The following is an 87,473-nucleotide window of genomic DNA, read 5'->3' on the forward strand; positions in this document are numbered from 1 at the left end:
GACCAGCCGCCCATCAGCCAGCATCTCATGGATCGACTGGATATGCGCCAGTTCCTGGATCAGCGAGGAATTGAAGCTGATCTCGTTGACCCGGTTGGAGATTTCCTTGGCTGTATGCGGTATCGCCTCGCGGTGAAGCGGGTTGATATGCACGATCACCACGTCCCCGGGCAGCTCAGGATCCTGGGTCAGCGGCTCCAGCGCGGGGTTCGCGGAATAGCCGCCATCCCAATAGCTTTCGAGCCGGTCCGTCGCCGGATCGAAAATCTCAACCGCCCGGAACAGGGTCGGAAGGCAGGCCGAGGCCAGGATCGGCGCCTCGCCGATCTCGGCCCCCGTAAAGACCCGCAGCTTGCCGGTGCGCACATTGGTGGCACAGACGTGGAATTTCGGCCCGCTATCACAACAGATCTTGTCGTACTTGAATTCTTGCACGATCCGCGAGAGCGGGTTATGCGCGCCAAAGGGCGTGTCATAGGGGCTGACGAACTGCTCCATGGTTTCGGCCAGCACCGCATAGGGCGAGAATTCGAGCGCTGCGGCGATCACGCTGGGCGGGAAGACTTCGAGCCAGGGCGCAAAGCGCGTGTCGTGGATCCCGCCGATCTGACCCCAGAGCCAGTCGAGATTCTCGCGCGCGTCCTCGTTGGTGCCGCCCTTGGCCAGGGCCGCCTTGACCGCCGCGCCGTTCAGGGTCCCAGCGGATGTGCCCGAGATCCCGGCGATTTCCAGCTCCGGCTCCTGCAGCAGCCGGTCCAGCACGCCCCAGGTGAAGGCCCCATGGGCGCCGCCCCCTTGCAGGGCCAGATTGATCCTCTTGCGCGCCATGGGCGGCCTCCCTCGCTGAGTTGTCTGTCTGACCGGTTTGGCCCGGTCAGCGTCAGAGCGCCGTCCAGCCGCCGTCAACGGACAGGGTCGTACCGGTGATCTGGGCTGCCGCATCCGAGCACAGGAACACGCAGGTGCCGCCCAACTGCTCGACCGTGGCAAACTCCTTGGACGGCTGGCGTTCGAGCATGACCTTCTTGATCACCTCGTCGCGGCCCATTTTGTATTTCTCCATCGTGTCGGGGATCTGCGCCTCGACCAGCGGGGTCAGGACGTAGCCCGGGCAGACGGCGTTGCAGGTGATCGGCTCCTGCGCGGTCTCGAGCGCCACGGTCTTGGTCATGCCGACCACCCCGTGCTTTGCCGCCACATAGGCCGCCTTGAAGGGCGAGGCGGTCAGGCCATGGGCCGACGCGATGTTGATGACCCGCCCCCAGCCCGCTGCCCGCATGAGGGGCAGGGCCGCCGCCGTGGTGTGAAACGCCGAGTTCATGTTGATCGCGATGATCGCATCCCACTTGTCCGCCGGAAACTCGTCGATCGGGGCCACATGCTGGATGCCCGCATTGTTCACGAGGATGTCGCATTTGCCCGCGGTCTCGATCAGCGCACGGCACTCGTCGCCTTTGGACATGTCGGCCTTGATGTAGCGGGCACAGGTTCCGGTCTCTGCCGCGATCTCATCGGCCAGGGCGTGGTCCGCGTCGCGGTCAGTGAAGCTGTTGAGCACCACATCCGCGCCCGCGCGCGCAAGCTCCCATGCGACACCAAGGCCAATGCCCGAATTCGACCCGGTGATGATGGCGGTTTTTCCTTTGAGCGACATGGTGCGGCTCCCCTTGATTCTCGGCAAACATTCTGCAGCTGCAAAGGTAACGACGCAGATGCAGAATGACAAAGGTCTTGGCACCGCGCCCGGCGTCCTGCGGCCATGGCCGTGATCGGCGGGCAGGTGGTCGCCGGCGGGGCTCAAAAGCCTTTGGAACTTGATCCGGATCGCGTTGGCACAGGCCCGGGGGGAGGCCCGTCATTCGCTGCGCATTTTTGAGGCACCGCCTCTCAACCCCAACAATGTGAACCAAAAAAAACGCCCGCACGAAGCGGGCGTTAAGTCATTGAGGCAGGTTTCATACAGGCAAGAAACCTATCGAGCAGTGACCCTGTTATAGGCAATCGCCTGCGCGCATCCAAGGGAAAAGTTTGCAGCCCCCATGCGGCATCGCTACGGTTCGAAACAAACCACACGTTGAGATGGGGATCAGGGCAGGTCATGAAACGGTTTGGCGCGACAAAACGACTGGGGGCGCTGCTCTGCGGCTGTGTGATCACATGGGCCGGAGGGGCCTGGGCAGAGCCCGCTCATGGCATCGCTATGTATGGCGACCCGGCGCTTCCACCGGATTTTGTGTCTCTGCCCTACGCCAACCCGGACGCGCCCAAGGGGGGCCGGATCGTCACGGGCGAGGTTGGCGGCTTTGACAGCCTCAACCCGCATATCCGCAAGGGGCGGGTTCCGTGGCAACTGCGTTTTCTGGCCTACGAGAGCCTGATGGGCCGGTCCTATGACGAGCCCTTCACCCTTTACGGACTTCTGGCCGAATCGGTGGAGGCGGATCCGGACGGGCTCTGGGTCGAATACACCCTGCGGCCCGAGGCGCGATTCTCTGACGGCAGCCCGGTGACGGTCGAGGACGTGTTGTGGTCCTACGAGACACTCGGGACAGTCGGCCATCCCCGTTACCTGGGCGCATGGACCCAGGTGGCCTCGGCCGAAGCCGTGGGCGAGCGCAGCCTGCGCTTCACCTTTGTCGAGCCAAACCGGGAGCTTGCGCTGATCATGGGCATGCGCCCGGTGCTGAAGAAAGCGCAATGGGAGGGCAAGGATTTCGCCGAATCCGGTCTCGACGAGATCCCGATCACCAGCGCGCCCTATGTGATCGACAGTTTTGAGCCCGGACGCTTCCTGACCCTGCGGCGCGACCCGGACTATTGGGGCGCGGATGTGCCTTACCGCAGGGGGACCCAGAACCTCGACGAGATCCGGATGGAGTTCTTTGGCGATGCGGGCGTGATGTTCGAGGCCTTCAAGGGCGGTCTGATCACCACGATCCGCGAGACCAATGCTGCGAAATGGGACCAGCAATACGATTTCCCGGCCATCCAGTCGGGCGAGATGGTGAAATCGATCATCCCCCATGAGCGTCCCTCGGGCATCATCGGGTTCGCCATGAACACCCGCGACGGGGATTTCGCCGATTGGCGCGTGCGCTCGGCGATGATCCACGCCTTCAATTTCGAGCTGATGAACAACACGCTCAACGGGGGGGAGGAGCCGCGCGCGACCTCCTATTTCTCGAACTCCGTGCTTGGCATGCGCGACGGCCCGGCGGAGGGGCGCGTGGCCGAGCTGTTGGCGCCCTTTGCCGAGACGCTGATCCCCGGCACGCTGGAGGGCTACAACCTGCCGGTCTCAGACGGCTCCGAGGCGAACCGGCGCAACATCCGCAAGGCTCTGCGCCTGATGGAGGAGGCAGGGTACACGATCGAGGAAGGGGTCATGACGCGCCCGGATGGTACGCCCATGACCTTCGAGATCCTCGTTTCGCAGGGCAGTTCCGAAGTGCAGTCGATGATCAACATCTACGCCAAGGCGCTGGAACGTCTGGGGATCGAGATCACCACCGCCACCGTGGACAGCGCCCAGTATCGCGAGCGCACGGATTCCTATGATTTCGACATGACCTATTACCGGCGTGGCCTGTCCCTGAGCCCGGGGAATGAACAGCGGCTCTATTGGGGCGCGGACGGGGTCGAAACGCCGGGCACGCGCAACTGGATGGGGATCGCGGACCCTGCGGTCGAGGCGATGATCGACGCCATGCTGAGCTCGGCCAGCCACGAGGAGTATGTGGCTGCCGTGCGCGCGCTGGACCGGGTGCTGACCGCCGGGCGCTATGTGATCCCGATCTGGTACAGCCCGGTCTCGCGCATCGCCCATGACGCGGATCTCACCTATCCCGAGACCCTGCCGGCTTATGGGGATTTCATCGGGTTCCAGCCGGATGTGTGGTGGTCGAAATCGGCGGGCAATTGACCCGCCGCGCCAAAGGTCAGATCGACTTGATCCAGGCCTGTTCGCGCACCTTTTTCGGATCGGTATCCGGATAGACCAGACCGGCCGAGATCACGAGCTTGGCCGCATCCTCGACCGACATGTCGAGCACCTTCACGTCCCGTTTGGGCACGAAAAGCAGAAAGCCCGAGGTCGGGTTCGGCGTTGTCGGCAGAAAGACCGAGATCATCTCATCCTCGCCCTTGGCCGCGATCTCCCCCTTGGCGGAGGTCGAGATGAAGGCAATCGCCCAGATATTCCGGCGCGGATACTCCACGAGGCAGGCCTTGTCGAACGAGGTGCTGCCCGAGGCGAGCACGGTCTCGGCGATCTGTTTCATCCCGCCATAGACCGAGCGGACCACGGGCATCTGCGTGACCACGCCTTCGGTCCAGCGGATCACCGACCGGCCCAGCAGGCCCTTGGCCAGCCAGCCGACGGTCAGCGTGAAGAGCAGGAAGAACACCACGCCCACGCCGCGGATATCGACGGTGACGTCGAAATACTCCTTGATCAGCAGGACCGGGTTGTAGCGCGCGGGCACAAAGGGCAGCACCCAACTGTCGATCAGGCCGACCACGGACCAGACCAGCCAGACCGTCACCGCGATCGGCGCGATCACGATCAGTCCCGTCAGGAAGTTCGCGCGCAGCCGGGCAAAGATGCCGCGTTTCGGCACTTGGCGTGGATCGGGATCGAGTTTCACGGGCACCAGCTCTCACGGGGTCGGTCGGGTTGTATCTAGGCGGCAGAGGGGGCGCGCACAAGCGCACACTGCCCAGTCTTTGCCCACGTCGCGACGTTGAGCCGCTTTTCAGTCCATCGCGACCAAAGCGGAGGCAATCTCTGCCCCGAGCCGAGCGTTGTTGCGCACCAATGCGATATTCGCCGTCAGGGACCGGCCCTCGGTCGCCTCAAAGATCCGACCGAGCAGGAAGGGCGTGACATCCTTGGCGGCGATGCTCTGGGCTTCGGCCTCGGACAGCGCGGTCTCGATCACCGGCAGGATCTGATCCTCGGGCAGGGCGTCCGCCGCGGGGACCGGGTTCGCGATCAGGTGACCGCCCTTGAGCCCCAGCGCCCGGCGCGCCGCGATGCAGGCGGCGATCTCGGCGGCACCGTCCACGCGCAGAGGGGCGGGCAGGGTGCTCTCGCGCATCCAGAAGGCCGGGAAGCTGTCCGTTCCGTTGCAGAGCACCGGCACCCCGAGGCTTTCCAAGAGCTCAAGCGTCTTGGGCAGATCGAGGATGGCCTTGGCCCCGGCGGCCACCACGGCCACGGGCGTGCGCGCCAACTCGTAAAGATCCGCCGAGACGTCAAAGCTCGTCTCCGCCCCGCGATGCACGCCGCCAATCCCGCCCGTGGCAAAGACCGCGATCCCGGCCATCTCGGCGGCGATCATGGTCGACGCGACCGTGGTCGCACCGGTCCGCCCAGTGGCCACCGCATAGGCCAGATCCGCGCGGCTGAGCTTGAGGACATCCTCGGCCTGCGCCAGGGTCGACAGCTCGGCCTCGGTCAGCCCCACATGGAGCTGGCCCTCCAGAACGGCAATGGTCGCGGGCACGGCCCCGGCGGCGCGGATATCCGCCTCGACCTGCTGCGCGGTCTCGAGGTTCTGGGGATAGGGCATGCCATGGGTGATGATGGTGGACTCGAGCGCCACCATGGGGCGCCCTTCGGCCCGGGCCTCGGCAACCTCGGGAGCGTAGCGGGGGGTCATTCGGTGTCTGTCTCCGATTGCGAGATATAGCGCGCCGCGGCGTCCACGGCGGCGGCAAGGGCGGTTTCGGGGTCGGCCCCGGCGATTTCGGCGGCCATGTGACCGGCCATGAAAGTGTCGCCCGCGCCCGTCACCCGGCGCACGGGCACGGGGGGCGGAGCGACGGTGAAGGAGTGGCGCGCAGAGGCATCCGTTGCGGGGTTCGCGCCGTCGGTGATCACCACCCGGTGCGCCCCCATCCCCAGCAGGATCGACGCCGCCTGCTGTGTCGTCTGGCTGGGATGATCCGAGATCAGGTTGGCCTCGATCAGGTTCACATGGAGCGTTGCGTCCGAGGCCGACAGGAACGGCAGCAGCCGTTTGGCCTTGCCCGGCGACGCTGGCGCGACCCGTAGATCCGCCCGGGCAAAGAGCGGGCTATGGGCAATCTCGTTCAGCATCTCATCGGTGAGGTTCCCGTCCAGCGCCACCATCCCGCGCCAAGGCTGTTCAGCCGAGCCAAGACGGCCATCGGCCAGTGGGGTGAGGATCGCATCCCCGGCATCCTCCAGCGAATGGGCATCGGCAATCGCCGCGATCAGCCCGTTGCTGCCCTCAATCGCCATGTAGCGATCCGTGGGCCGGTCGCTGCGATAGACATGTTCGGTGACCATGCCCATGGCGGCGGCCCGTCCCAGAAGCTCATCGCCTTCGGCATCCGTGCCCACCGCCGACAGGAGCGCAGGCAGCAGCTCAAAGCGGCAAAGCGTCATGGCAATGTTCATCGCCACGCCCCCCGGCACCCGCCGGATCAGACCCGGGACGTCATAGCCGGATTTCATCTTGATGGGGGCATGGCCGACCGTGTCCCACAGGACCGCGCCAATGCAGAGAACGTCAGGAGAATGTGCCATGGCCAAGCTGTTTCACACCGCGCGGGCCGGGTCCAGAGAGCAGATGCGCTCAGCCCCGGAGCGGGTAGCGATCCGGCTCTTCGAACATGTCCAAAGCTACGGTGCCCGCGGTGACCTTGACCGCATGTTCCGTACCCGAGGGAATGTCATAGCTCTCGCCGGGACCATAGCTGCGGGTTTCGCCGTTCATTGTCAGCGTGACCGAGCCTTCGAGGACACTGCCCCATTGGCCCTTGTGGCTGTGCGGGGGCAGTTCGACATCCTGATGAAACCGGAAAAACACCACCAAAGCCGTGTCCGAACGCACCACATTGGTGGTGACAACGCTGTCGGGAAAAGGCAAATCGAGGCTCGGCAGATCGTCCAGAAAAGAGGGCAGGGGCATTGGGTGTCCTTTGCATTCGGGCCGGGATGGCCATGGTGCAGGATCACCCGAAGCAGGCAGGGGTTGCAATCCCGCGCGGACCGCCGTACACGACGCGCACTTCACAGGAGGGGCTGGGGCCCTTGAGGGAGACATCCTCAAGACGTCCGCCGGTTGAGCAACAGCTCTATGGCCCCTCTCAGGCGCAAACCGGAAAGGAACTTTGGAATGGCGCTTCCCGATTTCACAATTCGCCAGCTGCTCGAGGCAGGTGTGCACTTTGGTCACCAGACCCAGCGTTGGAACCCCCGCATGGGCCCGTATATCTACGGCGACCGCAACGGGATCCACATCCTCGACCTGACGCAGACCGTCCCCATGCTGGACCAGGCGCTGCAAGCCGTGCGCGACACCGTCGCCAAGGGCGGTCGTGTTCTCTTCGTTGGCACCAAGCGTCAGGCCCAGAAGCCGATCGCCGAAGCCGCAGAGCGCTGCGCGCAGTATTACATGAACCACCGCTGGCTGGGTGGCACGCTGACCAACTGGAAAACCGTGTCCAACTCCATCGGGCGTCTCAAGTCGATCGACGAGGCCATGGAATCGGGCTTCGAAGGTCTGACCAAGAAAGAGCGCCTCGGCATGGAGCGTGACCAGGGCAAGCTGCAGGCCTCCCTGGGCGGGATCCGCGAAATGGGCGGCGTGCCGGATCTGATCTTCGTCATCGACGTCAAGAAAGAAGACCTGGCGATTGCCGAAGCCAACAAGCTGGGCATTCCGGTTGTGGCGGTCGTGGACACGAACTGCTCCCCCGATGGTGTGGATTACGTGATCCCGGGCAACGATGACGCGGCCCGTGCCATCGCGCTCTATTGTGACCTCGTGGCCCGCGCGGCGCTGGACGGCATGTCCGCACAGCTTGGGGCCGCCGGCGTCGATCTCGGCGAGCTCGAAGAGGGCAGCGTCGAAGAGGCGATTGCCGAAGAGCCCGCAGCCGCCGAAGGCTGAACGGACGGGGCCTCGCCCCTGTCACATCACTGACATGCGGACCGGGCACATCCCGGTCCGACCCGTTGATCAATTTCAGGAGAAACCAAAATGGCGATCACCGCTGCATTGGTAAAAGAGCTGCGCGACAAGACCGGCGCCGGCATGATGGACGCGAAGAAAGCGCTGACCGAAAACGACGGCGACATGGAAGCGGCCGTCGACTGGCTACGCACCAAGGGTCTGGCAAAGGCCGCCAAGAAGTCCGGCCGCACCGCGGCAGAGGGCCTCGTGGCCGTCGCTGTTGACGGCGGCACCGCCGTCGCGCTCGAAGTGAACGCGGAAACCGACTTTGTCGCCAAGAACGCCGAGTTCCAGGGCATGGTGTCGAGCTTTGCTCAGGCCGCTCTGACCGTGGACAGCGTCGAGGCGCTGAAAGCGGCCTCCGTCGAAGGCGGCACCGTCGAAGAGGTCCTGACCTCGAAGATCGCCACCATCGGCGAGAACATGTCTGTGCGCCGCATGGCCAAGGTCACCGGCGAGAGCGTCGTGAGCTATGTCCACAACCCGGCCACCGAAGGCATGGGCAAGATCGGCGTGCTGGTCGCGCTGAACGGCGCCGATAACGGCATCGGCAAGCAGATCGCCATGCACGTGGCTGCGGCCAACCCGGCCTCCCTCGGCGAGGCGGATCTCGACCCGGCCCTGCTGGAGCGTGAAAAGAACGTTCTGACCGAGCAGGCCCGCGAATCCGGCAAGCCCGAGCAGGTCATCGAGAAGATGATCATCGGCCGCATGAAGAAGTTCCTCTCCGAGGTGACCCTTCTGGGTCAGGCCTTCGTGGTGAACCCGGACCTGACCGTCGAAGCGGCGGCAAAGGAAGCCGGCGTGGAAGTGACCGGTTTCGTGCGCCTCGAAGTGGGCGAGGGGATCGAGAAAGAAGAAGAAGACTTCGCCGCCGAAGTGGCCAAGATGAACGCCTGATCCAGGCCATCATCAGAAGATCGAGGAGGGGACCCGTTGCGGTCCCCTTTTTCATGGCGCAGGTACGCTGCCGAGGGTGCGCTGACGTTTCAGATCCGGGGTAAAGATGTCGGCTGAGCGGAGTTGATCAATATTCTCCCCCCAGCCGACGTGTCTTCAGGTGACGAATAAATAACTGCCGCCACTCCTAGGACGTGCTCCATGGCCTAAAGCCACCACTCACGGAACATCACGACACTGCCACCAACGGTTCTGTGACGAAAGTGTGGAAAACCTTACCTATTGGTCAAATTCATAGAATTGATCTATCTGAGCGTGAAGATCTGGTTTTGAACAGAAGCCTTTAGCACGGCCTGCGCCGTGGTTTGCGCGTTCATCGCTTCGCGCGCGAGGCGCAAGTGTTTTTCGACTGTTGCCTGTTTTCGGTCTATTAACAGACAGATTTCCGGGATTGTCTTGCCCTGCGCAACCCACTCCAGCACTTCTCGTTGACGCTTGGTCAGGCGATTCGAGTCCCGCGCCGGAAGCTTTGTGACAGTCAGGTGCATGACGCGATTCATCAAAATGATCTCTGGGCCATGCGCGTCCCAGATCGCGTCGAGATCATCCTGGGACTGGCCAGACGCACCGGTCAGGCTGATCGCGCCGATCCCACGATGGGACAGATTGCGGAAGCTGATCGTGTACCCGGCGGTGATGCCGAATTCGCGGTTGAGGCTCTGGATCGGCGAGGCCGGGCTGCCGTTCATCTCGGCGATGTCATGTCCGGCGATTTCGCGCCAGCTGAGGGCGCCATCACTGGCTTCGGCCCACTGGATCACCGGGTCCGCGCGCAAGAGATCCTCGGCGAGATACCGGTCCAGATAGTCCGGGTCGTGGTTGCTCAGGATCAGGGCATCCTGTCGTTCTCCGAAGGCGGCCGAATTGGCCAGCCGCGAATATCCGTACAGCAATCGGTCAAATCCAAACGCCCCCATCTGCGCGCAGTGCTGTGTCCACACAGCGTCGACAGAGGTCGCAGACACCAATTTTTGCAGGTGATCGAGCGTCAAGTGACCTCCTTTCGCAGATGCGAAACCAACCCGTCCAGGGCCAACTCATAGCCCTTGGCGCCAAAACCGCAGATCAGGCCAAGCGCCACCGGTGACAGGTAGGAGGTATGCCGAAAGCTCTCGCGCGCATGGATGTTCGACAGATGCACCTCGATACAGGGCAGCGATACGGAGGCCACTGCATCCATCAGCGCGATGGATGTATGGGTGTAGGCCCCGGCATTGATGATCAACCCCGCACTCCGCGTGCGGGCCTCGTGGACCTGATCCACAAGCGTGCCTTCGTGATTGCTCTGGTGAAAGGCGATGGACACATCCAGCGCCGCGGCCTTGGCGACGCACATCGCCTCGACATCCGCGAGCGTGGTCGACCCATAGACCTCGGGCTGGCGGGTTCCCAAAAGGTTGAGGTTTGGGCCATTGAGAATCGTGATGTGCATAGCTCGTCCGGGGTCCAGGCGCGAATTCAGTCTTAACCTGTTAACAGACTTCCTCGCCAAGTCGAAGTTTTTTGCTGCGCGGCCAGAGGGATACTGCCGAACACGGTGGTCCGCGCCCCCTTGTGGAGCGCTCGGACGAATGTCACTCTGCGCGCGGGAGACGCGGGAGCGTCCAAGGGGAGGATGAAGATGGGCGCGGTTCTGGGCTGTATCGCTGACGATTTCACGGGCGCAACGGATCTGGCGGGGCTGCTCGCGCGCAGCGGGGCAGCCGTCAGTCTGCGGATCGGGGTGCCCGATGCCAGCGAGGCGGAAACGGCCGCTGAGTTCGAGGTGATCGCCCTGAAATGCCGGACGGCCCCCGTGGATGACGCCATTGCCAGTTGCCGCGCGGCGTTGGGCTGGCTGCAGCACGCTGGCGCGTCGCGGTTCTTCTGGAAATATTGCTCCACCTTCGATTCAACGCCCGAGGGCAATATCGGCCCCGTGGCCGAGGCGCTGATGGGGGATCTCGGCGCGACCCAGACCATCTATTGCCCCGCATTTCCCGAGAATGGGCGCTCGATCTTCATGGGGAACCTGTTTGTGGGGCAGCAACCGCTCCATGAAAGCCCGATGAAGGACCATCCCCTGACGCCCATGCGGGATTCGAACCTCATGCGCCTGCTTGCGCCGCAAGTGCGGGGCGAAGTCGGCCTGATCGATCGTCTGACCGTGGCCAAGGGCCCCGAGGCCCTGCGCGCGGCTCTGGCACAGCGTGCCGCCGAAGGCGTCGCGCATGTGGTCGTGGATGCCGTGGCCGATGCAGATCTCGCGATCATTGCCGAGGCATGTCAGGACATGCCGCTTTTGACCGGCGGCAGTGCCGTCGCGCAACCGCTTCCCGCGCTCTATGCCAAGGGGCAGGGGGCGCCGCAGCGCGGGTCCGCGCCGTCCGTCCCGGACGGCGCCCTTGTCCTCTCGGGCAGCTGCTCGCAAATGACGCGCGCGCAGGTGGCCGCCTATCTCGGTCAAGCGCCGGGCTTCAAACTCGATCCACTGCAGCTTGCGAGGTCCGGCCATGGCGCGGCCCTCGACTGGCTCAAGGCACAATCCGCATCCGCGAACCCGCTGATCTATGCCACCGCCGAACCACAGGAGGTTCGCCGCGCCCAGTCCGAGCTCGGTGTGGCCGCTGCTGGCGCGGTGGTCGAGGACGCGCTTGCCGCTCTTTCCGTCGCCGCGCGCGATCTTGGAATCCGCCGCTTCGTTGTTGCCGGTGGCGAAACCTCCGGCGCGGTTGCCAGTGCGCTTGGCGTCACCCGTCTCGATATCCGCGATGAAATCGCGCCAGGCGTGCCCTGGTGCTTTGCCAAAAGCAACGGATCCGACATCGCCATCACCCTGAAATCCGGCAATTTCGGCGCCGAGAGTTTCTTTGCCGATGCCCTCGCGCAGCTGGACGCCGCATGAGCACCGAGGCCACTCTGCGGGAGCAACTTTGCCTGCTGGCGAAATCCATGTTCGACCGCGGCCTGACCGGCGGCAGCACCGGAAACATCTCGGCCCGCACCGAGGATGGCGGACTTCTGGTCTCGCCCACGGGTACAAGCTTCGGGCGGCTCGACCCCGGTCGTCTCAGCCGGTTCGACGGGCAGGGGCGGCTGATCTCGGGCGATAAGCCCACCAAGGAAATGCCATTGCATACAGCGTTTTACGATACGCGCAGCACCGCAGGCGCCGTGGTACATCTGCATTCCTGTCATTCGGTCGCGCTCTCCATGATGCCCGACGTGGACCCGGACAACTTCCTGCCGCCGCTGACACCCTATGGCATCATGAAACTCGGCAAAGTGAAACTCCTGCCGCTGTTCCTGCCAGGGGATCCGGCCATGGGGGATGCGGTGCGCGGGCTTGCTGGCAAGCGCAGCGCGGTCATGCTCGCCAATCACGGGCCCGTTGTGGCCGGCAAGGATATCGAGGCGGCCTGCAATGCCATAGAAGAGCTTGAGGCCACAGCCCAGCTCGCCATGATGACCCGCGGCCTCAACCCGCGCGCCTTGACGCCGGAACAGATCACCGATGTCGTCACGCGCTTTGATGTGGAATGGGATGCATGAAATTTTCGGCCAATCTAGGGTTTCTCTGGACCAACAATACATTACCGGAGGCAATTCACGCTGCGCATAAGGCTGGATTTCAGGCTGTGGAGTGCCATTGGCCCTATGATACGGACCCGTCCTTGGTCAGGACCGCACTGCAAGAGACCGGCCTGAGGATGTTCGGTCTGAACACCCGGCGCGGCGATGTCGCTGGCGGCGAGAACGGCCTGTCGGCGCTCGTGGGACGCGAGACGGAGGCGCGCGCGGCCATTGATGAGGCCGTGACATACGCAACGCAGATCGAGGCGGGCGCGATCCATGTCATGGCCGGGTTTGCCGAAGGTCCCGAGGCGCATCGGTGTTTCGTCGAAAACCTGAGATATGCGTGCCGCGCCGCGTCCGAGGCTGGGATCACCATTCTGATCGAACCTCTGAACCGCTATGATGCGCCGGGTTATTTCCTGCAAACCACGGCCCAAGCGTCTGACATCATTTCTGAGATTGATCTGCCAAACCTCAAGCTGATGTTCGACTGCTACCATGTGCAACTCATGGAGGGCGACATCACGCACAAACTCGGCGCGCTGCAGGACATCATCGGGCATATCCAATTCGCCAGCGTCCCGGATCGCGGCACGCCGGACCATGGCGAGCTTAACTACGCCCATGTCTTCGCTGAAATCGATCGGCTCGGATGGGACATGCCGCTGGGCGCGGAGTACAAGCCTCAGGGCGCAACCGAGGACAGCCTTGGGTGGATGAACAAGCTTGGGCGGCCATAGGCGCAGCACAAATTGCGACGAGCGGGTGCTGTAAGGCGTTGTAATTCAACAGCTATAAGCGCTGACGCCGCCCAACCTGATCACCCGTATATTTACATAATACGGATTACAGGACTCTTGTATGCCCAGATAAGGCCTCATGACCCATAGCTCCCGCCGTAAAACGCGACCTCAGGCCATGGACGTGACCCAGAGGATGCTCGCATCCTCCTCGCTGGTCGAGATCACGTTATGCCCCATGGAGGCGTCGTAATACGCACTGTCGCCCCGGCGCATATCCACGGGCTCGTAGAATTCGGTGATCAGCCGGATCGCGCCGGTCAGCACATAGAGAAACTCTTCGCCGTCATGGCGCACCCAGCCGTCGAACTCGTCGAAGCTGCGCGCCCGTACTCGTGCCCGGTATGGCAGCATGTTCTTCTTTGTCAGGCTCACCGCCAGAAGCTCATGTTCATAGGTCGCCGTGGGATGCGGCTCACCATCTTCGCGGCGCGTGACGGACATGCGGCCATTCACCTGCGCCTTGCGCGGCGGTGTGAAAAGCTGCGGAACGGAAATCTCGAGCCCATCGGCCAGCTTCTTGAGCGCCTCATAGGTCGGCGACATCTGCCCGTTCTCGATTTTCGAGAGCGTCGAGCGCGCCAATCCGGCCTGTCCAGCGGCCTGTTCCAGCGTCCAGTTCCGCGCCTTGCGCAATTCGCGCACGCGCACGCCGAGATTGAGCGGTTCCACCGGCGTGCTATCGCCGCTTTCGCGGGCCAAACGGATCAGACTGGGTTCGGTATCGGGCTTGGTCATGGGCGCATTGTCCGGAATTGCGCGGCGACTTGCAACCGCCCGGCGCGCAGCCTAGCACCGATGACATGAGTTCCACGCCCCAGATCGACCCGCTCGCACCCTGCCCTGCGCCGTTCAACCTCGCGGCCTATGTGCTCGATCCGACGGTAGCCCCCGGCGCGAAACACGCGTTGGAGCTCTGGTCTGCGACGGGTGTGGAGCGGTGGAGCTATGACCGGTTGCGGGCTGCTGTGGCCGACACCGCGCAGGCACTGCGCGCGGCCGGGTGCGTGCCGCAGGACAAGATCCTCATGCGCATCGGTAACACGGTGGCCTTTCCCATCGTCTTTCTGGCCTGTCTCGCAGCGGATCTGGTGCCCGTGCCGACCTCGGCGGCGCTGACACAAGAAGAGATCGACTGGATCGCAGAGGATCTGAACCCGGCGCTCTGCATCTGGGATGGTGAGACAACCAAACCTCGGGGCATGCCCGCGCTCCTCTCCGAGGACCTGAGAAACGGCGCGCAAGGGTCAGATTTTCAACCTGTTTTCGGGGATCCGAACCGGCTGGGCTATGTCGTTTACACCTCGGGCAGTTCCGGTCGCCCGCGGGCCGTGGCCCATGCCCACAGGGCGATCTGGGCGCGGCGGATGATGTGGCAGGGTTGGTACGGGATGGGCCCCGAGGACCGCATCCTCCATGCCGGGGCGTTCAACTGGACCTATACGCTGGGCGTCGGCCTGATGGATCCCTGGGCCATGGGGGCAACCGCCCTCATCCCGGCAGCAGGGACAGACACCAGCGCCCTGCCCGCTCTCTTGCGCCAGAGCGACGCGACGATTTTCGCTGCCGCACCGGGGGTTTATCGCCAGATGCTGCGGGCGGACAGCTTTCCGGCCCTGCCCAGACTGCGCCATGGCCTCTCTGCGGGCGAAGCCCTGCCGCAGGCCAGCCGCGAGTTGTGGCACGCCAAGACCGGAACGGAGATTTACGAAGCCCTGGGCATGTCCGAATGCTCCACCTTCGTGTCCGGCGCGCCGGGACGACAGGCGCCCGCGGGTGCTGCGGGCTTTGCTCAGCCCGGACGCCGGATCACCACCCTTGGCGCAGACGGCACGCCCACCCTGGGTCAGCCCGGGCGGCTCGGCATCCATCGCAGCGATCCGGGGCTGATGCTGGGATATCTGGAGGCCGGAACGCCCAAGCTGCCCCTGTCCGGGGAGTGGTTCGACACCGGCGACATGGTCGAAATCGATGCGGACGGCGCCCTGCGCTATCTCGGGCGCGGCGATGACATGATGAACGCGGGCGGCTACCGGGTCTCTCCCCTGGAGGTCGAACGAGCCTTTCAGGGGATGGCAGGCATGTCCGAGACCGCCGCGGTCGAGGTTGAGATCAAACCGGATGTGACGGTGATCGCGCTCTTTTACGCAGGCCCTGCCCCGCTGCCCGAGGCCGATCTGCGCGCGGAGGCCGCGCAACACCTGGCGGTTTACAAGCAACCGCGGCTTTACATTCACCGGGAAACGCTGCCCAAGGGGGGCAATGGTAAACTGAACCGCCGCGCCCTGCGGGCGGGTTTCGAGGCCCCACATGATCAAGCTTGATATCCTGTCCGACCCGATCTGCCCTTGGTGCTACATCGGCAAAAGCTATCTCGACCGCGCGATGGCCGAAGCGCCGGACCACCCCTTCACCATCGAATGGCATCCGTTTCAGCTGAACCCAGACATGCCGCGCAGGGGGATGGAGCGGCGCACCTATCTTGAGGCGAAGTTTGGCGGACCGGACGGTGCCGCCGAGGTGTATGGCCGGATCGAGGAGACCGCCAAGCAAGCCGGGCTCGACATCGATTTCGCCGCGATTAAGCGGACGCCGAACACCCTGGACGCGCACCGCCTGATCCACTGGGCCGGGCTCGAAGGGCGGCAGATCGCCATGGTCTCGCGCCTGTTCACGGCCTATTTCCGCGAAGGGCTCGACATTGGCGATCTGGACGTGCTCTGCGCCCTCGCCGAAGAGATCGGACTCGATGCGGCCGTGACGCGGACCCTGCTGGAGGGGGATGCGGATGCCGAGGATATCCGCGCCCGCGACGCCCATGCCCGGCAGCGCGGCGTCTCAGGCGTGCCGACCTTCGTTCTGGCCAACCAGCATGTGCTGAACGGCGCGCAACCCCCTGAACTCTGGACCAAAGTCATAGACGAGCTGAAGGCGCAGATCCAGGCGGCCCAGGACTAGATCCGCGCAATCCGACGCAGCATATGGCGCGGCGCGATCAGGCGTGTTAGCGATCCGGGAATCCACCGGAGCCTGAAATGCCCCCGCCCCGCCTGTCCCAGCCGGAGTTCATCGCCCTTATGGCGATGCTCTTTGCGACGATCGCGTTTTCCATCGACGCCATGCTGCCCGCCCTGCCCGAGATCGCGGCAGAGCTGACGCCCGAGGATGTGAACCGCGCGCAATTGATCGTCACCTCCTTTGTCTTCGGCATGGGGTTCGGCACATTGCTGGCCGGACCGCTCTCGGACAGTTTCGGGCGCAAGCCGGTGATCGTAGCCGGCGCGATCCTCTATTGTGCGGCGGCGGCATTGGCCTGGGCGGCGCAATCGCTGGAGCTCGCGCTGATTGCCCGGGTGGTTCAGGGCATCGGGGCGGCGGGGCCGAGGGTCGTGGCCATCGCCATGGTGCGCGATCTCTATGTCGGGCGGCATATGGCGCGGATCATGTCGCTGGTCTTTCTGATCTTCGCCCTGGTGCCTGCCATCGCGCCGAGCCTGGGCGCGCTGATCATCCATTTTGCCGGGTGGCGAGCGATTTTTGCGGCCTTTATCGGCTTTGCGGTCTTCTCGGTGGGCTGGATGATGATCCGCCAGGCCGAGACCCTGCCCGTGGCCGCGCGCAGGCCCCTCTCCATGCGGAGCGTTGCGGGCAATGTCGCCGAGGTGCTGCGCGACCGCGTCGTGCGCCTGTCGATCCTCGCGCAGACCATGTCCTTTGCCACGCTCTTTGCGACCCTGTCCTCGACACAGCCGGTCTTTGACGTGACCTTCAATCAGGCCGAGACCTTCCATCTGTGGTTTGCCGCCATCGCCGTTCTGGCCTCCAGCGCCAGTGCCATCAACGCGCGCCTCGTGGTGCGGCTGGGCATGCGCCGGATGGTGCGCGCGGTGCTGACGGGACAGATCCTGATCTCGGCGGTATTCCTGCTGGTGAGCTGGGTCGGCTGGCCCGAAGCGCTGCATCTCTGGGCCTATTTCCTCTGGGTGACGAGCGTGTTCTTCATGGCGGGCATGACGCTGGGCAATCTCAACGCCATCGCGATGGAGCCCATGGGCCATATCGCGGGCACGGCGGCCTCGGTGGTCGGATCGCTCTCGACCATGGGGTCGGTCTTGCTGGCGGTGCCCATCGGGTTGTTGTTCAACGGCACGCCTATCCCCGGGGTCGCCGGGGTGCTTGTGCTCTGCATCGGCGCGCTCTGGGTGATGAAAATCCTCGGCTCGCGCGGTGAGGCGCCCGCCTGAGCACAGGGGACCCCACACATGCGGAGCGCACTTTCGCTGCAATGCCGCATCCGCCCGATCCAGCCGCGCCTGCGCTTGAAATCGCGCTGGAAACTCGACACTCTCAAGGCCACAGATATGTCTATCGGTCAGGATGATCCCATGATGAAATCGACGGCTTTGGCCCTTGTCGCAGCCCTTGGCCTCAGCGTTCCGGCGCAGGCGGACCCGACCATCGGGTTTGGCTTCACCATGGCCTTTTCGGGCGGCGAGCCGAATGCGGGCGTGGGCGTGCGCCTGTTCTCGGATGACGAGCAGGACAGCACGGTCGGCAGCCTCGGGGTCGATTACATGTTCCGCACCCGTGTCTTCCGCCCGACGGTCGGGATCGCCTATCTCGATGAGGATTACTATCTCGGGCTGGATCTTGGCTATGATTCCGCGCTCAACCTGCTCGATTTCGGGGTGAGCGGCGGGCTGGTGGACACCGAAAGCCCCCGCCGGCGCAGTGCCCCTGCGGGCGGTGACGATGGCGATGACGGCGGCGATGCCCTGCCCATTGATGGCGGCGGCGACCTGATCGACTAAGCCGACCCGGCCTGCCCGGTCTTCGCATCGGGGGGCACGCGGGCCATGGCCCGCGCAGCGACGCAGGTCAGCCCTTGGCGCTGGCGGCGGGTTTTGCCGCGCCCTTGGCCTGCGCCGCGAGATCCCGCGCGATGGCGAAGGCGCCCTTGATCCGGTCACTTTCCTTGGCCCAGTCCCGACGCACCACGATCTTGTTGTCACGCACCTTGGCCAGCCCGCGCTGGTCCTGAATGAAGGTTACGAGTCCGGCCGGATTGGCGAACTTGTCATTGTGGAACTGCACTGTCGCACCCTTGGGCCCGCCATCCAGCTTGGCGATCCCGGCCTTCTTGCACATCGCCTTGATCCGCACGATCAGCAGCAGCGTGTTGACCTCGCGCGGCAGCTTGCCGAACCGGTCGATCAGCTCGGCGGCAAAGCCTTCGAGCTCGACCTTGGTGGTGAGTTGTGACAGCCGCCGGTAGAGCCCCAGCCGCACGTCGAGATCGGGCACAAAGGCCTCGGGGATCAGGACCGGTACGCCCAGATTGATCTGCGGCGCCCATTGACCATCCATATCCGACACGCCCTCCAGCTCACCGGATTTGATCTTGCCGATCGCCTCCTCAAGCATGGTCTGGTACAGCTCGTAGCCGACTTCGCGGAACTGGCCCGACTGCGCCTCACCCAGAAGGTTCCCTGCCCCGCGAATGTCGAGATCCTGGGACGCAAGCGTGAACCCCGCCCCCAGACTGTCGAGCGAGCCGAGCACCCGCAGCCGCTTTTCCGCGGCGGGCGTCAGTTTCTGGCGCGGTTTCGTGGTCAGATAGGCATAGGCGCGGGTTTTGGCCCGCCCCACCCGGCCCCGGATCTGGTAGAGCTGGCTCAGCCCGAACATATCGGCCCGGTGGATGATCATCGTATTGGCTGTCGGGATATCGAGGCCGGATTCCACGATGGTCGTGGCCAGCAGCACATCGTATTTCCCGTCATAGAACGCGTTCATCCGCTCATCGAGCTCGCCCGCTGCCATCTGGCCATGGGCGATGACAAAGCTCACCTCCGGGACGTGATCGCGCAGGAAGTCCTCGATTTCGGGGATGTCCTTGATGCGCGGCACCACGAAGAAGCTTTGGCCGCCCCGGTAATGCTCGCGCAAGAGCGCCTCGCGCAGGGTGACCGGATCGAATTCCGAGACATAGGTGCGGATCGAGAGCCGGTCCACGGGCGGCGTCCCGATGATCGACAGGTCCCGCACGCCCGACAGGCTGAGCTGCAGGGTGCGCGGGATCGGCGTCGCCGTCAGGGTCAGCACATGCACATCCGAGCGTAGCTCTTTCAGCCGCTCCTTATGGCCAACGCCAAAGCGTTGTTCCTCGTCGATGATCAAGAGGCCGAGATTGTGGAACCGGACATTCTTCGCCAAAAGCGCATGGGTCCCGACCACGATGTCGATGGACCCGGACCCGAGCCCCTTCTTCGTTTCCGAGGCGGACTTTGCGGGCACGAAGCGCGAGAGCGGACGCACCTCCAGCGGGAAGCCACGGAAGCGTTCGGCAAAGCTTTTGTAATGCTGCCGCGCCAGCAGTGTGGTGGGCGCGATCACCGCCACCTGCACCCCCGAGAGGGCCGCGATGAAGGCGGCGCGCATGGCCACCTCGGTCTTGCCGAAGCCCACGTCGCCGCAGATCAGCCGGTCCATGGGCGTGCCCGCCGCAAGATCGCTGACCACATCCTCGATGGCGCTGAGCTGGTCGTCAGTCTCGGTATAGGGGAAGCGGGCCGAAAACGCCTCCCACATATCCGGGGGCGGCTCGAGCATGGGCGCACGGCGCAGGGCGCGTTCGGCGGCGATGCGGATGAGCTTGTCCGCCATCTCGCGGATCCGCTCCTTGAGCTTGGCCTTCTTGGCCTGCCACGCGCCGCCGCCCAGCTTGTCCAGCAGGCCGATCTCCTGCCCGAAACGGCTGAGCAGTTCGATGTTTTCCACCGGCAGATAGAGCCGGTCGCCCCCGGCATATTCCAGCAGCAGGCATTCATGGGGCGCGCCCATGGCGGTGACGGTCTCAAGCCCTTTGAAACAGCCCACCCCGTGATCCACATGGACCACCAGATCCCCGGCGCTGAGGCTTGTCGCCTCCTGCAGGAAGTTCTCGGCCTTGCGTTTGCGCTTGGTGGTGCGGATCAGCCGGTCGCCCAGCACGTCCTGTTCCGAGATCACCGTCAGGCGTGTGCCCGCGGCGTCCTTGCCTTCGAACCCCTCATCCAGCGCCCAGACCAGCAGATGCACGCCCCCGGTCCCGGCGGGCACATCCGACAGCCGCCCGATCTCGGCCAGCCCGGCAACGCCCTGATCCTCCAACAGCCCGCGCAGACGTTCGCGCGCGCCCTCGGACCAGCTTGCGATGACCACCTGGCTCTCGCGGCGCTTGTCGGCGATATGGGCGGCGAGCGCCTCAAAGAGGCCGGTCGCCTCGCTCTGACGCTCCGGCGCGAAATTGCGCCCGATCCGTCCGCCCGCATCCGTGACCCCGGGCCCCGTGGCCGAGGGCAGCACGCTCAGCTGCAGCGTACGGCTCGTGGCGATCTGCGCGGCCTCATCCGCGGGCGGGATATAGAGCAACTCCGGTGGACAGGGTTTATAGACCGTGCCCATCTGCCCCTTCTGCGCCAGCGCGTGGCGCCGGGTTTCATACTGGTCCTGAATGCCTTCCCAACGGCTGAGATGCATCGCCTCGAATTGGTCATCGAGCAACAGGCTCGCCTCGGGCAGGTAGTCGAGCAGGGTCTCAAGCCGGGCGTGGAAGAAGGGCAGCCAATGCTCCATCCCCGCATGTTTGCGCCCCGCCGAGACCGCCTCGTAGAGCGGGTCATCCGTGCCCGCCGCGCCGAACTCGATCCGGTAGGATTGCCGGAACCGGGTGATCGCAGCCTCGTCGAGGATGATCTCCGAGACCGGCGCAAGCTCGATTGCGTCCAGTTTTTCCGTGGTGCGCTGGGTCGCGGGGTCAAACCGGCGCGCGCCGTCCAGTACATCGCCGAACAGATCGAGCCGCACAGGGCCCGGCTGGCCCGGCGGGAAGATGTCGATGATCCCGCCCCGGATCGCGTAATCGCCGGGCTCGGTCACCGTGGGCGCCTGGACAAACCCCATGCGGGTCAGGAACTCGCGCAACCCGCGCTCGTCGATCTGGCCCCCGACCTGCGCCGAGAAGCTTGCCTCCGCCAGCACTGCTCGGGCGGGCACGCGCTGGGTCACCGCGCTCAGCGTCGTCAGCAGGATGAACGGCCCCGGCATGCCATGGGCCAGCGCGGCCAGCGTCGCCATACGCGTGGCGCTGATCTCGGCATTGGGCGAGGAGCGGTCGAAGGGCAAACAATCCCATCCCGGAAACCGCAGCACCGGGATATGCGGGGCACTGACCGCGAGGGCGGCCGCCATGGCCGACATGCGCTTGTCGTCGCGGGCCACGAAGACCGCCTGCCCGCCCGCGCCCTGCGCCTCGCGCGCAACGATCTGCGCGTCGAAGCCTTCGGGCACGCCGGTAACGCGCAATCGTGTCGGAGAGGTTTGGGAGGTCATGGCGTGGAGGTACGTGCTTTGGGGCTGCTGTCAACCGCGGGTTCGGCCGCGTCCGGTGTGATGGCATATTGCCGGGGAGGTCCGGGGTCCTGTCCCGTGCCGGTTTCGGGGCGGTCAGTTGCCGAGGACGCCGACGCTCATGGTCTGCCAGATGCCCCAGAAGGCGGTGATGAAGATCGACACGATCCCCACCAGCTGGGTACAGAGCCGGTGCCGCTTGAGGCCGGCGACCAGATCGGGGCCCTCGGGCTGCTTGTCGAGGATCTCCTGCGCGGTGCGCTGGCTCAGCAGGGTGAGCAGGCAAAAGGGAAAGACCAGAAAGAACAGCGCCTGACACAGTTCGATCCAGTAGAAGAATCCCAGCAGAAAGAGCGCGGTGATCAGGAAGCCGCCAAGGGCCGTGGCCACAAGCCCGGTCCGACCGCTGAAGGCGAGATAGCGACGGGCCTGAATGCGGCTGATCGCGGTCAGATCGCGCCAGGTCTCCGGATCGTTGCGCCGCTGGGCGCGCTGCACCAGATCAAAGGGCACGCCCACGATGTAATGGCTCAGCATGGACCAGAACGCCGCAAGCACGATCCAGTACCACATGCTGGAAAACGAGCGGGCGTCGATGAGCTCGGAGATGGTGAGATGCAGGTCCAAGGGCACAATCCTGAAGGCGCGTGCGCGGACCATAGGCAGGTGCGCAGGGGAGTTCCAGCCTTGAGATACGGGCAATTTCGTGGCACCCAGATCAGAGTTACGAAAAGGCCCAACATGCGACCGACACAAGCCCCGTTTCCCCATTTCCGTCCCCGTCGGCTGCGCCGCACCCCTGCCCTGCGCAATCTGACGCGGCAGGCGGAGCTGACCGTGCATGACCTGATCTGGCCGATCTTTGTCAGCGAACCCGACGGGGCGGTGCCCGTGGCCTCGATGCCCGGGGTGAGCCGCGTGACGGTCGAGGGGGCCGTGCGCGCTGCCGAGCGGGCGGCGCGGCTCGGGATCCCGGCGATCTGCATCTTTCCCTATACGGATCCGGCCCTGAAGACCCTGCTCTGCGAAGAGGCCTGGAACCCCGAAAACCTCAGCAATCGCGCAATCCGGGCGATCAAGGCCGAGGTGCCCGAGATTGCCGTGATGACCGATGTGGCGCTTGACCCGTACAATATCAACGGCCATGACGGCATCGTCCGGGACGGCGTGATCGTGAATGACGAAAGCGTCGGCGCGCTGGTGAAGATGGCCGTGGCGCAGGCCGAGGCCGGGGCCGATATCCTCGGCCCCTCGGACATGATGGATGGCCGGATCGGCGCAATGCGTGCAGCGCTCGAGGCGTCGGGTCATACGGATGTGACGATCCTGAGCTATGCCGCGAAATACAGCTCTGGCTTTTACGGGCCTTTCCGCGATGCGGTGGGCGCGTCCGGGGCGCTGGTGGGCGACAAGAACACCTACCAGATGGATCCGGGCAATTCCGACGAGGCGCTGCGGATGATCGAACGCGACCTGGCCGAGGGCGCGGATATGGTCATGGTCAAACCGGGCATGCCCTATCTCGACATCTGCCGCCGGGTGAAGGACGCGTTCGGCGTGCCGACCTATGCCTATCAGGTCTCTGGCGAATACGCGATGATCCAGGCCGCGGTGGCCAATGGCTGGCTCGACCATGACAAGGTGATGTTTGAGTCGCTTCTGGCTTTCAAGCGCGCCGGGTGCGACGGGATCCTGACCTATTTCGCACCGACCGTGGCCGAGCGCCTCAACGGGATCGCATAAACCCGCCCGTTTTCCGCACGCAGCGGCCAATATGCAGGGATGTGAGGTGACAGACCGCACTCCCTCGTTTAAAACACGACATCAAGGGGCCATAGAGCCCCCAGCCACCAAACCGGCTGGATCCCGGCCATACAGGCAGCGCCGGCCCAGTCGACGTCATGAGAAAGAGCGAGCAGATGACACAGAAAATCACACGGCGCGGTGCCGTTTTGGGCGCAAGCCTTGGGGCACTTGTGGCCCTTGCGGGCTGCGCTTCGGTCGAGGGCAGCGCCCAGCGGGCCGCAACCATTGATCAGCGCGTGGATGCCGCGATGCTGTTTCTGGAATCGAGCGTGCCCGGAGCCGCCGATCTGGGGCGCAAGGCCTCCGGCGTGCTGGTGATGCCGCTGATCACCGAGGCCGGGTTCGGCGTGGGCGGGGCCTATGGCAAGGGCGCGCTGCGGATCAACGGCGCGACGATCGACTACTACCAGGGCACCCAGGCCAGCTTCGGCTTCCAGATCGGCGCACAGCAATACGCCCATGCGATCTTCTTCATGACCGAAGAAGCACTGCAGAAATTCCGCAATGGCAATGGGCTCACCGTGGGCGGCGATCTCGAGATCACCCTCGCAGATACGGGCGAGGCCATCAGCGCCGAAACCCTGACCGCGCGTGACCCGGTGGTTGGAATCATCTTCGGTCAGGCGGGCCTGATTGCGGGCGCATCCCTGAACGGGACGGTCTATAACCGCATCATCCCCTGATCCTCGGGGAGGTGACCGCCCCTCCGGGCGCGCCAAGGGAATGACCGGGCCCGTCCCGGGGTGGAAAGGGTGATATGGCGCGGCTCCTGAAATGGATGATGCGGATCCTGTTGGCCAGTCTCGCATGTGTCGGGATCGGCCTCGGGTTCACCTATTATTTCGCCTCCCGGTCGATCCCGGATTACGATGGCAGCTACGCGCTGCAAGGGGTGTCCGCGCCGGTCGAGATCGTGCGCGACACCCACAATGTTCCTCATATCTTTGGCCAGACCGATGCCGACAGCTATTTCGGTCTCGGCTTCGTCCATGCCCAGGATCGCCTGTGGCAGATGGTGATGATGCGCCGCACGGCGCAGGGACGGCTGTCCGAGCTCTTTGGCAGCCGCACCCTGCAGATCGACGACCTGCTGCGTCGGTTCGATTTCTACCGGCTCGCGCAATCCTCGGTCGATGCGCTCTCACCGGCGACGATCGAAGCGCTGGAGGCCTATGCAGCGGGGGTGAACGCCTGGATCGCCGAGGTGAACAAGGGCGCGCTGGGGCGCGGTGCGCCGGAGTTTTTCCTGTTCGAGCCCGAAATCGCCCCCTGGCAGCCCGCGGATTCCGTGGTGATGATCAAGCTCATGGCGCTGCAGCTGAGCTGGCACATGCAGACCGAGGTGCTGCGCGCCCGGATCTCGCTCGCCCTGCCGCCGGAGCGGGTGCTGGATATCCTGCCCGAGAGCCCGGGCGCGGGCCTGACCGTGCTGCCGGAATTCGCCAGCCTTGTACCCGGCGTCGACCGGCGTCAGGCCTTCGCGGGCGCGCCTCTGCCGCTTGATCCGCTCTCGCCGCTCCATCCCCGTCCCTTTGCGGGCGCGTCGAATGCCTGGGCCGCGGCCCCCTCGCGCTCGGCCGCCGGGGGCACGCTTCTGGCCAATGATCCGCATCTGGAATTCACGGCCCCGGCGATCTGGTACCTTGCGCGGATGGATCTCGGCGCGGGTGGCGTGATCGGCGGCACGGTGCCGGGCATCCCGGCAGTTCTGACCGGACGCAACGGGTTTCTCGGCTGGGGCCTGACCTCGAGCTATGCCGATGATCAGGACCTCTTCATCGAGCAGCTCAACCCCGACAATCCCGAGGAATACCTGACCCCGGAGGGCTACAAGCCCTTCCGCACGCGCCGTTCGGTCATCGAGGTGAAGGATGCCACGCCGGTGACCATCACCCTGCGCTGGACCCAGAACGGGCCGGTCCTGCCCGGGCAGCACTATAACCTTGCGAGCATCACGCCCCAGGGCCACGTGGCCGCGCTGGCCTGGACGGCGCTGAGCCCGAATGACACGTCGATGGATGCCGCGCTGAACCTGATGGCGGCGCGCGACGTGGAGGGTGCGATCGAGGTGGGGCGCGATTTCATCGCCCCGGCCCAGAACCTGACCCTCGCCGATGCCGAGAGGGTGGCGTTCCAGACCGTCGGCGCCCTGCCCCGCCGCGCCGCGGCTCATCAAAGCCTTGGTCGCCTGCCCACCCCCGGCTGGCGGCCCGAGAACCGCTGGCAAGGGGCGCTGGGCTATGCGGCCAACCCGCGCTTCGTGGATCCGCAGAGCGGCCTTTTGGGCAATACCAACAACAAGGTGATCGACCGCCCCTTCCCGTTCCACATGTCCTATGACTGGGGCGACACCCAACGGGTCCAGCGCTGGGAACGGCTCATGGGAGCGCGGCAGGTCCACACCCGCGACAGCTTCATCGAGGCGCAGCTCGACACGGTCAGCCAGGGCGCGCGGACCTTGCTGCCGCTGGTGGCGCGGGACCTTTGGTTCTCGGAAGAGGCCTCGGCCCTCGGCTCCCAATCCCGGGACCGTCGCATCGCGCTCGACCTTCTGGCCGAGTGGAATGGCGAGATGTCCGAGCATCTGCCCGAGCCGCTGATCTATACCGCCTGGATGCGCGCCCTGCAGGACCGCCTGATCCGCGACGAGCTTGGGCCCCTCGCGGACGAGTTCCGCCACCCGGAGGTGCTGTTCCTCGAACGGGTCTTCCGCGATGTGGACGGCGCGAGCATCTGGTGCGATGTGGTCCAGAGCAGCGAGGTCGAGACCTGCACCCTGCAAGCCCGCCGGGCGCTCGACGACGCGCTGCTGTCCCTATCGGAGGCCTTCGGTCGCGCGGTAGAGGGCTGGCGCTGGGGCGATGCCCATGAAGCCACCCATGATCACCCGGTGTTGGGCGCGGCCCCGTTCATCGGCCCGCTTCTGAACATTCGGCAATCCACCAGCGGCGGGGACACGACCCTGATGCGCGGTGTGACCAAGGGGACCGGGCCGAACCCCTATCTCAACACCCATGGCGGGGCCTATCGCGGGGTTTACGACTTCGCAGATCCCGACAGTTCGGTCTTCATCATCTCCACCGGGCAATCCGGTCACCCGCTGTCGCGGCATTACGACGATCTGGGGGAGCTTTGGCGGCGCGGGGAATACATCCCCATGACGCTGGATCCCGACCTTGCCCGTGCAGGCGCGAATGGGGTGACCCTGCTCTATCCGGCCGAGGCTGCACAGCCCTAGGCGGGATAGAACGTTTCGAGCTGTGTGAGGGCGCGGGCCGCCCGGGCCTTGCGCGCCGTGGCCTCGGGCGGGGATTGGTGTCCGGCCACAACGCGAATCTGCAGGTCTCCGATCAGAAGGCTGAGATAAACCTCTGTGATCTCTTGGAAATCTGTTCCGCGCGAGAGCATCCCGTCGCCCTGCGCCTGTTGCACCACCCGGGCGATCAAGGGGGCGACGGTGCCGCGACCAGCATCCGACAGGGCCGCGCCAAGCGCGCCGCTCGGATCCGCCGCCGCCGCCCGATTGAGCGCGATGGCCCGCGGGCTCAGCAGCAGCCCCAGAAGCTGTGGCCCGATCTGATCAAGCGTCTCGCGCGGAGACGCTCCGCCCTCCGGCGCCGTTTCGAGCGCCGCGCGCAACTCGGCTGCGTTGCGTGCGACCAGCGCTTTGAACAGGCCCACCTTGTTGCCATACCAACTGTAGAGCGTGCCGTTGGACGCCTTGGCCCGCTGTGCGACCGACAAAACGGACATACCCGCGAAGCCCTTTTCTTCGAGGACATCGAAGGCAGCCTCTTCGATGGCTGCTTGTCGGTCTCGCTTGTTTTCAGCGCGCATCACGTCACCTCCTCTCGGTCTTGACGACAACCGTACAGGTGATTACGGATATGAGCAACCGTACACCTTGTTACACTTTTGACGAAAGGAAGAGAAAGATGACCTGTCGCTATAGCCAGGCGGGGCTCGCGGCCCTGATCGTATTGCAAGTGGTGATGCTGAGCGCGCTATATGCCGGGGTGGCCCCACACCCGCCAGCCACCACACCGCTTTTCGCCATTGGTCCGTTCATTGGCGCCTCTGTTGCGGCGGCTCTGGCGGCGGTGTGGATCGGCCCGGCGGAGCGTGCAGGGCGCGGCCTGATGGTGTTGGCCGCCCTGGGCGCGCTGGTCTCTTTCGGGCCGCAGAAATACGTCGATCCGCAGATCGCGCTGATCTGGCCCGCTGTTCTGAGCGGTCAGGTGGCGGCGGCTGTGGTGCTGTGGCGCGCGCTGCTCGCCAGACGCGTAGAGGCCGCGTGACCGGTCGGGGCTGGGATCAGCGGGCTGGGATCAGGTCCCGGCCCCTTCCCTGACGGCAAAGCGGGCCTTTTGCGCCGGGGTCCAGCGCACCTGTAGCTCATAGCCATCCTCGGTCTGCGCCTCGCCCTCGACCACGCCCTGCTCGAACAGCCAGGCCCGCGCCCGCCCCTCGGCATAGGGGATCAGCAGGGTCTCATCGGTCACCGCCGGGGTCAGAAGTGCTGCCACCGTTTCGTGCAGCGCATCGAACCCGTCTCCGCGCACCGCCGAGATCGCGAGCACATCCTCCTGCCGCGCCGCCGAGATGCGCAGGGCATCGGCCTCGGCCTCGGGCAGCAGGTCGATCTTGTTCCAGATCTCCACCATCCGGGTCGTGTCCTTGACCCCCAGCGCATCGAGGATCTTGTGCACATCCTCCGCCTGCGCCGCGCTGTCGGGATGGGCGATGTCGCGCACGTGCAGGATCAGATCGGCGTCGAGCACCTCTTCCAGCGTCGCGCGAAAGGCCGCGACCAGCTCGGTCGGCAGGTTCGAGATGAAGCCCACCGTGTCCGAAAGAATCACGTCAAGCCCCGTGGGCAGTTTCAACGCGCGCATGGTTGGATCGAGCGTGGCAAAGAGCATGTCCTTTGCCATCACCTCTGCCCCGGTCAGGTGGTTGAACAGGGTCGATTTTCCGGCGTTGGTATAGCCCACAAGCGCCACGATCGGATAGGGCACCTTCTTGCGCGCGGCGCGGTGCAGCTCGCGGGTTTTCACCACCTTGGCAAGCTGTCGCTTGATCCGGGTCACCGCCTCGTCAATCGCGCGGCGGTCCGCCTCGATCTGGGTCTCACCGGGGCCGCCGACAAAGCCGAGCCCACCGCGCTGCCGCTCCAGGTGGGTCCAGGACCGCACAAGGCGCGTCCGCTGATAGGCCAGCGCGGCCAGTTCCACCTGCAGAACACCTTCGCGCGTTCTGGCCCGGTCCGCGAAAATCTCGAGAATCAGGCCCGTCCGGTCGAGGATCTTGGTCTTCCAGGCGCGTTCCAGATTGCGCTGCTGCACCGGGCTGACAGGGCCGTCGATCAACACCAGCCCGATCTCTTCGGCCTTGATGCGCGCGCCCAGCTCCTCGATCTTGCCCGATCCGAACAGCAATCCCGGTTGCACCTTGGGCAGGCGCACGTTTTCGGCCCCCACCACCTCGAGACGTGGCAGGGCCGCCGCGAGCGACACGGCCTCTTCCAGAGCCGGGCCCGCCAGACGGCGCTCCCGGTCCGAGGTCAGTTCGGGGTGCAGCACCAGAGCACGGGTCTGCTCGGGTGCGTGATCATAATAGTCGGTCAGTCTTCGCCCTCGTACAGGCTGATCGGCTGGGTCGGCATGACGGTCGAGATCGCATGCTTGTAAACAAGCTGGCTCTGGCCGTCGCGACGCAGCAGAACGCAGAAATTATCAAACCATGTGATAACCCCCTGCAATTTCACGCCATTAATAAGGAATACCGTTACCGGAACCTTTGTTTTACGAACATGATTGAGAAACGCGTCCTGCAAATTCTGTTTGTCGCCGGCCATTCTGAGTGCCTTTTTCTTGTGCTGTGCCGCAAATGAAATCGCGGATAACTCTGACTAAGCCCGAGTATGTGATGTGCACGCGGGGGATTCCAGCCCTAAAGGCAGGCACATAGCGGAAATGCGCTCTAGTTGCGCCAGAAATCCGGATTGAGCAGGGCCAGAATGGCCAGCGTTTCAAGCCTGCCGAGGACCATGGCTGCGCAAAGAATGAATTTCGCGCTTTCCGGAAGTGCCGCATAGGAAATGGGCACTTCGGTCGCAATCGTCGCAATTGGCCCGGTGGTGGTGAGAGCCGCGAAGGTCAGTAATGTGGCTTCCTCGAACCCGAGTCCGGTAAGTGCCAATGCGGACATCACGAGCGCGATAGATAGGGCAAAAAGCATGAAAAAGATCCATGCAATTGTGGACCCCTCGCGGCGCAACCGACGCCCCGTATAGCCCGCGCTGTTCACCGAGGAGGGATGGATCAACCGCTCCATCTCGCGGACACCATGCTTGTAAAGAACATAGACCCGCAGCAGCTTCACCCCGCCTGCCGTGGTCGCCACCCCGCCCCCAAACAGCGCGATCCCCGCCAGCAAAAGCCCCGGCGTCCCAAGACCGGACCAGTTCTGCGCCGCCGCCCAGGAGGTGCTCTCGAATCCGGTCGTGGTGAGGAAGGACAGCACCATGAACATGCTGCCCCAAAGCGCGGACAGCGCGCTCTCGTCGAGCTGCGAATGGACCTCGAACGCACCGAGCCAATGGCGCAGGAAGAGAAAGAGCGGGATGACAAGAACGAAGATCAGGGCGATGCGCAGCTCCCGGTCGCGGCGCAGCTCGCGCCAGTTCGGGCTGAGTCCACCGATGAAACTGCGCCGTGTGATGGCAAAGATCAGGAACACGAAAATCGCGATCTCGGCGAGCGCGCCCTTGGGGGCCTCCCCCGGCAGATCCCCCGCGGTGATCCCGCTCGTGGACAGGGTCGACATGGCATAGATCAGCCCCTCGGCCGGTCCCGAGCCGCACAGGATCATCGCCAGCCAGAGCATCCCCGTAAGCGTGATGTAGATCGGAGCAAGCCGCAGGGCGAAGCGGATCAGCCGGGTCGAGGCCGCGGATTTGCCGCTGGTCTCGCGGGTGCTGCGGCCCTGCCCGGCCTCCTGCACCGAGGTGACCTCGAACCCGCCGAGGGTCAGCGGTGCCATCACCGCGAAGGCCGTCACCCAGATCAGGAACCCGCCGAGCCAGCCCACGGTCGCGCGCCACAGATGCACCGGCATGGGCAGGCGGTCGGGCTCGAACAGGGTCGCGCCGGTGGTGGTGATCGAAGAGACCATCTCCACATAGGCGTTGCTGAACCGGGTGTCCGGCACGGCCTCGGCCAGCGGCACGGCGAGCATGACCGGCAAGGCCGAGAAAGTCAGCAGGAGCGCAACCAGTTGACGTCGCTCACTATGCGGCGCGGGGATGTTCATCGTCGCAAGGCCCAGCAAGAGGACCAAGGTCAGAAACAGGATCCCGCCATAGAGGAAGGGCCGCGCAATCTCATGCTGGCCAATCGCCCCGGCATAGAGCGCCGGGATGAACATCGCGAGGGCGCCGATCCCCATCAGCACCACGATCAGAGGAAAGCGCCGCAGGGCCTGCATCAGAAGAAGTCGATCGAGACCTGCAGCAGGCGCTCGACCTCTGGCACGTCCTTGGACAGGGCGAACATCACGATCACCGAGGTCTCGTCGATGCGGGTGCTGCCCTTGGGGCGGATGACCTTGCCATCCTTCAGGATCCCGGCCAGCAGCACGCCCTCGGGAAAGTCCACATCGCGCACCAGCTGTCCGGCTAGCGGCGAGGTCGACAGGACCTGCGCCTCGATCACCTCGGCCTCGGCATCGCCGATGGAATAGACCGTGCGCACCCGGCCATGGCGCACGTGGCGCAGGATGGAGCTGACGGTGGTGGCACGCGGGTTGATATAGGCGTCGATGTCAAGCGGGCCGAGCAGGGGCACCAGCGTCGGATCATTGACCAGCGAGATCGCCACTGGACAGCCCTCGGATTTGGCGCGCACCCCCGAGAGCAGGTTGGTCTTGTCATCATCGGTGATGCAGAGCACCGCATCGGCCTTTTCGATATTGGCCTCGCGCAGAAGCTCCACGTTCAGACCGTCGCCATTGAGAACAATCGTGCGTTCCAGCGCATCCGCGGCCCGTTCAGCCCGCTTGCGGTCGCGCTCGATCATCTTCACCCGGACACGGTTCTCACGCTTTTCCAACTGGCGCGCCACGGCGAGGCCCACATTGCCCCCGCCCACAATGACCACCCGTTCAAGCTTGCCCACGGTCTTGCCGAAAACCTCGAGCGTGCGGGCCACATCGGCGTCCTTGCAGAAGAGATAGACCTGATCCCCCTCAAAGAGCTGGTCCCCCGGCTCCGGCACAAAGAGCGTGCCCTGCCGTCGGATACCGACCACCATCACATGCAGGGTCGAGAACAGGTCCGTAAGCTGGCGCAGCGGCGTCGAGAGCACCGGGCAGTCCGGGTCCAGCACGATGCCCAAAAGCTGCGCCTTGCCGTCGAGAAACTCTTCCGTATCAAACGCCGCCGGTGCCGAGAGCCGTTGCAACGCAGCCTCGGCCACCTCGCGTTCAGGGCTGATCACCACGTCGATCGGCAGGTGGTCGCGGCGATAGAGATCCGAATAGATCGCGGTCAGATAGCTCTGGGCCCGCAGGCGCGCGATCTTGCGCGGGATCTCGAAGATCGAGTGGGCGATCTGACAGATCACCATGTTCACTTCGTCCGAAAAGGTCGCGGCGATAATCATATCCGCGTCCCGGGCCCCGGCCGAGGTCAGAACATCCGGGTAGGAGGCAAAGCCGGTGATCCCCTGCACATCCAGCGTATCGGTGGCGCGGCGCACCAATTCGGGGTTGTTGTCCACGACGGTCACGTCGTTGCGCTCGCCCGACAGGAAGCGGGCAATCTGCCAGCCCACCTGCCCTGCTCCACAAATGATGACTTTCATAGACCCGCCTCATCTCGGTATGCTTCCCGGCATACTTGGTTGCGCGCGCGGTGAAAAGGCTTGCGCCGCGTGAGGCCGTCCCGCGGGCGGCAGAGGAGAGCACGGATGCGCAAAGCAGTGGCACTGATCGGAGTGGCGGCCCTTGGCCTGACGGGCTGCGCGCCGGTGATCGTCTATGACCAGCCCGGCGTCACCGTGGCGCAACTGGCCAGCGATCTGGAACGCTGCGCCCTGCGCGCCCGATCCATCGCGCCGCGCGACGTGCAGCGCGAACGCCGCACGGTCGAGGTGATCGAGTATCGCTACGGCGTGCCGCGCATCGCCTATGACCGACAATGGGTGGATGTGGACATCAATGCGGGCCTGCGCGAGGAAAGCCGTCTGAACTGTCTGGAGGCGGCTGGCTACAGCCTGGCGCAGATCCCGAGCTGCAGCGCCGGACGTGCGGGCGAGATCACGCCCGCCACACGACAGGTCGCGGCGAGCGAGACCTCCTGTGCGGCAAAGATCTCGGGCGTGGGGCCTGTCATCCTGCCCGGAAGCTGAGCGCGCTCAGACCTCGTTCTCGCTGTCTTGCGGCTCCACATGGGCGACCCGCGCGCCGGATTTGGTCGAGGTCACGACGTTCAGCGACTTGAGCTTGCGGTGAAGCGCCGAGCGCTCCATCCCGACAAAGGCCGCCGTACGCGAGATATTCCCGCCAAAGCGGTTGATCTGCGTCATCAGGTATTCGCGTTCGAATAGCTCGCGCGCCTCGCGCAGGGGCAAAGTCGCCAAGGTGCCGGACACGACGCCCGTCCCGCCCGGTTCTTCCGAACCGCCGGAGCTCGGCAGTTCATCGGGCTCGATCGGGCCATCCGCATTGCCGAGGATCAGCACCCGCTCGATCACGTTCTTGAGCTGCCGCACATTTCCCGGCCAGATCATCGTCTGCAACATCGCCTCGGCCTCGGTGCCCAGATCGCGGTTCGGCAGGCCCTGGCTCTCGTTGAAATGTTCGATGAAATGGCGCGCGAGCACCGGGATATCCTCGCGCCGTTCCCCGAGCGACGGCACGGCAATCGGCACAACGTTCAGCCGGTGATAGAGCTCCTGGCGGAACCGGCCCGAGCTGACAGCCTCTTCGAGATTGGCGGTCGAGGATGAAATCACCCGCAAATCGACCTTGATCTTCTGGTTCCCGCCGACCCGTTCGAACTGCTGATCGACCAGCACCCGCAGGATCTTGGACTGGGTGCCGGCGGGCATGTCCGCCACTTCGTCGAGAAAGATCACTCCGCCATCGGCCAGCTCCAAGAGGCCCTTCTCGATCGACTTGTCCGCGCCCTCGCGCCCAAACAGCACATCCTCCATCCGGTCCGCCTCGATCGCGGCGGAGTTCACGGTGATGAAGGGGCCCGATGCGCGGTTCGAATTGGCGTGGATATAGCGGGCCGCGACCTCCTTGCCGCTGCCCGACGGGCCGGTCAGCATCACGCGACCATTGGACCGGGTCACCTTGTCGAGCTGGCTGCGCAGGGTTTTCATCGCCGCCGACGTGCCGAGCAGATCGGTGGAGACCGGCCCCTGACGTTTCAGCTCGGCGTTTTCGCGGCGCAGCTTCGAGGTCTCCATCGCCCGCTTCACTACCAGCAGCAACTGATCGATATTGAAGGGCTTTTCAATGAAGTCATAGGCCCCCTGCTTGATCGCGGCGACGGCGATTTCGATATTGCCGTGACCGGAAATGATCACGATGGGGATCTCCGGACGCTCGCGTTTGACCTTCACGAGGATGTCGATGCCATCCATGCTCGAATCCTTGAGCCAGATATCGAGGATCATCAGCCCGGGGGGCTGGGCCTCGATCTGGGCCATGCAATCCTCGGCATTTCCAACCGTGCGAGTGGCGTAGCCTTCGTCCTGCAGGATGTCCGAGACAAGCTCCCGGATGTCTTTTTCGTCGTCGATGATCAGTATGTCGGTCATGCTGTTTCGATCTTTTTATTGGGCGTGTCTGTCGTGGAAGGGTCTGCATCCGTGGCGGCTGGCGGTGGATGGCAGGGCAAGCGGATCAGGGCCTCGGCCCCGGGCGGATCACCGGGGGCGAAGGGCGGCGCGGTCACAAGCTCGAGCGTGCCCTGATGCTCTTCGATGATCTTGCGCACGATGGGCAGGCCGAGGCCCGTGCCCTTGTCGCGCGTGGTCACATAAGGCTCGAACAGCTTGGCCGGATTGTCGGGCAGACCGATGCCGTTATCGGCGATCCGCAACTCCGCCTCGCGACCATGGGTTCGCAATTGCACGCGAATTTCGCCCGGGCGCGTATCGCCGGAATTGCCTGACAAGCGGCTCTCGATGGCCTCGCCCGCATTCTTCAGAAGGTTGGTCAGCGCCTGGCTCAGCAGCGTGGGATCCAGCTCGGCGCGCACGGGGTCCTGGGCGATCTCGGTGACAAAGCGGGTATCGGGCTGGGCCACCTGTTGCAGCAGCACCGCGTCCCGCACCAGATTGGCCAGATCGGTCTCGGCGGTCTCCGGTTCGGGCATGCGCGCGAATTTCGAGAACTCGTCCACGATCCGACGCAGGTCATTGGTCTGCCGGATCACCACATCGCTGAGCTCCACCAGCGCGGGACCATCCTCGCCCAGCTTGGGGCCAAACTTGCGCTTCATCCGCTCGGCAGAGAGCTGGATCGGCGTCAGCGGGTTCTTGATCTCATGGGCGATGCGCCGGGCCACGTCCCCCCAGGCCGCCATACGCTGGGCCGATGCCAGATCGGTCACGTCGTCAAAGGCGATCACGTAGCCCTCGAGCATGTCATCGGTGTTGGCCCGCCGCGCCATCCGCACCAGCAGGCTTTCCGAGCGGCCCTGTCGGCTGAGCACGATCTCCTGCTGGGTGACGTCGCGATTGCCGAATTGCAGCCGGTCAAAGAGCTCGGCGAACTCGGGCACGACCTGTCGCAGCTTGCGGCCACTGGCGCCGTCCTCCTCGAGCCCGAGCATGGTCGTGGCCGAGCGGTTCATGAATTCCACCTTGCCGTCCGGATCGAGACCGATCACCCCCGCCGTGACCGAACCCAGCACGGAATCGAACAGTCGCCGGCGGCTTTCGATCTGGCTGGTGTTGTCCAGAAGCGCGTCGCGCTGCCCCTTGAGCTGCCGTGTCATCTGGTTGAAGAGCCGTCCCAGCATGGCGATCTCGTCATCGCCCGTCTGCTCGGGGACCTTCACGTCGAGATCCCCTGCTCCGACCCGTTGCGCCGCGCCCGCCAGACGCCCGACCGGTCGCGCGAGCCGCTCGGCGAACCAGAGCCCCAGCCAGATCGATGCGATGATCAGCACCACCGCGAACCCGATATAGAGCAGCCCGAAATCAAAGAGGAGCCGCCCCCGATCGCTCTCCAACTGGTTGAAAAGCTGCACGGTTTCCTGCGTGTCATCGAGCAGGGTCAGGATCTGCCCGTCCACGTCGCGGCTAACATAGAGATAGCGGTCCACATGGCGGCGCAGCTTGATCAGGGCGCGGAACTCGTTGTTCGGCCAGTCCTCGATCACCACCGGAATGCTGCTATCGGCGGCGGCCATCTGCTCCAGCGTGGGTTGCTCGAAATCGAACAGGTAGCTGCGCTCGCCCCGCACGCGGATCTCGCCCAGACTGTTGACGATATAGGCCTCGCGCAGGCCCCGCTGTACCCGGCCCTGCCCCTGCGCCAAAAGCTGGCGCAGGTCGCCATCGCTGAGAAAGACCCGCTCCACTCGGGCGCGGTCGAGGAAGGCCGCGAGCGCCGAGGTGTCGATCTGCAACTGGACCCGTTTTTCCTGTTCATAGGCCTCTGCCGCCGAAAGCGACGCGCCCAGAACCCGCTGGACCCGGTCCGAGAACCAGCCCTCCAACCCGAAATTCACCGTGATCGTGGCAAAAACCGCGACCAGAACCGTGGGCACGAGGGCCACGATGGCGAAGACGCCCGTCAGGCGCAGGTGCAGCCGCGAGCCCGCCGAGCGCGCCCGCCGCGCGGCGATCATCCGCGCCACCCGCTGCAGCACGAGCGCCGCGAGGACCAGAACATAGACGAAATCGGCGAGGATCACGATCCGGAGCGAGGTGGCATCGGCCCCCTGATCAAGTGGGCCCAGCACAAGGAAGGTCGCGACCGCCAGCACTGGCGCCAGGGCCACCATGCCGAAGGTGGTCCAGGTCTGCACCGCGCGGAGGGACACGTATTGCGCCATCCAACGACTTACATATCGCCCAGGGGCTGCTCGCACGTTTCCTCGATCCATGGGGCTTCGCCCCAATGCGACCGTGCCTTGATTGACACGCTATGTTGCGCTTTTACATCAACTTGCGGCGGCGTGTCACCTGAATATCCAGATCCGTGATCTTCTTGCGCAAAGTATTGCGATTAATTCCGAGCAGAGAGGCACATTTCGCCTGATTTCCGCCGGTTGCATCCAGAGCGATCTCGATGAGCGGGGTCTCTACCTCGCGCAGGATCCGCTGATAGAGACCCGGGGGAGGCAAAACCCCGCCATGCAGATCGAAATACCGGCGCAGGTGCTTTTCGACCGAGGCGCTCAGCTTGTCCGCCTCGCCGCCGCCCATCAGCGGCTCGATGGCGGGCTGGCTGCCCAGCACCAGTTCCACATCGCCGCGCCCGATCTCGTCTTCCTGCGCGGTGATCACAAGCCGCTTCATGGCATTCTCAAGCTGGCGCACATTGCCCGGCCAGGAATAGGCGCGCACCATGTCGCTCGCGGCATCCGACAGCCGCTTGAGCGGCTGGCCGTCCCGTTCGGCCCGGGACAGGAAATGGCTCGCCAGCAGCGGGATGTCATCCACCCGCTCACGCAGGGAGGGCACGTTGATCGTCACACCGCCCAGCCGGTAGAACAGGTCCTGACGGAAAATCCCGCTCTCCATCTTTTGCATCAGGTCCTTTTGGCTGGTGGACATGATCCGCGGAGCGTTGTCGCCAAAGGTGTCGAGCATCCGCACGATGCGCCCCTGGGCGTCGTCATCCAGATCGCCCACCTCGTCAAAGAGGATCGAGCCCCCGCGCGCCCGCGCCACGAGGGTCGAGGGGCCATCGGCGCCCGCCAGATCCGCCGCCCCGGCCACCACGAAGGGCAGCGAGCGCCGGTCCGAGAAGTCGTGGATCGCCCGCGCGATCAGGCTTTTGCCCGTGCCGCTCTCGCCGGTGATCATCACCGGCAGATCCGTGTTCATGACCCGCGCCACCAGACGGTAGAGCGCCTGCATCTGCGGGGTCCGCCCCACCAGCGGCAGATCCTCGCTCGCGGTTTCGGAATTCATCTTTGGCGGGGGGGCGCGGCGCTTGACCTCCAGGGCCCGGGCCGCCCGCTTCATCAGGTCCGGCAGGTCGAAGGGCTTGGGCAGATAGTCATAGGCCTCGGCCTCGGCGGCCTGGATGGCGGTCATGATCGTGTTCTGCGCCGAGATCACGATCACCGGCAGACCGGGCCGCGCCTCGGTGATCTTGGGCAGCGTGTCGAGCCCATTGCCGTCGGGCATCACCACATCGGAGATCACCAGATCCCCCTTCCCCTCTTCGACCCAGCGCATCAGCGTCATCAGGCTCGAGGTGGCGTGCACTTTGCACCCCGCGCGGGTCAGGGCCTGGGTCAGCACGGTGCGGATCGTGCGATCATCATCGGCGACAAGGACAGTTCCATCCATCAGGAGGTCTCCTCACTTCGGGGGGCGACAGGAAGGGAAATGCGGAACACGGTGCGGCCCGGGACGCTGTCCACGGCGATCCAGCCATCATGTTCCGAGATGATTTTTGACACCAGTGCGAGGCCAAGGCCTGTGCCGTTCTCGCGGCCGGAGACAAAGGGTTCGAAGACATCGGATTCGATGTCCGGTGGCAGGCCCGGACCATCATCGATGATCTCGATCTGCAGCGGCACGGTGCCCCCGGACCCATCCTTGCGGCGCAAGCGCAGGGAAAGCTCGTAAAAGGTCCGGATCCGGATCTTGCCGCCGGGTTTGCTCGCCTCGGCGGCGTTCTTCAGCAGGTTGAGAAAAACCTGCAACAGCTGGTCCCCATCCGCATAGGTCGAGGGCAGCGAGGGGTCGTATTCCTCGGTGATCGAGACATGGGCCCCGAAGCCGACTACGGCGGATTTCCGGGCCCGCTCAAGAACATCGTGGATATTCACAGGCTTGCGCGCGGGCGGGCGGAGGTTGCCGAACTGCTCCACCTGTTCCAGCAGCTTCACGATCCGGTGGCTTTCGGCCACGATCAGATCCGTCAGTTCCCGGTCCTCGGTGCTCAGGTTCATGCTCAGAAGCTGCGCGGCCCCGGTGATGCCAGCCAGTGGGTTCTTGATCTCATGGGCCAGCATCTCGGCCATGCCGATGGCCGATTTCGCCGCCGTCTTGGACTGGATCGAGCGACCGAGCCGCCCGGCAATCTCGCGCGGCTCCAGCAGCAGAAGCACGAGGTTGGGATTGTCCACCAGCGGGCTGACCTGGATGTTGCAAAGCACCGGCGGGCGCTCGCCCGTGCCCACATCCACGTCATTGATGAACAGCGGCGAGAGGTTGGTGCGCACCCGGGCAAACGCGTCCTCCAGCGGCGCGTCGACCATCAGCTTGTCCCAGATCGGCATGTCCAGAAGGCTGCGCAAAGAGCCATTCATGAAATTCTCGGCGGCCGGGTTGAGATCGAGGATCTTGTTGTCCCCCGACAGGATCAGCGCCGGGATCGGCAGCGAAATCCAGAGCGCCTGCGTGCGATTGGTCATGCGGCCACCTGTGCGGGCGCGGCCTCGGTCAGGGCCGCCGGGATCAGGCGCAGGGCCTCTGCGGGGCGGGTCTCGGTCAAGAGCGCGCGGCGCAGCGCCTTGGGCGTCTCGAGCCCGTCGGCCCGCGCCTCCATGTACCAGCCGAGGTGTTTGCGCGCGGTCTTGAGGCCCAGCTCGCTGCCGTAAAAGGACAGCATCGCCTCCAGATGGCGCGACACGAGATCGATCAGATCCTGCCCTTCGGGCTGCGCGGGTGCGGCCGTGCCATAGAGCGCGGCAGAGATGTCAGCGAGCTTCCAGGGTTGGCCCTGCGCCCCGCGCCCGACCATCAGCCCGTCCGCACCGGACAGATCCCGGGCCTGACGCGCGGTTTCGATATCGACAATATCGCCATTGGCGATCACGGGGATCGACACGGCCTCTTTGACGGCGGCAATCGCGGCCCAGTCGGCGGATCCCTTGTAGAACTGGCACCGGGTTCGGCCATGGATCGTGATCATGGCGATCCCGGCGGCCTCGGCGCGGCGCGCAAGCTCCGGCGCGTTCAGGCTTCCTTCATCCCAGCCGAGCCGGGTTTTCAGGGTCACAGGGACATCCACGGCAGCCACAACCGCCTCGATCAGGCTCAGCGCATGGTCGAGATCCCGCATCAGGGCCGAGCCCGAAGCGCCGTTGACCACCTTCTTGGCCGGACAGCCCATGTTGATGTCGATGACCCGTGCGCCCTGATCGGCCACGAAACGGGCAGCCTCGCCCATCCAATAGGCCTCGCGCCCGGCAAGTTGCACCGAGGTGGCCTGCGCGCCGCAGCCCAGCTCGGCCCGCGCGCGGGAGCTTTCCTTGCCCTGCACCATCTCCTGGCTGGCAACCATCTCGGAGACCACGAGCCCAGCCCCGAACTCCGCCACGATGGCGCGGAAGGGCAGATCTGTGATTCCCGCCATGGGCGCGAGGAGGACCGGGTGAGTCAACCGGCTTTCTGCCAAGATAACAGTCAAACGATTAATCCTTGTGCATGCCCTATTCCGGTAACTCGTTTAACGATTTCCCGCAACGCCCCCGGATTGATCTTGTGGGCAAAAAACAGCGTCTGCTTAATTTTTGCGCGGAAAACCTCCGAACTCCGCTTCAGGATTGCACCTTGAGGCGCAGCGACTTACCAACGGAGCGAATTCCTAGGCGAGAAGAGCACGATTTGACGCCCGATGTTACGGCCATTCTTGTCGCGGCGGGGCGCGGCACACGCGCGGGGGACGGGATCGCGAAGCAGTGGCGCCCGCTCGCCGGGCGGCGTGTGATCGATTGGACCCTCGCTGCGTTTGATGCGGTGCCGGAGATCTGCGAGATCGTCGTGGTGCTGCATCCGGACGACATGGACCTTGCCTGCAGCCTGCGGGCAGTGACCCCGATCCGGGTTGTCGCGGGGGGTAAGCGTCGCGATCAATCGGTCGCTAACGCGCTGACAAGTCTGGACAAACTTGATGCGGATCCCGTGCTGATCCATGATGCCGCGCGCCCGATGGTGCCCGCAGATCTGATCGCCCGGGTGATTGCTGCCGTGCGCCGGACCGGGGCCGCGGCCCCGGCCCTGCCGGTGGTCGATGCCCTCTGGACCGGGGCCGAGGATCAGGTCACGGGGATGCAGGATCGCACCGGGCTCTACCGCGCGCAGACGCCGCAGGGCTTCCGCCTCGGGCTGATCCGCGCGGCGCATCTGAACCATGACGCCGCCGCCGCGGACGATGTGGAGATTGCCCGCGCCGCCGGGCATCCTGTCACGATCGTGGCGGGCGATGAGACGAATTTCAAGATTACCTATCCGCAGGACTTCGCACGGGCCGAAGCGCTGCTGGGGGAAAGGCAAGCGATGGATATACGAACAGGCAATGGCTATGACGTGCACCGGTTCGGCCCCGGGGACGCGGTCATCCTCTGCGGGGTCGAAATCCCCCATGACCGGAGCCTGATGGGCCATTCCGATGCGGATGTCGGCATGCATGCGGTGACGGATGCGATCTACGGCGCGCTGGGGGATGGGGATATCGGGCAACACTTCCCGCCGAGCGACCCGCAATGGAAGGGTGCCGCCTCGGAGATCTTTCTGAAACACGCGGTGGCTCTGGCGGCGGAGCGCGGCTACAGCATCACCCATATGGATTGCACGCTGGTCTGTGAGCGCCCGAAGATCGGCCCGCATCATGCTGTGATGAAAGCGAAAATGGCGGAATTTATGGGGCTTTCCCCGGATCAGGTGAGCGTCAAGGCAACCACCTCGGAACGGCTCGGCTTCACCGGCCGCGAGGAGGGTATTGCGGCGCTGGCCACCGTGACCCTGTTGCGCCCATGAGCCGGATGATCGCAACCGTATTCGGCGTTGGCCTGATGAAACCTGCCCCGGGGACATGGGGTTCGCTGGCCGCCCTGCCCCTCGCCTGGGCCATCCATACGCTGGGCGGTTTTCCGGCCCTGGCGATTGCCACCCTGGCGGTTTGCGCCCTTGGCTGGTGGGCCACGGCGGAGGCGACACGGGGCGCTGCGGATCACGACCCGTCCGAGATCGTGATCGACGAGGTAGCCGGGCAATGGATCGCGCTCTGGCCCGTTTCGGCCGGGGCATGGCATGTGGGGGCCGAAATCTCGGCGCTCTGGCCCGGATGGATCGCGGCCTTCGTTTTCTTCCGATTGTTCGACATTTGGAAACCCGGCCCCGTGGGTTGGGCCGACAAGCGCCATGACGCAGCGGGCGTCATGCTCGACGATATCGTGGCTGGCGTGATGGCGGCCATCTGTGTCGCGGTGCTCGCCTTTCTGGCCCATGTGGTGCTGATTTGAGCGCGGCGACGCTTGTCGCGCTCTGCACGGCGCAGGGCCTGACCGTGACCTGCGCCGAGAGCTGCACGGGCGGCATGGTCGCGGCGGCGATCACGGATGTCGCGGGGTCCTCCGCGGTGTTTGAGCGGGGGTTCGTGACCTATTCCAACGTCGCCAAGACCGAGATGCTGGGCGTCGCGCCCGCCACGTTGGAGGCCCATGGCGCGGTCTCCGAAGAGGTTGCGGCACAGATGGCCAGCGGCGCGCAAACCGCCGCCGGCGCGCAGATCGCCGTGGCGATCACCGGGATCGCGGGGCCTGGCGGATCCGAGTTCAAACCGGAAGGACGCGTCTGTTTCGGGATTATCGGTCCCAACACCAAGCTGAGTACAGAGACCGTCGAGTTCGGAGCGCTGGGGCGTGCGCAGGTCCGGCAAGCCGCGCGGGACCACGCGATCGGGCTTCTACTTGCGGCGGCTCAGGCGGCCTGAGGCCCGTAAAGCGCATCGGCGCGCTTCTCGAAGGCCTTGACGATCCGCTGCATCGCCTCGTTGAAGACAACCCCGATCACACCCTGCAAAACCTTGTTCTTGAACTCGAAATCCGTGTGGAAATCGACCTTGCAGCCGCCCTCCTCAAGATCCGTGAAGGTCCAACGCGACTGCATGTAGCGGAACGGTCCGTCGAGATACTCGGTGTCAATCTGGTGGGCATCGGGCACAAGGCTCACCCGGCTGCCGAACTTCTCGCGAAAGACTTTGAACGAGATCACCAGATCGGCCAGCATCTCGGATCCCGTCCCGGTCTCGCGCACAGAGCGGATCCGCGCCGCCGCACACCAGGGCAGGAATTTCGGATAGGCCGCCACATCCGCAACCAGCGCATACATCTGCGCGGCGCTATAGGGGAGATTGCGGGTTTCGGAATGCTGCGGCATGGCGATTGGCGAGACGCTCTTTTTCATGGTGGTCCGCGCTGATTTCGGTGAATATGCGCCGGAAATCAAGGGGGCGGGATGAAGCACGACCATTATGTCATCGACAAGATGATTTCAGCCAAGGCCATCGCGGCTCGGGTCGAGGCGCTGGCGCGCGAGATCGAGACCGCATTTGCCGAGACGGACAAGCTGATCGTGATCGGGCTGCTGCGCGGCTCTTTCGTGTTCATCGCGGATATCGTGCGCGAACTGGACCTGCCGGTGGAGGTGGATTTCCTCGAAGCCTCTTCCTACGGCGACGGGATGGAGAGCTCGCGCGAGGTTCGGATCCTCAAGGATCTGCGCGGCGAGATTGCCGGGCGCGACGTGCTGGTGGTCGAGGATCTGGTGGATACGGGCTTTACCCTGTCCCATGTCAAACGCCTGCTCGCTTCGCGCGAGCCGCGCCGGATGGAGACGATCTGCTTGCTCGACAAGCCCACGCGGCGCGAGGTGGACGTGCAGGCAACCTGGATCGGGTTCGAGATCCCCGATGAATTCGTTGTTGGCTACGGCATTGACTATGCACAGAGAAACCGGAACCTTCCCTATATCGGAAAGGTCCGGATGCTGTGAATATGGGCTGGTTCCTGCGGATGGCGCGCTGGGTCCGGCATCCGCCTTCCATGGGGCAGGTCAAGTTCCTGCTGGTGATCCTCGCGCTCTGTGCGCTGATCTTCACCTATGAACAGATCTTTGGCTGGCCCGAGGCGCTGACCCCGGACCGCACGCCGCGTGTGCCGCGGTTCTGAGGTTCAGGCGCGGCGCTGTGCGCTGGCGCGGGCCTGATTGCGGGCTGTCGCCTCGAGGATCGGCACGCGCTTGGCCTGACCCCGTGTTGCCGTCAGCCCCAGCCAGGCAATCGCCATGCATCCCGCCAGCGCGAAGACGAGCACAAGGTCCCGTGCGAGCGATGCGTGATCGCTCAGCGGTGTTGTGGCAGGGATCTCCAACACGGCGGCAAAGCTCATCACCAGCACCACGGACATGGCGAGCAGAGCGAGAATGGCCATGACCCCGCTAAAGCCGGACCGAATCCGGGCGATGCGATAGGGCGTGGTGGACGGCAGAAGAAAGAGCGCACCAGCAGCCAGCGCAAGGCAGAGCAGGTAGACAGGGATCTGGTCGCGCCGCGAGATGAGCAATCCTTCAAGCTGCAGCGCAATGGTTGTCAGATGCACCGCCCCCGCAAGACAGGCGAGGCCAAAGATCCGATAGATCAGCCACAAAAACCGCTGCATTGCCAATGAGATATCCGCCATAGCACCACACTCCTCAAACCCGAACTGGCATCTGGATGAGAGAGCTTTGCCGGAGAACCTCGGCAAAACTATGGCATTTTATCTAAATCTTCGGAAAATCCGCCAGGTTCCGTCCACGCGTTTTGGGGACAGCGTTCAGAGACCGCCGAGCTTCTTCAGGCGGTTGTCCCGAAGGCGCGCGAAGTCATCCCCGGCATGGTAGCTCGAGCGCGTCAGGGGCGTGGCCGAGACCATCAGGAAGCCTTTGCCATAGGCCGCTTTTTCATAGGCCTTGAACTCGTCCGGCGTGACGAAGCGGTCAACTGCGTGGTGCTTCGGCGTCGGCTGCAGGTATTGGCCGATGGTCAGGAAATCCACATCCGCGGCGCGCATGTCATCCATCACCTGGGTCACGCCCTGACGATCCTCGCCAAGGCCGACCATGATGCCGGATTTGGTGAACATGCTCGGATCCAGCTCCTTTACCCGCTGCAGCAGGCGGAGCGAATGGAAGTAGCGCGCGCCGGGCCGCACTTCGGGATAGAGCCCTGGCACGGTTTCAAGGTTGTGGTTGAACACGTCAGGCTTGGCTGCGACGACCACTTCCAGAGCTTCCGGAGCGCATTTGATGAAGTCCGGCGTCAGGATCTCGATCGTCGTGTTCGGGGAATGGCGGCGCACGGCCCGGATGGTCATGGCGAAATGCTCCGCCCCGCCATCCTTGACGTCATCTCGATCCACCGAGGTGATGACCACGTGGTTCAGACCGAGCTTCTTGACCGCGTCCGCGACGCGCCCCGGCTCGAACGCGTCCAGCGCGTCGGGCTTGCCCGTCGCCACATTGCAGAACGTGCAGCCCCGGGTGCAGATCTCGCCCATGATCATCATGGTGGCGTGGCCCTGGCTCCAGCATTCGCCCACATTCGGGCAACCGGCCTCTTCGCAGACCGTGACCAGATTGTGGTTGCGCATGATCTCGCGGGTTTCGGTATAGCCCTTGCCGCCCGGCGCCTTGACACGAATCCAGTCGGGCTTGCGCGGCTGTGCATTGTCGGGGCGGTGCGCCTTTTCAGGATGGCGTTGCTCAGGCAGTTTCAGATCGCGCATGGGTCAGGTCTCCTCTGGTCAAGATAAATAACCAGTTCTGCGCAAAAAGTAAGCGCGCATATTGCATAGCTGCCATGTTTGCGCGGATCTGTCTCAGCCTTTCGACCCCGGGCGCGGTGCCCCGCGAGAGCTTGCACAAAAAAACGCGCAGTGCCCCTGACCCGAGGCACTGCGCGCAAAAAAGGCAGGCCACCACACCCGCCTCGTTCCGGACAGCGTCAGCCGATCAGGCCGCCGCCGGATCCATGAATACGTTTATAGTGCTCGGAAAGCCGCTGAAGAGCGATTCGCAAAACAATCTTACCCGAACGCGCCGACCAGCCCATGCGGCGTTCTGCGGTCTCCAAACCCTCTAGGTAGCAGCAACAGCGCAGGACCACATCGCCGAGGCCCGGGCCGAGCTCTGCGAGCGCCTGATGCACGCGGTCCTTCGCGTTCATCGAACCGCCCCCATGGTCGCTGCCGGGTTGAAAGCCGGTACGGTCGGTGCTGGTGAGGAATTTCTCCCAGTTCTGGGTGGTGCGTGGCCCCATCTGGGCCAGCTCGAAATCCTCGCGCAGGCGCTCGCCCGCGCTCACCATGTCATCGGTCAGGAAGGGGCTGCCATCCTTGTCGCGGCGCCGCGCGAGGCTGAGCATCGGGGATTCGGCGAGGTTGTAGCGCATGCGCGCGGTCTCGCCGGTCTCTCCGGTGACAACCTGCTTGGTGCCCCATTCGCGGTGCTGCTCGGCAAAGGCAGCCACTTCGGGGCTGTCGAGCCCCGTCTTGCGGCGGGCATCCTCGGACAGAAGCCGCTTGAGCGCGAGCCGTCCGGCATGCGTGATCTCGTATTGAGCCACCTTGCCGGCGCTGCGGCACTTCACCCAGTCCTGCAATGCGAAGGCTTGCGCGATCCCGCGCTCGACCACGGCGATCCGGCGTGGCACGCCGTCGGTCATCCGCAGAACAACGGCCTTTTCCATCTCAGGCGAGACGGCAAGAACCGCGTCGCTCTCACATAGACGGCGCAGAATGCGGCGCGCCTCCCGTTCGATCTTGGCGGTTTCGGTCTTCAGCAAGGTCCGCGGGTGAGCGCTCATATGAATCACATCCTGTGCTTCTGGTGAGGGGGTAAAGTGCTGGCGCAATGTGTCCAGCGCTTCGTCGATCAGGGGATCGTCGCGCTCGGTTTCAAGTTTCCGGATCTGGCGAAGCACCGTAGAGGCCGCACAGCCCGCCTCTCGCGCCACGGACCGAATGGAAAGCCCCAGTTCGGTATGGGCGAGATAATGACGAGCATGATGGGGGACCCATTCGGGCAGGTCCGTCATGCGGGGAGTGGCGGAGAATGCGCTGGTCAAACTGAGCCTCATCTTGCTTGCTGAGCACAACCTAGGGTTGCGTTGGTTACCGGAATCTTAAGGACGGCACGTTTGACGATTATTGTTTTTAAAAGATAAACAGATATTTACCCACCGAACGCAACGCAACGCGCGCACGCAACACAATCTGAGGTTGTGTTTTTGTGAGGAGGAAGCCACGCAAGGAACCTTCCTCATGACCGCTCTTTTCTCCGCCCTCACCACCCTCCGCCGCCCCCAGACCCTGATGCGCGCTGCCCGGTTCGGCCTGCGGGACTACAACCGTGATCGCGACCTTAAGCGTCTGATTAAAAACACGAAATCTGTCTCGCCGGCAAAAGCGCTCGGCGAATTGATGGCGATGGAAACCATTCTCGAAGAAACGCGCCAGTCGGGGCTTGCCGCCTATTCCGTGGCGCGTCACATCGAAGTTCTGGCCGCGATCATGGCGGAAACCCGGCTGTTGCCGGAGTTCTCGCAGCTCGCGAAAGCCAGTTAAGAAAGTGTTGCCGGTGCTCAGATAAAGGCGTCCGGCATCCCGCTCTTTTTACGTTCTATATATGTTCTCAATTCCGAGTCGATTCCCGCATCGATATGGGGCGCTTCATAGCGCTCCAACAGGGTCGCGACTCGCTCCGTCGCAAGGGCTTGCGTGTCCCGCGCCCCCTCTTCGGCCCAGGTCTCAAAGGCCTTGCAGTCAAAGAGCTCGGACCGCCAGAACGCATCCTTGTAATTGGCCTGGGTATGGGCACAGCCGAGGAAGTGGCCGCCCGGCCCTACTTCGCGCAGCGCGTCCATGGCCTGAGCGTTTTCATCGGCCGCAGCCCCGGCAGCCATCTTGTGCAATGTGCCAAGCTGATCTGCGTCCATCACGAATTTCTCAAAGCTGGCCACAAGGCCGCCTTCGAGCCAGCCACAGGCGTGAAGCATGAAGTTCACGCCCCCCAAGAGACCGGCATTCAGGGAATTCGCCGTCTCATAGCCCGCCTGCGCATCAGGCAGCTTCGCGCCGCAGAAGCCACCGCCCGAGCGATAGGGCAGCCCCATCCGCCGCGCGAGCTGTCCCGCGCCATAGGTGATCTGCGCGGCCTCCGGTGTGCCAAAGGTCGGCGCGCCGGAATTCATGTCGATCGAGGTGACAAACGCCCCGAAAATCACCGGCGCGCCCGGTTTGACCAATTGCGCATAGGCGACTCCGGCCAAAACCTCGGCCATCACCTGGGTCAGCGTGCCGACCACCGAGACCGGCGCCATGGCGCCACCGACGATAAAGGGCGAGATGATGCAGGCCTGCCCGGCTTCGGCATAGATCTCCAACGCGCCCATCATCGTCGCATCGAAGGTCAGGGGCGAGTTGATATTGATGAGCGAGGTCATCACCGGCCCTTGCGCCATACGCTCGGCCCCAAAAAGGATCTCGCACATCTCGACACTGTCCCGCGCCCGGCTTGGCTCGGTCACCGACCCCATGAAGGGTTTGTCGCTGAGGGTCATATGGGCATAGAGCATGTCCAGATGCCGCTTGTTCACCGGGATATCCGTCGGCTCGCAGACGGTGCCCCCGGAATGGTGCAGCCAGGGCGACATGTAGGCGAGTTTCACGAAGGTCTCGAAATCCGCCATCGTGGCATAGCGCCGTCCCCCTGACGCATCGCGCACAAAGGGCGGGCCATAGACCGGGGCAAGCACGAGGGCGTCGCCGCCGATCTCGACCGAGCGCGCCGGGTTGCGGGCCTGCTGGACGAACCGACTGGGGGCCGTGGCGCAGAGCTTGCGCGCCAGCCCCTTGGGGATATGCACACGCTCGGCGCGCACATCTGCCCCGGCCTCGCGCCAGCGGGCCAGTGCCGCGGGGTTGTCGAGAAAATTGACACCGATCTTTTCCAGCACGGTTTCCGCGTTGGCTTCGATGATCGCGAGGGTTTCCTCGCTATGCAGGTCATAGTTCGGGATCTTGCGCTGAATGGTCGGCGCCACATCGAAGCGCACGGCCGTCCGTTCCGCTCGTCGCGCGGCCCCGCCTCCGCCGCGTCCTCGCCGCCGTATCGGTGTTGCCTCGGCCATGTCGCCCCCCGTTCGTTTGCGTTGGTACTCCAGTCCTATGCCGGGATCCGGGCGCCCTCCTCTCGATTTGCGTCGCATGGCGGCGGGAAGCGACATTGCCCGCGCCTCCGGGCTTGCACGGCTTGGCCTGCATCCGTAAACGAAGCCCATGACCCAGACCTCCCATGACCGCCTCCTCATCATCGATTTCGGCAGCCAGGTCACGCAGCTCATCGCGCGTCGCCTGCGGGAGCTGAATGTCTATTGCGAGATCCACCCGTTCCAGAATGTCACCGATGCCTTTCTCGACGCGTTCGACCCCAAGGCGGTGATTTTTTCTGGCGGGCCGGCCAGCGTGATCGATGACGGCTCCCCGCGCCCGCCGGCCAGCGTGTTCGACCGCGGCGTGCCGATCCTCGGGATCTGCTATGGTCAGCAGGTGATGATGCAGATGCTCGGCGGCAAGGTTGAACGCGGCCATGGCACGGCCGAGTTCGGACGGGCCTATGTCACGCCGGCCGAGAACCGCCCTGACCTGCTGAGTGGCTGGTTCCTCGACGGGCAGGAGCAGGTCTGGATGAGCCATGGCGACCATGTCTCGGCCATCGCGCCGGGATTCGAGGTTTATGGCACGTCGCCCAATGCCCCCTATGCCATCACCGCCGATCTGAGCCGCAACTTCTTTGCCGTCCAGTTCCACCCGGAGGTGCACCACACGCCGAATGGCAAGACGCTCTATGAGAATTTCGTCAAGCTAGCCGGGTTTTCGGGCGACTGGACCATGGGCGCTTATCGCGAGCAGGCGATCCAGCAGATCCGCGATCAGGTCGGCGATGGCAAGGTGATCTGCGCGCTCTCGGGCGGCGTGGACAGTTCGGTCGCGGCCGTGCTGATCCATGAGGCGATTGGCGAACAGCTGACCTGCGTCTTTGTCGATCACGGGCTGATGCGGCTGAACGAGGCCGAAGAAGTCGTCACCATGTTCCGCGAGCATTACAATCTGCCACTGATCCACGCAGATGAGAGCGAACTGTTCCTTGGGCAGCTCGATGGCCAATCCGACCCGGAAACCAAGCGCAAGATCATCGGGCGGCTCTTCATCGAGGTGTTCGAGAAGCACGCGAAAGAGATCGGCGGCGCGGATTTCCTCGCCCAAGGCACGCTTTATCCGGACGTGATCGAAAGCGTCAGCTTCTCCGGCGGGCCATCGGTGACGATCAAGTCGCACCACAATGTGGGCGGCCTGCCCGAGAAAATGGGCATGCAGCTGGTCGAGCCCCTGCGCGAGCTCTTCAAGGATGAGGTCCGCGCGCTGGGCCATGAGCTTGGCCTGCCCGCCTCCTTCATCGGACGCCATCCCTTCCCCGGCCCCGGCCTCGCAATCCGCTGCCCCGGCGAGATCACCCGCCCCAAGCTCGAGATCCTGCGCAAGGCCGATGCGGTCTATATCGATCAGATCCGCAAACATGGCCTGTATGACGAGATCTGGCAGGCCTATGTGGCGATCCTCCCGGTTCGAACTGTGGGCGTCATGGGCGATGGCCGGACATATGATTACGCCTGCGCCCTGCGCGCGGTGACCTCGGTGGATGGGATGACGGCAGATTACTATCCGTTCACCCACGAGTTTCTCGGCGAGACCGCCACGCGGATCATCAACGAGGTGCAGGGCATCAACCGGGTGACCTATGACATCACCTCGAAACCCCCGGGCACCATCGAGTGGGAATGACACGCGCGCTCTGGCGGCTGGCTGAAATTGGCCTGCTGCTTCTGGTCGGGTTCGGCCTGGCCACTCTGGCGGGGATCCTGCTCTATGACCCGCCGGACCGCTCTGACTACGCGGCGATCGTGGTGCTGTCCCACGGGGCATTCCCCGATGGGCGGCTGACCGACCAGACCGAGGCCCGGACCCGCGCGGGCATTGCACTCTACGAGGCAGGCCGCGCGCCCATGCTGGTGATGAGCGGCGGACAGGCCGACACGGACCCGGCCCCCAAGGCCGTGCTCATGGCCGAGCTGGCGCGCACCGAAGGGGTCGCGGACACGGCGCTTCTGGTCGAAGACGCCTCCCATTCCACCCTGCAGAACGCGCTTTTCACGGCACGCCTCGCCCCCGATCTGCAAGAGGCACCGATCCTTCTTGTCACCCATCGGTATCACGGGGCGCGCTCCGTCGCGTCCTTCTGGTGGGCCGGGTTCGATGACATCCACTTCGCCGCCGCCGATCCGCAGGACCCGGTCTGGCCCGGCACCCAATGGGAGCCGATCAAATGGGCGGGCAATGTGGTCCGCGCCGCAGGCTATTCCGTCGCGCGCGCAGTTGGCGTCGATGGCCCGCAGCTGGACGCGGTGCTCAACTGATGCGGCGTCTGACTGCCTCCGCCTTGCTGATCGCCAGCCTCGCATCGCCCGCCTCGGCCGCGTTGCTGTGCATGGGATCCGACCCGCATTTCCTGATGACCATCGATGGGGGCGATGTGGTCTTTGATCCCCTGGGGACCGACACGCTGACCCTGATCCCGCCCGTGGACGAAAGCGAAGTGCTGCGCAGCACCCGCACACATATCCTGGAGACCCCGGAGCGGAACCTGCCCCTCCTGCTCAAACCCGAGAGCTGCCAGGTCTTGTCCACCACGCTTCCCCTGAGTCTCGAGATCCTCGTGAATACCGACGATGGGCCGCGCTCCTTTCGCGGATGCTGCCTGATCCGCTGATGGAGACAGCGCGCAACGAGCCGGTCAAGGCAGCGCTCTGGATGCTGGGGGCGATCACCTCCTTCATGCTCATGGCCATTGCCGGGCGGGCGCTCTCTGCGACCCATGACACGTTCGAGATCATGTTCTTCCGCTCGGTGATCGGGTTCGGACTGGTGCTCGCGCTGGGCGCGGGTTTTGGTCGGCTCGGCGAGGTGAGCACGCGCCATCTCGGGATACACGCCCTGCGCAACCTGTGTCACTTCACCGGACAGAACCTGTGGTTCTTCGCCCTGCCCCTCATCCCCCTGGCGCAGCTTTTCGCGCTGGAATTCACCACGCCGCTCTGGGTGACGCTGCTCGCGCCGCTGATCCTGGGCGAACGGCTGACCCGGACCCGGCTGCTGGCCGCGGGGCTCGGCTTCACCGGCGTGCTTGTGGTTGCGCAACCGGATGTGAGCGGGCTTAGCATCGGTGTGCTGACCGCAGCCCTCTCGGCGCTGGGATTTGCAGGCTCGGCACTCTTTACCAAGCGCCTGACGCGCAGCGAGACGATCCTCTGCATCCTCTTCTGGCTGACCCTGATGCAGGCGGTGTTCGGGCTGGTCGCCACGCTCCATGACGGCACGGTCACATGGCCCACCGCCCAGACCATGCCCTGGCTCACGGTGGTCGCGATCTGCGGGCTCGTGGCGCATTTCTGCCTGACCACCGCGCTCAGCGTTGCCCCCGCCGTGATCGTGATGCCCTTCGACTTTCTACGCCTACCCCTGATCGGGATTGTCGGCTTTTTTCTCTACGGCGAGGCGGTCGGGATCGCACTTATTCTCGGAGCCGGGCTGATTATTGGCGCAAATGCCATAAATCTTTGGGTTGAGCGCCCGAAAAAGGCGTCTGACGCGGCGTTATAGATTGACGCATTTTTCAAGTGCGGCCAATAGTCCGGTCTACGCGAAAAAAATAAGCGCGGCATATGGGATGGAAAACATGCAGACAACACGTTTGGCCCTGTTGGGCGGAGCAGCAATGGCTCTGGCGAGCAGCGCCTATGCCGGGGGCGTTGAACGCTCCAATCAGGGGATCGACTTTCTGTTCGAACAGGGAACCTATGTCGAGCTAGGATTTGGCCGACTGGATCCAGACGTCAGCGGCGAGGTCGTTCAGCCCGGGTTCGGCAACGCGAACTCCGGCAACATGCTGGGGGGCGAAAATGTCTTCTCTTTGTCCTATAAACAGGATCTGGGCGAAAACTTCGTAGTGGGCCTGAAGCTGGACAAGCCTGTCGGGGCAACCATCAGATATCCGTCCGGGACGGGACACCCATTCGCGGGTTCGGTCGCGGATCTGGAGTCTGAAGAACTGACAGCATATCTGATGTACAAGTTCTCGAATGGTTTTAGCGTTGTTGGCGGTTTGCGCGCGCAGCAGGTCGAGGGAGACGTTTTCCTCGCGTCCACCCAATATGATCTGACAACCAACAATGACCGCGAGTACGGCTACATGCTGGGCGTGGCCTATGAAAAACCCGAGATCGCGCTGCGCGTTTCTTTGACCTACAGTTCTGCTATTGACCACACGTTCAGCGCGTCGGAGGCCGCCATTATTCCCGTTGCTGGCGTTGGAAATGTTCCGGTATCCCGGGAGGGCGATTTTGATACGACGATCCCGCAGTCTGTAAACCTCGCGTTTCAGACAGGGATCGCCGAAGATACACTGCTTTTTGGGTCCATCCGTTGGGTCGATTGGAGCGAGTTCAACATCAACCCGAGCCTTTATGATCAGATCATCCAAGGAGCATCAGGCGGATTCAGCTACCCGCTGGCGTCCTACCAGAGCGATACAATTACCTACAAGCTGGGGATTGGGCGTCGCTTCAACGAAAACTGGTCCGGTGCTGTCACGTTGATTCACGAACCTGAGTCCGGCGACATCTTTGGCAATCTGGGCCCGATCGACGGACGCGATGCAATCGCACTCGGCGTGACTTACTCGAACGATCGTTTCAAGATCAGCGGTGGCGTGGAATACAGCCGCCTCGGAGATGCGGAGTCTCAGACGCCGTTCGGCGCGCCCGGGACGGCAATTTCGGATTTCACCGACAACTCCTCGATCAGCTATGGCATCCGGATCGGCTACTACTTCTGATCTGGACGCAGACATCACAAACCCCCGCTTCTCAGCGGGGGTTTTTCTTTGCGCAGGTTTCGGATCGCGCGCCTTGTGCCAATTGGCTAGACCGTGGCCATGATAGACCAAAAGACCCTCACGCCCCGGGCTTGGGCCGAGCTTGGCTTGCTCTCGCTGATCTGGGGCGGCAGCTTCCTGTCGATCCGCATTGCGCTGGACGAGATCCCCTTTGTCACCTCCGTGGCCTATCGCGTGGGCTTTGCCGCTCTGGCCCTGTGGTGCGTCGTGCTTTGGCGGGGCGGGCGCATCCCGCGCGCGCCGCGGCTTTGGGGGGCGTTTCTGGTCATGGGGTTGTTGAACAACGTCCTGCCCTTCACGCTCATGGCCTGGGGCCAACTCCATGTTGAAACCGGGCTGACCTCGATCCTGAACGCCGCCACGGCGGTGTTCGGTGTGCTGGTGGCCGCGCTGGTCTTTGCCGATGAGCGGCTGACATGGGCCCGGGGCGTCGGCGTGGCGCTGGGCATGCTCGGGGTGGCCACCGCGATCGGTCTGCACAATTTCCACCATTTCGACCTGCGCTCCCTCGCTCAGCTCGCGATCATCGCAGGCACGATCTGCTACGCCTTTGCCGCAGCCTGGGCGCGGCTCAAGCTCAAGGGTCTGCCGCCCGAGATCGCAGCGGCGGGCATGCTCACCGGCTCGAGCGTCATCATGGTGCCCGCGGCGCTGCTTGTGGACGGCGTGCCGACCAGCCTGCCAAGCCCCGGCGCAATCCTGGCCGTGGGGTACTACGCGCTGATCGCGACAGCCTTTGCCTATCTGCTCTACTACCGCGTTCTGGCCGTTGCCGGGGCGGGCAATGCGATGCTCTGCACCCTGCTAGTGGTGCCCGTGGCGATCCCGCTCGGCGCCTGGGTCCGGCACGAGGCGCTGCCCGCCAATGCCTTTCTCGGCTTTGGCATTCTCGCACTCGGGCTCATCGTGCTGGACGGGCGCTTGACCCGCCGCCTGCTTTCCGGTTGAACCGCCGCACGACACCGCCGGAACGGAGCCCGCGTCCCATGATCTATTCGAGTGCCGCCGACTGGCGCGCCGCCCCGGAAAAACGCGTCCTGCTCTTTGGGATGTCCGGGCTGGGAAAAACCCATATCTCCAACCGCTTGCGCGAGGAAGGGGACTGGTTTCACTACTCGGTCGATTACCGGATCGGCACGCGCTACATGGGCGAACATATCGTCGACAATTTCAAGCGCGAGGCGATGCAGGTCCCCTTCCTGCGCGATCTGCTGATGTCAGACTCGATCTATATCGGCTCGAATATCACGCTGGACAACCTCTCGCCCGTCTCCACCTATCTTGGCAAACCCGGCGACCCGGCGCGCGGCGGCGTGCCAATGTCCGAGTACCGCCGCCGTCAGGCCCAGTTCCGCGCCGCCGAGATCGCGGCCCTGCACGACACCGCCCATTTCATCGACCGCGCCAAGGCGATCTATGGCTATCCGCATTTCATCTGCGACAGCGGCGGGTCGATCTGCGAGTGGGTCGACGGCAACAACCCCAAGGACCCGGTGCTGAGCGCGCTAGCTGCCGCGACGCTGCTCGTCTGGATCGAGGGGGACGAGGCCCATACCGAAGAGCTCATCCGTCGCTTCGACAAGGCGCCCAAGCCCATGGCCTATGACCCGGCCTTTCTCGCCGTCAGCTGGGCCAAGTACCTCACCGAGACCGGGCTTGCCCCCGAGGCCGTGGATCCCGATGCCTTCATTCGCTGGACCTATGCCAAGGCCCTGGCACACCGGCAGCCGCGCTATGCCGCCATGGCCCGCAACTGGGGTGTGACCGTCGCCGCCGATGATGTGGCGCGGGTGCGCGATGCGGCGGATTTCGAGACGCTGATCGCCGACGCCCTTGGCAATCGCGCGGCAAAGGCCTAAATCCGCACTCCCACCCCCGCAGATCCGGACGCACACCATGCCCATCAAGATCCCCGAGACCCTCCCCGCCTTCGACGTGCTTTCGTCCGAGGGTGTGATGGTGATGGGCGCGGATCGCGCGGGGCGACAGGACATCCGGCCCCTGCAGATCGGGCTGCTGAACCTGATGCCCAAGAAGATCCAGACCGAGACGCAGTTCGCGCGGCTCGTGGGCGCGACCCCGTTGCAGATCGACCTGACGCTGATCCGCATGACCGAGCATCAGTCCAAACACACCTCCGCCGCCCATATGGAGACCTTCTATCGCCCCTTCGAGGAGGTCCGGGATCGCAAGTTCGACGGGCTGGTGATCACCGGTGCGCCGATCGAGCATCTGGATTTCGAGGATGTAACCTATTGGGACGAGCTGCGCGAGGTCTTCGCCTGGACACAGACCAATGTGCATTCGACCTTTGGCGTCTGCTGGGGCGGGATGGCGATGATCAACCATTTCCACGGGGTGCAGAAGCATATCCTGCCCGCGAAAGCCTTTGGCTGCTTCCGGCACCGCAATCTGGCACCCGCCTCGCCCTATCTGCGCGGGTTCTCCGATGACTGCGTGATCCCCGTGAGCCGTTGGACCGAAATGCGCCAGGCCGAGATCGAGGCGGCCTCGGGGCTGTCCACCCTGCTCGGCTCCTCCGAGGTCGGGCCCTGTCTGGTCGAGGATCCGGGGCATCGCGCGCTCTATATCTTCAACCATTTCGAGTATGACACCGGCACGCTCAAGGAAGAGTATGACCGCGACATCGAAAGCGGTACGCCGATCAACGTCCCCAGCAACTACTATCCGGATGACGACCCGAGCAGACCACCGCTCAACCGGTGGAGATCTCATGCCCATCTCCTATATGGAAACTGGATTAATGAGATTTACCAGACCACCCATTATGACATGCAGAAGATCGGTTCTTAAGGCGGGCTTGGCGACAGTCGCGGTGGCGGCTGTGGCCGGATGTGCCCGTCGTGACCCGGATGGAACGACGATGGACAAGTTCGACAGGACCTTGCCCGTGGGCGAGGTGATCGAGGTTGACGGCAAGACCGTGCATGTGGCCGAGAGCGGTGCGGGACCGGCGGTGGTGCTGCTCCACGGGGCGAGCGGGCACCTGCGGGACATGACTTTTGACCTTGCGGGACGGCTGAACAAAGCGGGCTACCGGACACTGGCATTTGACCGGCCCGGTCTGGGCTATTCCGACCGCATCAATCGGCGCGGCGAGAGCCCGCAGGAACAGGCCCGCCACCTCGCCAAGGCGCTGTCGGCGCGGGGCGTGGACCGCGCGATTATCCTCGGGCACAGCTATGGCGGGGCGGTCGCCCTCGCTTGGGCGCTGGAGCGTCCGGATCAGGCGGCGGCGGTCGTCACACTGGGCGGTGCCAGCATGGTCTGGGAGGGTGGTCTGGGCGCGTGGTATGCCATCGCCTCCACCCGGATCGGCGGCGCCACCGTGGTGCCGGTGGCAGTCGCACTTGTGCCGCAATCGCGCGCCGAGGAGTTCACGACCACGCTCTTTGCCCCCAATGCAGTGCCCGAGGGCTATCTCGACTATGTCGGGACCGACCTGACACTGCGCGCAAGCCAGGCGCGGAACAATGCGCGGCAGGTCAACCGGCTCAAACGGTTCATCCGTGATATGTCCGAGGATTACGATACGCTGACCCTGCCGGTCGAACTTCTCCATGGCACGGCCGACACCATCGTGCCGATCGATGTCCATGCCCGCCCGCTGTCGCGGATCCTGCAAAACGGGAACCTCGTCGAGATGGAGGGCGTTGGGCACATGCCGCACCACGCAGATCCCGAGGCGGTCATCGCCGCCGTGAACCGCGCCGCACGGGCCGCCGGATTGCGCTAGCCCGCGCAATCGTCATACTGCGGCGACCAGTTCTGAAAGGATCGGTCCCATGTCCCTGCCCTTTGACGGTGCCATATCCCAGTTCGCCCGCGAGGACGCGCCCAAATCGGTGCGCGCGGCGCTGGAGGACGCGAAGAAGGGCGAAATCCTCAATCCGAGCTATCCCTATGACGAGAGGATGGACAAGGATGAATACGAGGACACGCTGGACGCGCTCCAGATCGAGTTGGTGAAGCTGCAATCCTGGGTCAAGGAGAGCGGCGCGCGGGTCTGCGTGCTGTTTGAAGGCCGCGATGCCGCCGGCAAGGGCGGCACGATCAAGCGGGTGCGCGAGAACCTCAACCCGCGTACCACGCGGATCGTGGCGCTTTCGAAACCCACGGATCGCGAGGCCTCCGAATGGTATTTCCAGCGCTACATCCGCCAGTTGCCCGCGGGCGGCGAGATCGTGCTCTTCGACCGGAGCTGGTACAATCGCGGCGTGGTCGAACAGGTGTTCGGGTTTTGCACCGAGCCCGAGCGCGACGCGTTCTTTCGCCAGCTCCCGGATTACGAGCGGATGCTCGTGGATGAGGGCATCCATCTGGTGAAGTTCTGGCTCAATGTCGGACGGGCCGAGCAGTTGCGCCGCTTTCTCGACCGCGAAAGCGACCCGCTCAAACAGTGGAAGCTGAGCTGGATCGATGTCGAGGGGCTCAAGAAATGGGACGCCTATAGCGAGGCGATCTCTGAGACACTGACCCGCAGCCATTCCGAAATCGCCCCCTGGACCATCATCCGCAGCGATGACAAGCGCCGCGCGCGACTGGCGGCGATCCGCGCTATCCTGCGCGGGCTCGACTATACCGGCAAGGATGACGCGCTTGTGCAGGTGCAGGACCCGCAAATCTGCGGCGGGCCGGACATCTGGGATGCCTAAACGCGGGTATCATCACGGCAACCTGCGCGCGGCCCTCGTGGAATCCGCGCTGGTCCTGATCGAGCAGAAGGGGCCGACCGGCTTCACCCTCTCGGAGGCGGCCAAGAATGCGGGCGTGACGCCGGCAGCGGTCTATCGCCATTTCGCCGGACGCGATGAGTTGATCATCGAGATTGCCCTGCAGGGCCATGAGATCTTTTCCGATCTGATGGAGTTCGCCTTCAACGAGGGCCAGCCCTCGGCGCTTGCGGCCTTCGAGGCCACGGGCCGTGCCTATCTCGCCTTCGCACGCAAGCATCCGGGCCATTACATGGCGATGTTCGAAAGCGGCATCTCGAACCAGGCCACGCCCGAACTCGCGGCGGCGTCGGCCAAGTCGCGCGCCGTTCTCGAACGCGCGGCGGAGGCCCTGTCCAAGCATATCCCCGAGGATAAACGCCCGCCCGCGTCGATGTTCTCGGCGCATATCTGGGCCATGAGCCACGGGGTGGTGGAGCTTTTTGCCCGGGGCGCGCCGGGCTCCAAGGCGCCGTTCCCACCCGAGGATCTGCTGGAGACCGGGATCGGGATCTACCTGCGCGGGCTCGGCCTGATCCCGCAGGACAGCTAGGCCGGAAAGAACACAAGCGCCTCGGGCGACCAATGCACGCCGGTCCGCACGCCCGGCTCAACCACCGAGATCCCCGGGCCGTTTTTCATCGAAATCTCGACCAGCGCCTCGGTCCCGTCCAGCCGCACGCGGTAGCTGGTCATATCCCCGAAATAGGCGCGCTCCACGATTTCGGCCATGGCAGTGTGCCCCTCGGCACCCGGCGCGGCCAGCGACATCCCCTCGGGCCGCACCCCCGCAGCACACGCCCCGTCCGGCGCGTCGGGGGCAGGCATCCGGCCAAGCCCCGCAACCTCCGCCACCCCGCCCTGAACCTCGGCGGACAGGAAGGACATGGTGCCGATGAACTCCGCCACCTCCCGCGTCGCGGGTCGACTATAGAGGGTCTGCGGCGCGGCCAGCTGCGCGATCCGGCCTTCGAACATCACCGCGATCCGGTCGGACATGGTCAGCGCCTCCTCCTGATCATGGGTCACGAGGATGAAGGTGATGCCGATATGGCGCTGCAGGCGGCGCAGCTCGGACTGCATCTGCTCGCGCATCTTCTTGTCCAGCGCCGAGAGCGGCTCATCCAGCAGCAACACCTTGGGCTCGAGCACCAGCGCCCGAGCCAGAGCCACGCGTTGCCGCTGTCCGCCGGACAGGGCATGGGCCGCCCGGTCACCGTACCCGTCGAGCCCGACCATGGCGAGCGCCTCAGCCCCCCGGCGCGCCTTGGCCGCCGCGTCCAGATCGGTCCGGCGTCGCAAGCCAAAGCCGACATTCTCGGCCACGCTCAGATGGGGAAAGATCGCATAGCTCTGAAACACCATATTGGTCGGGCGCTTGTTGGCGGGCACCCCCGCCATGTCGCGCCCGTCGATCTGCAGCGTGCCGGACTCATAGGTCTCGAACCCGGCAATGGTCCGCAACAGCGTGGTCTTGCCACACCCAGACGGCCCCAGAAGGGAAAAGAACTCCCCCGAGCCGATCTCGACCGACACATCCCGCAGCGCGTGGTAAGAGCCGTAGTATTTCTGCAGATGTGCAATGGAAATCAGGGGTGTGGTCACAGGAACCCTCCGGCATCTTGTTGACCGCTCTTGCGCAGCCCGCGCCTGCGCAGCATCTCGGCCGTGCCGATCAGAATCAGCGAGAGCACGATCAGGATCGTCCCCAGCGCCATGATCACCGGCAGCTTTTGCGGGAAACGCAGCTGGCTCCAGATATAGACCGGCAGGGTTGGTTCAGTGCCCGTCAGAAAGAATGCGATGATGAACTCATCGAGCGAAATGGTGAAGGAGATCAGCAGCGACGCGATGATCCCCGGCGTTACCAGCGGCAGGATAACGAGGCGAAAGGCGCTCAGCCGCGTCTCGCCCAAATCGATCGCCGCTTCTTCGAGCGAGCGGTCGAGCCCGCTGAAACTGCTGGACAGGATGGCGATGCAGAACGGCGTGCAGATCAAAGTGTGACCGAGGATCACCGACCAGATCGACAGGCTCAGCCCCAACTGCAACAGCACCACCAACAGCGACACCGCCACGATGATCTCGGGCAGCACCAATGGCACCATGATGAAGCCCATGATCCCGGCCTTGCCCGGGAACCGGAACCGGGTCGAGGCACGCGCCGCAAAGACCCCGAGCGTCGTGGACAGAACCGCCGTGGCCAGCGCGATGATCAGCGAATTCGCCAGGGCCTCATGCAACGCGGGGATCGCCGTCAGTTCGACAAACCAGGCGGTTGTAAACCCGTTCAGCGGGAAGGCGATGATTGTGCCGTCATTAAAGGCAAAGACCGGCAACAGGATCACCGGCAGGTACAGAAACACCAGATAGAGGATCGCATAGACCCGCAGGATCCGCGCGCTCATTTCGGGGCCCGCCCGATATTGCGCGTGAGATACACGAGCAGGAGCGCCATGGACCCGACAATCGTCATCGCCGACACCGCCAGCGCCGCCCCCATGGGCGCATTGTTCAGGCGCAGGAACTGGGTCTGGATCATGTTCGAGATCATCAACCCGTTCGGCCCGCCCACCAAGCGTGGGGTCACGTAATCGCCAATCACCGGGATGAAGACGATCAGCGTGGCCGCGATCACCCCCGGCATGGCCAGTGGCAGGGTCACGCGCCGGAAGGTGCCCCACGCGCTCTCCCCCAGATCCCGCGCGGCCTCCAGCAGGGAGCGGTCGATCTTCTCGAGCGCCACATAGATCGGCAGGATGGTGAACGGCGCATAGGCATGGGCTAGCGTGATCACCACCGCATTGGCATTGTAGAGCAGAAAGGTCAGCGGTTCCTCAATGATGCCAAGCCCTTGCAGGCTGGAGTTCAGAACCCCGTTGAAGCCGAGGATCACCTTCCACAGGAACACGCGCAGCAGATACGACGTCCAGAACGGAATGGTAATCAGGAAGATCCAGAGCGCCTTGCGCTCCTGCGGGACATGGAAGGAGACGAAATAGGCAATGGGAAAGGCCAGCAGCACCGTCACCACCGTCACCGCCCCCGCGATCCAGAGGGACCGCCCCATGAGCGTGCCATAGATCGGATCGGTCACCGCCTCGCGGTAGTTGTCGAGGGTGAAACTGCGGTCGAACTCCATGAAGTTCTGGGTCCAGAAGCTGAGCACGAGGATCGCGATCAGCGGCACGGCCAGCAGCAGGATCGTGAAGATCAGCGGCGGGCTGATCATCGCATAGCCCTGGGCCGCCTCTGTCCTGAGACCAAACCGCGCCATCACTACCCTTTGCCATCCCCGTCCAAGTGGAGGGCAGCATGCGAAGATGCGCCGCCGGGAACAAGGGGTAATCCGCGCGCGCGCCGGTTGCGACGCCATCGGCCCGAAAACTGGGCGGTTTCGCCCCGTTGCGGCTGGTCCGGGTGGCTCAGCTCAGTTCCTGAATGCTGTCAAACACTTCGAGCACGGGCGGTCCGTCATACATCTCGGCACTGGATTTCGCGCCCTTATGGGCGGCCCGAAAAGCCTCGGACTTGGTCCATGCCTCAAAAGACGCGCGGTCGCGCCAGAGCGTATGCGACGCATAAAGCCGGATCCCGTCCTCGGCATCGCCCTTCATAAGGTGGAAGGATACGAACCCTCCAACCTGCTTGAGATGGCTGTCGCGGGACTGCCAAACCTCTTCAAACGCGGCCTCGTGGTCGGTTTTGACGCGAAAACGGTTCATGGTGAGAAACATCTGCAAAGCTCCGGTGGATCGGCGTTGAACGCGCGGGCGATGGCTGGCGCAGGGTCCCGCGCAGAGAAGCCGAGCCCCGCCAGAGGGTCAAGCCCGCAGATGCAAAAAGGGCGCGCCCAACGGCACGCCCTTCGCAATCGGTGAAACAGGCTGGATCAGCGCTTGGAGAACTGGAAGCTCTTACGCGCCTTGGCCTTACCGTATTTCTTCCGCTCGACCACACGGCTGTCGCGGGTCAGGAAGCCAGCCGCCTTGAGCGCGCTCCGCAGAGAGGGCTCATAGAGCTGCAGCGCCTTGGAAATCCCGTGCCGTACGGCACCGGCCTGACCAGAGAGGCCACCGCCCTTGACCGTTGCGGTCACGTCGAACTGGTCCTCGACACCGGCCACCTGGAAGGGCTGGCGCAGGATCATCTGCAGAACCGGACGCGCGAAATACACGTTCAGGTCCTTGCCGTTCACGGTGACCTTGCCGGAGCCCGGCTTGATCCAGACACGGGCAACCGCGTCTTTCCGCTTGCCCGTTGCATAAGAGCGGCCCAGCTCGTCGCGGACCGGCTCACGGGAGATGACAGTTTCGGGCGCCACGTCGGCGACGGAGCCCTCAGCGACGGCACTCAGGTCGTCGAAGGATTTGATCTCTTCAGCCATTCACTCAGCTCCGGGTGTTCTTGGAATTCTTGGACGCCAGATCCAGCACCTCGGGGCTCTGGGCCTCATGCGGATGCTCGGCGCCGGCATAGACGCGCAGATTGGTCATCTGCTGACGCGACAGCGGACCGCCGGGCAGCATGCGCTTCACGGCCTGTGTGACCACGCGCTCGGGGTACTTGCCCTCGAGGATCTGACCCGTGGTGCGGGACTTGATGCCGCCCGGGTAGCCCGTGTGCCAGTAGTTCGGCTTGTCGCGCTTCTTGCCGGTCAGCTGGACCTTGTCGGCATTGATGATGATGACATTGTCACCCATGTCCATATGCGGCGTGAAGCTCGGCTTGTGCTTGCCACGAAGACGGGTGGCGACGATCGAGGCAAGACGGCCCAGAACGATGCCTTCGGCGTCGATCAGGATCCATTTCTTGTCGATATCCGCCGGTTTTGCGGTAAAGGTTTTCATTTCTTCGCCCTATCAGAACGTGAGCCGGGACATTGCCCGGTTTGATGGGCGCGTTCTAAGGGTTTTACAGTCGGGGTCAAGGCCCTTTACCTCGCGTTTTCCAAGCGAAAACAGGTGCTTGAAAATAAGGTATTAAAATACCCCCACTTTCTAGACCGCAATCCGCTCCGGCGGGTGGTCCAGAAGGCCACGCAGCCGTTCCAGCGCGTTGTCAAAACTCTTGCGGCTCACCCCGCCATTCACCGCCAGACGGATCGCATGGGGCGCGCGCCCGTTGCGATCGGCGTAATCCTCGGCGGTCCGGATCTGCACCCCTTCGGCCTCGGCGGCCCGGGCGAAGGCGCTGGCGCGCCAACCCGGCGGCAGGCTCAGCCAGACGAAGAGCGCGTCCTCGCGCCAGCGCAGATCGAACCGCCCGAGCTTATTGACCATCGACCGGACATAACAGGCGACTTCCTTGCGCAGATCCTCCTGCATCTTGGGCAGCGCGGGATGAGTAAGCAGCGTGGCGGCGAGGTCGGTGATCGGAGTGGCAAGGCCGAAGAACCCCGCCTCCGCTGCTCTGCGCGCACCTTGCGCCTGCCCGTCCGGTGCCACGACGAAACCGAACCGCAAGGCCGGGCTCAGGGATTTCGACAGGGAGGAGACGAACCAGCCCCGCTCCGGTGCAAGCGCCCGGAGGCCGGGGCCACTCACGGCTCCAAGACGATAGGTGTCGTCCTCCAGGAGTTGCAGGTTCACCCGCCGAGCCGCCTCGACGATTTCGAGCCGACGGGCCGGGGTCATGGCAATCAGGAGCGGGTTCTGCACCTCTGTGGACAGACACAGCAATTGCGCATCCGTTTGGCGCGCGATCTCCACCAGCGCATCCGGGCGCACCCCATGCTCGTCCATGGGCACCGGCACCACATCCGCACGCAGCAATTCGGCGGCACGGCGATATCCGGGATAGGCCAGTTCCTCCACAAGCACGACCGGACGCCGCCCGCTGAGCACAGCTTGCATTACAAGTAGGATCCCGCTCTGTGCCCCGTGGGACAGCACAACATCCTCGGCGCCAAGGCGACCAAGCGTGACATTGGACAGGTAGGAGACGACCGCCTCCCGCGCCGCCTGCCCGGTCCGGTGGCCGGGATAATGCATCACGCCCGAGGGCGGCGCGGCGGCGATCTGCATCAGGCTTTCCCGGATCAACCGCGCCTGTCCGGCATTCGGCAAATGAGGCGAAATCAGATTGACCTCATGAGGGTCGGCTTCAGAATTGTGCAGCACGGAATCCACTTCCGGCACACGCAGAGGCGGCGCCGAGATCGCCTTTTGCGCCACAAAGGTGCCGCGCCCCACACCCGTCTCAAGAAGCCCCGCATCCGTCAGGCGCGTATAGGCCCGCGCCACGGTGCCCGGCGTCACGGACACGCGATAGGCCAGATCTCGCACCGGTGGCAATTTCTCCCCCGGTTTAAGATCGCCAGATGCGATCGCCTGGCGCAAGGCCTCGGCCAGCCGCGTGTATTTTGGTCCAGTGCCAGCGCTCAAGGCGTCCGAAAGATCACCAAACCAAATTGTATCCATCACAATGTTTCCTTAGACAGGCGCGCCACTTGATTGTATCAATATACTGCCTGATATCAGGTTTTGTGTCAATACAATTTAGGAGACAGACCCATGACACGCTCTGCCAATGCTGCCTTGATCGCGCAGTTGTCGACCGCTCCCGCCCTGCCCGCCCTGGCGCAGTTTGCGCTGCGTGTCGCGGTGGCACTGACGAAATGGGACACTCAACGTCGAACACGCCGCGGCCTTCAGGGTCTCAGCGACCATCATCTCCGGGATATTGGACTGACGCGCGATGACGCCGAACACGAATTGCGCCGTCTCTTTTAACCCATAGGAGATATCTCCCCTGACTGCCGGCCCCCTCGGGCCGGCTTTTTTGCGGCTAGGTGGCGCTTGGGGGAATGGAATAGGTGAGAGAGGCGCGGGCCACGACCTTCTCCGAACCTTCGGAGCGTATCAATACATCGCCCACAGCCAGGACGCGTCCGAGCTTCAAGAGCCGCGACTCGGCGATCAGATCCCTGCCCGCCTCGGGTTTGCGCATGAAGTCGATGGCACAATTCGTGGTCACCGCCAGCGCCACAGGGCCGAGGCGGGCCAAAATCGCAAGGTAGATCCCCACATCCGCCAGTGCGAACATGGTCGGTCCGGAAATTGTACCGCCCGGGCGCAGATGCTTGTCCTGAGTGATCAACCGCACGACAAGCCGCCCGGCGGCAACCTCCTCCACCCGGAAATCCCCGGCCACCTGAGGAAAAGCCTCTGCCAGAAACGCCTCCAGCGCCTGCGCATCCATCTCAACGGTCATCTTGCCCCCCTGCCCTTTGGCCCCCTAAGGTTGCGGCAAACCGACGGGAGGGCAAGATGGCCGACGAAATACTCACACGCGCGGATCAGGATGGCATCGCCACATTGACTCTGAATGCGCCGAAGACCCTCAACGTGCTGTCCGACGCGATGCTAGCAGCCCTTCAGGCGCAGATCGACGCGTTGTCCGAGGACCGCGCGACCCGGGTCGTTGTGCTGCGCGGGTCTGGGCGGGCTTTTTGCGCGGGTCATGACCTGCGGGAGATGACCGCCTCGCGCCAGGCTGCCGATGGCGGGGCGGCGGCCTTCAAGGATCTTTTTGACCGCTGCGCGCGAATGATGATGGGGCTGCAGGCCCTGCCCCAGCCGGTCATCGCCGAGGTGCACGGAATTGCCACCGCCGCGGGCTGCCAGCTTGTGGCGACGGCCGATATGGCCGTGGCGGCCGAGGGCACGCGGTTCGGGGTGAACGGGGTGAATATCGGGCTCTTCTGCTCGACCCCCATGGTGGCCCTGTCCCGCAACATCCCGCGCAAACAGGCCTTCGAGATGCTGACCACCGGCGAGATGATCGATGCAACACGCGCTCAGGAGGTCGGGTTGATCAACAAGGTCGTGCCCGCCGAAGATCTGTCCTCCGAGACTGCAGCACTGGCCGCCCGGGTGGCGGAGAAGCGCGGTGAGGTCGTCGCCATCGGCAAGCGTGCCTTTTACGAGCAGGCTCAGATGCCCCTCGCAGAAGCCTATGCCTATACCGGGGACGTCATGGTGCAGAACATGGCCTTCCGGAACACCGAGGAAGGCATTGCGGCGTTTCTCGACAAACGTCCGCCGAATTGGACCGAGGAGTGACGCCTAGAGCGTGCCCATGATCCGACGCACATAGTTGCGCGTCTCCTTATAGGGCGGGATCCCGTTATGCCGGGCCACGGCCTCGGGCCCCGCATTATAGGCTGCCAACGCGAGCTTCCAGTCGCGGAATCGCTGATACTGCGTGCGCAGGTACCGCGCCCCACCATCGAGGTTCTGACGCGGATCATGGGGGTTCACGCCAAGATCCCGTGCGGTTCCCGGCATGAGCTGCGCAAGGCCGATTGCTCCTTTGTGAGAGACGGCCTTGGCGTTGAAAGCACTCTCTTGCTGGATCAGACGCAGGAACAGATCCTCAGGGATCCCATGGCGTCGCGCGGCGGCCTTGGCCATGGACAGGTACGGGCCCGCATAGGATCCGCCGAAGGACGGGATCTCGGACGCCCGCCCGGTGCGCTGCGGCAGGAACCGGGTGGAATGCTCGTATTGCGTCGCACCACGGCGGTCGAGCACATTGGTCTGGGACGAAAACAGCGAGGCCCGGGCCGAGCTGGAGCGGGACGTATCCGCAAAACCGGCCCCGACCGTCGTGCCGCCGACCGCAACGACCACCAGTGCCGCGCAGGCGCGCGTCCAGTTCCGGCAGTTCTTGCCAAGGTTCCGCATGGGTTTCTCCCTCATCTCGTTCCGGTTTATAGGCGGAATGTTAAAAAACGCCAACCATCCGTGACCCGGTGCTGCTTCCGACTTTTCATTACCCACGCGCAATGGTGTAACGTCATCACAACGCAGTGCAGATCCGAACACAGATTCGAAGGGAGGCGGTCATGGCAGGCTCGGTCAACAAGGTCATCTTGATCGGAAATCTCGGGCGCGACCCCGAAGTGCGCACATTCCAGAACGGCGGAAAGGTCTGCAACCTGCGGATCGCGACCTCGGAAAACTGGAAAGACCGCAATACCGGCGAGCGCCGCGAGCGGACCGAGTGGCACTCGGTCGCGATCTTCTCGGAACCCCTCGCCCGCGTCGCGGAACAATACCTGCGCAAGGGCTCCAAGGTTTATATCGAAGGCCAGCTCGAAACCCGCAAATGGCAGGACCAGTCCGGTCAGGACCGCTACTCGACCGAGGTCGTTCTGCGCCCCTACCGCTCTGAGTTGACCATGCTCGACGGGCGCGAAGGTGGCGGTGGCGGCATGGGCGGCGGCGGCGGAGGGGGCGGCTACATGTCCGACCAATCCGGTGGCGGCTATGGCGGCGACGACCGGTATGGTGGCGGCAGCCCGGCCCCCAGCGGTGGCGGCGGCGGCGGCGGCGGTCGGTCCAACAGCGATCTGGACGACGAAATTCCGTTCTAAGACCCGCCCCCCCGATCCGGGGCGTACCAGACCAACGCGGTGCCCCGACGGGGCACCGGATCACAAATCGAAACTGTCGACCATGGCCGCAAGGCCCGATCCCGGCTCCCAGTCGGCCCAGCGATCCGCGTCGATCCGATCCCGCCACGAGGGCGCGTCGTCCTCGTCAGCGTTCCGTTCGTTCAGGCGATCCATGATCCACGCGCGGCGCAACCCGGGGTCCTCGCGCGCGAAGCGGGCCACATCATCTGCGCTGCCATCGTCATCCACATCCACCACCGTGACACTGACACCACGCCGGCTCGATTCCTCGTAAGGCAGGACCATCTGGAAAATCACCAGATCCTCGGTGAAGTATTCCGGCGCGACCATCCGGGTGAAGCCCGCCTCGACCCGGGATTCCACCACGATATCGGTCTCGATCTCCCAATTCTGGCCGCCATCGACGCTTTCGAGCACGCGCACAAGCCCGGTGCCGATCTCATCGATGGTCATGTAGAGATGCCCCTCCGCGTTGGAACTCAGCTGGACATAGGCTTCGGAGTCAAAGGTGTTCTGAGGTGAGATCCGCTCACTCCAGGTCTGCGTGTCGCCATCGAAGACAAAGAACTCCACCTGCGGGGTCTCTTCCTCGGTGACATTGGCGAGGTAGATGTCATTGCCCACAACGGTCACGCTGTAATGGCTCGCAAGCAGTTGGTAGGATCCCAAATCCGAGACTTCAACGAACGCGCCCGTGGCCCCGTCGAGCCACGAGATGTTCGTGTCCGTCGCCAGAAGAACACCGGTCACCTCCGGCGTTGTGACGAGGCGGGCCGATGCCGCCTCGTACTCGCCGAACCGCGTGACCTCGGTGGACCATGTCAACCCGCCATCGGTAGAGGTCGACAGAGCGATCTTGGGCGCGAATAGATTTGCCTCGAGCGCCACCGCATAGAGCGTGCCCTCCGCATCCATCGTGTGGTTCGGCAGGCTGATCCGCCCCGAGGCCACCCCCGCGATGGCCGTGGACGGTTCCATGATCGCGGACCAGTTCTGCGCCGACGGATCGTAGTCGAGGGTTTGGAACCGGATCTCGCCCTTGTCGTCCTGAAATGACACGGTCAACGTGTCGCCGTCGGCCATAATCTCAAGATGGCCGGTCGAGAAGCGTCCCGTCTGATCGAATTCATAGGTCTCGACCCAGGTCGCGCCGTTGTCATAGCTCGTGCGCAGGGTCAGACCCTTGAACTGCCCTTCATTGAGCAGAACATGGATGGCCCCATCCGCCGTCTCGACGATCTTGTCCTGCATGCGCGATACGGTGATCGCGTTCGCGTTCCAACCCCAGAAACCAACCCATTGCGACAACAGCATCGAACCCACCTCGAAATTCAATTTGCAAAGCGCGCCACGGCCCCCCGCGACGGCGTCGGGCCGAAATTGCCCGACCGCTCCGGGCCGTTAACAAAGATTAACCATAGGTTGGATTGATCACCAAACCACTGTTAGGGCTTCGTTAGGAAAACCGCGCCATCTTGCCGGGTTCGCTGAAATCTGCCCATTTTTGCAGCTTGGAAAAGCGTGGAAATCGGGCAAAAAGCTCAATTTCCTGAGGAAAACTCTCTCAGGCGCCGCGCTGGTCAAGGGCATCCTGCAACACGGCGCGCACGGTATCGCGCGGCACGTCCGAAGTCACAAATGCGTCACCGATGCCCCGGGCAAGGATGAAGCGCAGCTGACCATCGAGCACTTTCTTGTCCTGACCCATCAAGGTCAGCAGGTCGTCGGCAGATGGCAGATCGCCGGGAATGTCACGCAGATCGCGCTTCGTGCCCATCTCCGCCAGATGCGCACGGACCCGGCTCGGATCTTCCTGCGCGCAGAGGCCCAGTCGGGCAGACAGCTCGAAGGCAAGGGCGCAGCCGATAGCCACCCCTTCGCCATGGAGCAGCCGGTCCGAATAGCCCGTCGCCGTTTCCAAGGCGTGGCAGAAGGTATGGCCTAGATTGAGAAGGGCGCGGTCGCCCTGCTCGGTCTCGTCGCGCACCACGATCTCGGCCTTCATCTCGACCGAGCGGCGCACGGCAGACACCCGCGCGGCCATGTCCCCCGCGGCCAGTTTCGGACCCATGCTTTCCAGCCACTCGAAAAACGCGGCATCCCCCAGGAGCCCGTATTTCATCACCTCGCCATAGCCTGCGAGGAAATCGCGCTCGGTCAGCGTGCCCAGAATGGCCGTGTCCGCCAGAACGAGGCGCGGCTGATGAAAGGCCCCGATCAGGTTCTTGCCATGGACCGAATTGATCCCCGTCTTGCCACCGACCGAACTGTCGACTTGCGCCAGAAGGCTCGTGGGGATCTGGATGAAACCGACCCCGCGCCGCAGAACCGCCGCGGCAAACCCCACCAGATCGCCGATCACCCCGCCGCCAAAGGCGATGACGAGATCCCGGCGCTCGACCTTCTGTTCCAGCAGCCAATCGACCGTCCGGCTGAATTCGGGCCAGCCCTTGGTGGCCTCGCCCGCGGGCAGGCTCAGGGCCGTGCTCTCGATCCCCGCGCGACGCAGGCTGTCCTGCAGGGTCGCCAGATGGAGAGCGCCGACAGTCTCGTCGGTGACGATGCTGACCTTCGGACGCGCGAGAAAAGGCGCGATCCGGCGGCCAGCCTGTTCCAGCAATCCCGGGCCGATCTCGACATCATAGGCCCGGCTGTCCAGAGGCACATGGACGGTTTCAAGCAGGTCGGATGCGGGCTTGGATACGGGCTCAGACATGGATCACCTTTCAGGCAGGAGGTCGGCCCGGGTGCTCTAGCAGTCCGGTCGCGCAGGCTCCACCCCCGGCAGGCTCTGCCTTCGACGGGGTCACCCCCTGACAAAGATCCCGGGGCGGGCCGCGAGCGCTGCAATCACGCGCTCGGCCATGGCCTCGATGGTCAGATCGGGCGCGGCTTTCACATGGACAGCGGCTTTTTGATAGACCGGCACCCGCGCTGCGAAAATTTCCGCCAGGGTGGCGCGCGGATCGTCCGTCAGCAAGAGCGGCCGCGTCGTCTTGTGACGCACCCGATTCCACAGCAGCTCCAGATCCGCATCCAGCCAGACCGACACGCCCAGCTCGGCAATGATGGCGCGGTTGCGTTCGGCCAGAAAGGCCCCGCCCCCGGTCGATAGGATCGCGGGCGCTCCGGTCAGAAGCCGGGCCAGCACCTCGGTCTCGCGATCGCGAAAGAACGCCTCGCCATCGCGCTCGAAAATCTCGGCGATCCGGGCATTCGCGGCACGCTCGATCTCGTGGTCGCTGTCGATGAAGGGCACCCCGAGCTGTGCCGCCACGGCCGTGCCCACCGCCGTCTTGCCCGCGCCCATCATCCCGACGAGAACCACCGGGCGGGTCAGCTGCACTGTTGCGGCTTCGGCCACTTATCGCCACTCCTGCAAAAATTCGAACGCTTGTGTTAGCATAGAGCTTGAATGGCGGGAAGCGTCACGAAATACCATAGACAAAAAGCATAAGACGCAGGCAGGCAAAGGTACGAGCAGTGTTGGGAAAACTCTTTTTGGTTGTATTGGTTCTGGTTGCGCTCGGCGCTTTGGGACTGCTGGGCTATGGCTATGTGGGCGATCTGCCCTCCGAGAGCGCGCCCGTGCGCATTCCGGTGACGTTGGATGGGCAATAAGGCGCGACAGGGCCTGTTGGCGGGCTGCGCGCTGATCTGGCTGGGCGCGGCACCGGGACAGGCGCAGGATCCGATCTCGGCCATCGACTGGTTGTCCGACATCATCGCCCAACCCATTGCCCCGCCCCCGGTGACCGATGACGACATCGCGCCCTCGGCGAGCGTCGAGGCGATCGAGGTTGCCCCGCTCGAGGATCAGGCAATTGACGGCGTGGGGCTATTGCCTGTCAGCGTCTCGGGCCTGCCCCGGGAGTTCTGGGGGATCACGCCAGCGGCAGACCTGGCGCGCGACCTGCGGGCGCAGAGCATCTCGCTGCCGCTGCCGGCACGTCGCCTTTTGAAACGGATCCTTCTGGCCGAGCTGGACCCACCGGTAGATGCCGGGCCGGACCATACGCTCTTTCTTGCTCGGCTCGATGCGCTGCTGGCCTTCGGTGCGCTGCCCGATGCGCAGGCGCTGGTGGAGCGTGCGGGGGTCAGCGATGATCTGGAGGTGTTCCGCCGCTGGTTCGATATCAGCCTGCTGCGCGGGGATGAGGCCCGGGCCTGCGCCACCTTGCGTGCGGTGCCGGATGTGGCCCCGACCTTCTCGGCGCGGATCTTTTGCCTTGCGCGGAACAATGACTGGCCTGCCGCGGCCCTCAGCCTCGAGACCGCGCGCGCCCTCGGCTATGTCTCCGAGGCCGAGGATCTGCTCATGGCGCGGTTCCTCGACCCCGAGCTGTTCGAGGGCCTGCCCCTCGCTGCGCCGCCCGAGCCGATCACGCCGCTCAGCTATCGGATGTTGGCCGCGCTGGGTGAGGCGCCCCCGGCGCGCACCCTGCCGCTCGCCTTCAACCACGCGCTGCTCGCGCCCAGCCAGGGCTGGAAGCCCCGGCTGGAGGCCGCCGAACGTCTCGCCCGCACGGGCGGGATCACGGGCGGGCAGCTCTTTGCGCTCTATACCGAGCGGAACCCGGCGGCCTCCGGCGGGCTCTGGGACCGGGTCGATGCGATCCAGGCCTTTGACCTCGCGCTGCTATCGGGTGAGGCCGAGGCCGTGGCCCAAACCCTGCCCCGCGCCATCGCCGAGATGGAGGCGGTCGGCCTCACAGAAGTCTTTGCCGAGTTCTACGGCAGTCGCCTCGCCCGTTTGCCGGTCACCCAGGAGGCGCGCGACATGGCAGAGCACATGGTGCTGCTGACGCGCGATGCCGAAAGCTACGCGGCGCGGATCGAAGACCCCATCCTGGCCTCCATCGCGCGCGGTCTGAGCACCGACAGCACGGCGCCAACGCCCCTGACCGCCGCGGTCACCGCCGCCTTTTCGACCACCCCACCCGCACTGCCCCAATCCTTCGACCGACTGCTCCAGCGCGGCGAATACGGGGCGGCGACCCTGAGGGCCCTGCGGCTGCTCGGGGACAGCGCCCTGCCCGACCCGGACGACGCGGGCACCGCCCTTGGCGTGTTGCGCACCCTCGGCTTCGAGCAGACCGCCCGTGAAATCGCGCTCTCGCTCGTTCTGCGGGAGGCACGGGCATGACACGGCGCTGGATCGATGCTTTCCTCGACGCGCAGGCCGCAGAACTCAACGCGGCTGAGAATACCCGCCTCGCCTATGCCCGTGACCTGCTCGATTTCGAGGCGCATCTGGCCGCGGGCGGCGGATCTTTCGCCACGGCCAGCCGGGCGGATATCGAAGGCTATCTCGTCTCCTGCAGTGATGCCGGACTGAGCCAGGCCACCCGCGCGCGGCGGCTTTCGGCGATCCGGCAGCTCTATCGTTTCGCCTATGAGGAAGGGCTGCGCCCGGACAATCCGAGCCAGCAGATCAAGGGCCCGGGCCGTGCGAAACGCCTGCCCAAGACCCTGTCCGAGGACGAGATCGACCGGCTGCTGCTCGCTGCGCGCGAGACCGGGCAGCGCGAGGAAGACCGGGTGCGCAACACCTGCATGCTCGAAGTGCTCTATGCCACGGGTCTGCGGGTGACCGAGCTTTGCGCCCTGCCGGTTGCGGCGGTGCGCGGTGATCCGCATCTGATCCTGATCCGCGGCAAGGGCGGGGTCGAACGGATGGTCCCCCTGTCGAGTTCGGCGCGCGAGGCCCTGCAGACCTGGCTTGAGCTGCGCGATGCAACGGATGCCGCGAAAGTGGCCAAGGGCGCGGTACCGTCGAAATTCCTCTTCCCCTCGCGGGGCAAGCTCGGGCATCTCACCCGACATCGCTTCTACGTGCTGATCAAGGAGATTGCCGTGATGGGCGGGGTGGATCCGTCCAAGGTCACGCCCCACACCCTGCGCCATGCCTTTGCCACGCACCTGCTGGCGCGCGGTGCGGATCTCATCTCGATCCAGGCGCTGCTGGGGCATGCGGATGTCTCGACCACCGAGATTTACACGCATGTTCTGGATGAGCGGCTGAAGGATCTGGTCCTGACCCACCACCCGCTGGCGAGCACGCGCTAGGCGCTGCGCCGCAGCGCGTCGGGGAGGACATCCTCACTGGGCCAGATGCCGGTGGAAAGTGTTTCATGATAGCCCTGGGTCAGGCCCGCGCGGGTCATGGCCGAGATTGCGGGGCGGGCATTATAGGACAGCCGCTCGATCATGATCGTCTCGCCCTCCATCACCGCGAACCGCGTTTCGGGACGCCCATCATGGGGCGGCAGGCCGATTGCGCCCGCATTGACCCAGAGCGTTTTGCCGATCTGACGTTGAAAGGCGATCCCGCAATGACCGGCAAAGACGATGTCGACCGCGCCGATCTCCGCCTCGATCAGCGCGATTTCTTCCGCAAAGACGCTCTCATCGGAGCTTGGCCAGATGAAGCGGCTGATATCCGAGACCCCACCATGGATCACCGCGCAACGTTTGCCGTCATAGGTGAAAGTGATCATATCCGGCAGCCCGGCCATCCAGGCCTTGGCCTCGGCGGGCAATTCGCGCTGCGCGAAGGCGTACCATGCCCGCGAGAGCAGATCGCAGATGGTGTCCGCCCCAAAGCCGCAGCCGCAATCCTCGGCATCCTCGGCCAGATTGCGCTCGCAATTCCCGGCCACAATCGCCCCGCCCGTGGTGCGCATCAGCGACCATGTGGCCTTGGGTTCGCCCCCATAGGCGACGATATCGCCGGTGCAGATCCGCTGCGATGCAGGAATGTGATTGTCCGCACAATACGACAACAGCGCCAGCGAGGCCTGCAGGTTCGAATAGGGGCCCCCATACAGCACAACCGTGCCTTCCAACGTGCCCAGATCGCGTACGTTCATGTCTCTCCCTTGAACCGGCCTCTGCCCGCGCCCATAAGAGCATAAAGCCCACAAGGATGCAGTTGCAAAATGGACCCTGCCCTAGACCCCGCCCTCTATGACACGTCGTTCTGGATCTCCTGCGGCGTGATCCTGCTGCTGCTCTGCTGCTCGGGGTTCTTCTCGGGCAGCGAGACCGCCCTGACCGCCGCCTCTCGCGGCAAGCTGCACGCCATGGCCGACAAGGGCGACAAGGGCGCGGCCCGGGCCCTTGGCCTCAAGGAGGATAACGAGCGGCTGATCGGCGGGATCCTGTTGGGCAACAACCTCGCCAACATCCTCGCCACCTCGCTCGCCACGGCGGTCTTCACCAAGGCCTTCGGTGATAGCGGTGTGGCGCTGGCCACGCTGGTCATGACAGCGCTGGTGCTGATCTTTGCCGAGGTCCTGCCCAAAACCTATGCCATCACCAATCCCGAGAGCGCGTCGACCCGCGCCGCGGGCCCGGTGAAGATCGTCATCACCGTTCTGGCCCCCATGGTTGCCGCCGTCCGCCTGATCGTGCGCGGGGTGCTGCGCCTGCTGGGCATGCGGATCGAGGCCGGGGCGAACATGCTCTCGGTCCGTGAAGAGATCGAGGGCGCGCTGCGCATGGGCCATTCCGAGGGCGCGGTCGAGAAAGAGCATCGCGACCGCCTGCTCGGCGCGCTCGACCTGAACGAGCGCGCGGTCGAAGAGATCATGCTGCACCGATCCAAGATCGAGATGATCGACGCGGACAGCGCGCCCGAGCAGATCCTGAGCCAGTGCCTGCAATCGCCCTATACCCGCCTGCCGGTCTATCGCGAGGACCGCGAGAACATCATCGGGATGATCCATGCCAAGGACCTGTTACGCGCCATGGACCGGCTGATCCGCGGGCCGGAAGCGTCGGAAAAGGGGCTTGAGGCGTTCGAGGTGATGGATGTGGCGATGAAGCCCTATTTCGTGCCCGAAACCACAACCCTCGACGAGCAGATGAAGGAATTCCTGCGCCGCAGGTCCCATTTCGCCCTCGTGGTGGACGAATATGGGGCGCTGCAGGGTTTGATCACGCTGGAGGACATTCTCGAAGAGATCGTCGGCGAGATCACCGACGAGTTCGACCCGGATGCGGACCACCCGGTGCGGAAATCCGAGGACGGCAATTTCCTCGTGGACGGGGCCATGACAATCCGCGACCTCAATCGCGCGACCGAGTGGAACCTGCCCGACGAAGAGGCGAATACCGTGGCCGGGCTCGTCATCCACGAGGCGCAGATGATCCCGAATATCGGCCAATGCTTCAGCTTCCACGGCTTCCGTTTCGAGGTGGCCGCCCGCAAGGACAACCGCCTCTCGAAGCTGAAGATCCGGCCGCTCTGACCGGGCTCAGCGCCCCTTGAAAAGCCCGCCGATGATGCCCCGGACGAGCCGTCGTCCGGTGGTGCCCTTGAGTTCCTTGATCACCACATTCGCCATGGCCTGGCTGAGGCTTTCGCTCTGTTTCGCTTTGCGGCTGCGCGACGAAGACCGCCCCACCTTCGGCGCGGAATAGCGCCGGGCGGTGCGGTACTCGCGCTCGGCCACGCTGGCCTCTTCCTCCTTGGCCTCGGCTGCTTCAGCCTCCGCCGCAGCCTCGGCGGCCCGTTTCGACAGGATCTCGAAGGCGGAGTTGCGGTCCAGCACCGTCTCGTACTTGCCCGCCACGGGGGACGCCGCGATGATATCGGCCCGCTCGCCCGCAGTGATCGGCCCGAGCTGGCTGCAGGGGGGCCGGATGAGCGTGCGCTCGGCCATGCCCGGGATTCCCTTGCGGTCGAGCATCGAGGTGACGGCCTCGCCCGTCCCCACCTCCTGGATCGCGGTCTCGATATCGAGCGCGGGATTGTCGCGATAGGTCTCTGCCGCCGCGCGCAGCGCCCGGCGGTCCCGGGCGGTGAAGGCGCGCAGGGCATGCTGCACCCGGTTGCCAAGCTGGCCCAGCACGTCCTCGGGCACGTCATCGGGGTTTTGCGTGACGAAATAGACGCCGACCCCCTTGGACCGGATCAGACGCGCGACCTGCTCAACCTTGTCGACCAGAGCCTTGGGCGCATCCTCAAAAAGCAGATGGGCCTCGTCAAAGAAGAAGACGAGTTTCGGTTTGTCAGGATTGCCCACCTCCGGCAGGGTTTCGAACAGCTCCGACAGAAGCCACAACAGGAAGGTCGCATAGAGCCTTGGCGCCGCCATCAGCTTGTCCGCCGCGAGGATGTTGATCTGTCCACGCCCGTCCGGGGCCGTGCGCAACAGGTCCGACAGCTCCAGCGCGGGCTCCCCGAAGAGCTGCGCGCCCCCCTGGTTCTCCAGCACCATCAGGCGCCGCTGGATCGCGCCGATCGACTGGACCGAGACGTTGCCATAGCGCAGCGACAGGCCCGCGCGGTTCTCGCCCACCCAGACCAAAAGCGCTTGCAAATCCTTCAGGTCATAGAGCCCGAGCCCCTGCTCATCTGCCACGCGGAAGGCGATGTTCAAAACCCCTTCCTGCGCCTCGCTCAGTTCCAGCAACCGGCTCAGCAGCAGCGGCCCCATCTCGGTCACCGTGGTGCGGATCGGGTGGCCCTGATCCCCGTAAAGGTCCCAGAACACAGCCGGAAACGCCTCATAGGCATAGGTGTCCGTGATGCCGATCGTCTCGGCGCGTTCGGTGAACGGCCCGTGGAGCTTGGCCTCGGCACTGCCGGATTTCGCAAGCCCCGAGAGGTCACCTTTGACATCCGAGAGCAGTACCGGCACCCCCATGGCCGAGAACCCCTCGGCGAGAATCTGCAGCGTCACGGTCTTGCCCGTCCCCGTCGCCCCGGCGATCAGGCCATGGCGGTTGGCCGCCTTCAGCAGCAGGTGCTGCGGCGTGCCATACCCTGCGCCCCCGCCCCCGACAAAGATCCTGTCGTCCTGATGCATGCTCGCCTCCCGCGTTGTTTTCCCGCGATAATACAGGGTTAACCATTTCATGCCAGTATGGGGATGCGCCGGGTGTGTTCCTCTTTTCCCGGTTGCACTCCTCCCTGTTGGACTGGCCGCGCTGGATTTCGGTGCGGCCTTTTTTTCGCCGCTGCAAGCGCTTTGGGGCCTGCCGCCCGCGCGGCCCGAAAAAGCGGACCCCACGTCACCCAAATCTGGCAAAAATGTGAGGCACGACCTGTTGACCCCTGCGACGGAAGGTCGTAGCGTCACGCACATAAGTCGGCCAGTCCGACAGGGAGATAAGAATAAAAAAAGGGTCTGCTTGCAGGCCCTTTTTCAATGGACGGGCCCGGCGCGGCAGGGCATGCAGCTTGCCGAACGCCTGGCCAAACCCAGCAATGGCGCTGTTCCATCTCAGAGGACCCACTTCATGATCCGTTCCACCTTGTCCCGTCTTTCCGCTGTTGTGCTTGCCGTGATGCTGGCTGGCCCTGTGGCCGCGCAAACCGCCGAGGGCACCGCGGACGCCGCCACGACTGAGCCGCAACCGGGACAGACCTATATCCGCGAAACGCTCACGGATTGGAGCATCCGCTGCATCCGCGGCGAAGGTCCGCAAGCGGCGGATAGCTGTCAGCTCTATCAACTGATGCGCGATCAATCGGACAATCCCGTGGCAGAGTTCACCCTGCTGCCCGCGCCGTCCGACAGCAGTGTCGCGGCGCTGATCACGATCATCACGCCGCTTGAAACCGTTTTGACCGAAGGCCTGATCCTGGCCGTCGATGGCGAGGCTTTGCCGCCGAAACCCTTTATCTGGTGCAACCGGACCGGCTGCTACTCGCGCTTCGGCCTTTCGGCTCTCGAGATCGACGCAATGAAGGCCGGCGCTGTGTCCACCGTGTCGATTGTGGCGCTGGCCCGGCCGGACACCCGCGTCGAGGTCACGGCTTCGCTGCGTGGTTTCACAGCCGCCTTCAACAAGCTCGAGGCGGAAGCCGAGGCCGCGGCGGCTGCAGCGGCCGCTGCGCAGCAGTAACGCCCGATCAAGGCGTCCGACGCATCGGCGTCAGGGCGCCTTGCGCAAGGCCAGAACCGCGTTCAGCCCCCCGAACGCAAAAGCATTGCTGAGCACCACGTCGACCTCGGTTTCTCGCGCAGTGTTCGGCACCACATCCAGCGCGCATTCGGGATCCGGCTCCTCATAGCCGATGGTCGGGGCGATCACCCCGTCGCGCAGGGCCATGACACAGGCCAGAAGCTCCACCGCGCCCGTGCCACCGATCAGGTGGCCATGCATGGACTTCGTCGACGAGATCATCAGATCATCCGCATGGTGGCCAAAGGCATCGGCCACTGCCGCGCATTCCGTCTTGTCATTGGCCGCCGTGCCGGTGCCATGGGCGTTGATATACCCGACCTGATCCGGGTTTACCCGCGCGTCCTTCATGGCCCCCGAGATCGCCCGGGCTGCCCCCTGTTTCGACGGCATGACGATATCTGCGGCGTCCGAGGTCATGGCAAAGCCGATCACCTCTGCGAGGATCTCGGCCCCCCGTGCCTTGGCATGGGCGTAGTCTTCGAAAACGAACACAGCCGCGCCTTCGCCCTGCACCATGCCGTTGCGGTTCGCGCTGAACGGTCGGCACGCATCGCGGGACATCACGCGCAGCCCCTCCCAGGCCTTCACCCCGCCAAAACAGAGCATGGATTCCGACCCGCCGGTGATCATCACCTTGCTGAGCCCGGAACGGATGAACTGGAACGCCTGCCCCATCGCGTGGTTTGAACTCGCGCAGGCAGTGGCGACGGTAAAGCTCGGCCCCTTGAGGTTATGCGCCATGGAGACATGGCTGGCGGCGGCGTTGTTCATCAGCTTGGGCACCACGAAGGGATGCACCCGGTTCTTGCCGTCCTCATAGACGGTCCGGTAATTCTCGTCCCATGTATTCACGCCGCCCCCGGCCGTGCCCAGCACGACACCGGCCTGCGCCGCAAGCTCGCCTGAGAAACTGAGCCCGGATTGACGGATCGCCTCATCGGCGGCCAGCAGCGTGAATTGAGTGAACCGGTCGTAAAGCGAGATCTGCTGGCGGTTGAAAGCCGCCTCGGGATCGTATTCTTTGACCTGCCCGCCGATCCGGATCGACAAACGGTCCACGTCGCGGATATCCAGCTCGGAAATCCCGCAGCGCCCCTCCCGGAACGCCTCCAGCGTTTCAGCGACATTCACCCCGAGGGCATTGATGGTGCCCTGCCCGGTGATCACGACGCGGTGCATGGATCAACCGACCTTCTGCTCGGCGACAAGACCTTCCACCGCCGCGATAATCGCTTCCACATTCGAGATGTCGAAGCCGCTCGCGGAAGGATCGTTGGCATTGAAAGGCACTGAAATATCAAAGGCTTCCTCGATCGCAAAAATCGCCTCGACAAGGCCGAGGCTGTCGATGCCCAGATCCTCCATCGTCGCGTTGGACTGGATATCGGATGGCTGCAGAACCGCCTGTTCTGCAATGATCGAGATGACTTGGTCGCGGACGGTCTGTGACAAATTACTCACTCTCAGCGGCCCTGAGACGGCCGCAGCCTCTGGTCAATCTGAGGCTGATTTAGTCATTCTCGCCGCGCTTTGAAACTGCTTTCTGCAAGTCTGCGACCTGTTGGATCAGACGCGGCAGACGGCGGATCGCCTTGTAGCTTTCCACATGGGATTGCATCTTCATCGCCGGGTAGCCGAGCAGAACGCGGCCCGCGGGCGCATTGGTGAAAATCTTGGTCGCGCCGCCGGCGATCACGTCATCTCCGACGAAGATATTGTCATTCACGCCGACCTGACCGGCCAGCACGACGCGGTTGCCGATCCGACTGGAGCCGGCAATGCCCACCTGGCCGCAGAGCAGGCAATCCTCGCCGACCTGCACGTTGTGGCCGATATGGACGAGGTTATCGAGCTTCGTGCCCCGGCCGATTTTCGTGTCGCGGATCGTGCCACGGTCGAGACAGGCATTGGCACCGATCTCCACATCATCGCCGATCTCGACCGCGCCGAGGGAGTGGATGCGGGTCCAGCTCTGGCCGGCTGCATCCCCGCGATCTCCGACGGATTTGCGGACCTCCTCCACTGCGGAGGTTTCCGGCGTGACGAACGAAAAACCGTCCGCGCCGATGCAGGCGCCCGGCTGAAGGAAGACGCGGTGGCCGATCCGCACCCGCGCCCCGATCTTGACGCCTGCATGGATCAGAACGTCGTCGCCGATCTCGGCCCCCTCGGCGATCATCACATGCGGGGCGATCCGGGCATTTGCACCGATCCGCGCACCGCGTCCGATCACCACGAACGGACCGATCGCGGCATTCGCCCCGATCTCGGCGCTGGGATCCACGATGGCCATCGGATGAATGCCCGCCGCAATCTCGGGCCCGGGGTCGAGCAGGGTCGTCAGACCCGACATGGCATAGCGCGCCCGCTGCACAAGCACCGCGCCGTCGAGGCCGTAATCCTTCCACGGCGCATCGCCCCAGAGCATCGCGGCCCGCGCCTGTCCTTGGCTCAGCCCATCCGCGTATTTCGGGTCCATGGCAAGTGCGAGATCCGTCGGCCCGGCGCTGCCGGGCTCTGACGCGCCCGTCACGGTCAGCTCGGCATTGCCCGCCACCTCGGCGCCGAGCGCCTCTGCGATCTGTCCAAGACTATACATGCCGCGCTCTCCGTCCGCTGGGCGCGCAACCCGCGCGCGCCTGTGACGTAAGACCTAGCTCTGAACGGCGCGCGGCACCACCCCGGCCTTGGCGAGGGCGGACCAGAGCTTGGCATCCCGGCCATAGACATCGCGCCGGAACTGCACATTGCCCTTCGCCGGGGCAAAGGCGGTCTGATAGACCAGATGCACCGGAACCACCTTGTCGAGATAGACCCAGGTCTCTTTCCCCTTGGCGAGCTGCGTCTTGAAGAAGCCCTCAGGGTCATTTTCCTGTTTCGACAGAAGTTCATAGGCGAAATCGAACGGATCGGCGACCCGCACGCAGCCATGGGAATACGCCCGGCTTGCCCGACCGAACAGGGACTTCGCCGGCGTGTCATGCAGGTAGATGTTGTACTTATTCGGGAACATGAACTTCACGAGCCCAAGCGCATTGCGGTTCGACGGCGGTTGCTTGATATCAAAGGGAAAGTTTCGCGCCGTCATCTGCGTGAAATCGACAGACGCCCGATCCACCACGCGCCCCGAGGCATCGATCAGACGCAGATAGCTATGGGCATTAGGGTCCTGTTGAAACTTCGGCAGATATTCCTTGGTCGCGATAGACCGCGGCACATTCCAGGTCGGGTTGATGACCATATGGTCCATCTCATCCGAGAATTCCGGCGTCCGACGGTCGGAAGTGTTCTTGCCCACAACGACACGGGTCGAAAACACCTCTTTGCCATTCTCATGCACGCGGGCGTGGAAATCCGGGATGTTCACCATGATGTGGCGCCTGCCCAGATCGAAATTCATCCAACGCTCGCGCTCCAGCCCGACAAGGATCGCCTGCAAACGCTCCTGCGGCTCCACATTCAGCTCGCCCAATGTGATCTTCGCCGCGACACCATCGGTCGCAAGCCCATGATCGCGCTGAAATTTCTGAACCGCCACCTGCAGCGATGCGTCATAGCTCGCCGAAACCGTGCGCTTGAGATACCCCATCCGGATCAAGCGGTCGCGCAGCGCGATAACGGCCGGACCGGTCTGGCCTGGCGCCAGCTTCGAGGCCTTGACCTGAGGCCCCCATCCGCCAGCCCCGATGGTCTTTTCCATCTCGAGCTTCGCCTTGAGAAGCCGCGTGTAAGCACCTGATTTCGGTGGAAGCGCCTTGATGAACCGGGACGGATTACTCTGCGCAAAGGCGCTGATCTGCGCGCCGCGATCCCGCCGGGGCAGCGCTCTGACTATCGCCGAATCCACCCGTGACGGCGTCAGCGCACCGCTTTGAATATCCTGCGCATATTGCAGGAACACTTTGCTCGCGCGCACATCGAGAAGCCCCCGCGCCCTCGGGTCCTTGGCCGCACCGAAAGCCTGCCGCAGGCCGGTCGCGTCATAGCGCGCCTCGGGGAGGCCATGCACCCAGGCCTTGTCGAGCGCCTTCAAGAGCGCCGAACGCCGGTTGCGATCCCGGTTCGAGGTCCAGAGCGCCTTGTAATCTCGCGCCTTGTAGAATGCGGCCAGGGCCGGATCATCCGCCGCCGCCTCGGCCACAGCCAGCTTGAATGCGGTGGATTGGGCCGCTGCGGCGCCGGTCCAGCCGGACAGCAGCAAAAGAGCGGCCAGGATCAGCGCATGAAGCGGGACGATCGGGGCGAAAACACGTTGGAACACTGGCAAAATCTCCTTGAAGTCCTGAACAGACTAACCATGCAAAATCTTATGAATACCTTCACATTTTGAAGATATTCACCAAAACACGCGTTTCTTTTCCCAGACGCGACCAATCTGCAACGCGGGTTCGGCGTGAGTTGGGCAAGAATCTGCCGAAGATAGGTGATTTTGCCGCAATTCAGCCCCGCCAGCTTGGCGAAACGGACGGTTTGTGGCACATGGTTAACACATCTGGGGATGTACTTTGACAGAGGTCACAGCCAAGTGACCCAGGGCTATGGGGCGATACGAGCTATGAGCAAGTCTACAGGCGACCGCTTTACGCGGCGTGCTTTGCTTGGTGCATTTGCGGCCACGGCGGTCACGGCAGCGCCAGTTTACTCGAACACTTTCGGCTTTCTGCGCGGTGGCGGCGACATTCGTCGGCTCAAGATGCATTCAGGCCGAACAGGCGAAAAGATCGACACCATCTACTGGGTCGAGGGCAAGTACGTCAAAGAAGCCATGAAGGAAATCAACTACTTCATGCGCGATTGGCGTCGCGACGCGGTCAGCACCATCGACCGGCGCACCATCGACATCATGGCCGCCGCCCACAACATGCTCGACGTGGATGAGCCCTATCTGCTGCTCTCTGGCTATCGCTCGCCCGAGACAAACGCCATGCTGCGCAGCCGCTCGCGCGGGGTCGCCAAGAACTCCTTGCACATGCAGGGACAGGCAGCCGATCTCCGTCTCGGATCGCGCAGCGTCCGCCAGATTGCGGCCGCCGCCGCAGCTTGCAAGGCGGGTGGTGTCGGCAAATATTCCGGGTCCTCCTTTGTCCATATGGATTGCGGGCCGGTGCGCGTCTGGGGGCGCTGACCCCCGTTTTTACGCTCAAAGCTCGGTGACGATCGACTGCTCCGCGTAGCGGTCCGCGTCGCGCTTGTTGCACAGATCCGTGTCCGCACTGGTCACTGTCGAACACGCCGCACCCACCCCGAGGATACAGGCCTCGAGCGGGTCGGCCCCGCGAGAGCTCGCCAGCGTGTAGCCCGCAACGAAGCTGTCCCCCGCCCCGGTCTTGCTCACGACCTCAACCACCGGCGGGCGCACATGCCAGGTCTCACCACTATCCAGGCTCAGGACACTGCCCTCCGCCCCCTTTGCGACGACCACAGCCCGGGCACATCCACGGGCGGCCAGATGTTCGGTCACCCGCGCCACATCGCGCAGCTTGGACAGGCGCGCACCAGACAGGCTCTCGGCCTCCTCGAGATCCATCCGCAGCAGGTCAAGCGGATGCTGCCGCGCCCCCGCCATCGCCCGCAAAGCGGGCCCGGAAGTGTCGAGGATCGTCCGCACCTTCAAGGGCCCCAGCCGCGCCTGCAGATCCACCAATGCGCTGCTCTCGACGCCGGGCGGCAGGCTACCGGACGGAACGACGATATCACCCGGGCGCAAGCCGTCGCAAAACGCATCGATCGCCGCAGCGAGATCCTGCTTCGACCAGACCGCCCCCGGCATGATGAAGCGGAACTGGCGATGGGTAGCCTGGCATATCACCGACAGGTTTTCACGGGTCTGCGCACTCACGCCCAGCTCCCAGAGCGGGATGCCCTCGGCCACGAGCCGCGCGCGCACCTGCGCGCCGGTACTTCCACCGAGCGCCAGCGCCGCAACGGTTTCACCGCCGAGAAAGGCGATGGCGCGCGAGACATTCACCCCGCCACCGCCTGCGTCCGCGCGAGGTTGCGCGCAGCGCAGTTTGAGATCGGGAACAACTTCAGGGGCTTCGGTGGACAGATCCAGCGCCGGGTTCAAGGTCAGGGTGAAGATACGGCTCATGGGCTCAGTCCCACACGCGCGCAGTTTTATTGTCAAGAAATCAGCGCACAGGACAGCCACACAACCGAAGGGCGTGCCCTGAAGGCCGCGAAACGCGCATAGCTTGTTCGGTTTTGCTGACAGAAAACGACCGGCCCCCTGGACTTCGGGGGACCGGTCTTTCGCGACGCACCTGGGGATTTTGTCCGTTTCAGGGGGAGGCTGTCGGGGACGGGGTGCGGTGTCGCGTGGGGCGGCCGGTCGGGAGGGATCCGGGCGCCGGGATGGGTCTGGGGGAGGGAAACGCCCGCCCGGCGGGAGGAGGCCGGGCGGGGTTTGGGGGATGTTAAGGATTACTCGTTAGACGAACCCTTGGCGCCTTTGATCGCGGCCAGCTCGGCGAAGCTGTAGTCGTTTGCGTCCAGCCCGAGGGAGGCTGCGAGCTGTGCGCTTGCGCCGGTCACGCCCACGGATTGGGTCGAGACGACTGCGCCGCGCTCGGCCACGTTATAGCCGGTGTCGGTGTCGAAGCTGCCCTTGATGGCGGCCAGTTCGCCGAAGCTGTAGTCATTTGCGTCCAGGCCCAGGGTCGCGGCCAGCTGTGCATGGGCCGGGGAGATGCCGACCGACTGGGTCGAGACCACGTCGCCGCGGGGCGGGATGTTGTAGCCATTGTCGGTGTCGAAGGAGCCTTTGATCGCGGCCAGTTCGGAGAAGCTGTAGGCGCCGGGCTCGACGCCGAGCTGACGCTCGAGCTGGGAGGAGGCGAAGGCCGGAGCGGTCAGGGCGATCACGAGGGCGGATGTCAGAGCGAGTTTCATTTCAGTAGTCCTTTCAGTGTTTTACGCGGCCTGAATGTGCGTTGCGAGCCGCGGTGTTGTGTGTGTCGGCGGTGTGTGTCGCTGCCGATGAGTTGGATTTGGGGCGGTTGGGCCGGGAATGAAATGGCGATGATGAGAGAGGCTGCTGCGCGCTGACGCACATCACGCTCGCGCGATCAGGTCTTCTGCGCGGGACGCCGGTGTCTTTCGGGAAAACGCAGCCATTCCAGAGACTTACCCCGAAACACCCCCTCACGCCCCGGTGATGTTTCCAACACCGCCCCCCAAGCCCCCGAAACCTCACGCCGCGCGTGAGAGAAAAAACATCAAAAAAAACGCACAAGACCCCTTGGCCCGGGAAAATCCCACAAAAAAGACCCCGAAACCGGGGTCTGATGGGCTGGATCAGCGCGGTCCGGAGCGGTTGAGCCCCCTGCCCTCGTCACTCAAGCAAGTGTTCGTAGCGTTGATCGGTCAATGTTCGCAGAAATGCGACCAGCGCATCGATCCGGCGGTCATCCAGAGCCGGTCCATGGGTGAGTTCTTCGTGGGCGAGGGTTTCCGGAACCGGCATCTTGCCATAGGGCGCATCGGTTTCGGGGTTGATCTGCGCCGTCTCGGCCCGCGAGTTGTAGCGATTGTAGAATTTCACCACCGTGCGCAGCTCCGCGAAAACACCGTTATGCATATAGGGTCCCGTCACCGCCACATTGCGCAGGCTGGGCGTCCGGAACTTGCCGCGCGCCATCGGGTCATCCACGGCCGGGTTGGCAGACAGCCCCGGATCGATATGCCCCGGCGTGACACCGTTCTGCGCCCGCAAGGCGCCATTCTCGGGCACGCCGATATTGTGATAGCGGTAATCCGTGAACGTCTCGCGCGGGTCGATCGCGCTGCGGCTCAACTGGTGGCACTGATTGCAATTGGTGAACTGTTCGGAAAAAAAGAGCAGTCGCCCAAGCTCCTCCTCCTTGGACAACGCCACCTCCCCGCGCAGAAACCGATCGTATTTGGAATCGAACGGGCTGAGTGCCTCTGTCCGCTCGAACGCGGCCAGCGCTTCGGCAAAGGCGCGAAAACCGCGCGCGGGGTCCGACAGGGTGTCGGGACCAAAGAGTGCGGCGAAGGCCTGCTCGTAGCCCGGGTTCTCTGTGATCCGCGCGACCACTGCCGCTGCGTCAGGCAGCCCCATTTCAATCGGGTTCAGGGGCGGGCCCACGGCCTGATCCGCAAGCTCCGACGCCCGGCCATCCCAGAACTGTCCCCCGCGATAGGCGTTCTCATGGTCCCGGTGAAACCCCGGCGTGAGCGCGGCATAGGTCAGGGTCGGCGCATTGCGGTCGCCAAGGGACTGCCCGTCATCGCCCAGAGACGCCATGCCCCGGGGGTCAGCAAAGGCGTAGTCCGGCACATGACATGTCGCGCAAGCCTGGCTGCGATTGGCCGAAAAGTTGACATCGAAGAACAATTGCTCGCCGAGCTCTTCCAGCGTCGTTGGCACGGCCTCGGTCTCGGCCGCAAGCGGTGCGGCCGCGCAAAGAAGCGGCAGGAACATGAGGCGGAGAAGCATCTGCATGGATCAGACCCGGCGCTGAGAGCGGTTATGCCTGACTATAAGACTCGGTTTCTCACTTGGCTATGCAGCATGGCCGGGCGCGTCGTCGCAGCGCGTTTGTCTAGTGGCGAGACCGATCCAGGCGGAGGTTTGCCCCCACCACACTTAAGGCCGGAGGATTATCTCCGGCCTTTGTGTTTGGTTTGGGCCCGGGTTTGTCCGGGTTGTGTCCGGGTCTGTCTTGGGGCGGGGTTTGGGCCGCTGTTCCGGGTCGTCGTCGTCCTCAGCCGAGTTTTTCGGTGAGTTCGGGGACGGCGGCGAAGAGGTCGGCGACCAGGCCGTAATCGGCGACCTGAAAGATCGGGGCCTCCTCGTCCTTGTTGATCGCCACGATCACCTTGCTGTC

87 protein-coding genes and 1 pseudogene (1 of these 88 only partly in view) are annotated in these 87,473 nt (G+C 64.2%); 40 read left to right on the forward strand and 48 right to left on the reverse strand.

Annotation, left to right across the window (positions count from 1 at the left end; all coding sequences use genetic code 11):
* Both ACP150_RS14675 and ACP150_RS14680 read right to left on the reverse strand, forming a co-directional pair.
* Positions 1-828 carry the 5' portion of a patatin-like phospholipase family protein gene (locus tag ACP150_RS14675; protein WP_424967413.1) on the reverse strand. It extends 210 nt beyond the left edge of the window, so the window shows 828 of its 1,038 coding nt (coding positions 1-828); the start codon lies at positions 826-828; the stop codon falls past the left edge of the window.
* Between the two features lie 52 nt (positions 829-880).
* Entirely contained in the window at positions 881-1,654 is a 774-nt protein-coding gene (locus ACP150_RS14680; protein ID WP_424967414.1) for a 3-hydroxybutyrate dehydrogenase, read from the reverse strand.
* A gap of 444 nt (positions 1,655-2,098) precedes the next feature.
* On the opposite strand from ACP150_RS14680, the gene ACP150_RS14685 reads away from it, so the two are divergent.
* Positions 2,099-3,922: an extracellular solute-binding protein gene (locus tag ACP150_RS14685; protein WP_424967415.1), complete on the forward strand. Its 1,824-nt coding sequence runs from the start codon at positions 2,099-2,101 to the stop codon at positions 3,920-3,922.
* A 16-nt stretch (positions 3,923-3,938) separates the two neighbouring features.
* Here the strand turns inward: ACP150_RS14685 and ACP150_RS14690 are convergent, their stop codons facing one another.
* The 4 genes from ACP150_RS14690 to ACP150_RS14705 form a co-directional block, all read right to left on the reverse strand.
* The gene (locus tag ACP150_RS14690; RefSeq protein WP_424967416.1) at positions 3,939-4,646 is read right to left on the reverse strand and encodes a DUF502 domain-containing protein; all 708 of its coding nucleotides are present in this window, start codon (positions 4,644-4,646) and stop codon (positions 3,939-3,941) included.
* Between the two features lie 108 nt (positions 4,647-4,754).
* Positions 4,755-5,663: a pseudouridine-5'-phosphate glycosidase gene (locus ACP150_RS14695; RefSeq protein ID WP_424967417.1), complete on the reverse strand. Its 909-nt coding sequence runs from the start codon at positions 5,661-5,663 to the stop codon at positions 4,755-4,757.
* A complete protein-coding gene (locus ACP150_RS14700; protein WP_424967418.1) occupies positions 5,660-6,556 on the reverse strand; it encodes a PfkB family carbohydrate kinase in 897 nt (298 codons plus the stop codon). Before ACP150_RS14700 ends, ACP150_RS14695 begins: the two co-directional genes overlap by 4 nt.
* Before the next feature lie 49 nt (positions 6,557-6,605).
* Entirely contained in the window at positions 6,606-6,941 is a 336-nt protein-coding gene (locus tag ACP150_RS14705) for a cupin domain-containing protein (RefSeq protein WP_424967419.1), read from the reverse strand.
* 207 nt (positions 6,942-7,148) lie between these two features.
* On the opposite strand from ACP150_RS14705, the gene rpsB reads away from it, so the two are divergent.
* A complete protein-coding gene (gene rpsB, locus ACP150_RS14710) occupies positions 7,149-7,925 on the forward strand; it encodes a 30S ribosomal protein S2 (RefSeq protein ID WP_424967420.1) in 777 nt (258 codons plus the stop codon).
* A gap of 90 nt (positions 7,926-8,015) precedes the next feature.
* Entirely contained in the window at positions 8,016-8,888 is an 873-nt protein-coding gene (tsf, locus tag ACP150_RS14715) for a translation elongation factor Ts (RefSeq protein WP_424967421.1), read from the forward strand.
* A 305-nt stretch (positions 8,889-9,193) separates the two neighbouring features.
* Here the strand turns inward: tsf and ACP150_RS14720 are convergent, their stop codons facing one another.
* Both ACP150_RS14720 and aroQ read right to left on the reverse strand, forming a co-directional pair.
* Complete coding sequence (locus tag ACP150_RS14720) at positions 9,194-9,940, reverse strand: LuxR family transcriptional regulator (RefSeq protein ID WP_424967422.1); 747 nt, start codon at positions 9,938-9,940, stop codon at positions 9,194-9,196.
* Positions 9,937-10,380: a type II 3-dehydroquinate dehydratase gene (gene aroQ / locus ACP150_RS14725; RefSeq protein ID WP_424967423.1), complete on the reverse strand. Its 444-nt coding sequence runs from the start codon at positions 10,378-10,380 to the stop codon at positions 9,937-9,939. Before aroQ ends, ACP150_RS14720 begins: the two co-directional genes overlap by 4 nt.
* A 189-nt stretch (positions 10,381-10,569) precedes the next feature.
* On the opposite strand from aroQ, the gene otnK reads away from it, so the two are divergent.
* Genes otnK through ACP150_RS14740 form a run of 3 tightly spaced genes read left to right on the forward strand, consistent with a single transcriptional unit; the run spans position 10,570 to position 13,243 of the window.
* Positions 10,570-11,832 (forward strand): 3-oxo-tetronate kinase, encoded by a 1,263-nt coding sequence (gene otnK / locus ACP150_RS14730; protein WP_424967424.1) that lies wholly within the window; start codon positions 10,570-10,572, stop codon positions 11,830-11,832.
* Positions 11,829-12,479: an aldolase gene (locus ACP150_RS14735; RefSeq protein WP_424967425.1), complete on the forward strand. Its 651-nt coding sequence runs from the start codon at positions 11,829-11,831 to the stop codon at positions 12,477-12,479. Before otnK ends, ACP150_RS14735 begins: the two co-directional genes overlap by 4 nt.
* Complete coding sequence (locus tag ACP150_RS14740; protein WP_424967426.1) at positions 12,476-13,243, forward strand: hydroxypyruvate isomerase family protein; 768 nt, start codon at positions 12,476-12,478, stop codon at positions 13,241-13,243. The genes ACP150_RS14735 and ACP150_RS14740 overlap by 4 nt, the downstream gene beginning before the upstream one ends.
* 171 nt (positions 13,244-13,414) lie before the next feature.
* Here the strand turns inward: ACP150_RS14740 and ACP150_RS14745 are convergent, their stop codons facing one another.
* Entirely contained in the window at positions 13,415-14,041 is a 627-nt protein-coding gene (locus tag ACP150_RS14745; RefSeq protein WP_424967427.1) for a helix-turn-helix domain-containing protein, read from the reverse strand.
* A gap of 65 nt (positions 14,042-14,106) precedes the next feature.
* Here ACP150_RS14745 and ACP150_RS14750 point away from each other — a divergent pair, with 65 nt between their 5' ends.
* From ACP150_RS14750 to ACP150_RS14765, 4 genes are all read left to right on the forward strand, one after another.
* A complete protein-coding gene (locus ACP150_RS14750) occupies positions 14,107-15,627 on the forward strand; it encodes a class I adenylate-forming enzyme family protein (protein WP_424967428.1) in 1,521 nt (506 codons plus the stop codon).
* On the forward strand, positions 15,614-16,261 hold the full coding sequence (locus tag ACP150_RS14755) for a DsbA family oxidoreductase (protein ID WP_424967429.1): 648 nt from the start codon (positions 15,614-15,616) through the stop codon (positions 16,259-16,261). The genes ACP150_RS14750 and ACP150_RS14755 overlap by 14 nt, the downstream gene beginning before the upstream one ends.
* A gap of 77 nt (positions 16,262-16,338) precedes the next feature.
* Positions 16,339-17,547 carry a multidrug effflux MFS transporter gene (locus tag ACP150_RS14760; protein WP_424967430.1) on the forward strand — a complete coding sequence of 403 codons (1,209 nt, stop codon included), beginning with the start codon at positions 16,339-16,341 and terminating at the stop codon, positions 17,545-17,547.
* 18 nt (positions 17,548-17,565) lie between these two features.
* On the forward strand, positions 17,566-18,114 hold the full coding sequence (locus ACP150_RS14765) for a hypothetical protein (protein WP_424967431.1): 549 nt from the start codon (positions 17,566-17,568) through the stop codon (positions 18,112-18,114).
* Positions 18,115-18,181: 67 nt separating this feature from the next.
* Here ACP150_RS14765 and mfd read toward each other — a convergent pair whose 3' ends face one another.
* Positions 18,182-21,676, reverse strand: a complete 3,495-nt coding sequence (gene mfd / locus ACP150_RS14770) for a transcription-repair coupling factor (protein ID WP_424967432.1) — start codon at positions 21,674-21,676, stop codon at positions 18,182-18,184.
* Positions 21,677-21,790: 114 nt separating this feature from the next.
* Positions 21,791-22,321, reverse strand: a complete 531-nt coding sequence (locus ACP150_RS14775) for a component of SufBCD complex (RefSeq protein WP_424967433.1) — start codon at positions 22,319-22,321, stop codon at positions 21,791-21,793.
* Positions 22,322-22,435: 114 nt separating this feature from the next.
* Here ACP150_RS14775 and hemB point away from each other — a divergent pair, with 114 nt between their 5' ends.
* The 3 genes from hemB (at position 22,436) to ACP150_RS14790 (ending at position 26,738) form a co-directional block, all read left to right on the forward strand.
* Entirely contained in the window at positions 22,436-23,437 is a 1,002-nt protein-coding gene (gene hemB / locus ACP150_RS14780; protein WP_424967434.1) for a porphobilinogen synthase, read from the forward strand.
* 176 nt (positions 23,438-23,613) lie between these two features.
* On the forward strand, positions 23,614-24,183 hold the full coding sequence (locus ACP150_RS14785; protein WP_424967435.1) for a YSC84-related protein: 570 nt from the start codon (positions 23,614-23,616) through the stop codon (positions 24,181-24,183).
* 74 nt (positions 24,184-24,257) lie between these two features.
* Entirely contained in the window at positions 24,258-26,738 is a 2,481-nt protein-coding gene (locus ACP150_RS14790; protein WP_424967436.1) for a penicillin acylase family protein, read from the forward strand.
* Here the strand turns inward: ACP150_RS14790 and ACP150_RS14795 are convergent.
* Entirely contained in the window at positions 26,735-27,337 is a 603-nt protein-coding gene (locus ACP150_RS14795) for a TetR/AcrR family transcriptional regulator (protein ID WP_424967437.1), read from the reverse strand. The two genes, ACP150_RS14790 and ACP150_RS14795, sit on opposite strands and share 4 nt — an antisense overlap.
* A 98-nt stretch (positions 27,338-27,435) precedes the next feature.
* Here ACP150_RS14795 and ACP150_RS14800 point away from each other — a divergent pair, with 98 nt between their 5' ends.
* Complete coding sequence (locus tag ACP150_RS14800; protein ID WP_424967438.1) at positions 27,436-27,798, forward strand: hypothetical protein; 363 nt, start codon at positions 27,436-27,438, stop codon at positions 27,796-27,798.
* A 30-nt stretch (positions 27,799-27,828) separates the two neighbouring features.
* On the opposite strand, the gene hflX is transcribed toward ACP150_RS14800, so the two are convergent.
* The 4 genes from hflX to trkA all read right to left on the reverse strand — a co-directional run bounded on the left by hflX (position 27,829) and on the right by trkA (position 32,364).
* Entirely contained in the window at positions 27,829-29,082 is a 1,254-nt protein-coding gene (gene hflX, locus ACP150_RS14805) for a GTPase HflX (protein WP_424967439.1), read from the reverse strand.
* Positions 29,083-29,123: 41 nt separating this feature from the next.
* The gene (hfq, locus tag ACP150_RS14810; protein ID WP_424967440.1) at positions 29,124-29,357 is read right to left on the reverse strand and encodes an RNA chaperone Hfq; all 234 of its coding nucleotides are present in this window, start codon (positions 29,355-29,357) and stop codon (positions 29,124-29,126) included.
* A gap of 125 nt (positions 29,358-29,482) precedes the next feature.
* On the reverse strand, positions 29,483-30,988 hold the full coding sequence (locus ACP150_RS14815; protein ID WP_424967441.1) for a TrkH family potassium uptake protein: 1,506 nt from the start codon (positions 30,986-30,988) through the stop codon (positions 29,483-29,485).
* Positions 30,988-32,364 (reverse strand): Trk system potassium transporter TrkA, encoded by a 1,377-nt coding sequence (trkA, locus tag ACP150_RS14820; protein ID WP_424967442.1) that lies wholly within the window; start codon positions 32,362-32,364, stop codon positions 30,988-30,990. The genes ACP150_RS14815 and trkA overlap by 1 nt, the downstream gene beginning before the upstream one ends.
* 105 nt (positions 32,365-32,469) lie before the next feature.
* Between trkA and ACP150_RS14825 the strand changes: the two genes are divergently transcribed.
* The gene (locus tag ACP150_RS14825) at positions 32,470-32,910 is read left to right on the forward strand and encodes a hypothetical protein (protein ID WP_424967443.1); all 441 of its coding nucleotides are present in this window, start codon (positions 32,470-32,472) and stop codon (positions 32,908-32,910) included.
* A gap of 6 nt (positions 32,911-32,916) precedes the next feature.
* Here ACP150_RS14825 and ACP150_RS14830 read toward each other — a convergent pair whose 3' ends face one another.
* The 5 genes from ACP150_RS14830 to dusB form a co-directional block, all read right to left on the reverse strand.
* Complete coding sequence (locus ACP150_RS14830) at positions 32,917-34,332, reverse strand: sigma-54-dependent transcriptional regulator (protein WP_424967444.1); 1,416 nt, start codon at positions 34,330-34,332, stop codon at positions 32,917-32,919.
* Positions 34,329-36,581 (reverse strand): ATP-binding protein, encoded by a 2,253-nt coding sequence (locus ACP150_RS14835; protein ID WP_424967445.1) that lies wholly within the window; start codon positions 36,579-36,581, stop codon positions 34,329-34,331. The genes ACP150_RS14830 and ACP150_RS14835 overlap by 4 nt, the downstream gene beginning before the upstream one ends.
* Positions 36,582-36,684: 103 nt before the next feature.
* Positions 36,685-38,049, reverse strand: coding sequence for a response regulator (locus tag ACP150_RS14840; RefSeq protein ID WP_424967446.1), 1,365 nt, complete (start codon positions 38,047-38,049; stop codon positions 36,685-36,687).
* Positions 38,049-39,122 carry a two-component system sensor histidine kinase NtrB gene (locus ACP150_RS14845; RefSeq protein ID WP_424967447.1) on the reverse strand — a complete coding sequence of 358 codons (1,074 nt, stop codon included), beginning with the start codon at positions 39,120-39,122 and terminating at the stop codon, positions 38,049-38,051. The genes ACP150_RS14840 and ACP150_RS14845 overlap by 1 nt, the downstream gene beginning before the upstream one ends.
* Positions 39,119-40,120, reverse strand: a complete 1,002-nt coding sequence (dusB, locus tag ACP150_RS14850; RefSeq protein ID WP_424967448.1) for a tRNA dihydrouridine synthase DusB — start codon at positions 40,118-40,120, stop codon at positions 39,119-39,121. The genes ACP150_RS14845 and dusB overlap by 4 nt, the downstream gene beginning before the upstream one ends.
* 197 nt (positions 40,121-40,317) lie before the next feature.
* Here dusB and ACP150_RS14855 point away from each other — a divergent pair, with 197 nt between their 5' ends.
* From ACP150_RS14855 to ACP150_RS14865, 3 genes are read left to right on the forward strand one after another with little or no spacing between them, the layout of a single operon-like run.
* Positions 40,318-41,469, forward strand: coding sequence for a bifunctional 2-C-methyl-D-erythritol 4-phosphate cytidylyltransferase/2-C-methyl-D-erythritol 2,4-cyclodiphosphate synthase (locus tag ACP150_RS14855; RefSeq protein WP_424967449.1), 1,152 nt, complete (start codon positions 40,318-40,320; stop codon positions 41,467-41,469).
* A complete protein-coding gene (locus tag ACP150_RS14860; RefSeq protein ID WP_424967450.1) occupies positions 41,466-41,954 on the forward strand; it encodes a phosphatidylglycerophosphatase A family protein in 489 nt (162 codons plus the stop codon). The genes ACP150_RS14855 and ACP150_RS14860 overlap by 4 nt, the downstream gene beginning before the upstream one ends.
* Positions 41,951-42,424: a CinA family protein gene (locus ACP150_RS14865; protein ID WP_424967451.1), complete on the forward strand. Its 474-nt coding sequence runs from the start codon at positions 41,951-41,953 to the stop codon at positions 42,422-42,424. Before ACP150_RS14860 ends, ACP150_RS14865 begins: the two co-directional genes overlap by 4 nt.
* Here ACP150_RS14865 and ACP150_RS14870 read toward each other — a convergent pair.
* Positions 42,412-42,870, reverse strand: coding sequence for a type II toxin-antitoxin system RatA family toxin (locus ACP150_RS14870; RefSeq protein ID WP_424967499.1), 459 nt, complete (start codon positions 42,868-42,870; stop codon positions 42,412-42,414). The genes ACP150_RS14865 and ACP150_RS14870 overlap by 13 nt on opposite strands.
* A gap of 78 nt (positions 42,871-42,948) precedes the next feature.
* Here ACP150_RS14870 and hpt point away from each other — a divergent pair, with 78 nt between their 5' ends.
* Positions 42,949-43,485, forward strand: coding sequence for a hypoxanthine phosphoribosyltransferase (gene hpt, locus ACP150_RS14875; RefSeq protein WP_424967452.1), 537 nt, complete (start codon positions 42,949-42,951; stop codon positions 43,483-43,485).
* 2 nt (positions 43,486-43,487) lie between these two features.
* Positions 43,488-43,661 (forward strand): hypothetical protein, encoded by a 174-nt coding sequence (locus ACP150_RS14880; RefSeq protein WP_424967453.1) that lies wholly within the window; start codon positions 43,488-43,490, stop codon positions 43,659-43,661.
* Positions 43,662-43,664: 3 nt separating this feature from the next.
* On the opposite strand, the gene ACP150_RS14885 is transcribed toward ACP150_RS14880, so the two are convergent.
* The 3 genes from ACP150_RS14885 to ACP150_RS14895 form a co-directional block, all read right to left on the reverse strand.
* Positions 43,665-44,171 (reverse strand): hypothetical protein, encoded by a 507-nt coding sequence (locus tag ACP150_RS14885; RefSeq protein WP_424967454.1) that lies wholly within the window; start codon positions 44,169-44,171, stop codon positions 43,665-43,667.
* Positions 44,172-44,306: 135 nt separating this feature from the next.
* Positions 44,307-45,257: a lipoyl synthase gene (gene lipA / locus ACP150_RS14890; RefSeq protein WP_424967455.1), complete on the reverse strand. Its 951-nt coding sequence runs from the start codon at positions 45,255-45,257 to the stop codon at positions 44,307-44,309.
* A 218-nt stretch (positions 45,258-45,475) separates the two neighbouring features.
* On the reverse strand, positions 45,476-46,567 hold the full coding sequence (locus tag ACP150_RS14895; RefSeq protein ID WP_424967456.1) for a DUF6456 domain-containing protein: 1,092 nt from the start codon (positions 46,565-46,567) through the stop codon (positions 45,476-45,478).
* Positions 46,568-46,793: 226 nt separating this feature from the next.
* Between ACP150_RS14895 and ACP150_RS14900 the strand changes: the two genes are divergently transcribed.
* Positions 46,794-47,096 carry a DUF6477 family protein gene (locus tag ACP150_RS14900; protein WP_424967457.1) on the forward strand — a complete coding sequence of 101 codons (303 nt, stop codon included), beginning with the start codon at positions 46,794-46,796 and terminating at the stop codon, positions 47,094-47,096.
* A gap of 17 nt (positions 47,097-47,113) precedes the next feature.
* Here the strand turns inward: ACP150_RS14900 and ACP150_RS14905 are convergent, their stop codons facing one another.
* Positions 47,114-48,661: a trimethylamine methyltransferase family protein gene (locus ACP150_RS14905; RefSeq protein WP_424967458.1), complete on the reverse strand. Its 1,548-nt coding sequence runs from the start codon at positions 48,659-48,661 to the stop codon at positions 47,114-47,116.
* Positions 48,662-48,809: 148 nt separating this feature from the next.
* Here ACP150_RS14905 and guaA point away from each other — a divergent pair, with 148 nt between their 5' ends.
* The 11 genes from guaA (at position 48,810) to ACP150_RS14960 (ending at position 58,827) form a co-directional block, all read left to right on the forward strand.
* The gene (guaA, locus tag ACP150_RS14910) at positions 48,810-50,372 is read left to right on the forward strand and encodes a glutamine-hydrolyzing GMP synthase (RefSeq protein WP_424967459.1); all 1,563 of its coding nucleotides are present in this window, start codon (positions 48,810-48,812) and stop codon (positions 50,370-50,372) included.
* Positions 50,369-51,004: a YdcF family protein gene (locus ACP150_RS14915; protein ID WP_424967460.1), complete on the forward strand. Its 636-nt coding sequence runs from the start codon at positions 50,369-50,371 to the stop codon at positions 51,002-51,004. The genes guaA and ACP150_RS14915 overlap by 4 nt, the downstream gene beginning before the upstream one ends.
* A complete protein-coding gene (locus tag ACP150_RS14920; RefSeq protein ID WP_424967461.1) occupies positions 51,004-51,357 on the forward strand; it encodes a hypothetical protein in 354 nt (117 codons plus the stop codon). The genes ACP150_RS14915 and ACP150_RS14920 overlap by 1 nt, the downstream gene beginning before the upstream one ends.
* On the forward strand, positions 51,357-52,247 hold the full coding sequence (locus ACP150_RS14925; RefSeq protein WP_424967462.1) for a DMT family transporter: 891 nt from the start codon (positions 51,357-51,359) through the stop codon (positions 52,245-52,247). The genes ACP150_RS14920 and ACP150_RS14925 overlap by 1 nt, the downstream gene beginning before the upstream one ends.
* Positions 52,248-52,323: 76 nt before the next feature.
* A complete protein-coding gene (locus ACP150_RS14930; protein ID WP_424967463.1) occupies positions 52,324-53,481 on the forward strand; it encodes an OmpP1/FadL family transporter in 1,158 nt (385 codons plus the stop codon).
* A 99-nt stretch (positions 53,482-53,580) separates the two neighbouring features.
* Positions 53,581-54,489 carry a DMT family transporter gene (locus ACP150_RS14935; RefSeq protein ID WP_424967464.1) on the forward strand — a complete coding sequence of 303 codons (909 nt, stop codon included), beginning with the start codon at positions 53,581-53,583 and terminating at the stop codon, positions 54,487-54,489.
* Between the two features lie 38 nt (positions 54,490-54,527).
* Positions 54,528-55,400, forward strand: a complete 873-nt coding sequence (locus ACP150_RS14940) for an ATPase (RefSeq protein WP_424967465.1) — start codon at positions 54,528-54,530, stop codon at positions 55,398-55,400.
* 37 nt (positions 55,401-55,437) lie between these two features.
* A complete protein-coding gene (gene metA, locus ACP150_RS14945) occupies positions 55,438-56,355 on the forward strand; it encodes a homoserine O-acetyltransferase MetA (RefSeq protein WP_424967466.1) in 918 nt (305 codons plus the stop codon).
* Positions 56,356-56,425: 70 nt separating this feature from the next.
* Positions 56,426-57,298, forward strand: coding sequence for an alpha/beta fold hydrolase (locus tag ACP150_RS14950; protein ID WP_424967467.1), 873 nt, complete (start codon positions 56,426-56,428; stop codon positions 57,296-57,298).
* Between the two features lie 49 nt (positions 57,299-57,347).
* A complete protein-coding gene (gene ppk2 / locus ACP150_RS14955) occupies positions 57,348-58,217 on the forward strand; it encodes a polyphosphate kinase 2 (protein WP_424967468.1) in 870 nt (289 codons plus the stop codon).
* Complete coding sequence (locus tag ACP150_RS14960; protein WP_424967469.1) at positions 58,210-58,827, forward strand: TetR/AcrR family transcriptional regulator; 618 nt, start codon at positions 58,210-58,212, stop codon at positions 58,825-58,827. Before ppk2 ends, ACP150_RS14960 begins: the two co-directional genes overlap by 8 nt.
* Here ACP150_RS14960 and ACP150_RS14965 read toward each other — a convergent pair.
* From ACP150_RS14965 to ACP150_RS14995, 7 genes are all read right to left on the reverse strand, one after another.
* Positions 58,824-59,879 (reverse strand): ABC transporter ATP-binding protein, encoded by a 1,056-nt coding sequence (locus tag ACP150_RS14965; RefSeq protein WP_424967470.1) that lies wholly within the window; start codon positions 59,877-59,879, stop codon positions 58,824-58,826. The genes ACP150_RS14960 and ACP150_RS14965 overlap by 4 nt on opposite strands.
* Positions 59,876-60,682 carry an ABC transporter permease gene (locus ACP150_RS14970; RefSeq protein WP_424967471.1) on the reverse strand — a complete coding sequence of 269 codons (807 nt, stop codon included), beginning with the start codon at positions 60,680-60,682 and terminating at the stop codon, positions 59,876-59,878. Before ACP150_RS14970 ends, ACP150_RS14965 begins: the two co-directional genes overlap by 4 nt.
* The gene (locus ACP150_RS14975) at positions 60,679-61,551 is read right to left on the reverse strand and encodes an ABC transporter permease (protein WP_424967472.1); all 873 of its coding nucleotides are present in this window, start codon (positions 61,549-61,551) and stop codon (positions 60,679-60,681) included. Before ACP150_RS14975 ends, ACP150_RS14970 begins: the two co-directional genes overlap by 4 nt.
* 148 nt (positions 61,552-61,699) lie before the next feature.
* Positions 61,700-62,011: an antibiotic biosynthesis monooxygenase family protein gene (locus ACP150_RS14980; protein WP_424967473.1), complete on the reverse strand. Its 312-nt coding sequence runs from the start codon at positions 62,009-62,011 to the stop codon at positions 61,700-61,702.
* Between the two features lie 155 nt (positions 62,012-62,166).
* The gene (gene rpsI / locus ACP150_RS14985) at positions 62,167-62,661 is read right to left on the reverse strand and encodes a 30S ribosomal protein S9 (RefSeq protein ID WP_424967474.1); all 495 of its coding nucleotides are present in this window, start codon (positions 62,659-62,661) and stop codon (positions 62,167-62,169) included.
* A 4-nt stretch (positions 62,662-62,665) separates the two neighbouring features.
* Entirely contained in the window at positions 62,666-63,124 is a 459-nt protein-coding gene (rplM, locus tag ACP150_RS14990; RefSeq protein ID WP_424967475.1) for a 50S ribosomal protein L13, read from the reverse strand.
* Positions 63,125-63,274: 150 nt separating this feature from the next.
* On the reverse strand, positions 63,275-64,696 hold the full coding sequence (locus tag ACP150_RS14995) for a PLP-dependent aminotransferase family protein (RefSeq protein ID WP_424967476.1): 1,422 nt from the start codon (positions 64,694-64,696) through the stop codon (positions 63,275-63,277).
* Positions 64,697-64,789: 93 nt separating this feature from the next.
* Between ACP150_RS14995 and ACP150_RS15000 the strand changes: the two genes are divergently transcribed.
* Positions 64,790-65,008 carry a DUF1127 domain-containing protein gene (locus ACP150_RS15000; protein ID WP_424967477.1) on the forward strand — a complete coding sequence of 73 codons (219 nt, stop codon included), beginning with the start codon at positions 64,790-64,792 and terminating at the stop codon, positions 65,006-65,008.
* Positions 65,009-65,063: 55 nt separating this feature from the next.
* On the opposite strand, the gene ACP150_RS15005 is transcribed toward ACP150_RS15000, so the two are convergent.
* Complete coding sequence (locus ACP150_RS15005) at positions 65,064-65,489, reverse strand: PaaI family thioesterase (protein ID WP_424967478.1); 426 nt, start codon at positions 65,487-65,489, stop codon at positions 65,064-65,066.
* A 56-nt stretch (positions 65,490-65,545) separates the two neighbouring features.
* On the opposite strand from ACP150_RS15005, the gene ACP150_RS15010 reads away from it, so the two are divergent.
* On the forward strand, positions 65,546-66,340 hold the full coding sequence (locus ACP150_RS15010) for an enoyl-CoA hydratase (RefSeq protein ID WP_424967479.1): 795 nt from the start codon (positions 65,546-65,548) through the stop codon (positions 66,338-66,340).
* Between the two features lie 3 nt (positions 66,341-66,343).
* On the opposite strand, the gene ACP150_RS15015 is transcribed toward ACP150_RS15010, so the two are convergent.
* The gene (locus ACP150_RS15015) at positions 66,344-66,964 is read right to left on the reverse strand and encodes a lytic transglycosylase domain-containing protein (RefSeq protein ID WP_424967480.1); all 621 of its coding nucleotides are present in this window, start codon (positions 66,962-66,964) and stop codon (positions 66,344-66,346) included.
* A gap of 161 nt (positions 66,965-67,125) precedes the next feature.
* On the opposite strand from ACP150_RS15015, the gene ssb reads away from it, so the two are divergent.
* Positions 67,126-67,656, forward strand: coding sequence for a single-stranded DNA-binding protein (gene ssb, locus ACP150_RS15020; RefSeq protein WP_424967481.1), 531 nt, complete (start codon positions 67,126-67,128; stop codon positions 67,654-67,656).
* A gap of 60 nt (positions 67,657-67,716) precedes the next feature.
* Here ssb and ACP150_RS15025 read toward each other — a convergent pair whose 3' ends face one another.
* The 3 genes from ACP150_RS15025 to ACP150_RS15035 form a co-directional block, all read right to left on the reverse strand.
* Entirely contained in the window at positions 67,717-69,012 is a 1,296-nt protein-coding gene (locus ACP150_RS15025; protein ID WP_424967482.1) for a sialidase family protein, read from the reverse strand.
* Between the two features lie 250 nt (positions 69,013-69,262).
* Positions 69,263-70,381 (reverse strand): 3-dehydroquinate synthase, encoded by a 1,119-nt coding sequence (gene aroB, locus ACP150_RS15030; RefSeq protein WP_424967500.1) that lies wholly within the window; start codon positions 70,379-70,381, stop codon positions 69,263-69,265.
* A 123-nt stretch (positions 70,382-70,504) separates the two neighbouring features.
* The gene (locus ACP150_RS15035) at positions 70,505-71,062 is read right to left on the reverse strand and encodes a shikimate kinase (RefSeq protein ID WP_424967483.1); all 558 of its coding nucleotides are present in this window, start codon (positions 71,060-71,062) and stop codon (positions 70,505-70,507) included.
* 246 nt (positions 71,063-71,308) lie between these two features.
* Here ACP150_RS15035 and ACP150_RS15040 point away from each other — a divergent pair, with 246 nt between their 5' ends.
* Entirely contained in the window at positions 71,309-72,844 is a 1,536-nt protein-coding gene (locus ACP150_RS15040; RefSeq protein WP_424967484.1) for a hypothetical protein, read from the forward strand.
* A complete protein-coding gene (locus ACP150_RS15045; protein ID WP_424967485.1) occupies positions 72,841-73,767 on the forward strand; it encodes a site-specific tyrosine recombinase XerD in 927 nt (308 codons plus the stop codon). Before ACP150_RS15040 ends, ACP150_RS15045 begins: the two co-directional genes overlap by 4 nt.
* On the opposite strand, the gene ACP150_RS15050 is transcribed toward ACP150_RS15045, so the two are convergent.
* Positions 73,764-74,570 (reverse strand): metallophosphoesterase family protein, encoded by an 807-nt coding sequence (locus ACP150_RS15050; RefSeq protein WP_424967486.1) that lies wholly within the window; start codon positions 74,568-74,570, stop codon positions 73,764-73,766. The two genes, ACP150_RS15045 and ACP150_RS15050, sit on opposite strands and share 4 nt — an antisense overlap.
* Positions 74,571-74,639: 69 nt before the next feature.
* Between ACP150_RS15050 and ACP150_RS15055 the strand changes: the two genes are divergently transcribed.
* Positions 74,640-75,953, forward strand: coding sequence for an HlyC/CorC family transporter (locus ACP150_RS15055; protein WP_424967487.1), 1,314 nt, complete (start codon positions 74,640-74,642; stop codon positions 75,951-75,953).
* Between the two features lie 6 nt (positions 75,954-75,959).
* On the opposite strand, the gene ACP150_RS15060 is transcribed toward ACP150_RS15055, so the two are convergent.
* Entirely contained in the window at positions 75,960-77,516 is a 1,557-nt protein-coding gene (locus ACP150_RS15060; RefSeq protein WP_424967488.1) for a helicase HerA-like domain-containing protein, read from the reverse strand.
* Between the two features lie 367 nt (positions 77,517-77,883).
* Between ACP150_RS15060 and ACP150_RS15065 the strand changes: the two genes are divergently transcribed.
* Complete coding sequence (locus tag ACP150_RS15065) at positions 77,884-78,558, forward strand: invasion associated locus B family protein (protein WP_424967489.1); 675 nt, start codon at positions 77,884-77,886, stop codon at positions 78,556-78,558.
* Between the two features lie 30 nt (positions 78,559-78,588).
* Here the strand turns inward: ACP150_RS15065 and ACP150_RS15070 are convergent, their stop codons facing one another.
* Genes ACP150_RS15070 through ACP150_RS15085 form a run of 4 tightly spaced genes read right to left on the reverse strand, consistent with a single transcriptional unit; the run spans position 78,589 to position 82,882 of the window.
* The gene (locus tag ACP150_RS15070) at positions 78,589-79,800 is read right to left on the reverse strand and encodes a beta-ketoacyl-[acyl-carrier-protein] synthase family protein (protein ID WP_424967490.1); all 1,212 of its coding nucleotides are present in this window, start codon (positions 79,798-79,800) and stop codon (positions 78,589-78,591) included.
* Positions 79,801-79,803: 3 nt separating this feature from the next.
* Positions 79,804-80,073, reverse strand: coding sequence for an acyl carrier protein (locus tag ACP150_RS15075; protein WP_424967491.1), 270 nt, complete (start codon positions 80,071-80,073; stop codon positions 79,804-79,806).
* Between the two features lie 58 nt (positions 80,074-80,131).
* Positions 80,132-81,220, reverse strand: a complete 1,089-nt coding sequence (gene lpxD, locus ACP150_RS15080; RefSeq protein ID WP_424967492.1) for a UDP-3-O-(3-hydroxymyristoyl)glucosamine N-acyltransferase — start codon at positions 81,218-81,220, stop codon at positions 80,132-80,134.
* Between the two features lie 54 nt (positions 81,221-81,274).
* The gene (locus ACP150_RS15085; RefSeq protein WP_424967493.1) at positions 81,275-82,882 is read right to left on the reverse strand and encodes a L,D-transpeptidase family protein; all 1,608 of its coding nucleotides are present in this window, start codon (positions 82,880-82,882) and stop codon (positions 81,275-81,277) included.
* Positions 82,883-83,176: 294 nt separating this feature from the next.
* On the opposite strand from ACP150_RS15085, the gene ACP150_RS15090 reads away from it, so the two are divergent.
* Positions 83,177-83,746: a YcbK family protein gene (locus ACP150_RS15090; protein ID WP_424967494.1), complete on the forward strand. Its 570-nt coding sequence runs from the start codon at positions 83,177-83,179 to the stop codon at positions 83,744-83,746.
* Between the two features lie 15 nt (positions 83,747-83,761).
* Here the strand turns inward: ACP150_RS15090 and ACP150_RS15095 are convergent, their stop codons facing one another.
* The 4 genes and pseudogenes from ACP150_RS15095 to ACP150_RS15110 form a co-directional block, all read right to left on the reverse strand.
* Entirely contained in the window at positions 83,762-84,712 is a 951-nt protein-coding gene (locus ACP150_RS15095) for a 1-phosphofructokinase family hexose kinase (RefSeq protein WP_424967495.1), read from the reverse strand.
* Between the two features lie 332 nt (positions 84,713-85,044).
* Positions 85,045-85,512: a hypothetical protein gene (locus ACP150_RS15100; RefSeq protein WP_424967496.1), complete on the reverse strand. Its 468-nt coding sequence runs from the start codon at positions 85,510-85,512 to the stop codon at positions 85,045-85,047.
* A gap of 442 nt (positions 85,513-85,954) precedes the next feature.
* Positions 85,955-87,088 carry a cytochrome-c peroxidase gene (locus ACP150_RS15105; protein WP_424967497.1) on the reverse strand — a complete coding sequence of 378 codons (1,134 nt, stop codon included), beginning with the start codon at positions 87,086-87,088 and terminating at the stop codon, positions 85,955-85,957.
* A gap of 262 nt (positions 87,089-87,350) precedes the next feature.
* Positions 87,351-87,473, reverse strand: a pseudogene (locus ACP150_RS15110) (electron transfer flavoprotein subunit alpha/FixB family protein); the annotation flags it as partial.

This window comes from Dinoroseobacter sp. S375, from assembly GCF_049800775.1.
Lineage (GTDB): Bacteria > Pseudomonadota > Alphaproteobacteria > Rhodobacterales > Rhodobacteraceae > Dinoroseobacter.

Excerpts from the sequence above, each read along its gene's own strand:
- ACP150_RS14680 (WP_424967414.1), bottom strand. The coding sequence starts at position 1,654 with ATGTCGCTCAAAGGAAAAACCGCCATCATCACCGGGTCGAATTCGGGC.
- ACP150_RS14685 (WP_424967415.1), top strand. The coding sequence starts at position 2,099 with ATGAAACGGTTTGGCGCGACAAAACGACTGGGGGCGCTGCTCTGCGGC.
- ACP150_RS14695 (WP_424967417.1), bottom strand. The coding sequence starts at position 5,663 with ATGACCCCCCGCTACGCTCCCGAGGTTGCCGAGGCCCGGGCCGAAGGG.
- ACP150_RS14700 (WP_424967418.1), bottom strand. The coding sequence starts at position 6,556 with ATGGCACATTCTCCTGACGTTCTCTGCATTGGCGCGGTCCTGTGGGAC.
- ACP150_RS14705 (WP_424967419.1), bottom strand. The coding sequence starts at position 6,941 with ATGCCCCTGCCCTCTTTTCTGGACGATCTGCCGAGCCTCGATTTGCCT.
- rpsB (WP_424967420.1), top strand. The coding sequence starts at position 7,149 with ATGGCGCTTCCCGATTTCACAATTCGCCAGCTGCTCGAGGCAGGTGTG.
- tsf (WP_424967421.1), top strand. The coding sequence starts at position 8,016 with ATGGCGATCACCGCTGCATTGGTAAAAGAGCTGCGCGACAAGACCGGC.
- aroQ (WP_424967423.1), bottom strand. The coding sequence starts at position 10,380 with ATGCACATCACGATTCTCAATGGCCCAAACCTCAACCTTTTGGGAACC.
- otnK (WP_424967424.1), top strand. The coding sequence starts at position 10,570 with ATGGGCGCGGTTCTGGGCTGTATCGCTGACGATTTCACGGGCGCAACG.
- ACP150_RS14735 (WP_424967425.1), top strand. The coding sequence starts at position 11,829 with ATGAGCACCGAGGCCACTCTGCGGGAGCAACTTTGCCTGCTGGCGAAA.
- ACP150_RS14740 (WP_424967426.1), top strand. The coding sequence starts at position 12,476 with ATGAAATTTTCGGCCAATCTAGGGTTTCTCTGGACCAACAATACATTA.
- ACP150_RS14745 (WP_424967427.1), bottom strand. The coding sequence starts at position 14,041 with ATGACCAAGCCCGATACCGAACCCAGTCTGATCCGTTTGGCCCGCGAA.
- ACP150_RS14750 (WP_424967428.1), top strand. The coding sequence starts at position 14,107 with ATGAGTTCCACGCCCCAGATCGACCCGCTCGCACCCTGCCCTGCGCCG.
- ACP150_RS14755 (WP_424967429.1), top strand. The coding sequence starts at position 15,614 with ATGATCAAGCTTGATATCCTGTCCGACCCGATCTGCCCTTGGTGCTAC.
- ACP150_RS14760 (WP_424967430.1), top strand. The coding sequence starts at position 16,339 with ATGCCCCCGCCCCGCCTGTCCCAGCCGGAGTTCATCGCCCTTATGGCG.
- ACP150_RS14765 (WP_424967431.1), top strand. The coding sequence starts at position 17,566 with ATGCGGAGCGCACTTTCGCTGCAATGCCGCATCCGCCCGATCCAGCCG.
- mfd (WP_424967432.1), bottom strand. The coding sequence starts at position 21,676 with ATGACCTCCCAAACCTCTCCGACACGATTGCGCGTTACCGGCGTGCCC.
- hemB (WP_424967434.1), top strand. The coding sequence starts at position 22,436 with ATGCGACCGACACAAGCCCCGTTTCCCCATTTCCGTCCCCGTCGGCTG.
- ACP150_RS14785 (WP_424967435.1), top strand. The coding sequence starts at position 23,614 with ATGACACAGAAAATCACACGGCGCGGTGCCGTTTTGGGCGCAAGCCTT.
- ACP150_RS14790 (WP_424967436.1), top strand. The coding sequence starts at position 24,258 with ATGGCGCGGCTCCTGAAATGGATGATGCGGATCCTGTTGGCCAGTCTC.
- ACP150_RS14795 (WP_424967437.1), bottom strand. The coding sequence starts at position 27,337 with ATGCGCGCTGAAAACAAGCGAGACCGACAAGCAGCCATCGAAGAGGCT.
- ACP150_RS14800 (WP_424967438.1), top strand. The coding sequence starts at position 27,436 with ATGACCTGTCGCTATAGCCAGGCGGGGCTCGCGGCCCTGATCGTATTG.
- hfq (WP_424967440.1), bottom strand. The coding sequence starts at position 29,357 with ATGGCCGGCGACAAACAGAATTTGCAGGACGCGTTTCTCAATCATGTT.
- ACP150_RS14815 (WP_424967441.1), bottom strand. The coding sequence starts at position 30,988 with ATGCAGGCCCTGCGGCGCTTTCCTCTGATCGTGGTGCTGATGGGGATC.
- trkA (WP_424967442.1), bottom strand. The coding sequence starts at position 32,364 with ATGAAAGTCATCATTTGTGGAGCAGGGCAGGTGGGCTGGCAGATTGCC.
- ACP150_RS14825 (WP_424967443.1), top strand. The coding sequence starts at position 32,470 with ATGCGCAAAGCAGTGGCACTGATCGGAGTGGCGGCCCTTGGCCTGACG.
- ACP150_RS14830 (WP_424967444.1), bottom strand. The coding sequence starts at position 34,332 with ATGACCGACATACTGATCATCGACGACGAAAAAGACATCCGGGAGCTT.
- ACP150_RS14835 (WP_424967445.1), bottom strand. The coding sequence starts at position 36,581 with ATGGCGCAATACGTGTCCCTCCGCGCGGTGCAGACCTGGACCACCTTC.
- ACP150_RS14840 (WP_424967446.1), bottom strand. The coding sequence starts at position 38,049 with ATGGATGGAACTGTCCTTGTCGCCGATGATGATCGCACGATCCGCACC.
- ACP150_RS14845 (WP_424967447.1), bottom strand. The coding sequence starts at position 39,122 with ATGACCAATCGCACGCAGGCGCTCTGGATTTCGCTGCCGATCCCGGCG.
- ACP150_RS14860 (WP_424967450.1), top strand. The coding sequence starts at position 41,466 with ATGAGCCGGATGATCGCAACCGTATTCGGCGTTGGCCTGATGAAACCT.
- ACP150_RS14870 (WP_424967499.1), bottom strand. The coding sequence starts at position 42,870 with ATGCCGCAGCATTCCGAAACCCGCAATCTCCCCTATAGCGCCGCGCAG.
- hpt (WP_424967452.1), top strand. The coding sequence starts at position 42,949 with ATGAAGCACGACCATTATGTCATCGACAAGATGATTTCAGCCAAGGCC.
- ACP150_RS14880 (WP_424967453.1), top strand. The coding sequence starts at position 43,488 with ATGGGCTGGTTCCTGCGGATGGCGCGCTGGGTCCGGCATCCGCCTTCC.
- ACP150_RS14885 (WP_424967454.1), bottom strand. The coding sequence starts at position 44,171 with ATGGCGGATATCTCATTGGCAATGCAGCGGTTTTTGTGGCTGATCTAT.
- lipA (WP_424967455.1), bottom strand. The coding sequence starts at position 45,257 with ATGCGCGATCTGAAACTGCCTGAGCAACGCCATCCTGAAAAGGCGCAC.
- ACP150_RS14895 (WP_424967456.1), bottom strand. The coding sequence starts at position 46,567 with ATGACGGACCTGCCCGAATGGGTCCCCCATCATGCTCGTCATTATCTC.
- ACP150_RS14900 (WP_424967457.1), top strand. The coding sequence starts at position 46,794 with ATGACCGCTCTTTTCTCCGCCCTCACCACCCTCCGCCGCCCCCAGACC.
- ACP150_RS14905 (WP_424967458.1), bottom strand. The coding sequence starts at position 48,661 with ATGGCCGAGGCAACACCGATACGGCGGCGAGGACGCGGCGGAGGCGGG.
- guaA (WP_424967459.1), top strand. The coding sequence starts at position 48,810 with ATGACCCAGACCTCCCATGACCGCCTCCTCATCATCGATTTCGGCAGC.
- ACP150_RS14915 (WP_424967460.1), top strand. The coding sequence starts at position 50,369 with ATGACACGCGCGCTCTGGCGGCTGGCTGAAATTGGCCTGCTGCTTCTG.
- ACP150_RS14920 (WP_424967461.1), top strand. The coding sequence starts at position 51,004 with ATGCGGCGTCTGACTGCCTCCGCCTTGCTGATCGCCAGCCTCGCATCG.
- ACP150_RS14925 (WP_424967462.1), top strand. The coding sequence starts at position 51,357 with ATGGAGACAGCGCGCAACGAGCCGGTCAAGGCAGCGCTCTGGATGCTG.
- ACP150_RS14930 (WP_424967463.1), top strand. The coding sequence starts at position 52,324 with ATGCAGACAACACGTTTGGCCCTGTTGGGCGGAGCAGCAATGGCTCTG.
- ACP150_RS14935 (WP_424967464.1), top strand. The coding sequence starts at position 53,581 with ATGATAGACCAAAAGACCCTCACGCCCCGGGCTTGGGCCGAGCTTGGC.
- ACP150_RS14940 (WP_424967465.1), top strand. The coding sequence starts at position 54,528 with ATGATCTATTCGAGTGCCGCCGACTGGCGCGCCGCCCCGGAAAAACGC.
- metA (WP_424967466.1), top strand. The coding sequence starts at position 55,438 with ATGCCCATCAAGATCCCCGAGACCCTCCCCGCCTTCGACGTGCTTTCG.
- ACP150_RS14950 (WP_424967467.1), top strand. The coding sequence starts at position 56,426 with ATGGACAAGTTCGACAGGACCTTGCCCGTGGGCGAGGTGATCGAGGTT.
- ppk2 (WP_424967468.1), top strand. The coding sequence starts at position 57,348 with ATGTCCCTGCCCTTTGACGGTGCCATATCCCAGTTCGCCCGCGAGGAC.
- ACP150_RS14960 (WP_424967469.1), top strand. The coding sequence starts at position 58,210 with ATGCCTAAACGCGGGTATCATCACGGCAACCTGCGCGCGGCCCTCGTG.
- ACP150_RS14970 (WP_424967471.1), bottom strand. The coding sequence starts at position 60,682 with ATGAGCGCGCGGATCCTGCGGGTCTATGCGATCCTCTATCTGGTGTTT.
- ACP150_RS14975 (WP_424967472.1), bottom strand. The coding sequence starts at position 61,551 with ATGGCGCGGTTTGGTCTCAGGACAGAGGCGGCCCAGGGCTATGCGATG.
- ACP150_RS14980 (WP_424967473.1), bottom strand. The coding sequence starts at position 62,011 with ATGTTTCTCACCATGAACCGTTTTCGCGTCAAAACCGACCACGAGGCC.
- rpsI (WP_424967474.1), bottom strand. The coding sequence starts at position 62,661 with ATGGCTGAAGAGATCAAATCCTTCGACGACCTGAGTGCCGTCGCTGAG.
- rplM (WP_424967475.1), bottom strand. The coding sequence starts at position 63,124 with ATGAAAACCTTTACCGCAAAACCGGCGGATATCGACAAGAAATGGATC.
- ACP150_RS14995 (WP_424967476.1), bottom strand. The coding sequence starts at position 64,696 with ATGGATACAATTTGGTTTGGTGATCTTTCGGACGCCTTGAGCGCTGGC.
- ACP150_RS15000 (WP_424967477.1), top strand. The coding sequence starts at position 64,790 with ATGACACGCTCTGCCAATGCTGCCTTGATCGCGCAGTTGTCGACCGCT.
- ACP150_RS15005 (WP_424967478.1), bottom strand. The coding sequence starts at position 65,489 with ATGACCGTTGAGATGGATGCGCAGGCGCTGGAGGCGTTTCTGGCAGAG.
- ACP150_RS15010 (WP_424967479.1), top strand. The coding sequence starts at position 65,546 with ATGGCCGACGAAATACTCACACGCGCGGATCAGGATGGCATCGCCACA.
- ACP150_RS15015 (WP_424967480.1), bottom strand. The coding sequence starts at position 66,964 with ATGCGGAACCTTGGCAAGAACTGCCGGAACTGGACGCGCGCCTGCGCG.
- ssb (WP_424967481.1), top strand. The coding sequence starts at position 67,126 with ATGGCAGGCTCGGTCAACAAGGTCATCTTGATCGGAAATCTCGGGCGC.
- ACP150_RS15025 (WP_424967482.1), bottom strand. The coding sequence starts at position 69,012 with ATGCTGTTGTCGCAATGGGTTGGTTTCTGGGGTTGGAACGCGAACGCG.
- ACP150_RS15040 (WP_424967484.1), top strand. The coding sequence starts at position 71,309 with ATGGGCAATAAGGCGCGACAGGGCCTGTTGGCGGGCTGCGCGCTGATC.
- ACP150_RS15045 (WP_424967485.1), top strand. The coding sequence starts at position 72,841 with ATGACACGGCGCTGGATCGATGCTTTCCTCGACGCGCAGGCCGCAGAA.
- ACP150_RS15050 (WP_424967486.1), bottom strand. The coding sequence starts at position 74,570 with ATGAACGTACGCGATCTGGGCACGTTGGAAGGCACGGTTGTGCTGTAT.
- ACP150_RS15055 (WP_424967487.1), top strand. The coding sequence starts at position 74,640 with ATGGACCCTGCCCTAGACCCCGCCCTCTATGACACGTCGTTCTGGATC.
- ACP150_RS15060 (WP_424967488.1), bottom strand. The coding sequence starts at position 77,516 with ATGCATCAGGACGACAGGATCTTTGTCGGGGGCGGGGGCGCAGGGTAT.
- ACP150_RS15065 (WP_424967489.1), top strand. The coding sequence starts at position 77,884 with ATGCAGCTTGCCGAACGCCTGGCCAAACCCAGCAATGGCGCTGTTCCA.
- ACP150_RS15070 (WP_424967490.1), bottom strand. The coding sequence starts at position 79,800 with ATGCACCGCGTCGTGATCACCGGGCAGGGCACCATCAATGCCCTCGGG.
- lpxD (WP_424967492.1), bottom strand. The coding sequence starts at position 81,220 with ATGTATAGTCTTGGACAGATCGCAGAGGCGCTCGGCGCCGAGGTGGCG.
- ACP150_RS15090 (WP_424967494.1), top strand. The coding sequence starts at position 83,177 with ATGAGCAAGTCTACAGGCGACCGCTTTACGCGGCGTGCTTTGCTTGGT.
- ACP150_RS15095 (WP_424967495.1), bottom strand. The coding sequence starts at position 84,712 with ATGAGCCGTATCTTCACCCTGACCTTGAACCCGGCGCTGGATCTGTCC.
- ACP150_RS15100 (WP_424967496.1), bottom strand. The coding sequence starts at position 85,512 with ATGAAACTCGCTCTGACATCCGCCCTCGTGATCGCCCTGACCGCTCCG.
- ACP150_RS15105 (WP_424967497.1), bottom strand. The coding sequence starts at position 87,088 with ATGCAGATGCTTCTCCGCCTCATGTTCCTGCCGCTTCTTTGCGCGGCC.